Annotated in this window: 101 protein-coding genes; 43 read left to right on the top strand and 58 right to left on the bottom strand. The window is 59.5% G+C overall.

Annotation, left to right across the window (positions count from 1 at the left end):
• The first annotated feature begins 87 nt into the window (after nt 1-87).
• The 6 genes from OHL14_RS12655 to OHL14_RS12630 all read left to right on the top strand — a co-directional run bounded on the left by OHL14_RS12655 (nt 88) and on the right by OHL14_RS12630 (nt 4,599).
• Nucleotides 88-324, top strand: a complete 237-nt coding sequence (locus tag OHL14_RS12655) for a cupin domain-containing protein (RefSeq protein ID WP_263379720.1) — start codon at nt 88-90, stop codon at nt 322-324.
• A 30-nt stretch (nt 325-354) separates the two neighbouring features.
• Entirely contained in the window at nt 355-1,230 is an 876-nt protein-coding gene (locus OHL14_RS12650; RefSeq protein ID WP_263379719.1) for a 2,3,4,5-tetrahydropyridine-2,6-dicarboxylate N-succinyltransferase, read from the top strand.
• A 407-nt stretch (nt 1,231-1,637) separates the two neighbouring features.
• Entirely contained in the window at nt 1,638-1,958 is a 321-nt protein-coding gene (locus OHL14_RS12645) for a BrnA antitoxin family protein (protein ID WP_263379718.1), read from the top strand.
• Between the two features lie 25 nt (nt 1,959-1,983).
• Entirely contained in the window at nt 1,984-2,172 is a 189-nt protein-coding gene (locus tag OHL14_RS12640) for a hypothetical protein (protein WP_263379717.1), read from the top strand.
• A gap of 31 nt (nt 2,173-2,203) precedes the next feature.
• Nucleotides 2,204-2,914, top strand: coding sequence for a TMEM175 family protein (locus OHL14_RS12635; RefSeq protein ID WP_263379716.1), 711 nt, complete (start codon nt 2,204-2,206; stop codon nt 2,912-2,914).
• Nucleotides 2,915-2,937: 23 nt separating this feature from the next.
• Entirely contained in the window at nt 2,938-4,599 is a 1,662-nt protein-coding gene (locus OHL14_RS12630) for a ribonuclease J (protein WP_263379715.1), read from the top strand.
• Nucleotides 4,600-4,914: 315 nt separating this feature from the next.
• Here OHL14_RS12630 and OHL14_RS12625 read toward each other — a convergent pair whose 3' ends face one another.
• Nucleotides 4,915-5,787 carry a 3-keto-disaccharide hydrolase gene (locus tag OHL14_RS12625; RefSeq protein WP_263379714.1) on the bottom strand — a complete coding sequence of 291 codons (873 nt, stop codon included), beginning with the start codon at nt 5,785-5,787 and terminating at the stop codon, nt 4,915-4,917.
• A 128-nt stretch (nt 5,788-5,915) separates the two neighbouring features.
• Between OHL14_RS12625 and OHL14_RS12620 the strand changes: the two genes are divergently transcribed.
• The gene (locus OHL14_RS12620) at nt 5,916-6,959 is read left to right on the top strand and encodes a DUF4105 domain-containing protein (RefSeq protein WP_263379713.1); all 1,044 of its coding nucleotides are present in this window, start codon (nt 5,916-5,918) and stop codon (nt 6,957-6,959) included.
• A 165-nt stretch (nt 6,960-7,124) separates the two neighbouring features.
• Here OHL14_RS12620 and OHL14_RS12615 read toward each other — a convergent pair whose 3' ends face one another.
• On the bottom strand, nt 7,125-7,361 hold the full coding sequence (locus OHL14_RS12615) for a hypothetical protein (protein WP_263379712.1): 237 nt from the start codon (nt 7,359-7,361) through the stop codon (nt 7,125-7,127).
• 56 nt (nt 7,362-7,417) lie between these two features.
• Nucleotides 7,418-7,777, bottom strand: coding sequence for a Rap1a/Tai family immunity protein (locus tag OHL14_RS12610; RefSeq protein WP_263379711.1), 360 nt, complete (start codon nt 7,775-7,777; stop codon nt 7,418-7,420).
• 327 nt (nt 7,778-8,104) lie between these two features.
• On the opposite strand from OHL14_RS12610, the gene OHL14_RS12605 reads away from it, so the two are divergent.
• On the top strand, nt 8,105-9,271 hold the full coding sequence (locus OHL14_RS12605) for a beta family protein (RefSeq protein WP_263379710.1): 1,167 nt from the start codon (nt 8,105-8,107) through the stop codon (nt 9,269-9,271).
• Here OHL14_RS12605 and OHL14_RS20245 read toward each other — a convergent pair.
• The 3 genes from OHL14_RS20245 to OHL14_RS12595 form a co-directional block, all read right to left on the bottom strand.
• Nucleotides 9,159-9,824 (bottom strand): sce7726 family protein, encoded by a 666-nt coding sequence (locus OHL14_RS20245; RefSeq protein WP_396271356.1) that lies wholly within the window; start codon nt 9,822-9,824, stop codon nt 9,159-9,161. The genes OHL14_RS12605 and OHL14_RS20245 overlap by 113 nt on opposite strands.
• A 138-nt stretch (nt 9,825-9,962) precedes the next feature.
• Nucleotides 9,963-10,331, bottom strand: coding sequence for a hypothetical protein (locus OHL14_RS12600; RefSeq protein ID WP_263379709.1), 369 nt, complete (start codon nt 10,329-10,331; stop codon nt 9,963-9,965).
• Nucleotides 10,312-10,581, bottom strand: a complete 270-nt coding sequence (locus tag OHL14_RS12595) for a hypothetical protein (protein ID WP_263379708.1) — start codon at nt 10,579-10,581, stop codon at nt 10,312-10,314. Before OHL14_RS12595 ends, OHL14_RS12600 begins: the two co-directional genes overlap by 20 nt.
• A gap of 189 nt (nt 10,582-10,770) precedes the next feature.
• On the opposite strand from OHL14_RS12595, the gene OHL14_RS12590 reads away from it, so the two are divergent.
• Complete coding sequence (locus OHL14_RS12590; protein WP_263379706.1) at nt 10,771-10,956, top strand: hypothetical protein; 186 nt, start codon at nt 10,771-10,773, stop codon at nt 10,954-10,956.
• Between the two features lie 235 nt (nt 10,957-11,191).
• Here OHL14_RS12590 and OHL14_RS12585 read toward each other — a convergent pair whose 3' ends face one another.
• The 5 genes from OHL14_RS12585 to OHL14_RS12565 form a co-directional block, all read right to left on the bottom strand.
• On the bottom strand, nt 11,192-12,196 hold the full coding sequence (locus tag OHL14_RS12585; RefSeq protein ID WP_263379705.1) for an IS1595 family transposase: 1,005 nt from the start codon (nt 12,194-12,196) through the stop codon (nt 11,192-11,194).
• A gap of 275 nt (nt 12,197-12,471) precedes the next feature.
• Complete coding sequence (locus OHL14_RS12580) at nt 12,472-13,236, bottom strand: hypothetical protein (protein WP_263379704.1); 765 nt, start codon at nt 13,234-13,236, stop codon at nt 12,472-12,474.
• A gap of 20 nt (nt 13,237-13,256) precedes the next feature.
• The gene (locus OHL14_RS12575) at nt 13,257-13,520 is read right to left on the bottom strand and encodes a hypothetical protein (protein WP_263379703.1); all 264 of its coding nucleotides are present in this window, start codon (nt 13,518-13,520) and stop codon (nt 13,257-13,259) included.
• A 501-nt stretch (nt 13,521-14,021) separates the two neighbouring features.
• The gene (locus tag OHL14_RS12570) at nt 14,022-14,486 is read right to left on the bottom strand and encodes a pepsin/retropepsin-like aspartic protease family protein (RefSeq protein ID WP_263379702.1); all 465 of its coding nucleotides are present in this window, start codon (nt 14,484-14,486) and stop codon (nt 14,022-14,024) included.
• Nucleotides 14,440-14,724 (bottom strand): hypothetical protein, encoded by a 285-nt coding sequence (locus OHL14_RS12565; RefSeq protein WP_263379701.1) that lies wholly within the window; start codon nt 14,722-14,724, stop codon nt 14,440-14,442. The genes OHL14_RS12570 and OHL14_RS12565 overlap by 47 nt, the downstream gene beginning before the upstream one ends.
• A 99-nt stretch (nt 14,725-14,823) precedes the next feature.
• Between OHL14_RS12565 and OHL14_RS12560 the strand changes: the two genes are divergently transcribed.
• Nucleotides 14,824-14,997: a hypothetical protein gene (locus tag OHL14_RS12560; protein ID WP_263379700.1), complete on the top strand. Its 174-nt coding sequence runs from the start codon at nt 14,824-14,826 to the stop codon at nt 14,995-14,997.
• On the opposite strand, the gene OHL14_RS12555 is transcribed toward OHL14_RS12560, so the two are convergent.
• Entirely contained in the window at nt 14,994-15,989 is a 996-nt protein-coding gene (locus OHL14_RS12555; RefSeq protein ID WP_263379699.1) for an IS1595 family transposase, read from the bottom strand. The two genes, OHL14_RS12560 and OHL14_RS12555, sit on opposite strands and share 4 nt — an antisense overlap.
• Before the next feature lie 81 nt (nt 15,990-16,070).
• Here OHL14_RS12555 and OHL14_RS12550 point away from each other — a divergent pair, with 81 nt between their 5' ends.
• Nucleotides 16,071-17,126 (top strand): P63C domain-containing protein, encoded by a 1,056-nt coding sequence (locus OHL14_RS12550; RefSeq protein ID WP_263379698.1) that lies wholly within the window; start codon nt 16,071-16,073, stop codon nt 17,124-17,126.
• Between the two features lie 424 nt (nt 17,127-17,550).
• Here OHL14_RS12550 and OHL14_RS12545 read toward each other — a convergent pair whose 3' ends face one another.
• The 12 genes from OHL14_RS12545 to OHL14_RS12490 form a co-directional block, all read right to left on the bottom strand.
• Entirely contained in the window at nt 17,551-19,803 is a 2,253-nt protein-coding gene (locus OHL14_RS12545; protein WP_263379697.1) for an OPT family oligopeptide transporter, read from the bottom strand.
• 114 nt (nt 19,804-19,917) lie between these two features.
• Nucleotides 19,918-20,826 (bottom strand): tetratricopeptide repeat protein, encoded by a 909-nt coding sequence (locus tag OHL14_RS12540; protein ID WP_263379696.1) that lies wholly within the window; start codon nt 20,824-20,826, stop codon nt 19,918-19,920.
• A gap of 305 nt (nt 20,827-21,131) precedes the next feature.
• A complete protein-coding gene (gene hrpB / locus OHL14_RS12535; RefSeq protein WP_263379695.1) occupies nt 21,132-23,465 on the bottom strand; it encodes an ATP-dependent helicase HrpB in 2,334 nt (777 codons plus the stop codon).
• A gap of 135 nt (nt 23,466-23,600) precedes the next feature.
• On the bottom strand, nt 23,601-24,962 hold the full coding sequence (locus tag OHL14_RS12530) for an amidohydrolase/deacetylase family metallohydrolase (RefSeq protein WP_263379694.1): 1,362 nt from the start codon (nt 24,960-24,962) through the stop codon (nt 23,601-23,603).
• An 85-nt stretch (nt 24,963-25,047) separates the two neighbouring features.
• A complete protein-coding gene (locus tag OHL14_RS12525; RefSeq protein WP_263379693.1) occupies nt 25,048-26,661 on the bottom strand; it encodes a PLP-dependent transferase in 1,614 nt (537 codons plus the stop codon).
• Nucleotides 26,662-26,707: 46 nt separating this feature from the next.
• Nucleotides 26,708-27,205, bottom strand: a complete 498-nt coding sequence (locus OHL14_RS12520) for a RidA family protein (RefSeq protein WP_263379692.1) — start codon at nt 27,203-27,205, stop codon at nt 26,708-26,710.
• A 24-nt stretch (nt 27,206-27,229) separates the two neighbouring features.
• On the bottom strand, nt 27,230-28,513 hold the full coding sequence (locus OHL14_RS12515; RefSeq protein WP_263379691.1) for an aminotransferase class V-fold PLP-dependent enzyme: 1,284 nt from the start codon (nt 28,511-28,513) through the stop codon (nt 27,230-27,232).
• Between the two features lie 9 nt (nt 28,514-28,522).
• Entirely contained in the window at nt 28,523-29,233 is a 711-nt protein-coding gene (locus OHL14_RS12510; RefSeq protein ID WP_263379690.1) for an RraA family protein, read from the bottom strand.
• A 194-nt stretch (nt 29,234-29,427) separates the two neighbouring features.
• The gene (locus OHL14_RS12505; RefSeq protein ID WP_263379689.1) at nt 29,428-32,925 is read right to left on the bottom strand and encodes a TonB-dependent receptor; all 3,498 of its coding nucleotides are present in this window, start codon (nt 32,923-32,925) and stop codon (nt 29,428-29,430) included.
• Nucleotides 32,926-33,219: 294 nt separating this feature from the next.
• Nucleotides 33,220-33,843 (bottom strand): response regulator, encoded by a 624-nt coding sequence (locus OHL14_RS12500; protein WP_263379688.1) that lies wholly within the window; start codon nt 33,841-33,843, stop codon nt 33,220-33,222.
• Complete coding sequence (locus OHL14_RS12495) at nt 33,840-36,926, bottom strand: sensor histidine kinase (protein WP_263379687.1); 3,087 nt, start codon at nt 36,924-36,926, stop codon at nt 33,840-33,842. Before OHL14_RS12495 ends, OHL14_RS12500 begins: the two co-directional genes overlap by 4 nt.
• 68 nt (nt 36,927-36,994) lie before the next feature.
• Nucleotides 36,995-38,302 (bottom strand): MFS transporter, encoded by a 1,308-nt coding sequence (locus OHL14_RS12490; protein WP_263379686.1) that lies wholly within the window; start codon nt 38,300-38,302, stop codon nt 36,995-36,997.
• 155 nt (nt 38,303-38,457) lie between these two features.
• Here OHL14_RS12490 and OHL14_RS12485 point away from each other — a divergent pair, with 155 nt between their 5' ends.
• Nucleotides 38,458-38,856 carry a hypothetical protein gene (locus tag OHL14_RS12485; protein ID WP_263379685.1) on the top strand — a complete coding sequence of 133 codons (399 nt, stop codon included), beginning with the start codon at nt 38,458-38,460 and terminating at the stop codon, nt 38,854-38,856.
• A 94-nt stretch (nt 38,857-38,950) separates the two neighbouring features.
• Here OHL14_RS12485 and uxaC read toward each other — a convergent pair whose 3' ends face one another.
• Complete coding sequence (gene uxaC / locus OHL14_RS12480) at nt 38,951-40,348, bottom strand: glucuronate isomerase (protein WP_263379684.1); 1,398 nt, start codon at nt 40,346-40,348, stop codon at nt 38,951-38,953.
• Nucleotides 40,349-40,525: 177 nt separating this feature from the next.
• Here uxaC and OHL14_RS12475 point away from each other — a divergent pair, with 177 nt between their 5' ends.
• Entirely contained in the window at nt 40,526-41,254 is a 729-nt protein-coding gene (locus OHL14_RS12475) for an HAD family hydrolase (RefSeq protein ID WP_263379683.1), read from the top strand.
• Nucleotides 41,255-41,300: 46 nt separating this feature from the next.
• A complete protein-coding gene (locus OHL14_RS12470) occupies nt 41,301-41,762 on the top strand; it encodes a (deoxy)nucleoside triphosphate pyrophosphohydrolase (protein ID WP_263379682.1) in 462 nt (153 codons plus the stop codon).
• Between the two features lie 69 nt (nt 41,763-41,831).
• Here OHL14_RS12470 and OHL14_RS12465 read toward each other — a convergent pair whose 3' ends face one another.
• The 9 genes from OHL14_RS12465 to OHL14_RS12425 form a co-directional block, all read right to left on the bottom strand.
• Nucleotides 41,832-42,389: a YdeI/OmpD-associated family protein gene (locus tag OHL14_RS12465; RefSeq protein ID WP_263379681.1), complete on the bottom strand. Its 558-nt coding sequence runs from the start codon at nt 42,387-42,389 to the stop codon at nt 41,832-41,834.
• Nucleotides 42,390-42,435: 46 nt separating this feature from the next.
• Nucleotides 42,436-43,701, bottom strand: a complete 1,266-nt coding sequence (locus OHL14_RS12460; RefSeq protein ID WP_263379680.1) for an Nramp family divalent metal transporter — start codon at nt 43,699-43,701, stop codon at nt 42,436-42,438.
• A 201-nt stretch (nt 43,702-43,902) separates the two neighbouring features.
• Complete coding sequence (locus OHL14_RS12455; RefSeq protein ID WP_263379679.1) at nt 43,903-44,940, bottom strand: CgeB family protein; 1,038 nt, start codon at nt 44,938-44,940, stop codon at nt 43,903-43,905.
• A gap of 89 nt (nt 44,941-45,029) precedes the next feature.
• Nucleotides 45,030-46,253, bottom strand: a complete 1,224-nt coding sequence (locus OHL14_RS12450) for a magnesium transporter MgtE N-terminal domain-containing protein (RefSeq protein ID WP_263379678.1) — start codon at nt 46,251-46,253, stop codon at nt 45,030-45,032.
• 188 nt (nt 46,254-46,441) lie between these two features.
• On the bottom strand, nt 46,442-47,503 hold the full coding sequence (locus tag OHL14_RS12445; RefSeq protein ID WP_263379677.1) for a 1,9-bis(guanidino)-5-aza-nonane synthase: 1,062 nt from the start codon (nt 47,501-47,503) through the stop codon (nt 46,442-46,444).
• A gap of 91 nt (nt 47,504-47,594) precedes the next feature.
• Complete coding sequence (locus OHL14_RS12440) at nt 47,595-48,509, bottom strand: alpha/beta fold hydrolase (protein WP_263379676.1); 915 nt, start codon at nt 48,507-48,509, stop codon at nt 47,595-47,597.
• A gap of 87 nt (nt 48,510-48,596) precedes the next feature.
• Nucleotides 48,597-49,016, bottom strand: coding sequence for a hypothetical protein (locus OHL14_RS12435; protein ID WP_263379675.1), 420 nt, complete (start codon nt 49,014-49,016; stop codon nt 48,597-48,599).
• An 18-nt stretch (nt 49,017-49,034) separates the two neighbouring features.
• Entirely contained in the window at nt 49,035-49,229 is a 195-nt protein-coding gene (locus OHL14_RS12430; RefSeq protein WP_263379674.1) for a helix-turn-helix transcriptional regulator, read from the bottom strand.
• A complete protein-coding gene (locus OHL14_RS12425) occupies nt 49,222-49,647 on the bottom strand; it encodes a hypothetical protein (RefSeq protein WP_263379673.1) in 426 nt (141 codons plus the stop codon). The genes OHL14_RS12430 and OHL14_RS12425 overlap by 8 nt, the downstream gene beginning before the upstream one ends.
• A 226-nt stretch (nt 49,648-49,873) precedes the next feature.
• Here OHL14_RS12425 and OHL14_RS12420 point away from each other — a divergent pair, with 226 nt between their 5' ends.
• From OHL14_RS12420 to OHL14_RS12405, 4 genes are read left to right on the top strand one after another with little or no spacing between them, the layout of a single operon-like run.
• On the top strand, nt 49,874-50,182 hold the full coding sequence (locus OHL14_RS12420) for a hypothetical protein (protein WP_263379672.1): 309 nt from the start codon (nt 49,874-49,876) through the stop codon (nt 50,180-50,182).
• A 42-nt stretch (nt 50,183-50,224) separates the two neighbouring features.
• Complete coding sequence (gene pncB, locus OHL14_RS12415; protein WP_317890415.1) at nt 50,225-51,592, top strand: nicotinate phosphoribosyltransferase; 1,368 nt, start codon at nt 50,225-50,227, stop codon at nt 51,590-51,592.
• Nucleotides 51,593-51,629: 37 nt separating this feature from the next.
• The gene (locus OHL14_RS12410; RefSeq protein ID WP_263379671.1) at nt 51,630-51,899 is read left to right on the top strand and encodes a hypothetical protein; all 270 of its coding nucleotides are present in this window, start codon (nt 51,630-51,632) and stop codon (nt 51,897-51,899) included.
• On the top strand, nt 51,899-52,312 hold the full coding sequence (locus OHL14_RS12405; RefSeq protein ID WP_263379670.1) for a PIN domain-containing protein: 414 nt from the start codon (nt 51,899-51,901) through the stop codon (nt 52,310-52,312). Before OHL14_RS12410 ends, OHL14_RS12405 begins: the two co-directional genes overlap by 1 nt.
• A gap of 9 nt (nt 52,313-52,321) precedes the next feature.
• Here OHL14_RS12405 and OHL14_RS12400 read toward each other — a convergent pair whose 3' ends face one another.
• Nucleotides 52,322-53,143: an FkbM family methyltransferase gene (locus tag OHL14_RS12400; RefSeq protein WP_263379669.1), complete on the bottom strand. Its 822-nt coding sequence runs from the start codon at nt 53,141-53,143 to the stop codon at nt 52,322-52,324.
• Nucleotides 53,144-53,231: 88 nt separating this feature from the next.
• Between OHL14_RS12400 and OHL14_RS12395 the strand changes: the two genes are divergently transcribed.
• Nucleotides 53,232-54,164: a phospholipase C/P1 nuclease family protein gene (locus OHL14_RS12395; protein ID WP_263379668.1), complete on the top strand. Its 933-nt coding sequence runs from the start codon at nt 53,232-53,234 to the stop codon at nt 54,162-54,164.
• Nucleotides 54,165-54,335: 171 nt separating this feature from the next.
• On the opposite strand, the gene OHL14_RS12390 is transcribed toward OHL14_RS12395, so the two are convergent.
• Nucleotides 54,336-54,821 (bottom strand): DUF2062 domain-containing protein, encoded by a 486-nt coding sequence (locus tag OHL14_RS12390; RefSeq protein WP_263379667.1) that lies wholly within the window; start codon nt 54,819-54,821, stop codon nt 54,336-54,338.
• A gap of 94 nt (nt 54,822-54,915) precedes the next feature.
• On the opposite strand from OHL14_RS12390, the gene OHL14_RS12385 reads away from it, so the two are divergent.
• Both OHL14_RS12385 and OHL14_RS12380 read left to right on the top strand, forming a co-directional pair.
• Nucleotides 54,916-55,677, top strand: a complete 762-nt coding sequence (locus tag OHL14_RS12385) for a lysophospholipid acyltransferase family protein (protein WP_263379666.1) — start codon at nt 54,916-54,918, stop codon at nt 55,675-55,677.
• 314 nt (nt 55,678-55,991) lie between these two features.
• Nucleotides 55,992-56,336 (top strand): Hpt domain-containing protein, encoded by a 345-nt coding sequence (locus OHL14_RS12380; RefSeq protein ID WP_263379665.1) that lies wholly within the window; start codon nt 55,992-55,994, stop codon nt 56,334-56,336.
• Between the two features lie 96 nt (nt 56,337-56,432).
• Here the strand turns inward: OHL14_RS12380 and OHL14_RS12375 are convergent, their stop codons facing one another.
• Nucleotides 56,433-58,412 carry a glycoside hydrolase family 88 protein gene (locus tag OHL14_RS12375; RefSeq protein WP_263379664.1) on the bottom strand — a complete coding sequence of 660 codons (1,980 nt, stop codon included), beginning with the start codon at nt 58,410-58,412 and terminating at the stop codon, nt 56,433-56,435.
• Nucleotides 58,413-58,541: 129 nt separating this feature from the next.
• Here OHL14_RS12375 and OHL14_RS12370 point away from each other — a divergent pair, with 129 nt between their 5' ends.
• Nucleotides 58,542-59,576, top strand: coding sequence for a hypothetical protein (locus OHL14_RS12370; protein WP_263379663.1), 1,035 nt, complete (start codon nt 58,542-58,544; stop codon nt 59,574-59,576).
• Between the two features lie 32 nt (nt 59,577-59,608).
• Here OHL14_RS12370 and OHL14_RS20040 read toward each other — a convergent pair whose 3' ends face one another.
• Entirely contained in the window at nt 59,609-65,317 is a 5,709-nt protein-coding gene (locus tag OHL14_RS20040; RefSeq protein ID WP_317890414.1) for a DNRLRE domain-containing protein, read from the bottom strand.
• 212 nt (nt 65,318-65,529) lie between these two features.
• Here OHL14_RS20040 and OHL14_RS12355 point away from each other — a divergent pair, with 212 nt between their 5' ends.
• From OHL14_RS12355 to pgm, 6 genes are all read left to right on the top strand, one after another.
• Complete coding sequence (locus OHL14_RS12355) at nt 65,530-66,951, top strand: APC family permease (protein WP_263379662.1); 1,422 nt, start codon at nt 65,530-65,532, stop codon at nt 66,949-66,951.
• A 213-nt stretch (nt 66,952-67,164) separates the two neighbouring features.
• Entirely contained in the window at nt 67,165-67,596 is a 432-nt protein-coding gene (locus OHL14_RS12350; RefSeq protein WP_263379661.1) for a MarR family winged helix-turn-helix transcriptional regulator, read from the top strand.
• Nucleotides 67,597-67,622: 26 nt separating this feature from the next.
• A complete protein-coding gene (locus OHL14_RS12345) occupies nt 67,623-68,186 on the top strand; it encodes an isochorismatase family cysteine hydrolase (protein ID WP_263379660.1) in 564 nt (187 codons plus the stop codon).
• A 100-nt stretch (nt 68,187-68,286) separates the two neighbouring features.
• On the top strand, nt 68,287-68,622 hold the full coding sequence (locus OHL14_RS12340) for a hypothetical protein (RefSeq protein WP_263379659.1): 336 nt from the start codon (nt 68,287-68,289) through the stop codon (nt 68,620-68,622).
• The gene (locus OHL14_RS12335) at nt 68,619-69,848 is read left to right on the top strand and encodes an MFS transporter (protein ID WP_263379658.1); all 1,230 of its coding nucleotides are present in this window, start codon (nt 68,619-68,621) and stop codon (nt 69,846-69,848) included. Before OHL14_RS12340 ends, OHL14_RS12335 begins: the two co-directional genes overlap by 4 nt.
• Nucleotides 69,849-69,909: 61 nt before the next feature.
• Nucleotides 69,910-71,586, top strand: coding sequence for a phosphoglucomutase (alpha-D-glucose-1,6-bisphosphate-dependent) (pgm, locus tag OHL14_RS12330; protein WP_263379657.1), 1,677 nt, complete (start codon nt 69,910-69,912; stop codon nt 71,584-71,586).
• Between the two features lie 245 nt (nt 71,587-71,831).
• Here the strand turns inward: pgm and OHL14_RS12325 are convergent, their stop codons facing one another.
• The 3 genes from OHL14_RS12325 to OHL14_RS12315 all read right to left on the bottom strand — a co-directional run bounded on the left by OHL14_RS12325 (nt 71,832) and on the right by OHL14_RS12315 (nt 73,527).
• Nucleotides 71,832-72,494, bottom strand: coding sequence for a hypothetical protein (locus OHL14_RS12325; protein ID WP_263379656.1), 663 nt, complete (start codon nt 72,492-72,494; stop codon nt 71,832-71,834).
• A gap of 77 nt (nt 72,495-72,571) precedes the next feature.
• The gene (locus OHL14_RS12320; protein ID WP_263379655.1) at nt 72,572-72,964 is read right to left on the bottom strand and encodes a helix-turn-helix domain-containing protein; all 393 of its coding nucleotides are present in this window, start codon (nt 72,962-72,964) and stop codon (nt 72,572-72,574) included.
• A 41-nt stretch (nt 72,965-73,005) separates the two neighbouring features.
• On the bottom strand, nt 73,006-73,527 hold the full coding sequence (locus tag OHL14_RS12315; protein WP_263379654.1) for a hypothetical protein: 522 nt from the start codon (nt 73,525-73,527) through the stop codon (nt 73,006-73,008).
• A gap of 422 nt (nt 73,528-73,949) precedes the next feature.
• Between OHL14_RS12315 and OHL14_RS12310 the strand changes: the two genes are divergently transcribed.
• Nucleotides 73,950-75,305, top strand: a complete 1,356-nt coding sequence (locus tag OHL14_RS12310; RefSeq protein WP_263379653.1) for an FAD-binding protein — start codon at nt 73,950-73,952, stop codon at nt 75,303-75,305.
• 59 nt (nt 75,306-75,364) lie between these two features.
• A complete protein-coding gene (locus OHL14_RS12305; protein ID WP_263379652.1) occupies nt 75,365-76,582 on the top strand; it encodes an MSCRAMM family protein in 1,218 nt (405 codons plus the stop codon).
• Nucleotides 76,583-76,585: 3 nt separating this feature from the next.
• Here OHL14_RS12305 and OHL14_RS12300 read toward each other — a convergent pair whose 3' ends face one another.
• Complete coding sequence (locus tag OHL14_RS12300) at nt 76,586-78,070, bottom strand: GDSL-type esterase/lipase family protein (RefSeq protein ID WP_263379651.1); 1,485 nt, start codon at nt 78,068-78,070, stop codon at nt 76,586-76,588.
• 247 nt (nt 78,071-78,317) lie between these two features.
• Between OHL14_RS12300 and OHL14_RS12295 the strand changes: the two genes are divergently transcribed.
• Nucleotides 78,318-80,495: a S53 family peptidase gene (locus OHL14_RS12295; RefSeq protein ID WP_263379650.1), complete on the top strand. Its 2,178-nt coding sequence runs from the start codon at nt 78,318-78,320 to the stop codon at nt 80,493-80,495.
• 337 nt (nt 80,496-80,832) lie between these two features.
• A complete protein-coding gene (locus tag OHL14_RS12290) occupies nt 80,833-81,483 on the top strand; it encodes a protease pro-enzyme activation domain-containing protein (RefSeq protein ID WP_263379649.1) in 651 nt (216 codons plus the stop codon).
• 67 nt (nt 81,484-81,550) lie between these two features.
• Here the strand turns inward: OHL14_RS12290 and OHL14_RS12285 are convergent, their stop codons facing one another.
• Both OHL14_RS12285 and OHL14_RS12280 read right to left on the bottom strand, forming a co-directional pair.
• A complete protein-coding gene (locus OHL14_RS12285; RefSeq protein WP_263379648.1) occupies nt 81,551-83,263 on the bottom strand; it encodes an FAD-dependent oxidoreductase in 1,713 nt (570 codons plus the stop codon).
• 87 nt (nt 83,264-83,350) lie between these two features.
• The gene (locus OHL14_RS12280) at nt 83,351-85,030 is read right to left on the bottom strand and encodes an RNB domain-containing ribonuclease (protein WP_263379647.1); all 1,680 of its coding nucleotides are present in this window, start codon (nt 85,028-85,030) and stop codon (nt 83,351-83,353) included.
• A gap of 133 nt (nt 85,031-85,163) precedes the next feature.
• Between OHL14_RS12280 and OHL14_RS12275 the strand changes: the two genes are divergently transcribed.
• Nucleotides 85,164-85,862, top strand: coding sequence for a Crp/Fnr family transcriptional regulator (locus OHL14_RS12275; protein ID WP_263379646.1), 699 nt, complete (start codon nt 85,164-85,166; stop codon nt 85,860-85,862).
• Nucleotides 85,863-85,876: 14 nt separating this feature from the next.
• Here the strand turns inward: OHL14_RS12275 and OHL14_RS12270 are convergent, their stop codons facing one another.
• Nucleotides 85,877-87,547 carry a cytochrome c oxidase subunit I gene (locus OHL14_RS12270; RefSeq protein ID WP_263379645.1) on the bottom strand — a complete coding sequence of 557 codons (1,671 nt, stop codon included), beginning with the start codon at nt 87,545-87,547 and terminating at the stop codon, nt 85,877-85,879.
• A 664-nt stretch (nt 87,548-88,211) separates the two neighbouring features.
• On the opposite strand from OHL14_RS12270, the gene OHL14_RS12265 reads away from it, so the two are divergent.
• A complete protein-coding gene (locus OHL14_RS12265; protein ID WP_263379644.1) occupies nt 88,212-90,731 on the top strand; it encodes a 2-oxoglutarate dehydrogenase E1 component in 2,520 nt (839 codons plus the stop codon).
• A 75-nt stretch (nt 90,732-90,806) separates the two neighbouring features.
• Complete coding sequence (locus OHL14_RS12260) at nt 90,807-91,748, top strand: hypothetical protein (protein WP_263379643.1); 942 nt, start codon at nt 90,807-90,809, stop codon at nt 91,746-91,748.
• A gap of 154 nt (nt 91,749-91,902) precedes the next feature.
• On the opposite strand, the gene OHL14_RS12255 is transcribed toward OHL14_RS12260, so the two are convergent.
• The 10 genes from OHL14_RS12255 to gnd all read right to left on the bottom strand — a co-directional run bounded on the left by OHL14_RS12255 (nt 91,903) and on the right by gnd (nt 104,135).
• Nucleotides 91,903-92,103: a cold-shock protein gene (locus OHL14_RS12255; RefSeq protein ID WP_013581125.1), complete on the bottom strand. Its 201-nt coding sequence runs from the start codon at nt 92,101-92,103 to the stop codon at nt 91,903-91,905.
• Between the two features lie 271 nt (nt 92,104-92,374).
• Nucleotides 92,375-93,094, bottom strand: coding sequence for a (d)CMP kinase (gene cmk / locus OHL14_RS12250; protein WP_263379642.1), 720 nt, complete (start codon nt 93,092-93,094; stop codon nt 92,375-92,377).
• A gap of 73 nt (nt 93,095-93,167) precedes the next feature.
• A complete protein-coding gene (locus OHL14_RS12245; protein ID WP_263379641.1) occupies nt 93,168-95,378 on the bottom strand; it encodes a hypothetical protein in 2,211 nt (736 codons plus the stop codon).
• Nucleotides 95,379-95,481: 103 nt separating this feature from the next.
• Nucleotides 95,482-97,479 (bottom strand): DNA mismatch repair endonuclease MutL, encoded by a 1,998-nt coding sequence (mutL, locus tag OHL14_RS12240; protein WP_263379640.1) that lies wholly within the window; start codon nt 97,477-97,479, stop codon nt 95,482-95,484.
• A gap of 56 nt (nt 97,480-97,535) precedes the next feature.
• Nucleotides 97,536-98,435 (bottom strand): alpha/beta fold hydrolase, encoded by a 900-nt coding sequence (locus OHL14_RS12235; protein ID WP_263379639.1) that lies wholly within the window; start codon nt 98,433-98,435, stop codon nt 97,536-97,538.
• A gap of 77 nt (nt 98,436-98,512) precedes the next feature.
• Entirely contained in the window at nt 98,513-99,979 is a 1,467-nt protein-coding gene (gene pyk, locus OHL14_RS12230) for a pyruvate kinase (protein WP_263379638.1), read from the bottom strand.
• 225 nt (nt 99,980-100,204) lie between these two features.
• Entirely contained in the window at nt 100,205-101,239 is a 1,035-nt protein-coding gene (locus OHL14_RS12225; protein WP_263379637.1) for a YihY/virulence factor BrkB family protein, read from the bottom strand.
• A 119-nt stretch (nt 101,240-101,358) separates the two neighbouring features.
• Nucleotides 101,359-101,880 carry a thioredoxin family protein gene (locus OHL14_RS12220; protein ID WP_263379636.1) on the bottom strand — a complete coding sequence of 174 codons (522 nt, stop codon included), beginning with the start codon at nt 101,878-101,880 and terminating at the stop codon, nt 101,359-101,361.
• A gap of 503 nt (nt 101,881-102,383) precedes the next feature.
• The gene (locus OHL14_RS12215) at nt 102,384-102,923 is read right to left on the bottom strand and encodes a hypothetical protein (RefSeq protein ID WP_263379635.1); all 540 of its coding nucleotides are present in this window, start codon (nt 102,921-102,923) and stop codon (nt 102,384-102,386) included.
• A gap of 189 nt (nt 102,924-103,112) precedes the next feature.
• Nucleotides 103,113-104,135, bottom strand: a complete 1,023-nt coding sequence (gene gnd, locus OHL14_RS12210) for a phosphogluconate dehydrogenase (NAD(+)-dependent, decarboxylating) (RefSeq protein ID WP_263379634.1) — start codon at nt 104,133-104,135, stop codon at nt 103,113-103,115.
• A 144-nt stretch (nt 104,136-104,279) separates the two neighbouring features.
• Here gnd and OHL14_RS12205 point away from each other — a divergent pair, with 144 nt between their 5' ends.
• Nucleotides 104,280-105,236, top strand: coding sequence for an alpha/beta hydrolase (locus OHL14_RS12205; RefSeq protein WP_263379633.1), 957 nt, complete (start codon nt 104,280-104,282; stop codon nt 105,234-105,236).
• 44 nt (nt 105,237-105,280) lie between these two features.
• Nucleotides 105,281-105,508, top strand: coding sequence for a hypothetical protein (locus tag OHL14_RS12200; RefSeq protein ID WP_263379632.1), 228 nt, complete (start codon nt 105,281-105,283; stop codon nt 105,506-105,508).
• 5 nt (nt 105,509-105,513) lie between these two features.
• On the opposite strand, the gene OHL14_RS12195 is transcribed toward OHL14_RS12200, so the two are convergent.
• Nucleotides 105,514-106,797 carry a VWA domain-containing protein gene (locus OHL14_RS12195; protein ID WP_263379631.1) on the bottom strand — a complete coding sequence of 428 codons (1,284 nt, stop codon included), beginning with the start codon at nt 106,795-106,797 and terminating at the stop codon, nt 105,514-105,516.
• Nucleotides 106,798-106,876: 79 nt separating this feature from the next.
• Here OHL14_RS12195 and OHL14_RS12190 point away from each other — a divergent pair, with 79 nt between their 5' ends.
• Together OHL14_RS12190 and OHL14_RS12185 are read left to right on the top strand one after the other, a co-directional pair.
• Entirely contained in the window at nt 106,877-107,263 is a 387-nt protein-coding gene (locus tag OHL14_RS12190; protein WP_263379630.1) for a type II toxin-antitoxin system RelE/ParE family toxin, read from the top strand.
• Nucleotides 107,241-107,621, top strand: coding sequence for a helix-turn-helix domain-containing protein (locus OHL14_RS12185; RefSeq protein WP_263379629.1), 381 nt, complete (start codon nt 107,241-107,243; stop codon nt 107,619-107,621). Before OHL14_RS12190 ends, OHL14_RS12185 begins: the two co-directional genes overlap by 23 nt.
• 5 nt (nt 107,622-107,626) lie before the next feature.
• Here the strand turns inward: OHL14_RS12185 and acs are convergent, their stop codons facing one another.
• Complete coding sequence (gene acs / locus OHL14_RS12180) at nt 107,627-109,615, bottom strand: acetate--CoA ligase (protein ID WP_263379628.1); 1,989 nt, start codon at nt 109,613-109,615, stop codon at nt 107,627-107,629.
• 196 nt (nt 109,616-109,811) lie between these two features.
• Between acs and OHL14_RS12175 the strand changes: the two genes are divergently transcribed.
• A complete protein-coding gene (locus OHL14_RS12175; RefSeq protein ID WP_263379627.1) occupies nt 109,812-110,009 on the top strand; it encodes a hypothetical protein in 198 nt (65 codons plus the stop codon).
• 11 nt (nt 110,010-110,020) lie between these two features.
• Here the strand turns inward: OHL14_RS12175 and OHL14_RS12170 are convergent, their stop codons facing one another.
• A complete protein-coding gene (locus OHL14_RS12170) occupies nt 110,021-110,611 on the bottom strand; it encodes a DUF421 domain-containing protein (RefSeq protein WP_263379626.1) in 591 nt (196 codons plus the stop codon).
• Between the two features lie 364 nt (nt 110,612-110,975).
• On the opposite strand from OHL14_RS12170, the gene OHL14_RS12165 reads away from it, so the two are divergent.
• The 3 genes from OHL14_RS12165 to OHL14_RS12155 all read left to right on the top strand — a co-directional run bounded on the left by OHL14_RS12165 (nt 110,976) and on the right by OHL14_RS12155 (nt 114,965).
• Nucleotides 110,976-111,983 carry an energy transducer TonB gene (locus OHL14_RS12165; protein WP_263379625.1) on the top strand — a complete coding sequence of 336 codons (1,008 nt, stop codon included), beginning with the start codon at nt 110,976-110,978 and terminating at the stop codon, nt 111,981-111,983.
• Between the two features lie 212 nt (nt 111,984-112,195).
• Nucleotides 112,196-114,031: a hypothetical protein gene (locus tag OHL14_RS12160; RefSeq protein WP_263379624.1), complete on the top strand. Its 1,836-nt coding sequence runs from the start codon at nt 112,196-112,198 to the stop codon at nt 114,029-114,031.
• A gap of 265 nt (nt 114,032-114,296) precedes the next feature.
• Nucleotides 114,297-114,965 carry a porin family protein gene (locus OHL14_RS12155; RefSeq protein ID WP_263379623.1) on the top strand — a complete coding sequence of 223 codons (669 nt, stop codon included), beginning with the start codon at nt 114,297-114,299 and terminating at the stop codon, nt 114,963-114,965.
• The last annotated feature ends 378 nt before the right edge of the window (nt 114,966-115,343 follow it).

Genomic DNA, 115,343 nt, shown 5'->3' with positions numbered 1-115,343 from the left:
AAGGAAAACTTCGGCGACCACGGTCTCTCCATCACCGTCCACAACACCTCCGGCATCGCCGAAATCCACGCTGCCACGGCCGACGTCATGATCGTCCAATCCGGCGAAGCCACCCTCCTCTACGGCGGCGAAGTCATCGCACCAAAAACAACCGCTCCCAATGAGATCCGCGGTACCGGCATCCGCAACGGTACCAGCGTCCACGTCTCCACCGGAGACGTCATCCACTTCGCCGCAGGCGTCCCCCACCAGTGGCTCGTCGAACCCGGCAAACAGATCACCTACCTGGTCGTCCACATCGAGCAGCCCCCACCCGCCAGGTGATCCCACGTCCCCGGTACAATCAAAGTACCCATGACACACGTAGACGTACACTCTCTCGAACCCAAGATCGAACACTACTTCGCCCAGGGCGCAGCCGCCGTCGGCGACAATGACGCGCTCTACACCTTCGAGCTCCTTCGCGAGGCCCTCGAGCTCGGCACCCTGCGCTCCGCCGAACCCGACCCCACAGCCCCGACCGGCTGGCGCGTCAACGCCTGGGTCAAGCGCGGCATCCTCCTCGGCTTCCGCCTCGGCGCGCTCGAGCAGATGGACGGCCACCACCCGCTAGGCTCCTCCATGCTCTCCTTCGTAGACAAAGCCACCTACCCCATTCAGCGCTTCAGGCCCGAAGGCGGCGTCCGCATCGTCCCCGGCGGCAGCTCCGTGCGCGCCGGTGCTCACCTCGCCCGCGGCGTCGTCATGATGCCCCCGGCCTACGTCAACGTTGGCGCCTTCATCGACGAAGGCACCATGATCGACTCGCACGCCCTCGTCGGCTCCTGCGCCCAGATCGGCAAGCGCGTCCACCTCTCGGCCTCCGCCCAGATCGGCGGCGTCCTCGAACCCGTCAACGCCTCCCCCGTCATCATCGAAGACGACGCCCTCGTCGGCGGCAACACCGGCGTCTACGAAGGCACCATCGTCCGCGCCAAGGCAGTCCTCGCTGCCGGCGTCATCCTCACCCGTGGCACCCCGGTCTACGACCTCCCCAACAACACCGTCATCAAGGCCACCGCCGACACCCCCCTCATCATCCCCGCCGGAGCCGTCGTCGTCGCCGGCAGCCGCGCCATCCAGCACGGCCCCGGCAAAGAACTGGGGCTCTCGGTCTACACCCCCATCATCGTCAAGTACCGCGACGAAAAGACAGAGCTCTCCACCGCCCTCGAAGACCTGCTCCGCTAAGTCGCTTCAATCGATCCTTGACAGCGTAGCTACGAAGTAGCTACGCTGTCTTATCGTCTGCACGAGGAGTGCGCCACTAGAAAACCTGGCTGCGAGGAGTAGCCACAAAAGCCATCTCTAGGAGCGCACATGTTTGATTGGGACGAGTTCAATATCGCTCACATCGCAAAACGCCAGGCAGAACCGCACGAAGCCGAAGAGGTCATAGCGAACGACCCGATCGACCTGTCGGTTGGCTTGCGAAACGGCGAGGAGCGCATCGAACAGATTGGCGAGACAGCCGCAGGTCGCATCCTCCGCCTGGTCACAACTCTGCGCAGCGGCAAGATTCGTGTCATAACCGCAATTCCGCTCAGAACTCAGAACAAGGTGGCACGAGCGTTATTTCACCCTGAAGGAGCAAAGGAATGCCAGAAACCAGAACTTTTCTTAATTTCAAATCAGAAGCCGAAGAAGCCGCTTGGTGGGACACGCACGAGGACGAATCCATGGCAGCTTTCGAACAAGCCGCCACGGAAGGCCATCTCGGTCGAGGCACTACCGCCCGTAAAGCTAGCCTACCCACCACCACCATCCGCCTCGACCCCGCCGACATCGTGCTCGCCCGCGTCCAGGCCGAGAAGAAGGGCCTCAAGTACCAGACCTATCTCAAAATGGTCATTCATGAAGCTCTCTTGAAAGAAGCCGAAGCCTCGAAAGCTTCCATGGAACACGCTGCCGCAGGCTAACGTACTTACAAGAAGGAGTTCCACCATGAAGCTGCTTCTCTTCCTCATCCTTCTCGTCTTCTGCTGGCCGCTGGCCCTCGTCGCGCTGATCGCCTACCCGTTTGTCTGGCTCCTCACCCTGCCCTTCCGCCTCGTCGGCGTCGCCGTCGACGGCGTCTTCGAGCTCCTGCGCGCCATCCTTACTCTCCCCGCCCGTATCCTCCGCGCTATCTGACGTTTCCCGCAAACCTGATACGCTGTAGCCCATGCAGGCCCTCAACGACCACCTCGCCAAGGACGGCTTCCGCCTGCGCGGCACGGCCATGTCCCGTGTCGACGCCTTCTCTGACGTCATCTTCGGCTTTGCCCTTACCCTGCTCGTCGTCTCCCTCGAAGTCCCCCACACCTTCGAAGAGCTTCATCACTCCCTCCGCGGCTTCATCCCCTTCGCCATCTGCTTCACCCTCCTGATCCTCATCTGGTACTCGCACTTCAAGTTCTTCCGTCGCTACGGCCTCCACGACCTCGGCACAATCGCCATTAACTCCGCGCTCCTCTTCGTCGTTCTTTTCTACGTTTACCCTCTGAAGTTCCTCTTCACCGTTCTCACCGCAGGCTGGGTCTCCCAGGACAACGCCGCCTTCGGCACCGGTGGCCAGATGCGCGAGCTCATGCTGCTCTACAGCGTAGGATTTACTGCCGTCTACTCCTTTTTCATCGCGCTGTACTGGAACGCCCTGCGCCAGAAACGGCACCTCACCCTCAATCCGCGCGAAGAGTTCCTCACCCGCAGTTCCATGATCGAGTACGCCCTGATGACCAGCGTCGGCATCATTTCCATCCTCATCGCGCTCTTCGCTCCGTCCAACGTCTCCGGTCTCGCGGGCTTTGTCTACATAGCTCTCGCCATCATCGGTCCCATCCACGGACGCTGGGAGCACCGCCGTCTTCTGCGCCTCGGTCCGGCATCGCACTGAACGGGGTGTTACCCTGTAAGTCCATGGCATCAGAAAAATTGCAATTAATTCCCTTAGGCGGACTCGGCGAGTTCGGTATGAACTGTCTCGCTCTCCGTTACGACGATGACATCCTGGTCATCGACGCCGGCCTCATGTTCCCCGAAGAAGAGCTCCTCGGCGTCGACATCGTCGTCCCCGACATCAGCTACCTCATCGAGAACCGCGACAAGGTCCGCGGCATCGTCCTCACCCACGGGCACGAAGACCACATCGGCGGGCTTCCCTGGATACTCTCCGAGCTCAACGTCCCCGTCTACGGCACCGAGTTCACCCTCGCCTACGTCGAAGGCAAGCTCGATGAACATCGCCTGCTCGACGACGCCGAGCTGATCGAAATCCTTCCCGGCCGCCGCTTCACCCTCGGCGCCTTCTCGATCATGCCGATCCGCGTCACGCACTCCCTCGTCGATTGCGTCGCCCTCGCCATCCACACCCCCGTCGGTATCGTCCTCCACACCGGCGACTTCAAGATCGATCTCTCCTCGCCCGATGGCCATCCCTTCGACCTCCAGGCCTTCGCCGACCTCGGCAAGCAGGGCGTCCTCTGCCTCCTGCAGGACTCCACCAACGTCGACCGCCCCGGCTTCACCCCCGGCGAAAAGGCCGTCATTCCGCGTCTCGACGACATCTTCGCCCAGACTAAGAAAAAGCTCTTCTTCTCCTGCTTCTCCTCCTCCATCCACCGCATGAAGATCGCCTTCGACCTCGCCCACAAGCACGGTCGCAAGGTCGCCATCATCGGCCGATCCATGGACAACTCCTCGGAGATCGCGCAGGACCTCGGCTACCTCGATCCGCCACAGGGACTTATCATTAACCCCGGCCAGATCAAGGACACCCCGGCCAACAAGCTCCTCATCATGATCTCCGGCACCCAGGGCGAGCCCATGTCCGCGCTCTCCCGCGCTGCCGTCGACAACCACAAGTTCGCCAAGATCGATCCAGGCGACACCGTTCTGCTCTCCTCGCGCGTCATCCCCGGCAACGAGAAAGCCATCTACAGAGTGATTGACCATCTGGAGAGGAGAGATGCCCGCGTCATCCACGACGACGGCACCAACGGCCTCATCCACGTCTCCGGTCACGGCTCGCAAGAAGAGCTTCGTATGATGATCAACCTCGTGCGCCCCAAGTTCTTCATCCCCGTCCACGGCGACTACCGCCACCTCAAGCGCCACGTCGAGCTCGCCATCGCCACCGGCATCCCTGAGAAGGTGATCCTCATGGAAGACGGCGACGTCCTCACCCTCGACCGCAACTCTGCCGAGAAGACCGGCAAGGTCACCACCGGCCGCGTCTGCATCGACAACAACTCCACCGCCGATGTCGTCCAGGACACCATCATCCGCGACCGTAAGCACCTCGGCGAGGACGGCATCTTCCTCCCCATCGTCGCCATCAACCGCGCCACCGGCCAGTTCGAAGGCATGCCCGAGATCACCACCCGCGGCTTCGCAGCCGACGAGCCCGATCTCCTCCGCAACGCCCGCGACATCGTCGTGCGCACCCTCGAACAGTCCAGCGTCGAAGAGCGCCGCGACTATGGCGTCATGAAGGACAAGATCCGCGGCGACCTCAAGCGTTTCATCCAGAAGAACGCCAACCGCCGCCCCCTCATCATGCCCATCATCCTCGAAATCTGACCTTCGAGCCGCCTACACAACAAAGACCTCTGCTCCCGCAGAGGTCTTCTTGTTTGTCATCCCGCAGCGCAGACTCTCTATCATCCTGCAGCGGAGACCTTTGTCATTCCGCAGCGCAGCGAAGAAATCTGCATTTGCTTTTCTTGTTTGTAATTCCCGCAAAGAATCTGCTTCCGCTTTTGCGCTTGTCGTCGCTGGTCTTCCACCGACCCACACAGCCTGTCATTCTGAGCGAAGCGCAGCGCAGCCGAAGAACCCCGACAGTTTCCACCTCACCCCAACCCTCTCCCCTTTTCAACCTCAACCCACCAAGCCCTACTTCAACCTCCGCAACCAAACCTCCCGCACCGACACCTTCGAAGGTTGTCCCTCCAGCTCGATCCCGATCAACCCCGTCCCATTGTTCGAGGACGTCGGATCGTCATCCAGATACACCGCCATCAGCTGCCCATTCAGAATGTGCAGAAACACCCCACCCCGCGCGATGATCTCGTACTGGTTCCAGTCGTTGATCTTCACATACCCGCCCAGCGCGCTGCGGTCGCCAATCGTCCCCACCAGCTGCTTCTCTTTCCCGGGCTCCTGCTCCACCACCTGCCCGCGATACGCCAGGATCCCCAGCGGCGTGTTCTCCGAATAAAACTGTCCTGTATACGAGTTGTGCTGCGGATTCACCGGATACCAGAAGTCCGCCTGCGGTCCCGTCATCATCCAGTTGAGATTCGGGGTCACCACGCCTGGCGCGAACCCGCGAATCCACGGCTTGCCCGTCACGCTCCTATACTGAATCCCGCTGCCGCCGCCGTTCTCCACCTTGATCTCCAGCTTCAGATCGAAGTCCTTCGCCTCGCCATCCGTCCCTCCAGCACCGTGATACGCGATGTAGCTGTTCGGTCGTGGCTTGTCCTTGAACGACTCCCCCACAATCGCTCCATTCTCCACACGCCAGGCCGTCGGATCGCCCTCCCACCCCTTCAGCGTCTTCCCATCGAAGATCTGCGTGAACCCGGCATGATCGTTGAAGTCCAGCGGCTCCGGCTCTTTGAACGGCACCGCCATCCGCGCAGGCGCAGAGCTCGCACCTCCACGCTGCTGCGCGTCCGCTAACCGACACGCATAGACAGCAAAGCCGCAAACCACCGCCCCACCCACACAACACCTCGCCACCATCTGCATCGAAATCTTCATAGAGCTCCCCTGTGCACTCGACTCGGCTGACCTGCTTGCGCCCTGGCTTTTCACGATCCGCCCTGCGGCACCATGCTACCCGAGTCTCTTGCACAGGGTCTCTGATCTCACTGCTTCGGGACCTGAACATGAACCGCCTGACCGCGCGACCGCTGCGCGCCCTCGGAACCCTGATACTCCTGATCGGCATCGCGGCCCCTGCCTGCGCCAGCATCGGTCTCGTGGTCGGCGAACCCTTCGGCTCCTTCGGCACCATGATGCCCGTCGGTCACGCCAGCATCTACCTCGACCACCTCTGCGCCGACGGCTCCACCCGCATCCGCGCTTGCCTCGCCAACGAGCGCCCCGGCGTCGTCATCGCCCGTTACCACGACCTCACCCGCAGTCACATGGACTGGCTCGCCACCCCCGCCTACGTCTTCTTCTACGGCGTCGACAACCCCGCAGACACTCCTACCTGGATCACCCCAGCCCTCCGCGACCAGCTGCGTCTCGCCTACCTCGACGCCCACCTTCGCCCCGTCGTCCCCGGTAAGGTCACCACCCACGTCGAACGCGACGGTGCACTCCACTTCAAAGAAGGTGAGGACTGGCAGGAATCCATCGGCGCTGCCTTCGATCGCCGCCTCTTCCTCTACACCCTCGCCACCACCCCCGAGCAGGACGAGGCCGTCATGGCCTTCGTCAACGACCTCCCCAACCGTCGCCGTTACTCCCTCTTCTCCGCCAACTGCGCCAACTTCGCCGCCGACGTCCTCCGCGTCGTCCTGCCGCAGCAGAATCCGCCCATCCTGCACCCCGGCAAGCTCGCCGACTTCGCCTACACCACCCCGAAGTCCCTCGCCCGCCAGATCGACGCCTTCGGTCGCCAGCACCCCGAACTCTCCTTCGCCGTCTACCAAGTCCCCCAGGTCCCCGGCACCACCCGCCGCAGCCGCCCCCTCCGCAGCTCCGCCGAACTCCTGCTCACCACCAAGCGTTACCTCGTAACACTGTCCATCCTCCAGCCCGAAATCGTCCTCGCCGACACTGTCGCCTTCGAAACCAGGGGCCGCTGGACCCCCGGCAAGGACGCCATCCCCCTGTCCCCCTCCGACTGGCCATCGCCACAAACGCTGTCAAGCCCCGCCGGTGCCGCCGACAGCGATAACTCCATCAAAGCAAACGACTAATCGCGCAAAAAACAATTGCATGTTTGCTCTGTTCCACTTTCTATAATGGAAGTAGAGGCAAAAGCCTGCATATCGCCTCCCGCGTCCCTCCCGGACTTCCAGAATTCCTCCGAAAGGGTAATAACTTACTTCACTCATCATCAGAACTAGCATGATTTGAGAGGTTTAACCTTTCTCAAACTTCCGAACCTCTTCAAGCGACTTTGTGTACCGCCATCGAACAGGTGCGCCGAGACCTTCGGAGGCTTGGTTTAGTAGCGAGAATGTTCCTGTAGGTCGCGAGTACAGCCCCTCAATGACATCGCCGCTCTCGAACTCAAATGCGACTGGGGTGAGTATCCCCTCGGGATGGGTTCGCAGATCGTCAGGGTCATACATGCGCCATTCGTCCTGAATCTTCATGCCAGCCAGTCTAGCTGGTGGCGCTCCTCTTGACGGCAATAACTTTCTAACCCCGGCTATTTAGCCGGACAGGGGTATGCGTCTAGCAATGCGAGGTAAGCGCCAAGCTTTTGCTCTTCATCAAAGAGTTTGGGGTGCGTCCCCATGTACAAAACATATACGCGGGCCAAGGTCGCGCTCGTATGCGCGGGAAGACAGACGCGAGAAGTAGCCTTGTCCATAAACGATACCAGTCCATCGAGATAGCCCATGCAGTAGTTCGCATTCGAAAGTTCGACCGTTTCAACCGGCTCGGTTGTGTCCATCACATGAATGAAGGATTTACAGTCTCGAACAAGGGCGGAACCCCGGCCAAAATCTTGAGTTGCCTGACTGGAAGGGAGGTACATAGACAAGGCGAGTAGAGGGGCGAGCATGGCGGAATGGTACACCAATGTCCAGCGCACCTTCTTTATTGAGCCCGTTCGACCCTTCGAACCCGGCGTTCAGTGTCTTCTATCAAATCCGCCATCGCTAATAGGGCATTGCTGATGTTCCAGAGGGCAAGAGTCTCCGGCCTTTGTATTCCTTCTAAGAGGCGAAGGTTCTCTTGTAGACACATCCGTGCGTTATCTAAGTCAGGCATGTCCGCCATCCTCTCAGCCAAATTTGCGCTTGGCAAGAGAATTATTTATCGCATGAAACTTAGGCGTATCGTTCGAATGCAGCGAATTTTGATTTCGCGTCGCTGGTGATTGTTCTCGATGTCGGGCCCTATTTCTGCTGTAGAGAGGATTTACATGGGTTTCGACCATACGCACTACGTTCCAATCCTTAAGGGTAAACAGGGCGAACTGAACGCCCTCCTAAATACTGACCCGAAGTTGTTCCCTTTCTTTACGCCGTTGATTGAGGTTCCGCCGATACCCTCTGAGTATCCGGAGGGCCAAGATACTCCTACACCTGCCAAGTCCATAGACGATCATATTAAACTTGTTGCGAAAGGCTTCACAAAAGCGCTCAAGGGTCTGCCATCGGTCTTCGTTGACGGCTACTACATAGAACTTGAGGAAGAATTAGCCGATGGCAAGTCGCCAATTGACGCTCTGTTTGAAGCGCTCAGGACCGCGAAGATCCCTTTCATTCCTACGATCGGCCTGGATAGAGTTGAAGACTATGCCGACTCCGTTGGAGTCGCTGTAGCGATAGATAAGCGAGGTGTTTGCCTCCGGCTCGTCGAATCAGATATTGAGAGTTTTACCGAGCTTGGAGCACAAGTTGCCAGTTTGCTGAAAGTGCTGAAGGTCTCACCGAAGCAGGTTGACCTCTTAATAGATTTCGGGCCAAAGGTTCCGCAGAAGTCAGCACTACCGTTCATGCTGGATGCTCTCCCAGATATTGAGAATTGGCGAACGTTGACAGTCGCATCGTCGTCTTTCCCTTCAAGCATGATGGCCCTAAAAAAGAACAGCATTGAGGAGTTGGACAGGGATGAGTGGCTTGCGTGGCTATCTGTTCGATCCAAGAAGAAAGCGACGAAGCGAATTCCAACGTTTGGCGACTACTCAATAAATCACCCGATTCTCAGCGAGATCAATCCGAGAATCATGCAAATGAGTCCCAATATCAGGTACACCGATGACCTCATCTACGTTGTCGCAAAAGGACAGGCGCAACCTAGAAAGAAGAAGAAGCCAACCCCTGAAGATGAATTGGCTCGGGCCCAATTGGCACCTTCGGTGCAGTACCCCAAGCTAGCCGCGGCGATCAAGAAACATCCCGGCTGGAAGAAGGCAAAGTTCAGTTGGGGGGACATGTTTATCGACAAATGTTCCCGTAAGGAGTGCGTCGGAAATTCAACGGACTGGAGATCTGTTGGGACGTGTCATCACATCGCCGCAGTCGTGCAGCAGATCGCCAATCTCCTCTAGCACGCAACGCCTCCCTGGCGTAGGTCGACAGTCGGTCAACGGGCACCTCAAGCGCAAGACGAGCGGTGAGGTGCTCCATTGACTTCGACCGTACTCCATTGTCTAGGCCAAGCCGCGTAAGCAGTTCAAGCGCTTCTGAGCGCCACAGGAGTGCGGCGATTGATTCGGGGTGCGGTTTCGGATTTGGTTTTGACTCACGAATCCTCTCAAGTATGAGTGGACCATCCGGAGAGGATACGACCTCAACAATTCCCCACCATCTTGGGATTATCTTTCGTGCAGCTTTGAGATGGCGGTCACCGCTTACAAGGGTTGCCTTCTCAAAAATGGCACCATATGCGCTGACCTGTTGCGGTAGTCGCTCCAACGTATCGCGGTCACTCTTGATTTCGTACCCATGGGAAATGCCATTGAGCGCGGCAACGTCAGCGCGATTAGCTCCGCCATAGATTGAGAACTCCTCGATAACGAGCGTGTCGGAGGAATCATTGTGTTCCTGATGAATAAAAGGAAGCAACAGTCCACGTATCTGAGCATCGTTTGTCGCTTGCATTGGCACGCAACTCCGCATATGATTTGAGTGCCGACCCAAACCCAGTAGTGAACCCGCGATCCCCATCGCGGGTTTCATCGTTTAGGCTAGTATATCCGAACAGTCGAATGCTCGCGAATATCGTGGGTGCCCCTTTGTTTACCAGTTGTAGTGGTGCTTTAGCCACATACCAAAAACAACAAGAGCAAATCCTGACGCCCCCGCAACTATCGCCCAAATACCTTTTGCAACAGAGGTCGCTATCGGTTTGATAGTGTCTAGGGTGGCGTTGAGGGAGGCAATATCCGTGGCGACTCGATCCAGTTTTGCTTCAACACTGGCGAGCCTTTTCTCGACGTTCTCTAGCCCCATTTCGAGTTTGGCAACTTGTCCATGGATATTGAATACAGCTTGCGTGTGAAAACTATGGTCTTGTGTGCCGAGTTGATGGAGAGGCGCGCCCTTAGGGGGTTCCGGTGCAGAGGATATAGTCGGTTCGGCTGCTGGCTTAGGTGATCGTGGCGTCAAATGGCACCTCGGTCTTCGCTAAAATCCATTCCCAAACCGACTTCGGACCATGCCCCCAATAGTTTTCAACGCGTACGAGAATTCCACTCCCCACTTCTGTCGTGCCAATGCCCAACTTGTCCGACAGTTCCTTTGTGGTCACCGAACTAGGCGTGATGATCAGCCATTCACCGGGACCTACCTTGAGTGAGAGTCCGGGGGATAGACTCTCGAGCTTCTGCGCAACGGCGTCAACCTTCTCTACGGCCAAGAGTGCGAAAAGTGTGTTTGTAGTAGCCATTCGAAACAATACTACCTCCATTGAGCGTCAAAAGTGCAACGAAGTGCCGCGTCAAAAGACGATTGACGAGTGTGGAACACGTCACTAATTGTTCATCTCTTGGCGGTTTAGTGTGGACTTAGCCCGAAACAATTGTCAGTCTCGCTGTAGACTTTCCCCATGGAATCGAAGCCGGCAAAATCCGAAGAGTTCGACAAGTTCACCAGCCTTGTGGACAGCGTTCTGTCAGTCCCGAAGGCTGATGTCGAGCGGATCAAGAGCGAGCCGTGGACGGAAAAACAGAAAGACCGCCTGCTGGGCTATTTCAAGCAGGACATCGAAGCTGATGAGCGCCGCAAGTCATAGATCGTCCCCGATAAGACCGCGTAGAGCGCAACGCATGTACTCACGTACGTTTCGAACGTTGTTCGGAATCTTGTCTGGATGCTGGTCTTGGATGTAGTCGGCGAACGAGTCGACATCGCGGGTTCGCTGGCGCTGCCAGAGGACGCGAAGCCAATGTCGCTTTGAGTCACGCAATAAGCCACACGTCACAATCTCCGCAGGCGGAACGCGCTGCCCGCGCCCCTGTCTGCGACCGCTAAAACTTTCCTGCTGCCTGAGCGTCCTTGCCAGTAAGGGCGGCGTAGGTGAGGCGACGGCCTACGACCTGTTGAGTCATTCGGGAGAGCCGCTGTGCGTCCGTAACCTTCACACGATTGTTGAAGCGGAACATTTGTTCGTCCAAATAGCGGTCTAGATGGAACGGCTCGACACAGACGTATGTGCCGCGAAGATTGCGCTTGAGCAGCGACCAGAAACTTTCTAGAGAGTTCGTTGTGACGTTGCCTTTGACGTAGCTGACGGCGTGATTGACAGTCTCGTGGACGAACTTGTCTTTGAGGCTCTTGTACGCCACTGCCTCATCGGTGTGCAGTGTCGAGCCCCACTCGATCTTTTCCAGTATCTCTTTCTGGAGCGTGTCGCGGCGGACGTTCGGGACGACCTTTGCGCGTATCTGGCGCGTGTCCACGTCGTAGAGACCTTGCACTGCGATCTTGTGACCATAGGTGTTGTTGTAGACCTGGACGCGCTTGGAACGGGATTCTTTGAGGTTCTTCTCTCGGCGCGACTCATGCCAGTTCTTCGGGTCGCCGCCGATCACCGTCTCATCGGTCTGCACAATCTTGCCGACGCCGCCCAACTTCGGAGCATCGCCTGTGATCTTCATGGCTTCGCGGACGCGATGGAGCATGAACCATGCCGACTTCTGCGTAACGGCGATCGAGCGCGAGATTTCGTAGCTGGAAACCCCGTTGCGGCAGTTCGCAATCATCCACATCGTCATGAGCCACTTATCGAGACCGATAGGCGAGTCTTCCATGATGGTTCCCACCTTCACGGAGAACTGGCATTTAGCGTGCCGGGTCTTGCATTGCCACACGCGGCGCTTGGCCAAATACTTCACATTGTCAGAGCCGCACGTCGGACACTTGACGATGCCATCGGGCCAGCGACGCTCCACCATGTAGGCGATGCAGTTGTCCATGTTCGAGAAGTGAATGATGGCTTCTTGCAGTGTCTTTGGTTCTTGCGTGATGGTCATGGCAGGCCTCTTGACTGTCTCTAAAATACAGCGACCGCTCGCTGTTTGTCAAGAGGATTAATGCATGATCTGATCGACTTTAGGCCGCAGCTCCCTGATGCGGGAGCTGCGGCCTACGGCGCTCGAATATTCTGCATAGCTCTTCTCCTAACTGTTTGAAGGATAGAGCTTTAGCGTGAGTGAGCGTCTATAGGTGGGTCGATAGGAGGATGGGTGGGAAAATCGTGGGTGGAATGGGTGGAGCGTAGGTGGAAGAGGGGGTGGAAATGCTCCACCTATTTCCACCCTTTAGGACGTGGACGCGCTTTGTATTCACTCGGAGACTTTCCGCTTTCGAGCAGAGCGCGAAATGCTTGGTCTGGGGTCGATCCGTCTTTCAGCGTGTCCGCGCCGCGCAGCCAACGTTTCCATTCGCTGTAATGCTGCCCAGCGGCCCAACAAACATCCAGCTTTATAACGCCGGGATGGGCGGCTAGATAAGCATTCGCCAGCTCGGTACGGCTTAGCAGCGGAGTTGATTTGGCAGGTTGTCTCACAACGCCGGGAGGGGATGCCGTTACCGCTCTTTGGGGCTGTCCCGGCGCTGTTCCACGCTCGTACTGGTCACACAGTTCGGCCAGCGTCGTCCGCAACTCGTCTTCGACCTGCTGTGTGGTCAGTCCGTGATAGCCCAGGATCAGGGCACCATGAAGCCCCATTAGGCTCTCAAGGGGATTTGTTCCGCTGCTCTCCAATTTTTCGAGGTTCTTCATCACACGCGCTGTCGTGCGTTCAGCGAGACTCGAAAGCCAATCGGCGTAACGCGCGTCGTTTCGAAAATGCTCATACTGGTCTGCCTCGGTCTTAAACAACGTGCTGGCATACCAGTGAATTTCCTGCCGTAGGTGCTCAGGAGATTGCGGCGGAACTGGAGTATCGGCTGGGTAATAACTTTTGACGCGCATGGCCGTGATCTGGGGCCAATGCCGCTCGTCCACTTTGTGGAGGAGCATGTCTATCTGCTCGCGCGTTATTGGGTGCAACGGTGGGCGGTCGCTCATTGAGGGAGCAACCAGTGTACCTATTCGGCGTTCTTACGCGGTCTTCCGCCTGCATTGGTCTTGCGGCGGGCCGCGAGCTCACGGAAGTAGTCGGAGCCCCTCTTAGCCGTCACAGCGCCGCCCTTGCTGCCCAGCATCACGGCAGCGGGCGTCTTCTCTTGGGTTAGGAGAACCCCAAGCGCATCCATCGCCAGCAAGAGATCGCTCTGCGCCTGCGCGGTGTCTCCGGCGGCGAGGGCTTTGTCCACCTTGGCGAGGTGCTTTTGGATGGTTTTCAGGCTCATGGAGAGACCCTAAACCCCAACACAAAGAAAAGCAAGCGCTCGCTGTATTGTTTCGGGAATGACTGAAGATCTGGCTAGCTTTCACAGGTTGCTACGCGTTTACCTGTGGTCATGCCGACTCTAATGTCCTCGAACGGGCCCAACGGAAGAACGCGACGCTGTGACGCAAATTGCTACAACTCCCGCAACCTCAGCAGTGTGAAGTGTCGCTGTATCTGTGGGCGGAAAAACCACGGAGTCGGCCTCAGCCAAGCCAGGCTAAACTCTCGACTTCTCCACGGTGACATCCACTGGCGCGAGGACCACCGAGGCATCATCTTCAACGAGTTACAGATGGACCTGTTATTGGGCGATTCGGCGACCGGAAATCATACCCCTTAATAGGAACGCGTAGTGCCCTTAACGAACTTTCTTTGCAGTCCACGCTGAGACTCGGCGGCTCCGAAAGGGTTTGATGAGCCAAGTGAGTTATTACCTCCGAAAGGGCAATAAATACGTTGGCTAACCCAAGTCAGAGGAATCTTCCTCCTCTTCTGAATCATTTGCGGCAATATCCTGATCTGGTGTGCGAGACTCATCCACGAGAAAGACAAGATTTTGAGTAACAAATAGAGCTTTCTGAAAAGTCCTAAGAAAAGCCATACCGATCAGGATGTCATTAGCTGTAGGCTCAAGAATCACCACGCCAACCTTTTTCTCTTCCCCTACTGTTGCCATTCCCTTCGCCGTCAACTTCATGGATGTGCTGCCGTCGGCAAGTTCTACCGACGTGGTGCCATAAAGCATGAGGCCTAGGGGGAGAGCGCGGAGTAAGGGCATACAGATAAAGCCGGTGAACCCGGTGTCCAATATGGCATCGAATTCAACGGCTTTAGCGAATGGTCCGCTGATCTGTATTTTGAGGGCTGGTGAGCCAGATTTATCGAAAAATCCAGTCCACGTTAGAGCTTTGGGTGTAGCTGACACGGAACGCTCCTGCATGTCCAACTTGAATCAGATGGAAGACTCCAGAAGGGGCAGTAGCGTAAGCCGTATCCAATGCACTCTCGGGCGTGTCCGCGATGTACGGATCACCCGTCAGAACATTGATGGCAACAAACTTGCCAGCGTGTTCTATCTCAAAAGCACTCTTGTACTGCTCACGGTAGATTTTCTCTCCGAGTTCAGCGGCAGCCTTTGGATTCGAGATTGGACTTTGGGTCACGATATTCCTCGTAGGGGTTTTCCCCACCACTCTAGTATAGATGCTCTCCGACGGCAACACCGACCGAGTTTTTATTTTGAAAAGAGTAGACTTGCCAATATGGAAGACTCTAAGCGAGTATCGGCAACCCCGCATGAGAAGTTTACGGAGGCTTTGGCTTCCGTCCTCTCCGCCTCTCCAGAACAAATCCGGGATATGAAGATTCAAGCCAAGGCTGAAAAGCCTTCGCCTCATACGCGGTACACTTACGACCCCGCAGAGGCTGAATCCTAGACCCCTTTGGGCTGCATCTTGCCCGTCAGTTCCATCCACGTTAGACGCTTACCGCCAACCTGTGAGAGAGCCTTCTGGAAGCGCGTACCGTCGTTATAGCCGATGCGGTTATTGAACCGGAATACCTGCTCATCAAGGTAGCGATCAAGGTGGAACGGCTCGACTGCTACATACGTTCCCTTGAGGTTGCGCTTGGTGAGGCTCCAGAAGTTCTCAAGGCTATTCGTGTGGACGGAACCATTCACATACTGGATAGAGTGGTTCACCGTCTGGTGGACGTACTTGTCGCGAAGCGTGGTGTACGCAACTGCCTGATCGGTATAGATGTCCGAACCGTATTCAATGGTTCCCAGGATTTCCTTCTGTAGAGTCTCCTTGCGGACGTTCGGTACGACCTTCGCACGAATCTCGCGGCTCTCACGATCTAGCATCCCGAGGATGGCTGTTTGGTGTGTGAAGGCGTTCTGATAGGTGCGGACACGCGCCGGGCGAACCGATGCGTGATGCTTCTCACGCTTGCTATGGTGCCAGTTCTTCGGCTGGCTACCAACGAATGTCTCATCAATCTCTACGCCTTCTTTGCCGGCCAACTTGCCAGCGTCCGCAACCTTGAGAACCAAGCGGAGACGCGAGAGAACGAACCATGCGGACTTCTGAGCGATGCCAGTAGCACGGGCAATCTCATAGCTGCTTACACCGTTGCGGCAGTTGACGAGCATCCAGAGAGCAATCAGCCACACTTCCAGAGACAGTGGGGAATCTTCAAAGGGAGTGTTTACCTTGACGCTGAATTGCTTGCGGCATGAGTAGCACTTCCAACGCTTCTGAGCAGCCAACCAGTAGTGCTTGCGCTCGCCTTCGGTCGTCTCGCACTTCGGGCAAACAGGCTTGCCGCCAACCCACTTCATAGCTGCCACCGCGTCAATGCAGGTCTGTTCGTCGGAGTAGTAGCGGATGGCTTCGGTGAGGGTTGTCGGTGTCGATGAAAGCATTAGCGTTCTCCTGCAAGCATTTTTAGAATAATGCTTGCGTAATCTAATTGCAAGCATTATTATCAAATTCGAGGTGCAAGCATGAGCGAAGAAGCGAAAGGTTCTGCGGGCGGTTTGGCTCGCGCCGAGGTACTCAGTCCTGCGAAGCGTACGGAGATTGCGAAGAGGGCTGCATCCGCTCGATGGGGAAACGCAGACCTTCCGCAAGCAGTAAACGAAGGCACATTGAAGATCGGCGATTTGGAGATTCCGTGTGCCGTGCTTGATGGTGAGCGCCGCGTCGTCAACGAATCGAACTTTATGTCCGCTCTCGGGATGTACCGTTCGGGTGCCTTGTCAGTCCGTCGCAAGGAGGCGGAAAATGGCGGTGCACATATTCCTCTTTTTCTTGCCCATAAGAACCTTAAGCCATACATAGAGAGACACTTAGGCTCTGTGCACTACAAGCCAGAACGCTACAAGACTTTGACAGGCGGAACGGCCATTGCCATCACGGGTGAACTGATTCCAAAGATTTGCGAAATCTGGATGGATGCAGCGCGGGACGGCGTATTAGGCAAGCGGCAGCTAATCACGGCAGCGAAGGCGGAGATAATGCTTCGTTCGCTCGCCCACATCGGCATCGTCGCTCTGATTGACGAAGCCACCGGATATCAAGCTGTACGCCCACAGAACGCTCTTCAAGCCTATCTTGAGAAAATCGTTGCGAAGGAATTGGCGGCATGGGCTAAGAAGTTCCCGGATGAGTTTTACGAGAACATCTACAAGCTGAAAAACTGGCCTTGGCCTGGCATGAAAAAGAACCGATACAGCGTGGTGGCCTATTACACGCGCGATCTCGTCTACCAGCGCATAGCACCGAGCCTCCTAGAAGAATTAGAGAAGAAGTCTCCCAAAGATGACAAGGGCAACCGCAAGAACAAACTTCACCAATGGCTAACGGAAGATATCGGCGACCCGCTGCTAGCGCAGCATATGCACTCGCTCATCATGTTTCAGCGGTTGGCAATTGCAAGCGGCTTCGGGTGGAATCGTTTCGTCAAAATGGTTGACCAAGTTATGCCGAAGCGCGGTAATACCCTTGAGCTTCCGTTTCCAGATGGAAATAGCTTTGTACCCGCGTTGCCGGAAAATTAGGATCCCAATACTAAGGCCACCTGCGCTAACAGGTGGCCGGAAAGGACAGCGAACAAATGATCCCAAAGCCTAGCCGCCCCGGTTCACGTCGCGTAACCGTCACAGTACAGCCAGACGGTACGGTCGTGATCGTTATCCCTAAATAGAGTCTAAACCTTAGTGTCAACCTAAAGCCGCTCAGACCATCGGGCGGCTTTCTTGCGGTAGCATGGCTGGCATGGCACTAATACTTTGGTATCAGCTTCGCCCTGTGGTTTTCCTAGCAGCCATTCTGATACTGATTTATTGGCGAGTACGATATGTCAAGAATCGCAAAAAGTAGCTGGGTTAGTCAGCGTATTTATTGCCTCCGAAAGTCCTCACCTAAACTATTTATTTTGAGTACTTTGAGCCTTAATTAGGGGGGGGGGGTAGGGCTATACCGTCAGCCCTTGAACTCCTCTTCCACCGCCTCCAGAACAGCCTCTGAAGGCATCGGCTTCCGCGCAAAGTAATACAAGCTCGTCCCCAGCATCGCAAAACAAAGCACGCTCACCCAATCCTTGTAGAAAGGATTGGTCTCCTTGAACGCAGGAAACGTCAGGTTCAGCGCCTGCGTCGCAACGCCAATCAGTCCCATGATTCCGCCCGAAGCAATCAGCCCCGAAGCGAACAGACTTCCTGAAGACACCTCGCTCTCGGCCTCCGTCTTCGGCCCATCGCCCGCGCGCTGCGCAGCCTGCTCCACAAACCACCGAATCAGACCACCGCAGAAGATCGCCAGCGTCGTACCGATCGACAGATACGCTCCAACCGCAAACGTCAGCGACCGAACGCCCAGCAACTCAATCCCGATCACCAACGCAACACCCAGCAGCACAAGTCCCCACGGAAGCTTGCGGCTCAGGATTCCATTGATCACCGTAGCCATCAAGCGTCCCTGCGGAGCCGCAGCCTTCTCGCTCCCAATGCCTTGCGTCCACTGAATATCGATCGTTCCCGTCGCCGGATTGTAGAGATACTTTCCGTCCTCCAGCACCGGCGATCCGATCGCGTTCAGCAGCACATACTTCTTCGCGTCCGTCACTTCGCCCACAACGGAAAGCTCGGCCGCTCCATTCACCTTCGACTTCAGCTTGAACTCATCGCGCTTGAACTGCCCCTGGTTCTGCACCCCTTCAGGCAGCGCTGCCAGCGAGATCGCTCGCGGCGTTGGCAGCTTCTGGAAGTTCTCAAGCCCCTTGTTCATCGCGTTCAGCGTCGTTCCAATCGCAACCGTCGAGATCACCACGCCGAACATCACCGCGACCTGCTGCTTCCACGGCGTCGCGCCCACCAAATAACCCGTCTTCAAATCCTGAGCCGTATCGCCCGCGTTCGAAGCCGCAATACAAACAATGCCGCCAATCGTGATTGCCAGCGCGCCAAACGCAGGCGCTGTCCAGCCCTTCACGAGGAAGATCGCCGCGGTCGCCATCAGCGTGGCAATCGTCATCCCGCTCACCGGGCTCGCGCTCGATCCAACGATGCCCACAATGCGCGCACTCACCGTCACAAACAGGAACCCGAACACCAGCACCAGGATCGAAGCCGCGATGTTCGCCAGCCAGCCAACCTGCGCTCCCGGAACCGGCTTGAACTCCAGAAACAAGAACATCAGCACGATCAGCAGCACGCTTCCACCAGCAACAACGCTCATCGGCAGGTCATGCTCGATACGCGACAGCTTCTCGTCCACGCTCGCCTTCGCCTTACCCATCTTGGCAAAGCCGGAGGTCAGCGCCCCGATGATCGTCGGTGCCGTTCGCAGCAACGTAATCAGTCCGCTTGCGGCCACCGCCCCCGCGCCCATCGGTCGCACATACGTCCGCCACAGGTCACTCGGGCTCATCTGGCTGATTGGCACCGTTCCTGGATACAGCGGTCCCGTCAGATGCTTGCCGAAGAACACGATCGCAGGCATCAGTACCAGCCAGCTGAACACGCCGCCAGCCAGCATCACCGCAGCCACACGAATCCCGATAATGTAACCAACGCCCATGTACTCAGGCGTGACATCCGCGCGGATCGCCGCACCCTTCAGAATCTGCTGCCCGTTGGGATCGAAGTTCGGCTGATAGTTCGGCGTCGCCGGAAACAGCTTCGTAAGGTTCTCGTTCTGAAACAGCGTGTAAAGTCCGCCGATGCCAAGCCCAAGGAACACGCGGCTCGCAAACGATCCACCCTGTTCTCCCGCCTTCAGCACCTCGGCGCAGGCAGTTCCCTCGGGATAGATCAGCGTCTCATGCTCTTCCACAATCAGCTGCCGTCGCAGCGGAATCATGAACAGCACGCCAAGCCAGCCGCCAAACAGCGCCAGCGCAAAGATGCGGAAACCCTCGAGATCGAAGCCCAGAAACACCAGCGCAGGCAGAGTGAAGATCACACCCGAAGCAATCGACTGCCCTGCATTACCCGCAGTCTGCACGATGTTATTTTCGAGGATCGTGGACCGCCCGAAGACCCGCAGGATCGAGATCGACAGCACCGAAATTGGGATGCTCGCCGCGACCGTTAGTCCAGCGCGAAGGCCTACGTAAACCGTCACCGCCCCAAACAGCACGCCGAAGACTGCACCTAAAGCCAGCGCTCGGAACGACAGCTCCTTTGGGCTCTGGTCAGCAGGAACAAAGGGGCGAAAGGTCGTCTGTGATGCCATCAGGAGTCTCTCCGATACGCGAGGTCGCAAGGTGCGTTTCGTCGGAGTGTATCAGTCTGAGGGTCTGGTTTGCTGCGTTTGGCCCGCTGCGCTCATCAGTACTCTTGAGCCAGATCAGGCTATGCGCATCGTGCGACCATGACGCGTCACAATCGCCAGCCTTTCGCTGGCAAGGATGCGCTTGGCCTGTCCGCGAGCATGGTTCGACCACGGTCCCGTCGGATCGAGCTGCGTGTAGCTCGTCCAATGGCGCAACGCCTTGCGCGGCTCCTTCAGCCGCTCATACGCCAGCGCCAGGTTGTAGTGCGCATCGGCATACTGCGGAACCAGCTTAAGCGCGCGCTCGTAGGCGACGATCGCCTCGTCCAGTCGCTGCTGCTCATCCAGCACGTTGCCCAGGTCGAAGAACGCCAGCGCATACTCGGGATCGGACTCCGTTGCGCGGCGATACATCGCCTCCGCACCGGCAAAGTCCCGCTCGTTATAGCGGATAGTGCCAAGGTTGATCGCCGCAGCCGCGTGACCGGGATGCAGTTCGAGCAGGGTTTCGTAGATCTCTTTGGCTTCCGCCAGACGATTGGGAACTTCTTCCAGCCTCACCGCGCGAAGGAACATCTCCTGCGACTCGCCGGACACCTGCTGGTTCGAGTCCTGACCGCGGCGACGCACCACAGCCAGTCCGGTCGACGCCGTAAGCTCAAAGTCGAAGGCCATCTGCCGCGTAACCGGATCGACCAGCGCGCCGTACTGACGCCACGCAACGCGCGAACCGTGACGCACCGCGACCGATTCCAGCAGCGGGTTCGTCATGCCGGAGACCTTTTGCATGGCATCGACCGAACGAACGATGCTTTTGACCGAAATCCGGGTCGCCACCAGATCACGCAGCTTTCTCAGCTGAACGAGTTCGTCGAAGGAGTACTCCTCCGATATGGCTATGAGTCCTGCCTTCTCCCAGGCAACGAGCTGGCGAACTGGCAGATGTAGGATGCGCAACACATCTTCACGGCAGTAACGGCTCATGGCACTTCATCTCTCGGGCTGGTCTCGTCGGGCTGGACCTGGCGGTTCAGAGCTAGCAGTTGCGTCAGCAGCTGATCTCTAGCTGCGAGTATGCGTGGCAAACGCACACCGTTCAAGGCCATAAACTGTGAATATCAAGTTTTCAGTGGATATCCTGAACCAAAATCGGTTCAAGTTACACAATTGGTCTGTACTCCATGCGATTCATAGTGTTGCGGGTGTGGATAAAGCTTGCAGAAGGCTTCTCTACCCTTCGGTCTTCCACAGGCTGATACCTATCAACGCCGCCCAACAGGAGCTGCATTCTACGGCTTTTCCGGCCACGAGTGACGCGGATACCGCCGCATCAGTTCGCGGCGCACCTGCGGGTACAACCGCTCCCAGAAGCCAGCCAGATCGGTCGTCATCTGCACCGCGCGATAGTTCGGGGCCAGCAAATGCACGACGAGCGGTGTACGTTCCGGACCGATGCGCGGCGCATCCTGCATCCCGAAGAAGTCCTGCAGACGCGACGCAATCCACGGAGGTCGACCTTGCTCGTAATGAACCTTCGTCGACTTCCCGTTCGGCAGCTTCACGCTGGCAGGCGCGAGCTCCGCGAGACGGCGCGCGTCGGTCTGCTGCTCCAGCAGAGGAAGAAACATCTTCGCCGCCTCGCGAAAGTCGTTGAAACTGTGGCAACCGACACAGAGCTCGCGTACCGTCCGTTCCACGCTGGCATCACCAAGTCCGGCAAAAGCCAGTCGCGTGCGAAGCTGCTCAAACTCCTCCGCATCGACGAAACGATCGACGCCGACCTCCAGCACCTTGCGCGCCAGCAGTTCAGCCGCCTCGGACGCGGGGGCATTGCCGCGAGACTCCTCCAGCACCAGCTTGTCATATCGAAGCGAGCGCACCTGTTCGACACGCTCGGTCGCCAGGTTCCACTCCAGCGTCGAACTCTCCTCGATCCGATTAGGAAACAGCTCCAACAACCACTCCGGCTCTACGCGCGCGGTAAGGCGAATGAGTGGCAGAGGGCTCTCCTTGCGATCTTCCGCATCGATCGCCAGCAAAAACTCGTAGGCAGGTGGTTGTCCCATCAGTTCCGCAGAGACGCCAGAGGACAACAGGATTAGATTGCCTGCACGACGGCGCGCTACGCGGTCAGGAAAGCCTGCAAGCAGCGAGAGAAGTAATTCATCGTCATTCGGAGCAGTCTGTTTTGGAGCGCGCGCCATACGGACGAGCTGACTGGTGTGCTCGCGCAGCTGAGAATCGGGCAACAGATCGAGCGTAGCCAGCAGATCGTTCTTCTCGCTGCGCTGGCCGAGACTGAGCATCGCGGCGACCCTGCATCCATCGTGGCCGACGCCGCGATCGACAGCCTCAACGACGACGCGAGCAAGCCGCGGATGCAAAGGCAACTGCACCAGTCGCTGCACCATCGCGCCGGTCGCTCCGATGCGGTCGAGCAGCGACTCAGCAACTTGGACAGCCTCCTGCGACGGAGCATCCAGCCAGTCGAGGTCATCGAGGTGCGCGATTTTCATCGCTCGCAGGCTAAGCAAAAGCTGCGAGAGATCGGCGCGCTGAATCTCGGGGAGATCGTGCGAGGCTCGCAGGGAAAAGTCCTCCTCCGAGTACAGCCGAAGCACCTGTCCTGGCGCTGTCCGCGCAGCACGCCCAGCACGTTGCGTCGCAGAAGCCTTGCTGACGCGACCTATCACCAGCGTCGGCAGACCTGTCCAGGGTGAAAACGTCGACTGCCGCGCGAGACCACTATCGATCACCGTCGTTACGCCATCCACCGTCACCGAGCTCTCCGCGACGTTGGTTGCAAGAATCAGCTTGCGCTGCGCCGAGGGCAGCACAGCAAGATCCTGCTCCGCTGGCGACAGGTCTCCATGTAGTGGAAGCACCACGAAGCCAGTTTGTCGCGCAATCGCTTCGCACTCGCGTGCGGCACGGCGAATTTCCGCAATACCGGGCAGAAATGTGAGGATGTTGCCGGACAGCTGCTCCCCCTGCAGCAACCGTATAGCGTTGCTGACCTGCGCATGCAGCGGCGCGGACGAATACGGCAGATGCCGCACAGTGAGAGGAAAGATGCGCCCCTCCGAACGCAGAATCGGACAGTCGCCTAGATAGCGAGCGATAGGCGCAGCATCGAGCGTAGCCGACATCACGATGATCCGCAGCTCAGGTCGCGATCGCTGCAGACGCTTCAGCAAAGCCAGCGCCAGATCGCCTTCTATATGCCGCTCATGGAACTCGTCGAGGATGACCGCCTCGATGCCCTTAAGCATCGGATCACTCAACAATCTGCGCGTAAGAATGCCTTCCGTGACAAAGCGCAGCCGTGTGCGTGGCCCGGTCTTATCTTCAAAGCGAACCTGATAGCCGACAATGCCACCAACCTCTTCGCCTATCTCCGCAGCGACTCTGCGTGCCGACATCCTCGCAGCAATGCGACGCGGCTCTAGCACTACAACCTCGCCATGTACGAGACGAAGCACCGCAGGCGGAACCCGCGTGGTCTTGCCCGCACCAGGTGGCGCTTCAATCACGAGGTTCGGTGTCCGCCCGAGAGCTGCGAGTACCTCAGGCAGAATTGCATCGACCGGTAGCGCAGAAAGAGATGTGGACTTCGTGCTCACGGAGAAGATTCAACACCATCGCTTCCAGAAATTAGAGCAGGACGATGCGATTCCCTCCCCTGTTGCTGATTCTAGAGCAAACGAATTCAGCTCAGTCCGAAGACTGAGCTGAATGACAGTTGCTATCAGATCCGATTAGTGAACAAGCGTGTCGTCCTCGTGGGTTCCATGGCTGTCAGGCGGTACAGGAGCAAACGATGTCCAGCGGGAAGCATACTTCGCGTTCGGATCAATCGGAGCCTTCGCCGTCCAAGGCAGCGCTTCGATGCCGTTGAGATCATAGACGATCTTGCCATCCTTGACCGTCAACTCATCCACCAGCTTTTCAGAACCGTTTACACGCAGATTCTGCATGTCGGTAAACCCGAAGTGCCCCTTCTCGACACGCAACACCGCAATATCCGCGACCGATCCTTCCGAGAGATTGCCGAGATCGTCGCGCTTGACCTCATGCGCGGGATGCGATGTGATCTCCGCGATGGCATCCTTCAACGGAACGCCAATCGCCATCATCTTGCTTGTCACGTTCAGCAGGTCCTTCGTAGCGCTGTTCATGCTGGTCACGTGAAGATCAGTCGAGATCGAATCAGGAAGGAAACCATCCTTCACCATCGGCACCGCCAGCGACCACTTGAAGCTGCCGCCACCTGTGCCTACATCGAAGAAGATCCCGCGCTTGCGACCTTCGATGAAAGCCTTACTCGGTCCCAGCGTCACAGGGTCCTGCTCCTGTCGCAGGCCGGAGTACATATGCGTGTAGATGTCGCCTGGGCGAAGCTTCTTCGTCAGCAGATCGTACAACGGACGTGTCGGGCGATCGACACCAAAGTCCACCATCACCGGAATGTTCGCCTGGGTGCCTGCAATGACTGCCTGCTCAACAGGCGTCCACTCAGGCCCGGCAAAGTGTGCCGTCTTGATGCCCACAACGAGACCCGGATACTTCAATGCCATCTTCGCCGTTGCTGCACCATCCATATCGGCAGTGTTCTGTTCATACTTATCGCCGCGCATACCGGAGCCTACGATGTTCAACATCGCGAGTACGCGCGTCTTCGAGCGATCGATGATCCGCTGCTTGAAGTCTTCGAAGTTCTTCCAGCCCGAGCAGCCAGCATCCACCACAGTCGTGACGCCGTTGCGGAAGGTAAAGCCATCGGGCGGAACACTGAGGTCCCCCGCATATGAGCCGCGCTCACCCGTTCCGTTGTAGACGTGTACGTGAAGATCGATGAGCCCGGGAGTGACATACAGTCCGGTCACGTCGATCGTCTTCAATGCATCCTTTGGGTCGATATGGGATGCGACCTTGGCAATCTTTCCGTCTTTTGTGGCGACGTCCATCACTCCATCGACATGGTTCTTGTCATCCAGCACATGACCGCCGTGGAGCAGCAGGTCATACACAGGCAGACCGGACTGAGCAAGAGCCAGCGATGCGGGGCTCAGAAAGCAGATTGCGCATAGGAGGAGTTTGGCCGGAGAAGACTGCTTCATTTGAAATCCTTTACTGATTGGGTAGAGCAAGAGGTGAGAAGAAAAGTAAGCTTTGGCAGCTCCAATAGACCTACCGAAGCAGGGGCTAACTACGCGTGGCACTCCAGGTCGCACCGCCGTACTCACCCATCGTCACGGTCCCTGAAACGACGTTGCCATCGACCTTACCCTTGAACGTCCACGGGATTGAGTTGCCGGGCACTTCCATATTGCTGTGCAGTTCAACGGTGTCAGCATGCACCACACCACTCAGCTTGGCATGATAGATTTCGCCAGTCTGCGTGCCCGTAACGCTGTTCCCGCTCTGCTCCAGAAGGAAGGTCTGCTCACCAATGCCGCGTGGATACTGGATCTTCACAGACCATGCTCCGTTCACCGCGACAGCAGTTCCAGTAGGCACGACGGGATTTTCATAGTGACCGGGCTTCGTGAGTCCCTCATAGATTGCATCCGCAATGATGCGGTCTTCGCCCGCGTCCATCATGTACGGCATGATGATCACAGAGCTCGCCATCGCATCCGGACGATGGCCAACGCCAGCGTCGATCAAAATGCGCGGTGAGCCTGCGTCGAGACGAGCGACCAGTTCCGTGCCGGTAATCTTCAGAACATTCGCGTCCCACTTGATCCGGAGCCGCGGAGCCTTATTCGAAAGGTCCTCTGGCTCAAGATACTCGAAGCTGGTGGAAGGCAGAGGCTTGATGCGAGCTTCGATGTTCTGCAGCCACAAACGCCATTCGCGTTGTTCCGCTGCGTGATCACGCTTGTACCACTGCTCCACGGCAGCCAGCAAACCCATGGCTTCTTCCTTGCTGCACTTGAAGGCACGACCATAACAGTGGTGCGGCGCGGCCTGATAGTACGCTGCCTTGCAGAGGTCCTTCTGACCAATCAGCATGCCAGAAGACTGCGGTCCACGCATACACTTGCCGCCCGAGTATCCAACAAGCGTCGCGCCGGCCGCTAGGTGGATGTTCGGGTTGAGCGGCTCTTCCGCAGCCGCATCCACAAACACGGGAATACCCTTCTCCTTCGCGATGGCACACAGGTTACGAATACTCATCGGTCCCTTTTCCGTCGCCGGGCTGGACATGATGTAGACCATCGCCGTGCGCGCAGAGATCTTCGCTCGAAACTCTTCCGCTGAATCTACCTCAACAATCTCTGCGCCGACCATGCGAGCGCCGACATCGTAGGGATTACGTGAATGCTTTGGAATAATGACCTGATCGCGCCCCTTGATATACGGCAGCGCCTGGCAGCGCTCGATATCGGTACCCGCAATACATGCGATCGTAGCGAGACAGATCGCAGCCTCACAGCCTGTCGTCGCAATGCCCCACTCTGCTCCCGTCAGTTTGCCGAGCTGCGCGCCAATGCCGTCCATCATCTCGTCGAGCTGCACGAAGTAGTTGGAAGCCTCGAACATTGCCTGCTTCACCTGCGGCAGTGAGCGCGAGCCGCTGATGATCGTATATGTGCCACGTCCATTGATAAGCGGACGTACACCGATGCGTGTGAAGAGATTGTCCTTCTCCGTGCCTTCCCTTACCGGCATCTTCTGCTCTGCATCTGAGGGTGCGCCAGAAGCATTTGCTGCAAACGGAGAGACGGCAGAGACGGCGCTTGCGGCGGAGAGGATCCCAGACTTCTTGAGAACCTCTCGCCGGGACCACGGGGTGCTAGTAAACAGAGACATGAAGATCGCCTTCCTGACGGATGTTGCGTGGATGAAGTCTCGAAGATTAGAGGTGAGCGATAAGGTCGATCTCGACCAGCGAATCCCCAGGGATGCCGCCAGCAGGAGCAACCGTGGTGCGCACAGGCGGGATGTCGCCCCACTTGCCTGTCGCGTACACGCTGTTCATCGCGGCATAGTCCTTGAGGTCGTTGAGGTAGACGTTGACCTTCAAGACCTTGTCCATGGAGGAGCCAGCGTTAATGAGATTCTTCTCCAGTTCATCGAGAACATGCTTCGTATGCTCTTCGATCGTGCCTTTGAAATGCGCTCCAACGCCCGCGAGAAAGAGCAGGTTGCCGAATGAAACCGCGCTCGAGAACAGCGGCGCCTTCGTCGGCGTCGTCGGAATCTTGTCAGCCTGCGTCTTCGGCGGATAGTTCTTCTTCTGCGGAGCCACGGTTGTCTGTGCCGCTGCGCCTTGCGAGAGGACAGCACCGCCCGTGACGGCGACAGCGGCCTTTGCCGCGCTCTTCAGTAGACCTCTTCTCGATTGCTTTTCCATGGGACGACTCCTTCGTGGGGTTAGTTAGAGCTTGGGATGCAGCAGAGCCGCGCGCACCTGGCGAGCGACAATCTCCGCCTCGCCGGGCTGCAGCATCCAGGTGCCGATAACGATTGTGTTTTCTGTGGAGAGCGATCCAAAGCGACCGGAAGTTCCTGTCGCAGGATTCAACTCGATCGACGGTCGTTGTTGCTTGAGACGTTCCATCACCTGCTTTGGACTCACACCAACAACCACTGGATCGTAAGTCAACATCAGATGGGGAACGCGGTTGGCAATCTCCGGAACATGCACCGTCGCCTTCATCGTAGGAACATCCTTCACCTGGGCCTTGATGATATCCACGCGACGCATGTACTCCGCTTCATTCGCTTCGTCGCTCTGCTCCAGCAGCCAGTCGATCGCTGCAACCATGCCTACGATCTGTTCCTTGGCGACCTTCATGCCGCGCCCCACGGCATCGCTGTTGGGGTTGTTGTTTGCGACAGCCAGATCCGTAAGCTGCTTTTTGCCCAGCAGCAGACCCGCATTCTGCGGCCCGCGAATTCCCTTACCTCCAGAGAAGCAGACCAGGTCATAGCCCATGCCCGTGTACTTCCACAAATTCTCGATTGGCGGCATGTCGGCCGCTGCGTCGATGTGGCACGGCACACCGTGCTGATGCGCAATGTCCAGCCAGGTCTGGCGATCAATCTCTCCACCTTCAGCGGAGTTGAAGAAGTTCGTCATCACCGTCTTCGGACCGAAGGCACGCTTATAGTCTTCGAGAGTCACAACCTCCACGATCCGCACACCGCAGATCAGCATCGCATGGTCGTACTCATAGCGGTGAGCCTTCTGCACGATCACCTCATGCTTCAGGCCGGCAACGTCCTCGGGGATCTGGTTCGGCTCCAGGCCATTTGCCGCTTGGATGCACGCCGCCGTTGCCAACGTAAGTGCAGCGGAGGCTCCCGATGTAACCACGGCACCCTCACAACGAAGCTTCTTCGCGATGTACTCACCCGAAGCCCTTTGCAGATCTTTCAGGCGCACCGGATGCAGAGCCGCCTGAGCGACTGCGCGCTGAACTTGCGGCGGCATCAACGCCGCAGTCAGATAGGTATACGTACCAGCTGCATTGATGATCTTCTCGACGCCCAGCTTGGCATAATAGTCATCGCCCGCGGCAATAGAAGGCACTGTCGCAGCAGCAGTCTCGATACCGATTGCAGGTAGCACGCCCAGCAGCCCCAGAGCGGACTGTGACCAGCGAAGGAAGTTTCTGCGAGTGACTCTGCTTTGATTCAAGATCCTGCTCCTTCGCATATTGCGCGTTTAGATGCGACCGAACTGCTTCACTGCTTCCGCAATCGAATGAAACTTCTCAATAAACGGATACATCGAGTGCTCGCTGTTATCCAACTTCTGCGCGAGCACCAAAACCTCTGGCGCATTTTCGCGCGGCACCACCACCACGCCGTCCTGATCGGCAACGATGATGTCGTTCGCAGCAACCTTCACTCCATCACAGTCGATGGTCTGATTCGTCCCGCCAAAGCGATAATGCCCGACAGAAGTAGAAGGCACACTACCGGTGGAGTAGACCGGAAAGCCTATCCGCTTCAGTTGCGGCAGATCGCGTACACCTCCATCAATCACGGCTCCGGCAAATCCCCGCGAGAACATGGCGGTGCCCATTAGTCCACCCATACCAGCAATGTCTGCGCCGTCTTCCACGCTCATCACGTAGACGGAACCAGCGCTGCCGGAGTCGATCGCTTTGAGCATTCCTGTAAGCGCATCTGCGTCGTGATTTTCTTGTTTAACGAGTTTGACGGTAAGGGCCGGACCCGCAAACTTGGTCGGAAAGATGGACTGCATGTGATGAGACATATAGCTCTTCTTATGCAGCAGCTGCTCAATCGCATCCGACACGGAGGCAGCCTCCACATGGCGGTAGGCATCGAGCATTGCAACAGGATCGGTCTTATATTCTGCTGCAGTCTTTGGTGTATCCGCGTGAACGATGTGGGCTGCCGATGCCATCAATCCACAGATAGCAACAGCCAGCAAGACAAGGCCATATCGGATAGAGCGCAAGGTGTGCTGAAACATTGGGAGTCTCATAGCAACTGATACTGCTCCTTGAATGCGGAGGGAATCAAGGCGGAAAGGTTGAAGGAACGATGGAGCCGCTGAGGTTGACCGCAGCGGCCCCGGAGAACAACACAAGGGTTGAGCTAGAAGATGATCTTCCCAGCGAGTTGAAGAACGCGCGATCCCGTCAGTTCACCGGGGATCGCCTGGACCGAAGTGACAGTACCCGCGCTACCGGCGCTCACAGCCGTCGAGTTCAGCGCAGCCGCATTGAGTGTGGCATTCGGATTCGCCGCGCTCGGGTGGTTGAAGACATTCGCCGCCTCTGCACGGAACTGAAACTTGGCTCGGTCCGTGATGGAGAAGTTCTTGAACAAGGACATATTCACGTAGTTGAAACCTGGCCCGTGGAGAACGTTCCGTGCCGTGTTACCAAACGCGTAGTTGTAGTTCGTGCCACCTGTGCCGTTCGGCGTCTGCTGTGCGACCGGCAACTGGTAGGCAGTCAGGTCGAAGCAAGGCGTCGTGTTGCCGCTGATATAGGTCTGGATGCTGCAGTTCGACTTGGGAGCATGTACCCAGCTCGGACGTTCGGAACCCTGATCCAGACCAGCACTGTTGTAACCAAGAGTCACGTTGTAGGGCATACCGGACTGAAGGTTGACGACCGCGTTGACCTGCCAACCACCGGCAGCCTCGCGAACAAGAAGGTTCGACCCGCTGAACTTCGGGAGCTCGTAAGTGACCGCACCGACGAAGCGGTTACGGATATCCCAGTTGGAATTGCCGTAGTCCGCCGCGAGATTGAATGGCTGCGAAGGCGTGCCGCCACCGTTCGAATCGGAAGAGACATCCAGGTCATGCGACCAGGTGTAACTCGCCTGACCCGAGATTCCGTGGAAGGAGCGCTGACGTAGAACCAGTGTTAGCCCTTGATAGTTCGACCACGCAATGTTCCGGAGATCGCGGATGGAACCGAATAGCTGGTTAGGACGAACAAGGCACGTCGCTTGTCCGCAGCTACCCTGTGCGGAACCAAGATTCACTTTCGTGGGCTGAGTGAAGACGACGCCAGTGCCTCCAAAGTTCGGAAGGTTGTCGTAGTCGCTGGTGTCAAGATCAAGTGAACGAGATCCGACATACTGCGCTTCCGCGGCCGCGCCCTTCCAGAGCTCCTCGCCCACAGAGAGATTCCACTGATAGCTGCGCTGCGTCTTGTTTGCCGGGTCATATGTGACCGCGCTGCCGTAAGTGCAGCTCGGTGAGCAGGTGCCGGTCACAGGCGAAGCACTGGCTTGACCAGGCGTGGGGTTGGTGAATGAAAGCGGGTTCGCAGCCGTACCTTGCGCAGCTGCATAGCTGAAGTAAGCGCCGAAAGGATAGTTGTTGCTGGTAAGCAGAGTAAAGCTGTTCAGTTGGTTGGCGTTGTAATAGAAACCAGCGCCGCCACGCACCACGGTATGTGGAAGAGCCCGATAAGCGAAGCCGAGACGAGGTCCCCAGTTATCGTGCGTGGGGCTGGCGAGCTTGTAGCCCGGAACCGGCGTGAAGCTGGCAGCCGTGGTCGCCGAGGAAACAGGCAACAGCACGGTTTGCGCAGCGTTCATTGTTCGGACGTACCCGTTAAGGCTGTACGGAACGGTCGGCAGATCGTAACGCAGACCATAGTTGAGCGTCAGCTTGGAGGTCGCCTGCCAGTTGTCGAGGACGAAGAAGCCATCGCGATACTCAGCGACCGAACCCTTCGGGCTGGCTACCGGCGTCTGCACATTGTTGGGCAGGCCGAGTACGAAGTCCGCACCGCCGTATCCGGTTACTGAACCTGTGAAGTTGAACAGACCAAGAACCTCGTTGGCTGCAATACGTCCCGTCTCGAGCTTACGGATTTCGACGCCGGCGATGATGTTGTGCTTTCCGTGGGTATAGCTGATCTGGTCATAGCCGTCGAGCGTGCGATCGTCCTGGAACCAGTTCGTGCCATTGTTGCCGATGTTCATGCCCGTGTTGCTTGTGACCTGCACGTTCGGGATGCCCGGCATGTTCTGTGTCGTGTCGTAATTGAAACCCGGAATACCCAGATCGGTGCCCGCTGTCTTCAAGCCATTCTGGTACCAGTAGTTCACCGCAGCGGTGTAGAACTGGTTCAGTCCGAGGTGAAGATCATTGACGATGTTCGGCGTGATGATATGCGTATAACCGATCGCGTAGTTACGGCTGTTAGCTGGACCATAACCACCGGACACGGGAACCTGGTTACCGTTCGCGTACGTTAGATCCTGCCAGTGAAAGCGCAAGAAGAGCTTCACCTTCTCGCCGATGTTTTCGTCCACACGCTCGAGGGTCTGCGCTACGAAGAGGCGGCTGGGGAAGTTGACGCTCGCAAGGTTATTCTGCGTACCGTTTGCCGTGGAGGTTGTGGTGTTCGGAAGCGGAACATAGGCTTCGTACTTCTTTGCGATCGCAGCGGCGGCAGTGGCAAGCTCATTCGCAGGGATCACGTTGCCCGGATAGTAACCACCATTGACAGTCGGGTTCTGGGGGTCTTTGATGCAGGTGGGAGTGTAAGAACCTGCCACCTGACCTGCCGGGAGCACGCACGCCGTGCCGTTCCAGGAGCCCAGTGCGGAAAAGTCTCCGTTCCGCATCGCCTGTGTCAGCACGCTGGCGGTACCCGTGGACTGCGCCTTTTGATTGAGCTTTTCATAAGAACCGAAGAAAAACGTTCGGTTGCGGCCGTTGTAGAGCTTCGGCACGAAAATTGGGCCGCCGAGTGTGAAGCCCCACTGGTTGTAGTTCAACGGCGCCTTCAGCGTTGCCGGCGTCGTTGACGTTGCTTTTTTATCCGTGAAGTTGCGCGCATCCAGATCCGTGTTCTTGATGTAGTCGTAGAGCACACCATGAAGATCGTTCGTGCCGTACTTGCTGATCAGGTTGATGTGAACGCCGAGGTAGGCGCCGTACTGAGCCGAGTAGTTACCGCTCTGCATCTGCACTTCTGAAACCATGTCGGTGCTCGGGCGAGCAGGCGTCACATTACCCAGGTTGTTCATAATGGAGATGCCATCCAGCGTGAGTTCGTTCTGCGTCTCGCGCTGGCCAGCGCCGATGAAGTCGACACCCGGAGGATTACCCGAATAGCTCGTCTTCGATCCAACGATGACGTTCGACGCCAGAGCCGCGACTTCAAGGGCGTTATGTCCCTGGATCGGAAGATCCTCGACCTGCTTGGTCTCGAACGTCTCTCCAAGACTTGCATCATCCGTTGCGAGTGGCGGAGTTGACGCGGTAATCGTGACGGTATCCGCAGTCGATCCAACCTTCAGAGAAACATCCGTACGTACAGCGATATCCACGGGAACAGGTACGCCGACAGTCGTCGTTTTGCTGAAACCCTTTTCCTCTGTGGTCAGGTCATATGTACCGGGCTGGATGAAAGTGATCGCGTAGTAGCCGGCGCTGTTGGTCACTGCCGAGTACGTCACCTTGGTGGCCTCTTCCACCGCAGTCACCTTCGCGCCAGAGACGACGCTTCCGCTCGAATCGAGCACTGTGCCTACGAGCGAGGTGTTGTTTGCAACCTGGGAGCTGAGCAGGGTGGGGCTCAGCAGAAGTCCGAGGCAATAAATCAGTTTCTTCGTCACGGTAGTCTCCTGAAAAATTCTTGTAGTGCCAAGCAATGCAGAATTTGGAGCAACTCGCACACGTCCGGCTACGGGGTAAGCGTGCCCTTCGAATTCACAACGAGTCGTGTGCTGTTCTTGAATGTGACGATTTGATTACAAGTCGGAAAGACTGTCATGAGGCAGTTGCCGGTGCGCGAACTAGGACAAATGACGTAGCAACCTCGCAAGCGCGAAGGGTCGCAGGCAGCCGGGAATATACGCAGCTGCCTTGCCACGGGTACGAATTTTTCTAAGTGAGCGGCAGGAAAGGTGCTACTCGAGGTGCACGATGCCCCGTTGCAGGGCATAAATGGTCGCCTGCGTTCGATCGCGCGCGCCCATCTTGTCGAGCACAGAGCTGACGTGGATGCGCACCGTCTTCTCTGCAATGTGGAGGTCTTCTGCAATCTCGCGGTTGCTGCGTCCGCGCGTGATGCAGGCGAGCACTTCACTCTCGCGAGGTGTCAGTTCCACTGACGGCATGCGCTCTGCCAGGCGATCCAGCGCCACATGCGGAAGGTATCGCAAGCCGCGATTCACGCTCTGGATCGCATTCAATAGTTCTTCGCCACTCGCATCCTTCGTAAGATACGCCATGGCGCCGCTGCGTACGGCGCGGTAGATATCTTCACTCCCCTGGTAGTTGGAAAGCACCACAATGCGCGCGGTAGGAAACTCCTTGCGCAACTGGATGATGACATCGAAGCCACTCATCTGCGGGAGTCGAAGATCGAGCACCACCACATCCGGTCGTAGACTTCGATACAGCTCGATACCCAGCAGGCCGTCACCAGCCTCACCCACAATCTGGATCTGCGGATGTCCTGACAACACCGAGTGCAACGCCATGCGCGCAAGAAAATGGTCCTCAATCAAAAGTACGTGGATCGCCTTCATATCCCGATCCACCGTATGATGTGCTGTTCTTGACGCAAAGGTTGCTGCATAGCTTTGAAGGATACCCTGACCACCACCTCTGTGCCAGCTCCAAGCGAACTCTGCATTCGCAGTGTGCCTCCCAGCTTGCGGGCGCGCTCCTCCATTACCGGTATTCCGAAATGGCCCCGGCGCGACTCCGACCGATCAGAGAGGTGAAAGCCGCGGCCATCATCTCGAATGGAGAGATAAACCGCATCGGCCTCGTACTTCAGATGGATCGCGATCGCTGAAGGCTGCGCATGTCGGATCGCGTTCGACACAGCCTCCTGTCCGATACAGACCAGGTGATGCACAGAGCTCGGCGTCAGCGCGATCTCCTCTCCTTCCACATCGAGCGTCGTGCGCACAACATCCTGCATGTGATTCGTTGCTAGCGTCCGTGATAACGCCAGAGAAAGAATATTGGTGACCTCTTCTGTATCGCGCAGATCCCAGATGATGCGGCGCGCCTCTGCCTGGCAGTGCGAGACCATGCTGCGCGCGAGTTCACAAGACTTCGCCGCCGGTGTCGCTGCAGAATCGCTGTCATGAAATAGCTTGGATGTCGCCTCCAGTTGCCAGGAGATCGCAGCGAAGCCGGCCATCAGCGTGTCATGGCACTCCCTCGAGATGCGGTTACGCTCCTCCAGCACGATGCCGATACGCCCCTTCATCATTTGCACACGCCGACGGAACAGATGCACCGCCAGGCCAGCCGTCACCAGCACCAGCGCCACGTAGAAGTACCACGTCTGGTAGAGGTGGGGCATCTGCCGCACCGGCAGCGACGCGATGGGCGACACCCACGCTTCGCCGCTGTTGCGCGCCTGTACCTCAAACCGAAAGCTGCCCGGCGAAAGATGACGGTACCGAGCGGAGTGCGCGTACGTGTTCGTCCAATCCGAATCATAGCCCGCAAGCCGGTAGCGGTACTCCACGTGCGCAGGATTGGAGAGAACACTTGAGTTGAAGAAAAAAATAACGTCGGTCTGACCTGCCTCGAGCTCAACGTTCGAGCCGGTCAATGTATCCGCCGTGCTCGGATCATTCGACAATGTCCAGCCCGTCACCGTAGCGTCGGGGCTGAAAGCTCCAACCTTTTCCGCGACATCGGTCGTATGTACGAATCCCTTTGCAGTCGCGAACCACAGTGTCCCATCCGCCGTGCGTGTCGCAGCTGGCTTGGAGACGCCATCGCACTCGCTCGACCGCATGCCATCGCCCTTACCCAGAACGACAGTCGAAAGTTTCGCCTGCTTACCCGCAGCAACCTCATGCAATTCGGCGATGGAGATACGAACGATTCCACGCGAGGTCGCCAGCCAGAAATGATTGTCGTTGTCTTCGATCGCCGTGCTGACCAGCAGGGGAGCGATCCCGCTGCTCTTCGGCAGCGACGTCGTCTCTTCCCCTCGAATCAACGACAGCCCACCGGCCTTTGTGCCGACCCATGCCGAGCCTAGACTGTCGAGCGTCACGCAAAGAATGTAGGAGTGGGGCAATCCGCTCACGGCGATCGCCACGCCATTGCGCACGCGATAGAGGCCAGTGCTTGTGCCTACAAGGATTGAGCCATCGACATCTTCCGTAATGCACGTGATTAGCTTCGACTCCAACAACGGTGGCGGATGAGTCGCCGTTGGCTCGCCGCCGGGAAAATAGAAGAGCCCCGTGTAGGTTCCCACCCACAGCCCACCGTCGCGGCTGGCAAGGATCGAACTCACCGCATTGCCAGGAGATTCAATACCCAGCAAGTAGTGGTGAAACGCGCGACCGTCGTAGCGATAGATCCCATCGAACCACGTCCCCACCCAGATCTGTCCACGCCTGTCTTCTGCCAGCGCACGGATCGGCGTGGAGACTGGCATCCCCGGCGGGCTCATCGGTTGCAGCTGCCCATTGTGCCGTCGGAAGAGTCCCTTGCCCCAGGTCCCCAGCCATAGATCTCCGTGGCTATCGGCAAATGTATTTGCAGCGAGGTCTGCTCGGAAACCCTCAGGCGTCCCATACGGAGCGAATGCTCCCTTGCGCCATCGGCTGAGACCGCCGGTACGCATCCCAATCCACAGGTTCTGCTCCTTATCGACAAGCAGCGAGCGGATCGTATCGTCGGCGAGCCCATTGCTCGACGACCAATGTGACACGCCATCCTCTCCAAGCCTCCAAAGTCCGCCTCCGCGCGTGCCGATCCACAAGTTGCCCATCGCATCCCCAAGCAAAACCGTCACCGGCGCGGAGACCGTGGCCCTTGGCACCTGATCGAATCGATCTGAAAATTCGCGGGCATTGCCCTTGCGAAGAACTAACTGCAACACGCCCTTGGCCGTTCCCACCCACAGCCGCTGCTGCTCATCGCGATAGACAGCCACAGGTGTGCCAGCGGAGCGAAGTGGAAAGGGATGCACCACGCCATCACTCCAATGAAAAAGTCCCGACGCCGTCACAAAGAACATGCCACCAAATCCGTCTTCAGCAAACGGGGTCGTGATGTCCCCGGAGATCATCCCCGCTGATGAAAGCACCTCCATCTTTTCGCCGCTGAAGCGCTCCACGCCGTTCTGCGTTGCGATCCAGAGCACCCCTTGCGCGTCTTCATGCATCGCTCGAACACGTTCATTGAAGCGCCCCATTCGCTCGCTGATGTTTACTGTTCCCGAGCCGCTGCGATACAGCACCCCGCGGCCATCGGTGCCAATCCAGAGGTCGTGGTTTTTGCCGTACAGCACTGAGTTCACGGCTTCGTTGTCGATCAGCCCGTTCACTTCAAGCGGGACGTTCTTGAAGCGGAGACCATCGAAGGTCGCCAGACCGGACGACGTCGCCAGCAGCAGATCTCCATCCGGCCGCTGTGCGATTGTCCGCACATAGTTTTCAGGCAGGCCATCCTCCACCTGCCAGTCCTGTTTCTGATACTCCGATAAGTGAAGCACCGTAGTACGCGTCGCTGCCGATGCTGCCACGCAGCTGAACAGCGCGATCACCAGCACCAGCGCCAGCCTTCGTCTTGGTAAACGCGTCAGCAGCCCTACGGGTTGAGTATTCGCACAAAATAGTTTGGACATCACAGGCCTTTGTCTATGAGGAAATCATAGCCTCTCCCCGGCACTGCGCCGAAGCCGCCTGCCCGATGTCACGACTCGAGCGGCCGCTCCGGATGCACTGTCAACCAGCAGATTGCTCCCACCACCGCCAGCGCAGCGGCGATCGCGAACGACGTGGTCCAGCCGAATCGTTGTGCGATCCATGGCGTTAGTGACGCCGTCACCGCCCCTCCGATCTGCCCCCCCATGTTCACCATGCTGGAAAACACTCCCGAACTGCGGCCGGCAATATCCACCGAGACCGACCAGAATGAACTCTGCGACAGGTAGAGCGCTCCCGCTCCGCCCGCGAGAATGATCGCCGCCATCTGCGGACTATGGATCTGCGATCCGACCACGAGAAAGGCCGCCGTCATAAATAGCGCCGCAGCAGCAAGTCCGCAGCGTCCAGCGCGAAGTCCATAGACGCGCGTAAGCCAGTCGCTCAGCGCTCCTCCTGCGAGACAGCAGACCGTCATCGAAAGGAACGGATACATCGTGTAGCGCGCGCTCGATTTGAGATCGAAGCCTCGCACCTGCGCCATGTATAGAAAGAACCAGCTGAAGAAGATCCATGCGACATAGCCGAAGCTGAAATAACCGAGCATCAACGCAGGCAAATCGCGACGCTGCAGGATCGCTCGCCACGAGATCGTCGCCGCAGCAACCGGCTCTCGCGTGTCGGAAACTGCCGTCGCCGCAGTAGCTGTCGTATACAGTCCATCGTGAATCGTCTCTAACTCCTTCGCCGAAACATACGCATGTTCCTCCGGCGTATCCCTCGCGGCCAGCCACCACACCGCACCCGCAGCAAGCCCGATCAACGCGCTGTACCAGAAAGCCACACGCCACCCTTGGTGCGTGATGACCCAGGTCAAAATCGGAGGCGTCAATCCGCTGCCTGCGCCAACGCCAGCGAAGATCAGCCCGTTAGTAAAGCCGCGCTCCTGCACGGGCACCCAGCGTGCGACAAATTGATTCGCCGCCGGATAGATCACGGCCTCGCCCGCACCAAGCGCAAAACGAATCGCAATGAGCAGCGCCACGGTGTGCGCGATCCCCGTTGGCATCAACGCCGTCAGAGCCGTCGCCACACCCCACCACAACACACCTAGCGAAAGCACACGCCTCGGGCCGAAGCGCGCAGCCAGCCAGCCAGCCGGTACCTGAAAGCCCGCATATCCGATCAAAAATGCGCTGAAGATCCAGCCCAGCCGTTGATTGCCGAGACCGTACTCCTGACTTATCTGCAGGCCAGCAATCGAGATATTTGTTCGATCCAGAAAAGCGACGCCGCTAAGAACAAACAGCCAGAAAGCCAGGAAGAACCTGACGTGGGTACGACGCACTACGGACATTTGACCTACTCCCTGCGGATGAATTACGCGTTTGAGAAAAACATGGAGCAGTCTACACTGCGCGCATCGAATCCCCCTCGCAAACACCGTTGCAAGCCCTTGAAGGGCGCAAATTCCCTATCGCGCAGGAAATTACAACAAGATCATCGCGGGCAATGGCCGATATTTCAAACGCTGCACAATGCCATACTGCGCGAGTACGTCTGATTTTTTTGAGGTTTTTTGTTATGCTGCCCGGTTTACCGTTTCAACCCAATCCCATAATCAACGGCCTGGAGGTCCACGTCCTGATCTCCTGGCATCCCGGCGACGTCTTCCAGGCCTCCGTCATGGCTTCCGAATGGAAGAGGAGCTGGAGCAAGTTCTTCACCTCCAAGCAGGAATGTCTCGCTGAACTTTATCTTCTCGGCCTGCTAAAGACCGTCGATGCCGAGGAAGTATTTGGCAGTGATATCGACGCGAAGGATGAGTTCTTTCTGCTTGTCAGTCGCGCCGTACCCGAGACACTCGTGGCCGCTGAATTTGTCGAGGTCACACATGGCAAGAGCAATTAGCTGAGTTCGATGCCCTAACGAGACGAAGCTGTGAACACCGATCATCGGCACTCACAGCTTCGATCAATCAGGTCGAACGCCCCTGCTGCGAACGCTAAAGCTTGTACGCCTTGCGCACCAGGTTCACCGTCAGGTCCTGCGCCAGTTCAAACGCCTCGTCCTCATCCAGGCGATGTTCCGCCACCATCTTGCCGAGGAAGGCGCAATCGACGCGGCGTGCCACATCATGCCGCGACGGTATCGACAGGAACGCGCGTGTGTCGTCGTTGAAACCAACAGTGTTGTAGAAACCCGCTGTCTCCGTTGCCGTCTCGCGGAAGCGCATCATGCCCTCCGGTGAGTCGTGGAACCACCACGGTGGCCCCAGCCGCAGGCACGGATAGTGCCCTGCCAGCGGCGCCAGCTCGCGGCTGAACGTCGACTCATCCAGCGTGAACAGGATGAACGTAAAGTTCGGCTCGTTTCCATACTTTGACAGCAGCGGCCGCAGCCCGCGCACATACTCCGTAGGCGAAGGAATGTCCGCGCCCTTGTCGCGACCGAACTTCGCATACACCTTCGCATTGTGATTGCGGATCGAGCCGGGATGCAGCTGCATCGTCAGACCATCTTCCACGCTCATGCCCGCAAGCTCCGTCAACATCTGCGCCTGGAACAACTCGATGTCGCCCGGGTTCGTCTTGCCGGTGTAGATGCGCTCGTACAGAGCGGTCGCCTCGCCCAGCGGAAGGTCGGCGGTCATCGCTGTCAAATGCCCATGGTCGGTCGCCGTCGCGCCATTTTCCTTGAAGAAGGCTCGGCGCTGGCGCAACGCATCCAGATACCCCTTCCAGGTCGAAACATCCTTGCCGCTCACCTCTCCCAGCAGCTTCAGGTTGTCATGGAAGCCGATGTACTCCGCATCCACCACGGAGTCCGGGCGAAAGGTCGGCAGCACGCGGCCCTTCCATCCTGAGGCCCTGATCTTCTGGTGCTGCTCCAGCGTGTCGGTCGCGGCGTCGGTCGTCGCCAGCACCTCGATATTGAACTGCTCGAACAGCGCGCGCGGCAGGAACTCCGGCGTCTGCAGCAACTTGTCGATGTGCTCGTAATACTCGTCAGCATTGTCCGCGCTCAGGCGGTCCTTCAGCCCGAACTGCTCCTGAAACGTGTAGTCCAGCCACAGCCGCGTCGGCGTTCCGCGAAACAAATAATAATGCCGCGCAAAGATTCTCCACGCCTCGCGCGGATCCGCCTGCTGTTTGCCGTCCACCTGTGGCACACCCAGCGACTCCAGGCTCACCCCCTGCGAGTACAGCATCCGAAAGATGTAATGGTCCGGCTGCAGCAGCAGCGCCGCAGGGCTCGGGAATGGTTTATTCTCCGCAAACCACTGCGGATCCGTATGCCCATGCGGACTGATGATGGGGAGGTTGTGGATCGACTCGTACAGCTTAACGGCCACGGAACGCGCCGCACTCTCAGCAGGGAATAAACGATTTCCGTTCAACATCAAACAATCTCCGGTGGAGCAAATGTCTACCGCAGAAGCGTAACAGAGTTTCCTGATTGCTGTCAGACAGGATTTCGGACCGCCCGTCTACGCTATACAGCTGACTCAGCGTTGTCCGATCTCCACGAAGCTGCTCTACTTAGGATTACGGCCTTTTTGCCACGGGAGTCGAACGTCTTGTCCGAAAGCCTTACCGCTGCCCACATCCTGTCCACCGCTGACTTCCACGCCCGCGTTCACGCGCTCAGCCCGAAGATCGCCGTCTTCGACTGCGACGGTACCCTCTGGTCCGGCGACGCCGGCTCCACCTTCATGTGGTGGACGATGGAAAACGGCGTCCTCGGCTCCGAGCAGACCGCTTGGATGAATCAGCGTTATGACGAATACAAGCGAGGCCAGGTCTCTGAGCTCGCCATCTGCGGCGAGATGGTGCAGGTCTATCGCGACCTGCCCGAATCGACCCTGCGCTCCGCCGCGGCCGAGTTCTTCGCCACGCGCATTGAGCAGAACATCTTCCCCGAGATGCTCGAGCTCATCCACGCACTCCAGGCCAACGACTGCGACATCTGGGCCGTCAGCTCGACCAACGACTGGGTTATTGAAGAAGGTGTTCAGCGCTTCAACATCCCCGCAAACCGCGTTCTCTGCGCTCGCGTTGCAGCCGAGAACGGCATCGTCACCGATCGCCTGCTCGACGTTCCCACGGACGAAGGCAAGGTCACCTCCCTGCATAACGCCGGGATCACCGCGCCGGACGCGGTCTTTGGCAATTCCGTCCATGATGCTGCGATGATCTCCATCGCGCGCGGACCCTTCCCGGTAAATCCCACCCCTGCGCTCATACAACGCAGCATCGACGAGGGTTGGCCCGTCTATTACCCCGCTTCGGTCACTCCCAATCGGTAGCGTTGGCCCCTTATCCCTGTCCGACACGTCTACACTGTAGAAGATCGTGAAGCAGCCTATCCGCAAACTTAACGGACGACGCCCGACAGCCGCTCCCAGGCCGTTGCGCCGCGTCGTGGCTGCTCTCATCTTGCGTGGCGAAGCTCCACATCTGGAAATATTCATCTGTCAGCGCCGCCCCGACCAGCCCATGGGCCTCAAGTGGGAGTTCCCCGGAGGCAAGATCGAAGAGGGAGAAACACCCGAAGAAGCTCTCGCCCGCGAGCTCTCCGAAGAGCTCGGCATCGACGCCACCATCGGCCGCAAAATCACTACCATCCGCCACAACTACCGCAACGGCGGCGTCATCGAAATCGGCTTCTACACCGTCACGGAGTATCGTGGCGAGATGGTGAACCACATCTTCCAGCAGATGCTCTGGAGTCCTATCGGCGACCTGCCGACCTACGACTTCCTCGCCGCCGACCTCACCCTCATCCGCGACCTCGCCGACGGCAAACTCCTCTAACCCTAGCAAGAATCTGGGTGCCCCATGTCCCGCTTCTGGAACGTGGGTTCGATGGATGCAAGCGATGGTCTAGTCGTTGATCCCAAGCCCCTCAAGTATCCGCGGCGCACACTTCTCAATCCTGGCGGCCCGCGTCGCCGACTGCTTCGCTCCAGCAAAGTGAAACAGATACGCCTTCTGCCGCCCCGGCGTCAGCGCGTAAAAAGCCTTCTTCAACTCAGGCATCGTCTTGAAAGCTTTTTCGAGCTCGTCAGGCGCGACGTACTCTGACCGCTCCTTCAGCTTCACCGTTAGCCCGGCCTTTTCGATCTTGATCGCCTCAGCAACGTAGCTCTTGATGGCGGCCCGATTGGCCGCAATCTCCTCAGAGTCTTTGAAACGCAACTGCCTCACGGACTGGTGCGACCCCGGCTGGAAAAGCAGTTTCTTTGTATCCTTCAGCAGCGCACCCTTGAAGAACATCAGCGCAATGTACTCGTTGAAACCCTGAATCAAAACCACGTTCTTCGCGTTGAACGAAAAACACGGCTTCGCCCACTTGTACTCTTCCTCGAAAGGAAATTCCTCAAGGTAGCTGCGCAGCAACTCCGTCTCTTCCGGCCACCTGCGTTTGGATAGCATCGCCATGCCAGCACTTTACCGCATTCGGCGCTGCGCTATCCAGCCGAGACCTTTAACCCTTGGCAAACACCTGATGTAACTGTTGCCACAGCATCACCACCGTCAGCCCGATCACGATCACCGCCGTCGCCCAAGCCACAATATTGAACCAGGTCGAGTTTGTATGCTCGCCCATCAGCTCCTTGTTGTTGATCAGTTTGAGCATGAAGTACAGCACGAACGGCAGCAGCACGCCGTTCAGCACCTGGCTCAAAATCGTCATCGTCACCAGCGGGAAGTTCGGGATCAGCACCACCGCCGCGCCCGCCACAATCAGCAATGTGTACAGCCAGTAAAAAAACGGTGCCTGCCGAAAGCTCTTGTCCACGCCGCTCTCGAACCCAAGGCCCTCGCACACGCTGTACGCCGTCGAAATCGGCAGCACACTCGCTGCAAAGAACGACGCATTGAACAGCCCCGCTGAAAACAGCAGTCCTGCAAAGTTCCCTGCCAGCGGCTTCATTGCCTGTGCAGCATCCGCAGGCACATTGATGTTACGCATCCCGTGCGTATACAGTGTCGCCGCGCACGCCACAATGATGAACCACGCCACCACATCCGAGAAGATCGAGCCGACGATCACATCCATGCGGCTCGCCGCATACTGCTTGATGTTGATGCCCTTCTCCACCACGCTCGACTGCAGGTAGAACTGCATCCACGGCGTAATCGTCGTTCCGATCACACCCACGGTCATATAAACATAATTGCGATCGCTCCACACCGCGCGGCCGGGAACCGTCACGGTCTCGACCAGCGCCTCATGCCACACCGGCTGCGCCAGAAATCCCGCGATGATGTAGCAGACGTAGAATCCGCTCGCCGCCAGAAAGATCTTCTCGACGCTCTTGTAGTCGCCCTTTACCACCAGCAGCCACACCGCCAGCGCTGAGATCGGTACGCTGATGTACTTGCTGATGTGGAACAGCTCGATCGCGCCGGCCACGCCCGAAAACTCCGCAATCACGTTGCCGAAGTTGACCACTACCAGCAGCAGCATGATGAAAAACGTCATGCGCAGGCCGAACTCCTCGCGAATCAGATCGCTCAGGCCTTTGCCTGTCACCACGCCCATGCGAGCGCACATCTCCTGCACCACAATCAGCGCCAGGGTGATTGGAAGCATTGTCCAGACCAGGTGGTAGCCATACTGCGCGCCCGCCTGCGAATACGTAAGGATGCCGCCCGCGTCGTTATCGACAGCAGCAGTAATAAAACCCGGCCCCAGGACCGCGAAAAAGAGGAAGAAGCTGGTCCGCCAGCGCTTCAAGAAACTCACACCGCCACCGCCACGCAGGAGATTACAGCGCGGAGAGGTGTCTCGAAATGAAGAATCATCTGCATGGTCTCTCCCCGGCTCTCTCCTAGACTAACCCGAGCCACCCTGTTCAAGTGCTACATCGCGATGAACGAACCGCTACGGACTTTGAAGGGGACGGGCTTCGGCCCGACCATGAGACATAGATAGAAATGTGGGGCTTTAGCCCCGGAGGATAGCAATTCTCTCCACAATCTTCGCCATCTGCGCATCATTCCCATACCCGTCACGCACCGCCCGCGCTCCCCCCGCCGCCGCAATCCGCCCCCGAGCCTCAGCATCCGGCAGATATCGCCGAATCTTCTCCACGCACTCCTCAAAGCCCGTGAAGAAAACCGCCTCTTCATCCTCTTTGAATCGCGCCAGATGGCCCGCAGACCGCTCCGCCAGCAGAAATCCTCCGCACGCCGCGATCTCGAAGCTCTTATGCACAAACTCGTCCTGGTTCGAGTGCGTAAGAAAGCTCAGATTGATCTTCGAATTCCACACCGCCTCGCGGTACGCAGCCCCATACAGCTCCATCCCCGTATAGAGGGCCGCAGCTGCCTCCGACTCCAGCCGCTCGCGCCACACCCCACTGCCGGAGATCATCACCGGCAGCCCACACTCGCGCCACAGCCGCGTCAGGAACACAGCCCGGTCATCATACGGCGAGCCAATAAATGACACCCCGCGTGTCCGCGCCGCATCGCGCTCCACATAATCAGCCTCATCCGCAAAATGCACCGTCGGCTCATACGCTGTCTGCACCTTGATCACATCCCGCGCCCCACGGCTCTTGTAATCCGCAAAGTTACTGTCGCGCTGCACCACATGCAGATCAAAGTGCGGAATGTCCCGCATATAGAGCCGCCATCCCGGATCGCGCCGCGGCCCGAAGGCGTTGTCGATCATGTAGCTCACACTTGCAACGCCCATCTTGCGAAGTTGCTTCAGCGTTGACGGCTGCAACCCCAGCAGCTTATCCGCCCAGAAGACCTCCGGCCGCTCTCGCTCCGCCATCGCCAGCACCTCGCGATTCAGCCGCCCAACCCACGGACCCACCTGCACGCGATGCTGCACCTTGCGAAGGAACTCGCTCCCCGGTTCAAAGGCATAGCTGTTGATCGGCACCACCGTGTGCCCTAGCCTCTGCAGCGCCCAGAGCCGGTACAGCGCAGAGTCGTTCTCGGATAACTGCGCCGCATACAAAATCTTCACGCAGGCTTTGCCTTTGCCTTGGGATAGGTCCGGGCTTCTGCCCGGACAATACTGCATAGAAATGATGGCGGCGTCAGCCCCGGATGATGCTACTCCGCCAACAGCTGCCCGATCACATGCTCAGCATGGATCACTCCCGCCAGCGCGCCATGAGCATTCACTACCGGCAACGATCGCAGATTGTATTTATCAAACAGTGCGGCGACCTCTTTGTCCTTCGCATGCAGCCCGCAGCTGGCGATATGCCCCACCGTCAGCGCCTGCAGCTTCTCATCGCTCGGCGCCAGCAGGATCTTCGGCAGCGTTACGACCCCCATCAGCTTTTCGTTCTCGCCAAGCAGATAGATCTCGGTTACATTGTCCGGATCGCCTTCGAAGTCTCGCAGCGCCTGCACGGCCTCGAACACCGACGCCTCCATCGGCACACCGAGATAGTCCGTGGTCATCAAACCAGCAGCCGTATCGTCTTTGAACTCCAGCAGTTCCTCGATGTCCTGCCGTTCCTCCGGCTCCATTTCATCAAGGATTGCGTCTGACTCTTCTTCCGTCAGTTCGGCGAGCACGTCCGCCGCCGCGCCCGGATCCATCTCTTCCAAAATCTCCGCGGCTCGCTCATGATCCATGCCCTGCAGCAGGGCCTTCTGCATCTCTGGATCAACCTCTTCCAGCGTCTCCGCCGCCGTCTCCTCATCCAGGCTGGAGAACACCGCGTCGCGCTCAGCCGGAGCTAGCTCTTCCAGAATGTCTGCAATGTCGGAAGGATGCAGCTTCGCCAGCCGCTCTTGCCCAATCTTCAACCGCACCCGTCGCGCCGGATCGCGTTCGATCAGATCCACGCAACCCCACGGTATAACCCGCGAGTGAAACTTGTCCGAAATCCCCTGCACAAACGTGATCGGCAACCCCTTGAAAAGCCTGCGCGATGCACCTCGTGTGCCAACCTCGACGCCAAGAATCGACAGCCCTGCCGTCTCGCCGTCGCGCGCTCCCGGCTCCCACGCCAGGTTCACGTCGTTCACGCGGACGACCTTTCGCCCGTCCACATCGATAATCTGCTGGTCGAGCAGATCGTAATCCAGCAGCAAATACGCATGTCCCGGCTCAAACGCCGTCAGAGGCCCGCTGGCACGCAGCTCGGTATCGTCCTCATTTGGCAGCGCAATCTGCTCCACCGGCAGCAAACGTCGCTCGTTCTTGCCACCCGAGCGTGTCTTTAACACCAGCGCAGCCACGTGGGTCTGGTCCTTCGCCACCTCAACAGCAAACTCCGCCACACGCCCCAGGGACTTGCCCTCGGCATCCACCACGTTCATCCCCAACAGGGTAGAAACGCTCGTCGAAATGGTCACAAGCTCTAACATCGCTTCCCCTACCCTACCCCATTTCGATGCACCAAATCTTCAACAAGCCGTCACGCCTTTGAAGCACTTGCAAAAAGAGAACGGCGAAGCCGAAGCCCCGCCGTTCACTACTGTCTTCTCACTACTGTCTACTGTCTGCTCTACGCCGTTACGGGCTCCAGCACCTGGGCAAGCTTCTTGCCCTTGCGGGCCTCTGCTGCGTTCTTCTGCAGCGCGTAACCAGCGATCAGCGGGAACGCCACGGTCGCCTCGGCGTACACCATCTGCTCATAGGTCAGTTCAACCTTGCCCCACGAGCTGGCCTCCTTCAGCGTCGAACCCGACAGAGCACCATCGCGCACATCGGCAACCGTTACCTGAATCGCATACTTGTGCATCGAAGCGTCCACACCCAGAACGTCGGCAGCCACAACGATGTCCTGCGCAAAGTTCTTCGGCACGCCGCCGCCGATCATCAACAGACCCGTGGTCGGGTTTGCAATCTTCAGCTGCGTCAACTCGTAGAAGTCCTTCACCGAGTCGATCGAAACCACCGGCTTGCCCTGACGGTCATGCTGGTGAGCGACCAGACCGAAGCCAGCCGAGCAGTCCGAGAACGCCGGGCAGAAGATCGGAACCTGCTTCTCGTAGCAAGCCCACACGATCGAATCAGGCTGACCCTGCTTCGGCGTACGACCATGCTTGTCCAGATACTCCGCCATCGCCGCGATGAACTCACGCGATGAGTAGGCGCGCGGCTCCAGCGAGTTGGTGATCTGGTGAATCGTCTCGTCGCAGATACGCAGCTCATCTTCGTCGATAAACGTGTCATAGATGCGGTCGATCTGCATCTCGCGCAGTTCGCCGTCATGCGCGCCGTACTTGTACTCATCGGGAGCGATGTAGTGGCGGTAGCCGAGGGCCTCGAAGAAGTCCTGATCGACGATGTTCGCGCCGGTCGAAACAATCGCGTCGACCATATTGTTGCGGACCAGGTCGACGATCAGCTTCTGCAGACCGGCAGAGATCAGCGAACCGGCGAGGCAGAGAATTACGCCGCACTCGGTATCTCGCACCATCATCTCGAAAAGGCCGGCAGCGCGGGCAAGGTCACGCGAGCTATACGCCATGGGGGCCATGGCATCGACCAGCGAGACAACATTGTGCTGCATGATGTCGATCGGCTGGATTGTGTTGGAGAGGAGTTCTTTTTTGGTCTTCATATCGTCTCCTAGTTTATCGCGCTTCGCCCAATAACGACGCGGTATTTTTATGAATTTCCAGAGACTTTCCCACCCTCATGGAACAGGGCTTTTACTTGATGAAAGCTTGCACAGCCGCATCGAACCTCTCCGGCTGGTCATACATGATGAAATGCCGCGAATCATCCACACGCATCATCGTCACATGCGGCATCCCCGCGTACGAGGTCTTGTACACCGCGTCGTATTTCGCCTCATCCTTCTGAAACGTTGCGTCATACGGATACAGCAGCAATGTAGGCGTCTGAATCTTCGCCATATCGCCGCGCAGGTCCGTCTGCAGGTCCTCGGCCATCGCCTCCACAAAGATCCTACGGTCGCTGGCAACCGAACTCGCCGCCACAAGCTTCTGCGCGTCGACATTCCTCACCATCGCGCCCACCATCATCGGTTGCATCGCAACGAACTGGTCGTCCGGCATCGCCAGCATCTGCTGCGCAATCGCATCTGCCTGCGGCTTCACGTTCTCCACCGTCGCCGCCGGATTGAATACCAGCCCGTAAAACGGCAGCGCATCCACAATGATCAGCTTGCGCGCATCACCCGGATACTTGTCCGCCAACATCAGCGTCAGCAACCCGCCCAGTGAATGCCCCACCACCACCGGCTTCATCCCGACGGTCGCAATGTACTGGTGCAACTCCTCCACAATCGCCGGGAGCATTGGGTTTGCACTCGACGCGCCAGCGTTGCCACCCGCTGGCGCCCCTGCAAACCCATCCACCTGCACCACATGCAGCCGATAATTCGGCCCCAGCAACTCTGCCTCGTGATCCCAAACCGCCTTCGAGCTCGAAAGCCCCGGAATCAGCAGCACATCCGGCTTACCCGCTGTCCCCGAATCCGTCACCGTAAACCGCGTCGGCACAAACGCCGCCTTCGCTGCCGTCTGCGACAACACAGGCCTCACGAGCACGATTCCCGCCAACACTAGCACCGCCGTCGCCAACCACTGCAAAGCCTTCATCTCCGCCTCCTTGACCTTCCACTCCATCCTCGCGCGGCATAACCGCAGACATCAGTGTCGCGAGTCAGCAATCGCACATGACACTTGTCACGCGTTGGCTCGTCGAAAGACGATCAGTTTCGCCGCAACCGTCAGAAGTGCCAGACCCACCGGGATCAGTCCCAGCGGCAGTTCCAGTGATCTGTGCATCTGAAACTCTACAAAGCCGCAGACGCTCAGAGCCACCGTCATCATGGCCGTTCCCAGTGCCAACGACCGCTGCAGGAGCAGCCGTCGATATTCATCCCCGCTACGTAGAGCAATCATCCACGCCAGTATCAGCACAGCGGCGAAGCTTGAACCCTCCACCACAGAGGCGGCTAAACCAAGTCGCCCTGGGAAGTGCTTCCACGTAAAAGGCATCACTCCGACTAGCCACACGACCAGTAGCCATTGGCGATATTTCGCTACCGCAGCTTTGTCCTCTGCCGAGTACCCGCACGCAAAAATAAGCTGAAGCTTTCTCATCGCAAGTGCCTTCCTATCTCATTCAGATTCTTGGAAAATCTCTTCAATCCGCTTCCCGAACAGCTTCGCGATCTTGAACGCCAGCGGCAGAGATGGGTCGTACTTCCCCGTCTCGATCGCATTCACGCTCTGCCGCGAAACCTCGAGCTTCTCAGCCAGATACGCCTGCGACCAGTTCAGCTCAGCCCGCAACACCTTCAAACGGTTATTCATCGTCCTTCACCCGGTTCATCAGCTTCTGAACACATTGCGTGAGCCCGAACACCACCATGAACACCAGGAACAGCGTGAACGGCGGATACGCTCCAACATGCGCCAACGTCTGCAGAAAATCGCTCACCACGATCACCACCAGTAGCGCCGCTGTCCCGCCAAGCAGAGACCTCACCATCTGCACGCGAAGGTACTCGTCCGTCTCTTCCTGTAGATAACGCCCCATCGCCCCGAGAGTCACCAGCACCGGGATTGCTGGCAGCAGAGCGAGGGCATACAAACCCCAACCGGTCAGGTGAGTGTGCTTTGACAGCTCAACGCAACGCCACAGCGTCAGCAGGTAAAACAACATCGAAATCGCTGCGCGCCTCTGGTACCGTCTAGCCGCCGCGCTCTCACAACGTATCAACCAACCCATGTCAACCTCCCCTTACTTAGTGACAAGTTAACTTTACGTAAAGCTTCCTTGTCATGTCAAGCCTCCTTGTCACAATCTGGCATTATTTTTGCCGCACCTTCCTTGCACATCGGACCTTCATCCTGAAACTTTCGCCTGCACGTCCAGTCATACGAGGCTCACCGTGAAGGTTCTCTGAACCATGGCAGAGAGTCTTTCGGACATCCCGATCCGGAGCTCTTTCACCATGCGAAGCCTTGCCCTTTTACTCGTACTTTCACTCCCGTGCGCTGCCCGCGCCACAGTGCCATCCGCCCACAACTCCCACGTGGCCACTGCTATCCGCCCCATACGCATCAGCCTCGTCAACCTCACCGGCCAGCACCGCCAAATTCGCTTGAAGTCAGAGCTCATCGATCTTCCTTTGGGTCGCCGCGTTGACATCGATGCTTGCGTCGGAGCAAAACTGCTCGTCGTCAGCAGCACAAACCTTTCCCTTCACGAAGAGATTCAGATCGCTACCGGCGACGACAACCGCATCATTTCCATCCTCTAAACCGAGCGGGCCGAATGCAGGGAGTCGGGCGAACTGCCGGTAATGCCAGCAGCCGCCCGATTGTCTTTCACCTGTGCCCGCGAGACAATCATCAGCAACATGAACATCAACTTCGCCGAGCGCGCCCACAACCACAACTGGAAGCTCGACCCCATCGTCCGTTCGCTGCTCGACACCGACTTCTACAAGCTGCTCATGCTTCAGTTCATCTGGAAGAACTTCCCCGCCACCCGCGTCACCAGCGAGGTCCACAACCGCACTGTCAGCGTGCGACTCGCCGACCGCATCTCGGCCAGCGCTCTGCGCGATCAGCTCGAGCATGTACGCGGTCTGCGTCTGCGCCGGTCAGAGCTCGTCTGGCTCACCGGCAACACCTTCTACGGCACCAAGCAGATCTTCGAACCCGCCTTCCTCCACTGGCTCGAGCACGACTTCAAGCTCTCCGACTACGAAGTGACTGAGCACGAAGGCCAGCTCGTTATCCGCTTCTCCGGCCTCTGGTCCGAAGTCACCATGTGGGAGGTCTACGCCCTCGCCATCGTCAGCGAGATGAAGACCCGTGCCGCGCTCGCCACCCTCAACGAGCTCGAACTGGACGTCCTCTACGCCCGCGCCAAGACCCGCCTCTGGGACAAGATCGAACTCCTCCGCGGCGTTCCCGGCCTCCGCCTCTCGGACTTCGGCACCCGCCGCCGCCACAGCTTCCTCTGGCAGGAGTACTGCGTTCAGGCGCTCAGCCGCGCCCTCGGCCCCAACCTCACCGGCACCTCCAACACGGCGCTCGCCTACAAGCTCGATCTCGAAGCCATCGGCACCAACGCGCACGAGCTCCCCATGGCCATGGCCGCCCTCGCGTCCCAGGGCAGCGACGAAGACCTTCGCGCCTCGCAGTACAAGGTCCTCGAGCTCTGGGCGCGCAGCTACGACAATGAGCTGCTCATCACACTGCCCGACACCTTCGGCACCACGCAGTTCCTCGCCGGCGCACCCGACTGGGTCGCCCAGTGGACCGGACAGCGCATCGACAGCAAAGATCCGTTCATCGCCGGCGACGAGTACATCGCCTGGCTCGTCTCCCGCGGCCAGGACCCCAAGCGCAAACGCCTCATCGCCTCCGACGGCCTTGACGCCAGCACCATCGTCGATCTCCACGCCTACTTCAACGGCCGCATCCGCTTCTCCGCAGGCTGGGGCACGCTGCTCACGAACGACTTCCGCGACTGCCACCCCCGCGGCGAGGACACGTTCCAGCCCATCTCGCTGGTCTGCAAGCTCACCAGCGCCGACGGCATCCCCACCGTAAAACTCTCAGACAACCCAAGCAAAGCCACCGGCCCCGCCAACCTCATCGACCGCTACCGCAGAGTCTTCGGCAGCCCCGTGCTGGAAGAACTGCCGGTGCTGGTTTAACATTTCGCTACCACCTCTCCAGCAGTACAATCCTGCTATGGCGACGATCCACATCTCGCAGCAGGAAGCCGAACGAGACATCTCCACGCTGCTCGCGCAGCTGGATACGAATACGACGTTTGTTATTGAAAACGGTTTAGGACCCGTCGCCGTGCTTCGCTCCGCTCGAAAGCTCTCCATGCGAGAACGTATCGATCAATTGAGTAACGACACCGAAGCGGCCATGGATGACGCCTTCGCCCTCGATGTAGAAGCCGGTATCGCCGCCCATCGAGACGTTCTCGACGTCGAGATATTCAAGGCCTGATGGGCGTTCTCTTTGATTCCACCTTCTTCATCTCCGCAGAAAGACGCGGCTTGACCGCAAAACAGACACTCGCTCCGCTGCTGGTTGAGTATCCCGACCAGCCACTCGCGATATCAGCCATTACGCTCATGGAGCTCTCGCACGGCGTAGAACGAGCCGATACACCTCGCCGTGCCGAACTTCGCAAACAATTCCTCGATCAGGTCATCTCCGTTCTCGACGTTCAACCTGTAACCGAAGAGATTGCGCTCAGATCCGGACATCTGAGTGGAGAACTCATGCGCTCAGGCGTTCAAATCGCCACGGCGGATCTCCTCATCGGAGTGACCGCTCTACATCTCCAGTACAGCCTTGTGACTCGCAACCTAAGGCATTTTGATCGTGTTCCCGGCCTGACCTTGATCTCGCATTGACGTATCGTCTCAGCTCCGCCGATACAGCCGATAGTCCCCAAACCCCTCATACTCACCCACCAACTCCAGCCCCGCCCCTGTCACCGTCTGCTGAAGAGCCGCCGGATCGACACCGCGCTCCTCCAGAATCGAAGCGTGATAATCCAGCAGCAGCGTCCGAATCTGCCCCATGCGGATCATCGGCAGCAGGCTCTGCATCACCTGGTCTTCGAACCCTTCTACGTCCACCTTCACCAGCGCGAACTCCTGCCGCCCGTGCAACAACTCCGCCGGGTCGACAAACGTCACCGTCTCTGACCGGCGCGAAAACCGCGGCCGCTTCAGCACACTCGAATACCCCGTATTCAGAGACGGCGATAGAAACAGCTTCGTGCTCTCGCCCTTCGCCCCACCCAGCGCGCCATGAAATACCTTCGCCTCGGCGCCATCCACGCCGACAACGCAGCCATTCAGCGCAAGGTTGATCTGGATCACCTCAGCCAGCCGTGACTGCGGCTCCACCGCCGCCACATATCCCGTCGGCCCCACGATCGAAGCAGCCACCGAGCTGAAGTACCCCTCATTCGCCCCAACATCGAGAAACGCGTCGCCCTCCCGCAAATGCTCGCGCAGAATCTCTTCCGTCTCCAACTCATAATGTCCATCGCGCAACAGGCATCGCCCCAGCTGGCTCAGCGGGTCGATGAAGTACTGCAGTCCGTTCTCAGCCGTCACAATCGTGCGACGCTGCGGAGCAAGCACATCCGCCACAAACGCACCCACCACCATCGGTCGCAGCTTGTCCGTCCACCCAAGCCGCCGCTCCAACTCCTTCGCGTGCTCCAAACTCATTCCAAGTCCTCATTCCATCCACCGTGATGATACTGCCCAGACTCCGGCACCTGGGACCTCGCATCTCACACCTCGCTATACTTTCCTCATGCGTCTCCCCGTCCTTGCCCGCGTTGCCGTCGCCTCCTCGCTCATCAGCCTCTTCGCCACGCAGCCCGCCTGGGCCTGGGGCATCGACGGCCACAGCATCATTAACCGCGCCGCTGCCGCCTCGCTACCTTCCGACGTACCACTCTTCCTCCGCGACGCCAGCGCTCTCGACACCATCGAGTACCTCGGCCCCGAACCCGACCGCTGGCGCAATCGCGCCGAGTCCGAACTCTCCGCCGAACAGGCGCCCGATCACTTCATCGATCTCGAGTACGCCGATCTCGTCGGCCCGCTCCCCAAAAAGCGCTACGACTTCATCCGTGCTCTAAATGCTATGAAGACTCCTCCCGCTGGCGTGACCCTCACCCCCGAGAAAGTCGGCATGCAGCCCTGGGAGGTCGAAGAGATCTGGCAGAAGCTCAAGGTCGATCTTCGCGACTACCGTGAACTCGCCGCCGCCCACAAGCCCACCCATGCCATAGAGCTCGCCATCGTCTATGACGCAGGCTGGCTTGGCCACTATGTCGGCGACGGCTCCATGCCCCTGCACACCACCATCCAGTACAACGGCTGGACCGGCCCCAACCCGAACGGCTACACGGTCGAGCACAAGATCCACTCGCAGTTTGAAAGCACCTACGTCCACAACGCCATCAAGTACGCCGACGTCTCCAAACTTGTAGCCGACACCAAACCCACTCCCATCGACGACGAGTGGGCCCAGTACCTCGCCTATCTCCACAAGACCAACACCTTCGTCGAGAAGACCTACCAGCTCGAAAAAGCCGGGGCCTTCACCGACGCAGGTACCCCTGAAGGCAAAGCCTTCGCGGCCGAGCGCCTCGCCGCCGGTGCCATCGAACTCCGCGACCTCATCTACTCCGCCTGGATCCACTCCGCCGACCCCGTCGAGGAGTACCACGGCAACTAACGGAAGCATAGGAACAGTAGAAAGCCGCGCCCCATCAGTGGCGCGGCTTTCTCCATTTCCAACTCAAAATTTCCAACCTGCAAAAATGTGTCATCTCGACCGAAGGCGGGTTCATCGCCGTAGCGGAGAGACCTGCTTCTTTCGCAGGATGTATCCCATCGCAACCACCCCTTAAGACGGCGAAGGCACCTCAACCTCCGCCTGGGCCAGCATCCTCCGCAACACCGGCCGCAGCGAATACGCAATCAGCGGCATCATTACCGCGGCCAGCACAGCCCACACCACCAGCGCGTGCCACTCCCACATCCACAGCATCCGCGTCGTATCCCACGGATGATGCCGCACAGCCTCCAGCAGCTTCTTGCCACCCATCGGCACTTTCTGCGATCCAAACACCCTCGACCCCAGCTTCAGAAACACCGGAAACAGCAGTAGCTCCAGTGGATACACCACATGGTTGCCCACCTGGCTGGCCACCACGTTCAGGCGAAAGACCCCAGCCAGCGCCAGCGCAGCCAGCGTCGTCGACCCAATCAGCGGATTGATCCCCACCACCACACCCAGTGCCAGCGACCACGCCAGCTGCTCCGGCGTCGCGCCCACCCGCAACAGCCGCATCAACGGCTCCACCACTACGCGCTGCAACAGACTCCCCATCCCTCAAGAATACCCGTTACACTTGAGCCTTACCGTCGGCCATCGCCCATCCCGGTGGCAGCGCAGATCATTCTCCAAGCAGGAACGTCTTATCTTGTCCTCTATCCGCCGTGCTTATCGCGTCCTTCTCGTCGCCGCTGTCTTCGCTTATTCCATCGCTGAAGTCTTTATCCTGCGCCCCAAGACGCGCGCCCAGCGTGCCGCCTGGCTCACCAAGATCGGCCGCCGCCTCCTCTGGTCGGTAGACATCACCTACTCCACCATCGGCAAGGTCCCCTCGCACGGAGCCGTCATCTCCAACCACCTCACCTACGTGGACATCGTGCTGCACGCCGCGCTCCGTCCCTGCGTTTTCGTCTCCAAGATCGAACTCCGCTCCACACCCGTCCTCGGCTGGATCAGCTATATGGCGGGCACCGTCTACGTCGCCCGCGGGGCCGGCGGTTCCGCCGCCAAGGCCGGCCAGGGCATGGCCGCAGGCTTTGCCGACGGCCTCCCCGTCACCTACTTCCCCGAAGGCACCACCGGCGTCGGTGACGTCCCGGTACTCCCTTTCCGCAGCGGCCTCATCGCCCAGACCATTGCCGCTGAAGAGCCCATGTACTACGGCTTCATCCGCTACCAACTCACCCCCCGCGACGCCGCCGGCAAGACCCTTCGCAACGATGTCCACTGGGGTCCCCAGGGCCTCTGGGAACACATCTGGAACTTCGTCGACCTCCACGGCCTACACGCCACCGTCGAGTTCGCCCCGGAACCCATTGCCTTCAGCCCTGAAGCCGTCGCCAACCGTAAGGTCGCCGCCGTCGAAGCAGAAGCCGCCGTCACCCGCCTCGCACTCAACCCCATTCCCTGAGTCTTCGCCAGCTGACATCCCCGCGCCTCTTCCACGGCGCGGGGTTCTCTTTTGCCCTGCTCCGGAGGGGTCGTACCGTCGTAAACAAGTTCTCTCTTGGGTCAAAGTGTCCTGAAATGGCTCACCCAGCTCCGTCTAGGGAATTAAATTTCCTGACTGGAGGGGCGGAGCCGTCGTAGACTCGCTCCTCAAGGAGAGGAATTCCGCTGTCCCATCCCGCCTTGCCCGCGCGAATCCTCATCCCCCTGAAACACTCTCAATTCATGAATGCCGGCTGTCCTCAAGACAGCCCACTCTCTTCCTTGGAGTTACCCATGTCCGCCATCAACGCAGTGCTTGCCGCAAATACCATGAGCCTCGGTTTCAAGCAGCAGTTGGATTCAGTCTGGCAGAACAATCTGCCTCTCATCCGAGACCGCCTCACCCTTCTCGATGCCTTCGCCGCCGTCCTCGCCACCCGTGGCACAGCCAGCCCTCAGCAGCGCAACGAGGCCATCGCCATCGCCCGGAAATTTACCGGCTCCCTTGGCATGTTCGGCTACCCCACCGGCAGTCAGCTCGCCCGGGGACTCGAACAGCTTCTGCTCTCCTCGCCTTACCCAGACCCTGAGAGCGTCAGCGACATCGTCCGCGCGATGCATACCTCCCTCAACTTATAAAAGACGAGGAGTAGGGGACACATCGAAGGACAACAGAGCTGACCTCTGTTGTCCCCCCTTCTTTCTGCTCTCTGTTATCTGAACGGACAAAGCCTTCTAATCTTTGCTGCCCGTTGCCTGCGCCACCAGCCACCGTGTCAGCTCCAGCCCTCCGGCGAAGTTGTCCTCGCCTAACGGCTGCTTTCGTCCATCCGTGTACTCGTTATAGATCCAAGGATCAACGTTCGCATACACCAGCCCCTTGCCCGCGTGCGCGGTCGCCATCATCGTGTCGCCACCGCCCTTTGAGTTATCGCTCTCCAGGATCGACTTCGCTCCACCCGACACCGTAATCGTGCAGGTCTCCTTCATCAACGCCTTGTGCGCATGTTTGAAGATCCCGCCCGTCCCCGCTGCAATCGGCACCATCGTATCCGCATAATCGTTGTTCAACTCGCGGTTCCGCGTTACCGGATTGAAATGGATTCCGAACCTGTCACTGAGCAGATCGAAGTGCGTCTGGTCCGCATGCTCCGAATCGTTCTCCATCATCACCAGCACACCGCCCGCCTTCACCCATGCCTCCACCGCCGCCGCGCTCGCCTCATCCATGAAATGCGGATTCGGATTCAACGCCGGTATGTCCGGCGATGCGATCACGTAAATCGCAACTCCTTTCAAGTCCTCCGCTCGTGGAGCATGGTCCAGCATCTCAGCCTGCATCCCATACTCCTCAAACATGTGCGCCCACTCCGAGTAGCCGCTGTTCGCCGTGTCCTTCCACTTGTAGTGAAATAGCAGCGAGTTCCCCTCAGGCGTCTTCCGCATCTGTGAGTTGAACCACCCGTCAATCAACACCGTCTTGCCGCGGGCCTTGCGCATCAGATCTCCCGCACGCTGACGCTGCGTGATCTCGCTCAACGCCAGCAGATACGCACCCACACCCTTCGCATCGTTATCGCCGACAGCCTCGCCCACGTAGTAGTCATAGGTTCCGCTGCGATACGGCTTACCACCCAGCCCCGCCACCTTCACCGTTCCAGACAGCGTACCGTCCGGCTTCACGAACCGCTGCTGAATCCCCGCCCACCCCTTCGTCACATTTTGCTCCAGCGACATCGGCGCAACGCCCATCCGCACCCCCTTCGCCATCGCATACACAAACATGCAGCTCGCCGAGGCCTCCAGGTAGTTCCCCTTCTGCGAGCCCTTGTCCATCACCTGCCACCACAGCCCGCTGCCTGAGTCCTGATACCGCGCCACGGCCATCAGCGTCCGTCGCGTCACCTCTTCCAACGCCAGGCGCTGCGGGTCCGTCGTCGGCATCCGCTCCAGCACATCCACCAAAGCCATCGCATACCAGCCCATCGCCCGCGACCATATTTCCGGACTCAACCCCGTCTGCTTGTCCGCCCACTCCATCTGCTTTGATTGGTCCCAGCCATGGTGCAGCAACCCCGTCCGCCGGTCGCGCATGTGCTCGTCCATCAGCAGCAGCTGCGTCACCGCCTCGTCCGTATCCTTCGTCTTCTCAAACGACTTCCCGTACCCCTCCATAAAGGGCTCGGACATATACGCCCCATCAAGCCACATCTGGTTCGGATAAATCTGTTTGTGCCAGTACCCCCCAGCCGCGTTCTTCGGCTGTACCAGCATCTGGTCGTGCAGAAACTTCGCCGCCTTGTAGTAACGCTCATCAAGAGTCACCCGGTACATCGTCAACACCGTGCGTCCCATCTCCACGTTATCCATCGAGTGCCCATCCACTGGGTACGGGGTGTCTTCATACACATGGATCACCCCGTCTTTATCCACCGAACGGTCCACCGCCGCCTTCGCATACGCAAATAGACGCCCATCGCCTGTCACGCGCCACTCCGCGATCACGCCATCCAGTAGCGTCCCCAGCTCATAGTTCCACTCGCCCGGCTTCTTCACCGTATCGATGCGCCCGTCCGGCCACGCCGTCATCACGCGCTGCAGCACCGGGTCCATCCCGCTATCGCCCGCAGATCCCTCAGGCTTCTCCTGCCCCACCGCCGTCGCACATCCCAGCCCGATCGCCAGCCAAACGCCCGCTGCCACTACTCCACGCATGAACACACCTCGACGAAAACAGCATACCGGAGCGCCACGACCTCACGCCTTGCCCTTTTCCTGCTCCAGGAATATCGGAGCCACCATCGAAACTGCATCCAGCCACCATCGAAACTGCATCCAACCACCATGCGACTGATCTGGGCCCCTCTCTTCATCCTCTGCGCCATCAGCCTTCACCCCGCCATCGCCCAGACCGTCGATACCGATCACGACGGCCTTAACGACGAAGCCGAGCAGTATCTCCTCGACCAGTTCGCTCCCACCTTCATGGTCGCTCGCCACGATTGCTCCAACGTCCCCGCCGAGTTCGCGCCCGACCTCGCCATTCCCCATGTGCTCGATGAGAACGGCACCATCTACGGCCAGGCTTTCCCGTCGAAGCTCTCCACTCCCGATCACCCCGCCGCCGAGCTGCACTTCTATCACCTCTGGAAGACCGACTGCGGCCCCCACGGACATCACCTCGACACCGAACACGTCGCCGTCCTCGTCCGCGCCTCCGATGCCAGCGACGACGCCAAATGGCACGCTGAATACTGGTACGCCGCAGCGCACGAGAACACCGTCTGCGACGTCAGCCAGATCACCCGCGCCTCCACCCTGCACGCCGAAGACCACGGCGCCAAGGTCTGGATCTCCCCCGGCAAGCACGCCTCCTACCTCAACGAGACCCTCTGCAACCGCGGCTGCGGCGCCGACCGATGCCTCGACATGGTCGCCCTCAAAACAAACCGCATCATCAACCTCGGCGAGTCCGCTCACCCCATGAACGGCTCCGCCTTCATCACCTCCACGCAGTGGCCGCTTCTCGCTAAGATGGAGAACACTAACTTCCCACCTGCCCCGCTCGCTCGCCTCGAAACCCTGCCCGACAGCGACATCGCCTGGTTCAACCCCGGTCGCCACCCCACCCAGCAAATTATCGCCGTCAGCAGCACCACCGAACAGTCACTCGCCACCAGCACCCACAACACAACTTCGGCACTCTCCACCGCCAGCGACAACACCGACGTCGCGATCTCGGTTGCAGGCACCTCCACCGGCAACGCTCTTGGCAAGAGCTACAACAACACGAAACACGCACTAGGCACCTCCGCCAGACACGTAGGCAAAGCTCTCCACCTCACCCCAAAACCCGACACGACCCACCCACCGCAATAAAGAACTATGACCTGCATCTCACCCTTCAGTCGCTACTGGCACTGCAACGCAGTCCACACCCCCGCCGCCGTCCCCGAAGGTCCCGTAATCGTGTAGTCCACAAACTGCCCCGGAGCCACCACCACCGACCCCGTCGCCGTGCAACTCCCGTTCGTCGCCGCGGCACAGCTTAGCGCCGAGCTCTGCATCGACCCCGGAACCCCGGTCCGCAGCGTCACCGTAACCGTGTTCGACTGCTGCGAATACACATTCAGTTGGGTCGCCGTACACCCCAAAGGCACCCAGGCCAGCACAGCTCCCGTCGCCGTCGTTCCCGTCTCCACTGTGTTCGCATTCGTCGAATTCACTGCATAGTACGTTGCGTTGTAACTCACGGAGTGAACAATCGCCGCAAAGCTCCCACTTCCGACACTCGTCCCTCCACCACTTCCCGCCGCTCCTGTAGCCCCCTGCGGAATCCCAAAGTTCAGCACCGCAGCATTCGCCGTGCCCGCATTCATGACCGTAGCCGCTGCCCCCGCCGCCAGCGTCATCACCGTCCCCACCTGCACCGTCGCCGCTGCCCCATTTGCGCCAGTTGGGCCAAGCCCACCCGCCTGCGCCACCACCGTCCAAGCAGACAAGCTCACATCCGGCTCCGCATTCTGATTCGCCGCCAACGCCAGGTAAGTCCCTCCGTCATACGTCACCGCATCGTTCACCGCATAGTTCGTCCCTGGCGACCACGCGCTGCGAAAGTTTATCCCCACCGCCCCGGTCGCGCCCGTCGCGCCTACACCCCCGGTCGCGCCCGTCGCCCCATTCGCACCTGCTGTTCCCTGAATCCCCTGCGCTCCCGTCGCACCCACCGCGCCCGCCACCCCTTGCGCACCTGCCTGCCCCGCGACACCCTGCGCCCCCGTGGCCCCAACCGCTCCCACCGCACCCTGCAGCCCCTGCAAGCCCTGAGCACCCACCGGCCCCTGCGGCCCCGTAGCTCCCTGCACACCCGCCACACCCTGCACGCCCTGAGGCCCCACTCCACCCGTCACTCCCGTAACGCCCGCAGCCCCCGTCAATCCCTGCACGCCCTGAGCCCCCTGCGCTGCCACCAGCGACCAATACGTCGGCGACACATCCGGCGCCTGCCCACCATTCCCAGCCGCCAGCGACACCCAGCTCGCTCCCTGCCACGTCACAACATCTCCTACCGCATAATTCGCCGCCGAGCTATAGGCCCCCTGATACACCAGCCCCGCCGACCCGGTAACTCCCGTCACTCCAGCAACGCCACTCGCACCAGTCGCACCAGCAACCCCTGTCGCCCCAACCAGTCCCTGCAACCCTGTCGCTCCCGTCACGCCCGGAATCCCCTGCGCCCCAGCCTGCCCCGCCACGCCCTGCGATCCCGTCGCACCCACATCCCCCTGCATTCCCGTCGCCCCCACCAGTCCCTGAGCCCCCACCGGCCCCTGAGGTCCCGTCGCCCCCTGAACTCCTTGCAATCCCTGTACGCCCTGCGGCCCCACACCACCCGTAGCTCCCGTAACGCCCGCAGCCCCCGTCAATCCCTGCACGCCCTGAGCCCCCTGCGCCGCCACCAGCGCCCAATACGTCGGCGACACATCCGGTGCCTGCCCAGCATTCCCCGCCACCACCGACACCCAGCTCGCCCCCTGCCACGTCACAACATCTCCCAACGCATAGTTCGTGCCTGAGCTATACGCCCCCTGATACACCATCCCCGCCGATCCAGTAGCTCCCGTCACTCCAGCAACGCCACTCGCTCCAGTAGCCCCAGCAACCCCAGTCGCCCCCACCAATCCCTGCAAACCCGTTGCTCCCGTCACTCCCGGAATCCCTTGTGCCCCCGCCTGCCCCGCGATACCCTGAGCTCCCGCCGCACCAACATCTCCCTGCGCTCCCGTCGCCCCAACCAATCCCTGAGCGCCCACCAGTCCCTGAGGCCCCGTCGCTCCCTGCACACCTTGCACGCCCTGCACACCTTGCGGCCCCACCCCACCCGTCGCGCCCGTCATACCGATCAGTCCCTGCACCCCTTGCAACCCCTGTGATCCCTCCGCCGCCAGCAGCGACCAGTACGTCGGCGACGCATCCGGTGCCTGCCCCACATTGAACCCCGCCACCGACACCCAACTCGCCCCCTGCCACGTCACCACATCGCCCATCGCATAGTTCGTTCCCGAGCCATAGGCCCCGCGATACACCAACCCCGGCAACCCATCCGCTCCAGTCGCTCCCGTTGCCCCCGCGACACCCGTCGCGCCCGCAACCCCTTGCAGTCCCGCCCCGGTTGCTCCCGTCGCTCCTACCAGCCCATTCACTCCCGTAGCTCCCATCGCGCCCGTAGCTCCCACCGGCCCCGCCACGCCTTGGAATCCTTGCGCTCCCGTAGCCCCATTCGCTCCACCCGGCCCCACGACTCCCTGAGGCCCCGTCGCCCCGGTCAAACCCATCGCTCCCATCTGACCATTCGCCCCGGTTGCACCCGTCGCTCCCACCGCGCCGTTCACACCGGCCACACCACTCGCCGCAAACATCGCCCACTGCCCCGGACTCAGGCTTGGCGTATTCCCATGGTTTCCCGCCACCAGCGAAACCCAACCCGCACCCTGCCATAGCACCCCGTCGCCCAATCCATAGTTCACCGTCGAGTCATACGCCCCCACAAAGTTCATGCCCACAGCCCCGACAGCTCCCGTCGCCCCGACCACTCCCTGAGCCCCCGTCGCTCCTGTCACCCCCTGAATCCCTTGCGCTCCCGCCTGCCCCGCCACACCCTGCAAGCCCTGCGCGCCCACATCCCCTTTAGCCCCCTGCGCCCCGGTCACTCCCTGAGCCCCCACCGGCCCCTGAGGCCCTGCCACCCCTTGCACACCCGCCACTCCCTGCACACCCTGCGGCCCCAACCCGCCGGTCGCGCCCGTCACACCCGCGGTACCCTGCACACCCTGCACACCTTGAGCCCCCTGCGTCGTCAGCACGCCCCAATACGCGGGCGACACATCCGGCGTCTGCCCCACATTGAACCCCACGAGCGACACCCAGCTCTCCCCAGCCCACGTCACCACATCCCCCAAGACATAGTTCGTACCCGATGCATACGCCCCACGGAACACCATGCCCGGCAACCCATTCGCCCCCGTATCTCCAGTCGCCCCGGTCATCCCCACAGCCCCACTCAACCCGGCAACGCCCGTCGCTCCCGTCGCCCCTGCAACCCCCGTCGCCCCCACAGCTCCCGCCGCGCCATCCTGCGCAAACATCGCCCAGTAAGCCGGACTCACCCCCGGCGTCTGCCCATGATTCCCCGAGACCAGCGACACCCACGCCGCTCCCTGCCAGGTCACTCCATCGCCCAGCCCATAGTTCACGGTCGAGCTATACGCGCCCGTAAAGTTCAACCCCACGGCACCCTGCAAGCCCGTAGCTCCGACCACACCCTGCGGCCCCGTCGCTCCTGTCACTCCCGGAATCCCTTGCGCTCCCGCCTGTCCCGCAACGCCTTGTACTCCCGCAGCGCCCACATCTCCCTTCGCTCCCGTCGCCCCCAACAGCCCTTGTGCTCCCACCGGCCCCTGCGGCCCCGTCGGCCCCTGCACTCCAGAGACTCCCTGGATACCCTGCGGCCCCACTCCGCCAGTAGACCCCGTCGCGCCCACGCTACCTTGAACCCCCTGCAAGCCTTGGGCACCCTGCGTCGTCAGCACTCCCCAATACGTCGGAGAAGCATCCGGCGTCTGCCCTGCATTGAATCCCGCCAGCGACACCCAGCTCTCCCCGGCCCACGTCACCACATCCCCCACGGTATAGTTCGCCCCGGACACATACGCCCCACGAAACACCATGCCCGGCAATCCGTTCGCCCCTGTTCCTCCAGTCGCACCCGTCGCACCCGCAGTTCCACTCAGCCCCATCACTCCGGTCGCTCCCGTCGCCCCGGCAGCACCCGTCGCCCCGGCAGCACCCACCGCTCCATCCTGCGCAAACATCGCCCAATCCGCCGGACTCAAACTCGGAGTCTGCCCATGATTCCCCGCCACCAACGACACCCACGCCGCCCCCTGCCACGTCACCCCATCGCCCAGCCCATAGTTCCGCGTCGAGTCATACACGCCCACAAAGTTCAGTCCCACCGCTCCCTGAGCACCCGTAACACCCACCACCCCTTGCGGCCCCGTAGCTCCCATCACCCCCTGAATCCCCTGAGCTCCCGCCTGCCCAGCCACCCCTTGCGACCCCTGCGATCCCTGCTGTCCCGCAGGCCCGACAGGCCCCACGGCCCCGGTAGCTCCTGTTGGTCCACCCAAACCAATTGCTCCCTGAACTCCCTGCACTCCCTGCGCCGAGAGCAGTCCCCAATACCCAGCTACCAGCCCCGGCGTATGCCCCACATTGAAGCTCACCAGCGAAGCCCAGCTCGACCCCGCCCACACCACCACATCCCCCACCCCATAGTTCACCGTCGACTCATAGCTCCCGCGATACACCAGGCCCGCCGCTCCCGTCGCCCCCGTAACTCCTGCAACTCCCGTCGCTCCCGCGACCCCATTCACCCCATTCGCTCCGGTCGCCCCCACAAGCCCCTGCGGTCCCGTCGCTCCCGTTCCCCCCGCCACTCCACCCGCCGCAAAGATCGTCCACTGCCCCGGACTCAGACTCGGCGTATTCCCATGATTTCCATCCACCAGCGACACCCACCCCGAGCCCTGCCACAATACCCCATCCCCCAGGCCATAGTTCACCATCGAGTCGTACGCCCCAACAAAATTCAGCCCCGCCCCACCAGCCGCCCCAGCCGCTCCCGTAGCCCCCACGAGCCCCTGCGCCCCGGTCGCTCCCGTCACACCCGGGAGTCCCTGACTACCCGTCGCTCCCGTAACCCCCATCAACCCCGTTCCCGTCGCTCCCGTAGTGCCAGCCGCACCAGTAGCTCCCGCAGCCCCTTTAACACCCGCCACGCCTTGAACTCCAGCCGCACCCGTAGCTCCTGTCACTCCTATAAGGCCAGCCGCGCCGGTAACCCCAGCAGCACCCGCCACTCCAGGCAGCCCCTGCGCTCCCGTCACACCTGTAACTCCCGCGACCCCCATCGCCCCCGTCGGTCCCACCGCACCGGTAGCCCCGGTCGCTCCTGCAGCCCCAATCACGCTGCTCCCCACCAGATCCACATTCAACTCCGCAGCGTGGCTCGTCTCGTCATTCTCCTTGCTGTCGAATTGCACCGACACGCCCGACCCCGCCGTCAACGCCAGCCCATTGTTAACAACCGCCCCGCTCACCCACCCCTGCACCATCTGTGTCACATCGAAGACCACAAACGTCCCCGCCGTCCCTACCGTCTGCGACCCCATGCTCGCGCCCAACCCTGGCAACGTTGCATACGTCACCCCCATCTCCGACCACGCTCCATTCACCGGCTGCACGCTCACCGCGCCGCCCGCATCCGCACGATTGCAGTACACCCGCAGCGTCGCCTTCGCAATCTGCGCTGAGGTCGTCCCCGTCGATAGACTGCTCAGATCGAACTGCACCAGCGCCGTATACCCGCTCCCGACGTCAAGATTGCTCAGCGCTCCCGCATTTACCGTCGGCTGCGCACTCGACACATGCGCGTCGCCCACCAGCGTCGCCTGCTGCGCCCACCCACGACCCCACACGCACATCACCAGCAGCAGCCACAAACCCGCCGCCCGCAACACGCAGACCCACTTACCCCATAGCCGGAGCTTGCCGTTCAAGTTCGCCGCCTTCAACAACGTTGACTGCTCTGTATAGCCCGTTGCCGCCTGGCCTCTTCTTCAGAGACTCAGGCGGGCTGCGAAACACATCATCAAATCTGGGACCCGGAGGATGTCACCGTTCTATCCCGTCCCCTCCTAAAAATCAACCACCAATCCGTCTTTCTACTCCCCACTCCCTACTCCTTACTCCCTGCCTTATCATTCCCTCAATGCCTGACGCCCCGCACGCCAGCCCATCTTCTTCTTCCGAGCACCATCTCTCACGCCAGCTCTCCCTGCGTGACCTCGTTCTCTCGCAGGTACTCACCGTCGTCGGCTCCTCCTGGGTCGGTCTAGCCGCAGGTCTCGGCCACGCGCAGACCCTCGTCTGGCTCTTCGCCTTCGCCGTCTTCTACGCGCCCATGGCCGTCGCCGTCTTCTACCTCAATCGCGAGATGCCCCTCGAAGGCGGCCTCTACGTCTGGGCCCGCCGCTCCTTCGGCGACACCCTTGGCTTCCTCACCGCCTGGAACATCTGGGCCTACGGACTCTTCGTCATCGCCTTCCTTCTCTTCCAGCTCCCCAGCGAGTTCGCCTTCATGGTCGGCCCGTCCGCCGCCTGGATTCCCGACAGCCACCCCGTCGTCCTCACCTCCCTAGCCATCCTGCTCACGCTGCTCACCCTCTCCGCACTGCGCGGCCTCGCTCTCGGCAAATGGATTCACAACGTCTCCGGCGCGGCCATGATGACCGCATTCGCTCTGCTCATCCTCTCTCCGTTTTGGGCGATGGCCCACCATCTCCCTATCCACTTCACACCCTTCGAACTCCACCTCCCCAAAACCGATCCCACCTCGCTCGCCCTCATCGGCCAGATCATCTTCGCCGCCTCCGGCCTCGAGTACATCGCCATCATGGCCGGAGAAGCCAAATCCCCCTCGCGCAACATCGGTCTCTCCGTCATCATCGCCAGCCCCATCATCATCCTCATGTTCACGCTCGGTACCGCGTCCGTCCTCGCCTTCCACGAGCTCACGAACTCCACCCTCAACTACATCGCGCCCATCCCGCAGACGCTCCGCCTCGCCTTCGGCGACTCTTCCCTCGGCACCCTTCTCGCACGCTTCGTCATCCTTCTGCTGCAGATCCGCATCCTCGGCGCAGCCAGCTACATCTTTGCCGGAGTCGCTCGCCTGCCCATGGCCGCAGGCTGGGACCACCTCATCCCAGCCTGGTTCTCCCGCCTCCACCCGCGCTACCGCACCCCGCACAACTCCATCCTCTTCGCCACCGCCATCATCGCCGCGCTCATCGTCCTCGGCAGCGCAGGCGAGCGCGCCGCCCAGACCTTCAACGTCCTCAACAACGCCTCCAACGAGTTCTACGTCCTCGCCTACCTCGCCATGTTCGCCATCCCCATCCTCGGCGCTGGCCTCCTGAAGAGACCTCTCTTCACCAACCAAGTCCCCCTCTGGGTCATCGTCCTCTGCTCCGTCGGCTTCCTTTCCACCCTCCTCACCTTCGGCCTCAACGCATACCCCTTCGACGACACCACCAAACCCATCCCCTTCGCCTTAAAAATCCTCGGCGCCACCCTGCTCGTCAACCTCCTCGGCTACACCTTCTACCGCCTCCGCAACAAACCCGCATAAAAATTCTTCCGCCGGGAGCCCCGGCGAGCGTTCTTTGCTCGCGGGGGGAACGTCGGCATCGCACGTTAACACGCGCGACCTCTTCACTCTTCACTTCTCACTTCTCACTTCCCACTTCCCACTTCCCACTTCCCACTTCCCACTTCCCACTTCCCACTCAAAAATACAAAGCTAAACTTTGCAGTTTTCCTTCCTACCTGCTAGCCTCTCTTCATGGGTAAGCAACAACTCTCCGCCCTCGCCACCGACCTTCGCATCGCCCTTGGCGATCTCCAGCGCAAGCTCCGCGAGCAGTCCCAGCACGCCGACTTCACCCACTCGCAGCGCAACGTCATCCTCCGCCTCGATCGCGACGGCCCTTCCACCGTCACGGCTCTCGCCAACGCCGAAGGCGTCCGTCAGCAGTCCATGGGAGCCACCGTCGCCACCCTGCAGACCGCAGGCATGATCGACGGCGCACCCAACCCAGCCGATGGCCGCCAGACGATCCTCAGCCTCTCGCCCAAGTGCCGCGAGATGCTGCGCACCCTGCGCAGCGCCAAGGAAGACTGGCTCGTCCGCTCTATCGAAAAAAACTTCAAACCCACCGACCTCGAAGACCTTCTCACCGCCGTCGAAGTCCTCCGACGCCTCGTCAATTCCTAATCCTTCTCATCAATACAGGAGCCACCATGCCCATCACTCAGCTCGATCCAAAGACCGCCCTCATCGTCATCGACCTTCAACAAGGCATCGTCGCCATGCCCACAGCGCACCCCGTCGCCGAGGTAATCCATAACTCCGTACAGCTCCTCGACGCCTTCCGTCGCCACCATCTTCCCATCGTGCTCGTCAACGTCGACGCCCCCGCACCCGGCCGCACCGAAGCTCCACCCCGCGTCCGCGAATTCCCCGCAGGCTGGTCCGACCTCATCCCCGAGCTCAACCAGCAGCCCAGTGATCACCTCGTCACCAAGAAGTCCTGGGGAGCCTTCACCAACACCGACCTCTACACCTACCTCAAGTCGCAGAACGTCACGCAGGTCGTCGTCTGCGGAGTCGCCACGACTGCAGGCGTCGAGTCCACCGCGCGCGACGCCCACGGCCTCGGCTTCCACGTCACCATGGCCATCGACGCCATGACCGACATGAGCCTCGAAGCCCACGACAACAGCATCGCCCGCATCTTCCCGCGCATGTCCGAGACCGGCACCACCGAACAGATCATCGACCTGCTCGACTCCACCCGCGCCTGAATCGTTTTGAAGGGGACGGGCTTCAGCCCGTCCATCAAACTCCATCCTAGATATCGGGGCTTTAGCCCCGGAGGGAACCCCGCCCCACTTAGAGGACACTATGCCCAACCATCCCATCGCCTACTTCTTCGCCGGAGCCTTCCTCACCAATGCGATCCCGCACTTCGTTCGCGGTGTCATGGGCCAGCCCTTTCAGAGTCCCTTCGCCAAACCTCCCGGCAAGGGCCTCTCATCCTCCACGGTGAACGTCATCTGGGGCTTCGCAAACCTCATCGCCTTCTACTTCCTGCTCTTCCGCGTCGGCACCTTCGACGTCCGCAACACCTTCCAGATCGCAGCCTTCGGTCTCGGCATCCTGCTCTTCGGCATCTTCACCGCCCACAACTTCGGCAAGCTCCACGGCGGCAACAACCCCACAGAATCGCAGCGCCCATGACCGGCACCTTCCGCTCGCTCGCCATCCGCAACTACCGCCTCTGGGCAGCTGGCGCGCTCATCTCCAACATCGGCACCTGGATGCAGCGAGTCGGCCAGGACTGGCTCGTTCTCACCGAGCTCACTCACCACAACGCCACCTCCGTCGGCATCGTCATGGGCCTCCAGTTCGGTCCACAGGTCCTGCTGCTCCCTCTCACCGGCTTTGCCGCGGACCACATGGACCGCCGCAAGCTGCTCTTCGCCACGCAGGCGACGATGGGCATCCTCGCCATCGGCCTCGGTCTGCTAACCGTCACCCACCTCGTCACGCTCTGGGAGGTCTACATCTTCGCCGGCCTCCTCGGCTGCGCTGCTGCCTTTGATGCCCCTGCACGCCAGACCTTCGTCTCCGAGCTCGTCGACGAAGCACATCTCTCCAATGCCATCTCGCTCAATTCCACATCCTTCAACAGTGGCCGCATGATTGGCCCCGCCATCGCCGGTCTGCTTATCGCCGCCATCGGCACCGGCTGGGTCTTCCTCCTCAACGGAGTCTCCTTCATCGCCGTACTCATCTCGCTCAGCCTGCTGCGCCTCGACGAGCTCTACGTCAACGAGCGCGCCTCCAAGGCCCGCGGTTCGCTCATCGACGGCTTCCGTTACGTCTGGGCGCGCCCCGACCTCAAGGTCGTCCTCTTCATGATCTTTCTGGTCGGCACCTTCGGCCTGAACTTCCCCATCTTCATCTCGACCATGTCCGTCACCGTCTTCCACGCCGGTGCGGGCGAGTACGGCATCCTCTCCTCCACCATGGCCGTCGGCTCCGTCTGCGGAGCTCTGCTTGCCGCCCGCCGCGAGAAGCCTCGCCTCTCGCTTCTCCTCATCGGCGCAGCCATCTTCGGCGTCGGCTGCTCGCTCGCCGCCATCATGCCCAACTACTGGCTCTTCGGCTGCGTCCTCGTCCTCATCGGAGTCGCCGCCCAGACCTTCACCACCTCCACCAATAGCCTCGTCCAACTCTCCACCGAACCCGCCATGCGCGGCCGCGTCATGGCCATCATGCTTGCCATCGCCATGGGCACCACTCCCCTTGGAGCCCCCATCGTCGGCTGGACCGCCGATCACTTCGGCCCCCGCTGGTCGCTCGCCATCGGAGCCGCCTCAGGCTTCGCCGCCCTCCTGGTCGGCCTCCTCTATCAATCCCGCGTGAAGAAAGCTGCAGCGGCAGAAATGGTGTCCGTCTAGAGTTACGCGCTTCACCATCCCGACTTCGCCAATCCGCATCCAAAGCGGTATGCTTTCCACCATGCCCGCACCGAACGACACCGCTCTCAACACGCCCGGCCACCTCGCATCCCCTGACAAGCTCGTGAACCTTCCGCGCCTCGTCACCGCCTTCTACGCGAACCATCCCGACCCCAACGAGCCCTCGCAAAAGGTCTCCTTCGGCACCTCCGGCCATCGCGGCTCCTCGCTCCACACCAGCTTCAACTACGCGCACATCCTCGCCATCACGCAGGCCATCGTCGAGTTCCGCGCCACCCAGGGCACCAACGGCCCACTCTTCCTCGCACAGGACACCCACGCCCTCTCCGAGCCCGCCTTCTGCACCGCGCTCGAAGTCCTCGCCGCCAACGACGTCAACGTCTACATCGACGCAGGCTGCCCCGAAACCAACGGCGCCCCCGGCTACACCCCCACCCCCGCGCTCTCGCACGCCATTCTGCAATACAACAATGGCCGCACGCTCGGGCTCGCCGACGGCATCGTCATCACCCCGTCGCACAATCCCCCCGAGGACGGCGGCTTCAAGTACAACCCGCCCAACGGCGGCCCCGCCGACACGACTGCCACCAAGTGGATTCAGGATCGCGCCAACGAACTCATCGCGGCCAAGCTCCAGGGCGTCAAGCGCCTCAACTACGGTAAGGCCATCAAATCCGACACCACCCACCGCCACGACTACATCTCCGCCTACGTCGGCGACCTCGGCAACATCATCGACTTCTCCGTCCTCGCCGGCACCGGCCTCAAGCTCGCCGTCGACCCCCTCGGTGGAGCCGGCGTCCACTACTGGCCTCGCATCGCCGAGCTCTACAAGCTTCCCCTCACCATCCTCAATCCCTACGTCGACCCCACCTTCCGCTTCATGACCCTCGACTGGGACAAGAAGATCCGCATGGACTGCTCCTCGCCCAACGCGATGGCCAGCATGATCGCCAACAAAGATTCCTTCGACGTCGCCTGGGGCTGCGACACCGACCACGATCGCCACGGCATCGTCTGCAAATCCGTCGGCCTGCTCAACCCCAACCACTACCTCGCCGTCTGCATTCAGTACCTCTTCACCAATCGCCCGCAGTGGTCTGAAAAGGTCGGCATCGGCAAGACCCTCGTCTCCTCCAGCATCATCGACCGCGTCGCCAAGGGCCTCAACCGCCCCATGCTCGAAGTCCCCGTCGGCTTCAAGTGGTTCGTCGACGGCTTGATCGACGGCACCCTGGGCTTCGTCGGCGAAGAGTCCGCCGGCGCCACCTTCCTCCGCACCAACGGCAAGGTCTGGACCACCGACAAGGACGGCCTCATCCTCGGCCTCCTCGCCGCCGAGATGACCGCCCGCACCGCCAAAGACCCCGGCCAGCTCTACACCGAGCTCACCCACAAATACGGCGACCCCGTTTACCAACGCATCGACGCCGCAGCCACCAAGGAAGAGAAGGCCAAGCTAAGCAAGCTCTCGCCCTCACAGGTCACCGCCAAAGAACTCGCCGGAGAGCCCATCACCGCCATCCTCACCGAAGCCCCCGGCAACCACGCCAGCATCGGAGGCCTGAAGGTCACCACCGAAAACGGCTGGTTCGCCGCCCGCCCCTCCGGCACCGAAGACGTCTACAAAATCTACGCCGAAAGCTTCCTCGGCCCCGACCACCTCACCCAAATCCAAACCGAAGCCAAAGCCTTGGTAGCCAAAGCCATCGCCTAACCTTCCACAACTTTGTCATCTCGACCGGAGCATCACGCCCTTGTCTTTGTGACGCGCAGTGGAGAGACCCGCAGTGGCTCTTGCACTTGCTTTTCTTACTGTCATTCCCGAAGGGAATCTGCTGTTCCATCAGTACTGCCAGCGCCTTCAGCGCCAAAGGCGCGCTTCATACCAGCCTGGGGCAACGCCCCAGGTAAACAGCCAACCAAGACCCAGAGGGCTGAATGCCCGACATCATATGCGGGCTAAGATACCAGCTGCCAGGATGCCTTGAGCTCCGCTATGTCAGCTGCGCGTCTCGCAGGAGGAAAATTGAAGTCTGCATATGGATGTGTTGTGTATAGCACTTTGCCAGCTTTTGATTTGGTCGCAAGAGCATCGAAAGCGTCTTTAGCGTGCGGCCCCATGACGACGGTCAAGCGAGGCTTTACTGTCGTCAATTGAAAGTCAAGAAACTCCTCGCAAAATTTGGGAACGCCCGCCATAGTCTGCCAACTGCGCGGGGATAGTGCTTTACCGTCTATACGGAGGCCCATGATCGCGTTAGTAAAGAATGTCAGTTCGGACGGAATGCCGGCAGATGCTGCGCGCAATTTGATGTGACGCCATGTTGGCACATTTTCAAAACCCTTCTTTTCCAGCTTTTTGTAGCTATCAAGAACGCCAAAATCATTTCCTAGAAAAAGCACACCACCTTGCTGGATTTTGCCCGCTTTTTGAGAAGCAAGCTCACCGTCATCTCTCCACATTCCATCACCGCCCGGAAAGAACCCCTGTCCCGCTAACCGAAATGGAAACCGACACATACCCCTCGGATAGTGCTTACCGTCGAAACGAAGATCATTTTCCATGGCTTCAAGGCGTTCCCATAATTGTGCGACTTCTACCGTCCGAGTGTTGTTGTCCATTTCGTGCCCTCCTCATATAGCCTGAGGCACGAATTTTCTCAATACAAGCCCATTGCGGAGTTTTATTTTTGGTGCACCTACCGCTTCCGCCCCGCCACCTTCCCCGTCCCCACCAACACATCCGCCGAGATCCCCAACCCATCTCTTACCCGCCGGATCATCGGCAGCGTCAACCGCCGCTTCCCAGCCAAAACCTCCGACACCCGTGCGCGGCTTCCGATCATCGGTTCCAGGTCTTTCCGCGTCAGCCCCTGCTGCTCCATCTGGAACTGGATCGCCGCTATCGGCTCGGGCGGGTCCATGGGGAAGTGCTTCTCTTCATATGCGCACACCAGCGTGGCCAGCATATCCAGTTCGTCTTCCTCTGGGCTGCCCGGGGCTGCGCTCATGAGCGTCTCAATCCGCTTCACCGCAGCGTCATAATCTTCTTCTGTCTTAATCGGCCGAATCCCGATAACGGTACTTGTCATATTCACCTCCACTCCTACTCCCCGTTTCCTAGCCCCTGCCCTCAAAACCTCACCACCACGCCGCTCGACACCGTCTTGATTCCCGAAGCCACCCCAATGATGTGCCCATCGTCGAACTCGAGCACCCGCCAGTCGAGATGCGGAAAGATCGTCGCATCGACGCCAATATTCCACGCCGTCTCCATCCCGCCGCCGTCATAGTGGGCCGTTCCCTGCCCGGTCGTCGTATGAGCGCCACCGATCAGCGCCTCGCCAAACACCCGCAGTGGCACCAGCGGAATATGCACCACAGCACGCGGCCCTACCAGCACACTCTTCGTCGAAGTACTGCTGTTCGACGGCAGCGCCGTGAATCGCCCATCTAACCCCAACGAAATCCCCGGATAGTGCTTCGCGTCGTAGTACACACCGAACATCCCCCCATAGATCCGAGGCGTATTCGCCGCCGTCAACTGTGCCGTAGAAAACGCCCCGTACACCCCAACCTGGGCCTTCGAGACACCTGCACCCAGCAAACCCAGCCCCACAACCAACAAGCACCGCAAGCCCGACAAACGCATCATCCATCCACTCCTGCGCGAGAAACCGCGTCCCTTAACCCTAGCCGCGCTCCAACCCTCGTCACAAGTCTCCCAACGGATACCCGCACAGCTACCGACTTTTCACCACAAATCCTGTCAACCCCCTTATCGACCTTCATCACTCCAAAACCCCTATAAACACTGGCGATTCACCCCTAAAACTTTTTGCATGTTCACTACCTCCAACCTGCTATCCTTAATTCAGAAATCAAGAAAGGCCACCCGCAAACCGCAGGTGGCCTTTGCTTTTACCCTCACCGCAGACCTGCAACACGTAAGTCCAGAGCTATCCACTTTCATCGCAAGACTTTGCCTCAAAAGTATGGGGGGGAGGGGGATACCTGCCAGGCCCGCCTCGCAACGCATAGAATGTCTCGACTTCATCACCGGAGAAATCGGACACTATGAACAAGCGAGAGTTCCTCAAGACATCCGCAACCATCGCCACCGGAGCTCTGCTCTCTCGTTTCGCCTCCGCTGAAGACCTTATGCAGACATCATCGACACCTCGCACCAACTGGGCCGGAAATCTCACCTATCACGCAGATCATCTCTATAAGCCAACCTCGATAGAAGAGCTGCAGCAGATCGTGGTGAAGTGCCCGAAGCTACGCGCCCTCGGCTCGCGCCACTCCTTCAATGCCATCGCCGACAGCCTCACCAATCAGGTCTCGCTCGAGCACTTCGACTCCATCGCAGTCGACGCCGCCGCGCGAACTGTCACTGTCGGCGCAGGCGTTCGTTACGGCACGCTCGCTCCGGTCATCGACAAGCAGGGCTTCGCGCTCCACAACCTCGCCTCACTTCCGCACATCACCGTCGCTGGAGCGATAGCCACCGCAACGCACGGTTCCGGAGTCCACAACAAGAACCTCTCCAGCGCCGTCTCCTCACTCGAACTCGTCAACGCCGACGGCAAACTCGTCCATCTCTCGCGCGCCAAAGACGGCGACAACTTCCTCGGCACCGTCGTCGCGCTGGGAGCTCTCGGCATTGTCACCAAGGTCACGCTCGACCTGCAACCGCGCTACGACATGGCGCAGCTCGTCTACCGAAACATGTCGATGGATCAGCTCGAGCACAACCTCGAAGACATCATGTCCCACGACTACAGCGTCAGCCTCTTCACTAACTGGCAGAACGACAACGTCAACCAGGTCTGGCTCAAGTACCGTGTCGCTCCCGGCGAACACCGCGCCATCGCACCCGAGTTCTACGGAGCCAAAGCCGCAACGCGCGACATGCATCCGATCGACGATCATTCCGCCGAAAGCTGCACACCGCAACTCGGCGTCGTCGGTCCCTGGTACGAACGGCTCCCGCACTTCAAGATGAACTTCACGCCTTCCAGTGGCGCCGAGATTCAAACTGAATACTTCGTCCCCCGCAACCGCGGCTACGAAGCCATCCGAGCCGTCGAAAGCCTGCGCGACAAAATCACGCCGCATCTGTTCATCACCGAAATTCGCTCCATCGCCGCCGACGAGCTCTGGACCAGCATGGCGTACCAGCGCGACTCACTCGCAATTCACTTCACCTTCAAACCGGAAACAGATGCCATCAACGCGCTCGTTCCCTACATCGAAGAAAAGCTCGCTCCCTTCGATGCGCGACCGCACTGGGCTAAGGTCTTCCGCGTTCCGCCTGCTCAGCTTGCCGCGCGTTATCCGAAGATGGACTCCTACAAAGCCCTGACGAGGCAGCACGACCCGCAGGGTAGGTTCCGCAACCAATTTCTCGACACCAACATCTTCGGCTAACGCTGCATCAACGCACGCGTCACATCGGAGAACTCCACTCCATCGGAGATAATCTCCTCATGCGCCTTTGGCCTCTGCTGCTCCTCATCACCACCGCTGCCTCCGCGCAGACGGCCACGGCCAACGCGCGCACCGAACCAACAGGAACCGTCACAGGTCACGTCTACTGCTCCGACACCAATGAGCCAGCGCGCTTTGCCAAGGTCTTTCTCGAACCCGTTCCACAGGAAGCGAAGCTGGGTTCCACCGATGCGGCCTCCATCAACGGCGCTCCCGCGAAGACAAACACAGCCCAGCGCAGCGACACCGTCACCACAACGCTTGACGGCAGCTTCACCCTCACCAAAGTCCACGCTGGCGCGTATTACGTGATCGTCGACGAGCCTGGCTACATCAATCCCCGCAACCTTTTCACGGAAGAACAGCTCACCAAGCCCACGCCTGAGATTCGCGATCAGCTTGCCCGCAAACTCACCCGCGTCGTCGTCGAGCAGAACCAGACCGAGGTCGCACAGGTCCAACTCGAACGCGGCGCTGCCATCAGCGGACTCATCCTCTACGACGATGGCAGTCCAGCCGCTGGCGTGCGCGTCAAGGTGCAGCACAAAAATCACGACGGCCAGTGGATCGATCTGCCACGCGGCGCGTCTTTCACACCCGACACAGAGACTGATGACCGCGGTTATTACCGCGTCGCCTCGCTGCTTCCAGACGAGTACATGGTTGAAGCCACGCTACAGCTCGTCGGAGCAAAGAACGTCACCGCCAACATGGGCGGCAATCAGATGCAGTTTGTAATGCAGACCTTCGGCTTCGCGCTCACTTTCTTCGGCGGTGGAACGCCGCGCATCGACCAGGCCGCGAGCCTCAAGCTCGGCGCAGGACAGTCACGAACGGGGCAAGATATGACGCTGCCGATCGCGAAGCTCCACAAACTTACCGGTCGCGTCCTCGCAGGTGCGGACAGCCATCCCGTGAACGCGGCCACCGTTGCGCTCGTCGACCGCGATACGAACAAGGAAGTTGCAACGACCGACATCGAGCGCGAAGATGGCCTCTTCCATTTCGAGTTCGTTCCCGATGGCGATTACATCCTGCGCGTCAGCAATGCGCGTGACGTTATCTGGGAAGCGTCCGCACCGCAGAACGGCAGTCCCTTTCCGCCGCAGGACAAGGAACGTATCACTGCCAAATACGGAGGCGTCGACCAGCCGCTGCTGCTCACAGGCGACCTTTACGGCGTAAACGCTACGGTGCCTGTCCAGCCCCAGCAGTAGCCGCTACGGCTTGGCAGGGGCGCCGATCACATCCGGCCCGAGCTCCACTTGAGTGCGGATAAGATCGTCCGCGACCATGCGCCCAAAAACCGCTTTGCCCTTGTCGTTCAGATGAGTGCGATCGAGCTTCGCAGCTGCGCCGTTCTCCGCCTTGGCGTCGGCATGGCCTGTCATATCGAACTCGTCCGCCTGCTCCTGCGTCATTGTGTTCAATAGCTTCGTTGACATCGCATTGAGATCGACACACGTCACGCCCTCTTCTGCTGCCACATGCTTCGCTGCAGCCGCATATTCATTCAGGTCTTCCTTCACCTTGCCATCGATGAACGTTCTGCGACTCAGCGGTGTGATGATAATCGGAACTCCGCCGATCGCCTGCACGTCATGAATGAACCTGCGCAGGTTGTCGTCGAAGGTCGAGCCTGGATCGGTGTGGCGATCGGGGTTCGGCTTCTGGTCGTTGTGCCCGAACTGGATCGTGTAGTAATCGCCCTTCTTTGCCAGCGCCTTTGCCCACGCGCCTTCGTCGATGAAGCTCTTTGTGCTCCGTCCGTTCAGCGCATCGTCGATGCACGTCACGTTCTTCGTCATCAGCGCGCAGAAACCCGGCCCCCAGCCACCTTCCGGCGCTGTCGTCGAATCCCCCACCAGCACGATCTTTACCGGTCCGCCGTTGAGCACCTTCATCGCCTTCACGCCTTCTGGCGGTAAGGTCGCAGCTTCACTCTTCACATCGAACCGCAGCTTCGGCACGGCATCCCGCAAGCCCACCGCAACCATGCGCCCGAAGACATACGACCCGGCCCAGTTCAAGTGCGTCTTATCGAAGATCGTTTTGCCGTCGCTGTCCTTCTTTGTAATCGCGAGCTTGTTGCCTTCAGCTTCACCCACCTTATCGAGATAGGCGATGCTCTCTGCTTGCAGATCGATCAGCGGCACCTTCATCTCCATAGCCACACCCGTCATCGCCTGGCTGTACTGCGTCAGGTCAGAATGAATCTTGCCGTCCGCCTCAAAGTACCGGCGCGTCAACGGCGTCACCAGCACAGGCGTAATCCCCGCAGAGCGCGCCTCCATAACAAATCGCTTCAGGTTTGCGATGTAATCCGGCAGCTCGACCTGTCGATCAAGATGCTCCTTTGTCACCAGGTCGTTATGTCCGAACTGGATCACCATGTAATCCGGCTTCGTCTGCAGGGCTCGATCCCACAGACCCTGCTCACGATAGGTTCGCGTACTAGCGCCGCCCTTCGCCATGTCGAGGCAGTCCACATCCGCCTTCATATTGGCGCAGAAGCCGCGTCCATAGCCAGCATTCAAGGTCTGCGTGGAGTCGCCGATAAGGTCCACACGCACCTTCGTTCCGGGTTTGCGTACGGCGGCCGTCGCGGCATCGAAGGCGCGCGCAGGGTCTCCCTGCGCGTGTGCCACCACGCTCGTTGTGTATCCCATCAACAACAACGCTGCCATTCCGTAGGTTCGAATCATCTATGCTTTGCTCTTTTCCCGGTAAATTGCGCAGCCTCATTTCGCCACAACGCGAGGAACGGAGGTCTACATGCTTCCGTTAGGTTGTAACATTTCTCGTCTACCTCCTACCATCGCGCAACGAGTCAGAACCAGAGAACTCATGCTTCAAGCTTCAAAGCCGTAGAGTCATGCACCCTTGTCTCCATGAGCGGCAATCAGCGCCCTTGTATTCCCCTGCCGAGTATTTCGATTCAGGAGCGTCCTTATGAAGCAGTCACCGGTTTCCTACCTTACAGAGCTGTCTCTCGTAGCAGCTCTCGCCCTCACGCCACTCGTGCAAGCACAGTCTGCCGCTCGCATCCATTCGCCCATCAACGATGCGCAACGGACATCGCTGTTCGGCAACGTTCGCTCCGCCGCTCTCGACCCGCTTAACGATCGCGGCGCCGTCTCCTCATCGCTGCCGCTCGATCACATGCTGCTGCAGTTACAGCGCTCGCCCGAAAGCGAGGCGGCCCTCACCAGCTACATCGCCACCTTGAATGACCCATCCGGTCCGAACTATCACAAGTGGCTCACTGCGGCACAGCTCGGCACGACCTATGGCCCGGCTCCCGAAGACATTGCGTCCGTCGAAAGCTGGCTGAAGTCAAACGGCCTCACCGTCAACTCAGTAGACGCTACAGGCATGGTCATCGACTTCTCCGGTAATGCCTCGCAAGTCGAAGAGGCCTTCCATCCAGCGTTGCATAACCTCTCCGTCAACGGCGTTGCGCACATCGCCAATACGCAGAATCCTTCGATCCCCACTGCCCTCGTGGGTGTTGTTGGTGGCGTCGTCAGTCTCAACGACTTCCGGCCGCACGCCATGCACAAGAATGTGAAGACCGCGCACATCGATGTCCACAGCGGCACGCAGACCAGCAAGGGACCGAACGCCGATTACACCTACACCTCCGGCAGCAGCACCTACCAGGCGGTCGTACCCGGTGACCTGGCGACTATCTACAACCTGACACCGTTGTTCACAGCAGGCTTCTCCGGGCAGGGACAGACGATCGTTGTCATTGAAGACACCAACGTCTACTCCACTACGGACTGGACGACCTTCCGCTCTACCTTCGGTCTGTCCACCTACACAGCAGGCAGCTTCACGCAGGAGCATCCGGGAAGCAACTGCACCAACCCGGGCACGAACGCCGATGATGGGGAAGCCATCCTCGATGCCGAGTGGGCCTCCGCAGCCGCGCCTTCTGCGGCGATCGTGCTGGCCTCCTGCAAGGACACCAGCACCACCTTCGGCGGCCTGATCGCGCTTGAGAACATCGTCAGCGGCACCGCGCCTCCGAAGATCGTTAGCATTAGCTATGGCGAAAGCGAGAGTGAAAACGGCGCCACCGCCAACGCTGCCTACAACTCAACCTACAAGTCGGCAGCCGCCGAGGGTATTTCGGTCTTCGTCTCCTCTGGCGATGAAGGCGCAGCCAGCAGCGATGCCGATCTCACGAAAGCCACGCATGGCATCACGGTCTCCGGCTTCGCTTCGACGCCTTACAACGTGGCCGTTGGTGGCACCGACTTCGGTGACACGGCAACGGCCACCAACAGCAGCTACTGGAACACTACCAACACCAGCACCTACGCCTCGGCGAAGTCGTACATCCCCGAGATTCCTTGGAACGACTCCTGCGCCAGCACCCTGCTCGCCAAGGCTCAGGGCTATAGCGCCACGTATGGTACCAGTGGCTTCTGCAACTCCACCACCGGCAAGGCAGACTACCTCACCACAGCGTCAGGCAGTGGCGGCCCTTCGGGCTGCGCGACCGGCACGGCCTCAACCTCAGGGGAAGTCACAGGCACCTGCAAAGGCTATGCAAAACCAACCTGGCAGGCGCTCGTCGGCGTTCCCGCAGATGGCGTCCGTGACATCCCCGACGTTTCGCTGTTTGCTGCGAACGGTGTCTGGGGACATTACTACGTCTACTGCTGGTCCGATACCCGCGAGGGCGGCGTTGCCTGTAAAGGCGCTCCCAGCGCGTGGTCCGGAGCAGGTGGCACCAGCTTCGCGTCTCCGATCATGGCGGCGATCCAGGCACTGGTGAATCAGAAGACGGCGTCCTCCTGGGGACTGCCGACACCCACCTACTACAACCTCGCCAAGGCTGAATACGGCTCAGCGGGCAGCACCACTTGCAACTCCTCGAACGGCAACGCTATCGGTAGCAGCTGTACGTTCTATGACGTCACCTCCGGCGACATGGACGTAAACTGCACGGGCAAAGTCAACTGCTATATCCCCTCCGGCACCAACGGCGTGCTCTCTACCTCCACCACCAGCTATCTGCCCGCCTACAAAACCACTACTGGCTGGGACTTTGCTACTGGCATCGGCACCATCAACGCCTACAACCTCGTCAACAACTGGGGTACGGTCAGTCATTGACGAAATCCTGTTCCAAGACTTTCTTTTGCACTAATTCCAAAAGGGGAGCCGCCAAGGCTCCTCTTCTTTTTGCGCTAATGCATTGATTCTTGAGTACCGAAGAACGCTCTGAAGACCTTGGCTGCGACGGATCTCAGGTAATCTTCCGGTCTACATGCTTTCGTAGCCTTGTTATCAACAGGAGCGCGACATACTATCGCGCCAACGCATCTGATTTCGAAAGTACATACCTCTTAAGGGTTACCCCTGTAACACTGTTGTCTCTTTGCAGCTCTGTCGTCGCCTACACGGCCAACGCGGCCCGTTCAATCGAGTTCAACCGACAAAGGAGCACACCATGAAGTTCACTCTCGCACTTGCTATCGTCACCGGGCTCACTCTCTCCGCAGTAGCCAACGCCCAGGGAACCTCCTTTCTTCGCACGCGCATCAACGACACGCAGCGCTCCGCTCTACCTGGCAACGTCCACACCGTTGCTCTTGATCCTTCCAGCGACCGCGGCCCTGTGGCTCGCTCGACACCCATAGAACACATGCTGCTGCAGCTGCAGCGTTCTCCGGCACACGAGGCCGCTATGGCGGCTTACATTACCACCGTGGATGACAGCGACTCGCCCAACTATCACCAGTGGCTCTCGGCGCAGCAGATCGGTCAGCTCTACGGCCCCTCGCACGCGGACATCACCGAGGTCGCCATCTGGCTCGGCACACATGGGCTCACACTCAATTCAGTCTCGCCCACGGGCATGGTCATCGACTTCTCCGGCACGGCCGCGCAGATCGAAACCGCCTTCCACGTCGGCCTGCACACGTACGACATCAACGGCCAGGCTCGCATCGTCATTATGGAGAAACCTTCGATCCCTACCGCACTCGTCGGCATCGTCAGCGGTCTTGTCAATCAGACGCCCATGTTGCAGCCCTCGCAGAATGCTGCGACCGCTTCGCGCTCGCCTTACACCACGCTCGCAACCGTATCCGGCAAATGAGCCGCCCTGCGCTTAAAGACGAACCCCTCATGCGCTGTGCATGAGGGGTTCGTCTTTAAGCTAAAACTTAGTGCGAAGCCTGCATTGCCGCCAGCGTTGAGTTGGCATCCGCTCCTACTTCGATTTGGCGTGCAAGGTAACGATGGATATCCGATACGACCACAGAACCCTCGCCAACCGCCGACGCAACACGCTTCACAGAATCCGAGCGAGCATCGCCCACTGCATAGATGCCGGGAACACTGGTTGCATAGCGCGTGTTCTCGAACGCCTTCTCTGTGCCAGTAATTACAAAGCCCTTCTTATCAAGCGCCAGTGTGCCGTAGAGCCAGCCGGTATTCGGCTCCGCACCGATCATCACAAACAGGCTTCCGATGTCTCGCGTCTCTCGCTGGCCTGTTCCCTGGTTGATCCAGGTCGCGCTGCTCAAACTCTTCTCGCCATCCAGCCTTTCGATCTCCGTGCATACATGCAGAGTGATGCGAGAAGAGTTCTCGATGCGCGAGATCAGATATTGCGACATCGTCGCCGCAAGAGCGCGTCCCCGGATGATCAGGTGTACATGCTTTGCAATGCCAGAGAGGAAGATCGCAGCCTGGCCCGCAGAGTTGCCGCCGCCGACAACAGCGACCTCCTGATGTCGACACAACACAGCCTCCATCGCGGTGGCTGCATACTGGATGCCCTGACCTTCGAACCTTTCGTAGTTTGGTACCGATAGCTTGCGGTAAGCCGCGCCGGTGGCAATCACGATCGACCGCGAATGCAGTGTCGTCCCATCCGAAAGACGCACATGGTGCATTCCCTCCACTTGATCGATGCCCACCACATCGCGCGAGATCGCCAGGCGCGCTCCAAACTTCTGCGCCTGCACCAGAGCTCGGTTCGCCAGCTCCTGACCTGAAACACCAGTCGGAAAACCGAGATAATTTTCGATCTTCGAGCTCGTGCCGGCCTGTCCACCGGGCGCGGTACCTTCGACCACCAGCGTGCAGAGCCCTTCTGAAGCACCATACACCGCCGCCGCCAGCCCCGCGGGACCGGCACCTACGACGGTGATGTCGTACGTGGTCTCCGGGTCGAGCTGCTCGGTCAAACCGAGTTGGTCGGCGAGCTCCGCAATCGTCGGTCGATGCAGAATCGTGCCGTCCGTAAACAGGATCGCTGGCAAAAACTTTTCGCCGCCCGCTAGATCACGCGCCTCAGAACAGGCGCTCTGCTCTGCCGTTGGCTCCAGCAGTCGGTGCGGATAGGAGTTGCGCGTGAGAAAGCGTTGCAGCTGGATCGTCTCCGCCGCCGTACTGCTGCCCAGCAGCACAATGCCCGCCGTCGCGTTCTCCAGAATCCCGAGCCGACGCCAGATAATGGCCTGCATGATGAGGTTCGCTATGTCGCCTTCGGACCGCATCAACCGCTGCAACTCAGGGCGTGGGATGCGCAGTATCCTGCACGCGGTCGCCGTGCGTCCGTTCACCAGCGTCGGGCGCGAACTCAGCATGTCGAGCTCACCTGAAAACTGCTTCTCGTGGATCGTCACATAGACCTGTGTATCGTCCTGCTCATCGCGTACGAAGACTTCAATCGAGCCTTCGAGCAGAACAAACATGTCCACCTCTCGCTGCCCGCGCGACCACAACGAAACATTCGCTTCAAAGGTATCCGGACGACCATAGCTCTGCAGCCGGACGAGCATCTCGTCCGTCAGTGAAGGAAACGCCATCTCCGCGCGGTACGTCGCCATCGGCGCAGGAATGACTGGATTATTCTGTTCTTCGCTCATCGAGGCCCCTAGCAGGCGCGGCAGAACTCACGCGCACTTTCATCCTACGATGCGTGTCAAGAGCGCAAGGGTCGCGAGCAATTTGTCTTAGCGGCTGCTCACCTTCGCAAAGTCGATGAACGCCCGCAGTGGATCGGTATGGATCAGCTTCACGTTCACCTTGTCGCCAACATCCAGACCTTCTCCGTTCTGCACCACGCGGCCCTCAAATGGAGGATTGAGAACACGCACATACACGCCCTTCTCGCTGGAGCCAGTCACGACGCCCGCAAACACCTGGCCGATGCGGCTGGACATGGCGACCGCAGCCATGCGCTTCTGCATATCGCGCTCGATCTTCCGCAGCGCCTTATCGGCATCGTTGCAGTGCATCGCGATCTCGGTCAGCTCAGCATCGCTGTAGGGCGCAGCCTCCTTGTGCGACATCGCATGAAGCACTCGCTGCGTCACAAGATCAGGGAACCTGCGGTTCGGCGCCGTAGAGTGCGTATAGTCACGCGCTGCCAGTCCGAAGTGTCCCGTCGGATCATCGTCGGGCTTCATCAGCAGGTATTGTCCGGGCCCCATCAGCTTGATGACCGCGACAGCCAGATCAGGATAGTGGTCCTCATCCTTGAGACGCTGCACCTCTAAGAAGTTGTTCAAGGCCACCGAATCAGGGTTTACGGGCAGCTCCGTGCCATGCGCCTGTGCCAGCGCCACGATGCGGTCCCAGCGAGCAGGCACCACCACCACGCGCTGCAATCCGCTGCGACCGCCCTTGCGCAACGCGCGGGCCATCACGCCGTTCGCTGCAACCATCAAATCCTCAATCAGGTTCATCGCGCGGTTTTGCACCGCTTCGCGGACATCGACGACGCGACCGTCCATCACCACGGGGTCGGCTTCGGACTTGTGAAACTCCAGCGCGCCCTTCTTCACGCGCGCCGCGTGAAGCAGTTGCGCAGCCTCATCCTGAAGTCTTAATTGATCGATCAGCCAGTTCTCGGGCAGCGTGCCGGAGTCCAGTTGCGCCTCTTCGTGCTCTCGTGCGCTGTCCGACCGCAGCGATAACCCATCGTTGTCGATCACGCCCGCCGCCGTCTTTTCCAGCCACGGCCCCACGCGCGAATATGCCAGCTGCGCCCGGTTGCGCACCATCGCCAGCGATACACCCTCCTCAACAATCTCGCCGTCCGGGCCAACAACAAACGTCATCATGACCCCGAGTCGGTCTGCATTCTCGTTGAGGCTGGTCAGCCCGGCAGAAAGCTCCAGCGGCAGCATCGGGAAGTTCTTCACCGCCGTATAGATCGTCTGCGTCTGGTCTTTCGCATGTTTGTCGATAGGTGAATCCTTTGCGACCGCCGCCGCGACGTCGCCGATCGCGACGCGCAGACGAATCCCCCCCGCAACGCGATCTGCGACCTCGATCTGATCGAGGTCCCTGGACGTGTCATTGTCGATCGAAGACCACCCCAACGCCCGCAGGTCCTCTACTCCAGTAGGTGGCTTTAACTCTGCAAAGCGCCCTTCGATCTCTGCCAGCTGTTCGGCGACCCCGTCGCCAAACTCTGGCTTGAACCCGACGGCGTGCATCTCGTCCAGCGCGATCTGCGCAAGGTCAAACGGGCGCCCGTGCGCGCCCTCATGGGCTCCGCCACGCTGCTGCGCCTGTGGGCTTTGTGCCCCCGAATGCGGCTGTTGGGTTATATGAGCTTGCGCCTGATGTTGCCAGTCCCGCTGTTGCCTATGCTGCTTCAGAGATTGCTGCTTCGATCCAAACATGCCCCGCAGACTACCACGGTCCACTCAACCTCGTCTTAATGGGACTACCGGTCACCCAGGGGCCACCAAAAGATCGCACTTTAGCATCCCTTTCGGCGTACCATGAGGGCAGCGCCAAGAAGGAGTCGATTCTATGCCGGCAACTCACAGCTGCGTTACCTGTGCCGTGCGAGGGCCGCAGTGCTTCTGCACGCTGCCCGCACTCGACCTGCTCGATCTCCAGGCCATCGGATCTTCGCATCACTTCGAAGCACACAGCACCATTCTTCGCGAAGGCTTTACCGCAAATCACGTCTACATCGTCTGCAAAGGCCGGATCAAAGTCTCCGCCGCCTCTGAAGATGGACGCCTCCTGCTCGTCCGCATTGCAGGCCCCGGCGACGTTCTCGGCCTCGCCTCAGTGCTTCGCGCCTCGAACTATAAGGTGACCGCCGAAGCTCTCGAAGCCTGCGAACTGAAGTCTATACCGCGCGACAACTTTCTGAAATTTATGCGCAGTTCGCCCGACGTGGGCGAAAATACTGCCGTTGCCGTAGCTCGCGAATACGAAGCTGCCCTTCTGAGCGCGCGCCGCCTTGCTCTGTCCACCTCCGCTGCCGGTAAGTTAGCCAGCACTCTTCTCGACTGGGCCCGCATCGATCACACACATAACAACGAGGCCCTGGAGTTTGGCATGCCGCTCACGCATGAAGAGCTAGGATGCATGGCAGGCCTCTCGCGCGAAACCGTAACCCGCCTGCTCACTCGCTTCCGCGCAGAAGGCCTGGTTCGGCAGCAGGGCGACCGCATGACACTCCTCAAACCGGAGCAGCTGCAATCGCTCTACTGCTGATACCCGCTGCGTTTTCAATACGACGCGGATCTTGATGCCTCCGGCTGCGCATCCATCCACTCATAGTCATAGGCCTCGTGCGTTACCAGCGGGACCCGGGCAAAGTTTTCCGTCGGCGGTGGGCTGCTGACGGTCCACTCCAATCCGTAGGCCCTCCAGGGATTGGTTGTCGCTTTGACTCCGTAACGCAGGCTCCAGGCCAGATAGAGCATCGTGAGGAGATAACCAAAGCCCATGATCGTCGCTCCGGCGGTAGACATCACGTTCAGCATCTGCCACTCCGGCGGATACATTGCATACCGTCTCGGCATTCCAAGGTAGCCCAGAATGAACTGCGGTCCAAAGGTAAAGAAGAAGCCGATGAACGTCGTGATGGCAGCGACCTTCGCAGGTGCTTCTGGATACATGCGACCCGTAATCTTCGGCCACCAAAAGTGCAGTCCCGCCATGAAACCCATGATGACCGAGCCCACCATCACAAAGTGAAAGTGTGCCACGACAAAATAGGTCTCCGTGAGATGCACGTCCATCCCCAGAGAACCGAGAAAAACGCCTGTGCAGCCGCCAATTACGAACAGCCCGAGGAAGCAGAAGGCATAGACCATCGGCGCTTCAAAGGTGATTGAGCCCTTGTAAAGTGTCGAAGTCCAGTTGAACACTTTGATCGCCGAAGGCACCGCCACCAGCATCGTCAGCAAGCTGAACACCAGTGCCGAATACTGACTGACGCCCATGATGAACATGTGGTGTTCCCACACAAAGAAACCGAACACTGCGATCGCCACAGAACTGAACGCGACCGCCGTATAGCCGAAGATACGCTTGCGGCAGAAGCACGCGATGACCTCGCTGATCACTCCCATCGACGGCAGAAGCATCACGTACACCGCTGGATGCGAGTAGAACCAGAACAGGTGCTGGAACAAGAGCGGATCGCCCCCCAGCCTCGGGTCGAACACACCGATGCCTATCAAGCGCTCCAACGCAACCAGCACAATCGTAATCGAGACCACCGGCGTGCCAAGAATCATGATGACCGATGTCGCATAGTGCGCCCACACAAAGAGCGGCATTCTGAACCAGGTCATACCAGGTGCACGCATACGATGCGTCGTCACGATAAAGTTCAGGCCGGTGAAGATCGAACTGAACCCCGCGAAGAACGCGGCCAGGCCGCCAGAGATCACATTGGTATTCACAAAACGTGTGCTTAGAGGTGTCGTGAACGTCCAGCCCGTATCGATCCCGCCAGCGATCACGGTATAAAGCAGCAGGGCCGCGCCGATCATGTAGCAATACCAGCTGAGCAGGTTGATCTTCGGAAACGCGAGGTCTCTTGCACCGAGCATCAGCGGCAGCAGGAAGTTGCCAAGCACAGCGGGGATTGCTGGAATCAAGACGAAGAAGATCATCACCACGCCATGCATGGTAAAGACCTTGTTGTACGTATCCATCGCCATCATGTCGCTGCCCGGTGTCAGCAGCTCCATGCGCAGAGCCATCGCTAGTAACCCACCTACCATGAAGAAGAAGGTGACGCCCACCAGGTAAAGGATCGCGATGCGCTTATGGTCCTGCGTAAGCAGCCAGCTCTTGATGCTGCCTTCAACGTTCAGGTAGTTGTAGACCTTACGCTGCTGCTTCTCTTCAACACGCGGTTGTATCGGTGCAATGGCTGCGCTCATCGTGCACCCGCCTTCAACGCAGCGGAGGCTGCGGCCACACAATGCATCACGGCTGTTTGCGTCACAGCCACAACAGCCAGAACAATCAGCGGGGGACAATCGCTCCGCGTTGCATACCCCGTGCACTTCCCCTCGCATCTGCACCTGCCATCGGCACCGCTGTTGGCACACTCACTCCCGGACCTGGAGACCATAGACATGAAAAACCACCTCCACGACCATCCTCGGTTGCATTTAGGAATCCGTCTGTGACAGTCATCACAACGGCTGACAACGGGGTACTTTCGGAGGCTCAAAAGAAAATCCCGCCGCTTAACGTGCAAGCGACGGGCGCATTCTTTCGAGAAAATCCGGGCCGAACATCCGTCAACAACGTGCGTGACAGAAATCCCTGACTCCCGATACAGATCATCTCCAACTCGCCTCTGAACTCATGTGACGGCCGTCACATTCCCACAGTCTTTTTTCCCAATCTCCTGGAGAAGCGAATGAAGCAACAAAATGCGCCTGGGGGTTCACAATGGAAACGATTTGGCCGATATTTCACCGATAGAGTCGCGCATTACCTTTGAGTCCCATACAAGGTTCCCATCATCGAACTCTATGGGCGAATACCGAACTTTCGCTGCCAACCATCCCCCGAACGGACTAGCATAGTTAAGCCATGGCGTCCTCCACCGCGATAAAGCCCAAACCGAAATCTACCCCGCAAACCACCCCCGCTCCTGCGCACGAAGCCGGTAGCTCCTCAAGAGAAGCCACCTTCGACATCTTCCGCCGCTGGGGCTATCTCCAGGCCTCGCTCGACCCACTCGGGCAGTTCTTGCCCCCTGAGCCCTTCCCCACACCGGCCCCTGACGGTCCCGACGCCGAAGAGGCCCGCCGCTACTACTGCGGCTCCATCGGAGCCGAGTACATGCACATCCCTTCACCCGAGATTCGCAGCTGGATTCAGCAGCGCCTCGAAGCTCCGGTGCCCAACGATCTGCTGACGAAGGAGCGCATTCTCTCCGGCCTCATCCGGGCAGATATCTTCGAGTCCGTCATCCAGCAGCGCTACCTAGGGACGAAGCGCTTTTCCCTCGAAGGCCTCACCGTCCTGATCCCCTTCATGGATCAGCTCTTCTCGACCTCAGCCGAGCACGGCGTAACCTACGGTCTCTTTGGCATGGCCCATCGCGGCCGCTTGAACGTGATGGTCAACACCGTCGGCCGCAGCTCCTATGAGATCTTCGCGAAGTTTGAAGATGTCGATCCTCGCAGCACCATGGGTGGTGGCGATGTGAAGTACCACATGGGCGCGACCGGCACACTCGTCACCCCCACCGGCAAATCCGTCGAGCTGCACCTCGCCTCGAACCCTTCACACCTTGAGGCCGTGAATCCCGTCGTTATGGGCCGCACGCGCGCCTACCAGACACGCATAGGAGCAGAAGGTCCCAAGCAGGTCCTCCCGATCGTCATCCACGGCGACGCTGCCTTCGCAGGCCAGGGTGTCACCGCCGAAACACTGAACCTCGCCACGCTCGAGGGCTACAACCTTGGCGGCACTATCCAGGTCATCACCAACAACCTGCTCGGCTTCACCGCGCTGCCATCTGAGAGCAATAGCTCGCGCTTCGCCACCGATCTCGCCAAGCGCCTGCCGATCCCCATCTTCCACGTCAACGCTGAAGACCCCATCGCCGTGATACGCATCGCCGCACTGGCAGCGGAGTTCCGCGCTACCTTCCACGCCGACGTCGTCGTTGATATCATCGGCTACCGTCGCCACGGTCACTCCGAGGTCGATGACCCGACCGTCACGCAGCCGCGTCGCTACGCGCGCATCAAGGACCATCCGCCGCTCTACAAGCTCTTCGCCGAGCAGATCGGTGTGGACCCCACAGCCGAGATCGCCGAGATCCAGAACAAGTTCTTCGAAGACCAGAAGACCGCGACCACCGCAGATCACAAGCCGAAGATGCACTCGCTACCCAAGTATTGGGACCCCTACTACGGCGCGCATCTTCGCCCCGACGACAACCCGCACACGGGTATTGACGCTGCTGAGGTCACCGCGCTCGCTACGAAGCTGACCACCGCACCCGAAGGCTTCCACATCCATCCCAAGGTCGCGAAGCTGCTCGAACAGCGCGTGGACATGGGCAACGGAAAGAAGCCCTTCGACTACGGCATGGCGGAACTCATGGCCTACGCTTCGCTGTTGAAGGCTGGCGTGCCCGTTCGCCTGAGCGGTCAGGACTCGCAGCGCGGCACCTTCAATCAGCGCCACTCGGTTTTCATCGATATCGAAACCGAGTTCCGCTACTCCCCGCTCGCCAATATCGCTCCCGAACAAGGCAAATGGGAGGTCTACAACTCGATGCTCTCCGAGGCTGCCTGCCTTGGCTACGAGTACGGTTTCTCGCGCGACTTCCCTGAGGCTCTGACGCTCTGGGAGGCCCAGTTCGGCGACTTCGCCAACGGCGCACAGATCATCATCGACCAGTTCATCTCCGCCAGCGAAGCCAAGTGGGGCCTGCTCTCCGGCGTCGTCATGCTGCTGCCACATGGCTATGAAGGCCAGGGGCCGGAGCACTCCAGCGCACGCATGGAGCGCTACCTACAGCTCGCCGCACAGGACAACATCCAGATCGCTCAACCCTCAAACGCATCGCAGTACTTCCATCTGCTGCGTCGCCAGGCGCTGCGCAAGTGGCGCAAGCCGCTCATCGTCTTCACCCCGAAGTCGATGCTGCGTCATCCCGATGCGCTCTCACCGGTTTCAGACTTTGCTCGCCCGTTCTTCCAGAACGTTCTTCCGGACGAAGACGTCGTCAATCCGCGCCGCCTGCTTGTCTGCAGCGGCAAGATCGGCCACAATCTCCGCGTAGAGCGTGCCAAGCGTAAGGACATGTCGGTCGGCATCATCTTCGTCGAACAGCTCTATCCCTGGCCTGAGGCTGAACTCTCCGCCGCACTCGCCATGCACCCCTCCGCGAAAGAGATCGTCTGGGTGCAGGAAGAGCCGGCCAACATGGGTGCCTACTCTTACGTGAAGCCGCTGCTCGACCGCCTCGCCAGCGACCGCACGGTACTAAGCGTCAAGCGCACCGCTTCGGCCAGCCCCGCGACCGGCTCTGCCAAGGCACATGAGATGGAAGAAAAGACCCTCATCGATCTCGCGCTCGGCCACAACTAGTCAAACAATCCATCAGGGCAAAACGCCGTTGCGACTCAAATCGCAACGGCGTTTTGTTGCACGTAAAATCGCAGCATGGGCCGAGCTCTTCTCCTCCTCTTCGCAGCTGCAACTATCACGCAAGCCCAGGAAGCCGCGCCGCCACAGGCCGCACCAACCCCGCCTGCTATCGCGATGGACGCACCACTTCCCGACATCCGCCAGCTTCTGCTTGATGTCGAACGTAACCAGCGCGCCGCCGAAGACGCCCGCCGCGACTACACCTATCGCGTCCACCTCGTCGAAGAAGACTTCGATAATAATGGCGGTCTCAAGAAGTCAAAGGTCACTGACTCAGAGAGCCTCACCATCAGCGGTGTCCGGGTGGATCGCACCGTTGCTCGAGACGGCCAGCCCCTCTCGCCCGAAGAACAGAAAAAGGAAAGCGAGCGCATCGATAAAGAGGTCGCCAAGGCGAAAGACCGGCGCGCCAAGCTCGACAGCAAAGGCAGACCGTCCGATACCCGCGGCGATGAGGTCGTCACCGCCTCTCGCATCCTGGAGCTAGGCACCTTCAGCAACCCGCGAAGGGTTCTGCTCGAAGGCCGACCCACCATCGAGGCGGACTACGCCGGAGACCCCAGCGCCAAGACACACAGCCCCGCCGAAACCGCCATCCGCGACCTCGTTGGCACCGTCTGGGTTGACGAACAGGATCACACGCTCGTTCGCGGTGAAGGCCATATGCTGAACGACTTCAAGGTGGGCGGAGGTCTCGTTCTCGACGTCCACAAAGGCTTCAGCTTCACCTTCCAGACCAACAAAATCAATAACGAAGTATGGCTGCCCGCCGTCGTCGATGCCCGCGGCAGTGCACGTATTCTTCTTTTCGGCGGGGTCAACGGTCATATCCACCTCACCACGTCGGACTACCGCAAGTTCCGCGCCAAGAGCACGATCGTAGGCAGCAGCGACGCTCTCGGCCCCGACGACCAGCCGATTCCACCGGCCCCACCGCAGACCGAGCCCCACCCCTGATTCTCAGACTTGTCATCCTGAGCGCAGTGAAGGACCTGCTTCATGGGATCGCCACCGCTTCAACGCACAGAAGGGAACGACCGAAGCCGTTCCCTTCTGTTGTTGGAGATGAACTTGCTGACCCACCCGGCCGTACAACCCACAAAGCGAGAGCTTAGAGAGGCTGAACGTCGGAGGCCTGCCAGCCCTTGGGTCCCTTCACCACGTTGAACTGAACGGCCTGACCCTCTTGAAGGCTCTTGAAGCCGTTCGAGTTGATTGCCGAGTAGTGAACGAACACATCCTCACCGTTCTGTCTGCTGATGAAGCCAAAACCCTTGGCGTCGTTAAACCACTTCACTGTTCCCTGTTCCATGTCTCGCAAATCCTTGTGTGATTGACTTTTTTGACGCTGATTCAAATACGGGTTTCGGCTACCAGCAGTTGCAGAAAACCAATCTGTTTCAAACGATGTCGAGATGTTAGCACGAAGGCCCATTTTTCCACTCTTTTTTTTTACATGGATTCGTAACCCCTATCTCGTCCATTTCAAGGGCCAGAAGAACACCTGAGACTTTCGGAAATACGCAAAGAAAACCGGCGATCCCCAAGGATCGCCGGTTTCATTTGAACTTGTTGTTACAGGACTACACCTGCGAACCAAGGTGCGCGTGGACGATATCCTCTGCCTTCGTCAGCACCTGCTCCAGCGTCAACCCCGTTGAATCGAGGATCACTGCATCCTCTGCCGGCTTCAAAGGAGAATCTTCGCGATTCCGGTCGCGGGTATCGCGCTCCTTCAACTCAGCGACAATCGCCGCCTCAGTCGCGACATGCTCCGGCTCACTGCCCGGCATCACCTGCCGATAGCGCCGATTCCCTCGCACCTCAGGTGCCGCATCGAGAAAGATCTTTACCTCAGCATCGGGAAACACCACCGTGCCAATGTCGCGGCCTTCCATCACCACACCGCCAGCCTCACCCATCTTGCGCTGCTGCTCCACCATCCATACCCGCAGCTTCGGATGCACAGACACCTGCGAAGCCGCCGAAGTCACATCCTTTTCGCGCACGCGCCGCGATACATCGAAACCGTCCAGCAGCACGATGTTGCCCTCACGCTGTGGTTGCAACGTGATCTTCGTCTGATCCGCAAGGTCCAGCAGAGCCGCTTCGTCCTCAAAGCCAAGGTCGTGCTCGATCGCTTTCAACGCAAGCGCTCGATACATGGCTCCCGTCTCCAGATTCAAAAACCCGAACCGCCTCGCAAGATGAGCCGCCATGGTGCTTTTACCTGCACCTGCGGGTCCATCGATCGCGATCACCGGCTTCTCTCGCCGCTTAATCTCTGTTGCTGCACTGCTCATGCTTGAAAACGACTCCTGCTAACGTGTGAGGGTGCCGACGTCGAACGCCGGCACCACTCTACTCCTTATTTAGCTACTCAGGCCGCTTGCGCGAAGAGAATCCGCCGGGCTTCTTTCCACCGAACGGCTTCTTGAAGCCGCCACCGCTGCGTGCCTTGAACGGACGCTTGCCTTCGCCGCTATCCGTCGGAGGAACCCAAGGGTCCTTCGTGAACTTGCGCTTGTCCGCATCCGCGGCTCTCGGCTTATGCGGCCGCTTTGCCAGAGTTCGTTCGACCGGCGCGCCCTCAGGCAGCAGGTTCGCATCAGGAGTGCGCTTCACAAACGGACGCTTCGCGAATCCTGGCTTGGAGAACGAACGGCCACCGCTTTCTCGCGGCGTAAACGGACGCTTTTCCCCAAAGCCACCACCCTCCGTCTTTCGAGGGCTGTAGGGGCGCTTCTCGCCCGAATCCGTCTTGCTCGCAAACGGCTTCCGCTCGAACGGCTTCTTCTCGTACGGCTTCTTCTCAAATCCACGGCTCGGTCCGTCAAATGTGCGTGGCTTGAACGCCGGACGCTCACCATCCTCGCTGGTACGCGGCGTATAAGGACGCTTCGCGCCGAACGCGGGCTTGCTGCCCGGGAAGCTCGTCGCTCCAGCATTCGCCTTGCGCTCATACGGCTTGCGCTCATACGGCTTTTTCTCAAACGTTTTGCCAGCACCCTCATATGAACGAGGCTTGAACGCCGGACGCTCACCATCCTCGGTGGTGCGCGGCGCATAAGGCTTCTTCGCGCCAAAGCTCGGCTTGGATCCGAAAGCAGGCTTTGAACCATACGCCGGCTTCGAGCCAAAGGCGGGCTTGGAACCATACGCAGGCTTCGCACCGAACGGCTTCCGAGCAACCGGCTTGCCATCGAACGTCCGCTTCTGGAACGACTCCGTGGCCTTGCGCGGCGGCGTACGACGCTCCTCAGGCAGACCCTTCTGTTCGCGCGTACCCAGCGGCTCTCGGTCTTCCTTCTCGGGGCGGCGGAACTTCGTGAACGAATCAGCAGGAGCCTTCGCGGCGCGCGGCTTGCGATCTTCGTCCCACGGCTTCGTAAATCCAGCTTTCGCCGAGTTCGGATTTGCAGAGCGCGACTTCAACGAGCCCTCGCCGTCCTTCTTGAAGGGACGACGCTCGCGATCCGGTCGCGGAGTTGGACGATCTCCAAACGTTCCCGCAGGCTTGCGCCCACGAGCTCCTGCCGTCGCAGGGCGCTCGCCAAAGCTCTTCGCCTTCACCGCCTTGCCGCGGAACTCATTCGGCGAAATCTTATCGCTGGCAAAGCTGCTGATGCGGCCCGTACCAATCTTCTTCGGCTTCGGCAGGGCATCACCCTCAACCTCGACACCCTCTTCGCCTTCAGCAACCACCGTCGCCGCAAACTCCGGCAGTGAGCCAGGAATGACGATCAGCGTCTTGCCCTCCACCGTCACCGTCTCCAGCTGCCGGCCCGAGGTCAGCGCACGCAGCACCTCGCGCACGCGCGAGCGAGCCGTCAGCGGCGAAAGATACGTTGCGATCTCTTCTTCAGTCGCCGTGATCGCCTGCTGCAGATATAGCGAGATCAACGCCGACAGCGCCGAAGGCACACCGGCATTCGCTCCCGCCTTGATCGCCTTCGTAAACCGGCGCGTCGTCAGCTCCCACAGCGTCGTGCCGGAACCCTGATCCAGCAGCGGCAGTACGCGCAGCTGGCCCCAAAGCTCGATCAGTCCACGCTGGATAGCCGTCTCCGTCACTTCGCGGCCCAGCTCGTTAGCCAGCTCTGCAGCCGACATCGCGCCCTTGCCCTTTTCAGCCGCTGCCAGCACCTCATAGATATGAAGGCTCAGCGGTGACACCGAAATCGCTCCCGTCAGCGAAGGTGGCTGCTTCCAGTTCTTATCGCCGCGCAGCGTGAACACGTAGCTGAACACCTGTGCCGACACCACGAAGTCCGCAATGTCGCCGGGTCCACCCAGCAGGTTCAACGGAATCGCCACGCCATCCGCCACCATACGGGCCAGCAGGTTCCGCGCAGCCGCTGTCTGGGCCGCCGTCGGAGCATCGTTCGCCGCTCCCAACGTGGCTTCCACCAGCGAAGGCGCGGGCGTCGGCAGCTGCGCTGAACGTGGAGCGAACAGCACGATACCGCGCTCCGCAATCCATGTGCGCGCTGTCTCGAGGGTCAGAATCGCATCCCCACTCTGGTGCCATGCTGTGGCCCGTGCAGCCGCTAACTGCGTCGTATCAAACTCTTGTATTGAACTCAAAATTTTCCTCTTCACTTGCCTGCGCTTCAAAACGCGACACTAGCCCTCGCCGTAGCGAAGGCACTTGGAGATCCTCGAATGTGCGGGTAGAGCGATGCGCAACCTATATGCGCTGAAACGCCCGCTGGATGTCTCTTAAAGAATACCGCAATGCAATGGGTCTGCCATGCGGACAGCTCGTAGGATGTGCAGTTTTCCCAAGTTCGCGCAGCAGCCAGTCCATCTTCGCCGGCTCCAGAGGCATATTCACCTTAATCGCAGCATGGCAGGCGATCGAAGCCGCAATCCGCGTCCGCCGCAGCTCCTCGTTCTCCACCTGCGCCGACTTCTCCGTCGCGCCCAGCAGTTCATCGAGCACCCGCTCCAGTTCCCTGCCCTCCAGCCCCACCGGAGCCGCCTTCACCGCCAGCGTGCGCGGCCCGAACGGCTCCGCCTCAAATCCGTTCCGCTCCAGCTCTTCAGCAATGTCCGCAAAGATCACCATCTGCTCCGGCAGCAACTCAATCAGCACCGGCATCAACAGCCTCTGCCGTTGCACCGCCTCCACCTTGCGTTCCCGCAAAATCTTCTCAAACAGCACGCGCTCATGCGCGACATGTTGATCGACGATCCATAAGCCCTCTTCATTCGTCGCCAGGATGAACGAATCTCGCAGCTGTCCCAGCGGCTTCAACGAAGCCAGCGCATTCAGCGTCGGCTGCTCTTCGGCACCGTCACCACTCTGGGTGCCCCATGTCCCGTCTTTGGGACGTGGGTTTGCAGAATCTTCGTCCCCAACTGGGTCATACCCCACCGCCATCCCCGCTCCCTCAAACCCCAGCCGCCCCGGCGACATCGGCATCATCCGCTCACGCAATTCGAACGCCGCCACATCGCCCGGCTCGATGGCTCCCTCGCTCTGCGCTACCATCTGCTCCTGCAGAAACGCACTGGGCTCATACGTCGCCTGATCCACGCCCGGCAGTGGCGACACATCCACCATCAGCGACGAGCTCGCCGTAGGCGCCGAATGTAACGCCTGTAGAAACTCCGCCGCAGGCCGCGCCTTCATCAACGCCGTCCTCACACTGTCGCGCACAAAATCATGCACAAAGCTACCTTGCCGAAACCGCACCTCGGTCTTCGCCGGATGCACATTTACGTCAATCTCCTGCGGCGGCATCTCCAGAAACAGCAGCACCACCGGATACGACGTCGGCGGGATGATGTTCCGATACGCCTCGGTAAACGCGTGCAGCACCAAGCGGTCGCGAATCAGCCGTCCGTTCACAAACACGTAGATCGAATTCCGATTCAGCTTCTGCAGCTCCGGTTTGCTCACAAACCCACTCAGCCGCACAAATCCCGGCGTCGGCGGCTCATAGTCCTCAGGCCGCTTCCAAGGCGGAGGCTCAGGAATTCCGGCCCGCGCAAAGTCCATCTCCGCAGCCACCGGAATCAGACGCTCGAAGGTCTCGCGCCCAAAGATCTGAAAGAGCCGCTCCCCTGCATTCGCCACCGCAGGCGCCACGAGCAAAGCCTGCGTCGCCGAGTGCAGCTCAAAGTGCTTGTCCGGATGCGCCAGCGCATAGTGCGTCACCAGCGCCGCCACATGCCCCAGCTCCGTCTGCTCCGCGCGCAGAAACTTCCGCCGTGCCGGTGTATTGAAGAACAAATCCCGCACAGCAAACGTGGTCCCCACGGGCAAACCTGCGTCCTCGACGCGCAGCATGTTCCCACCGGCAATCTCGATCACCGTACCCGCGTCATCCTCAGCGGCGCGCGTCTCCAGCGTCACCCGCGCCACGGACGCGATCGAAGGCAGCGCCTCGCCGCGAAACCCCAGCGTAGCAATCGACAGCAGATCATCCGAGCTGCGCAGCTTCGAAGTAGCATGACGTTCGAACGCCAGCAGCGCATCATCGCGCCCCATGCCATGCCCGTTGTCGACGATGCGAATCAGCTTCCTCCCGCCACCCTCGATCTCCACCCTGATCCGCGTAGCCCCGGCATCGAGCGAGTTCTCCAACAGCTCCTTCACCACCGACGCAGGTCTCTCGACCACCTCACCGGCAGCAATCTGGTTCGCAACTTGATCGGAGAGGACGCGGATCTTGCCCATGCCCTGATTCTAGCCACCCTCACCTGTGGCAAACCGGGTCCTAACCGCCTCTTGTCTCACGCTGTCAGCTTTAGTATGTCCTCGATCATCTTCACCACAGTCTCCGGCTGCTCCTGCGGCGGACAATGGCCGCCCCCCGCCAACTTCCGCAGCTCATAGTGCCCCGTGAACATCTTGTGCATGCCCTTCGAAGACGACGGCGGGTTTATCCGATCCTCTTCCCCCTGAAATCCGATGGTCGGCACCTTGATCTTTGGCTGCTCCGCGAGCTTCTTCTCCAGTGCCTCCAGCTTCGGATCACCCGCGGCATTTCCGTAGCGATGCCGGTATGAATGAATCACCGTCGCCACGAAATCCCCATTCACAAACGACCGCGCCGTCTGTTTGAACAGAGCTTTATCGAACTCCCACGTCGGCGACCACATCCGCCACAGCTTCTCTGCAATCTCCTTGCGACAAGCCTCCAGCCCACACCGGCCCCGCTCCATATTGAAGTACCACTGATACCACTGCTGGTGCTCCAGCTCCGGATCAGCGGGCGTGTCCATCGACTTCGCAATATCCTGAATGGAATACCCGCCTTGGCTCACCAGTCCTCGGACTCGTTCCGGCCAGAGCGCCGCCACCACGCACGCAGCGCGCCCACCCCAGTCGTAGCCAACCAGCGTTGCTTTCTCGATCTCAAGTCCATCCAGCAGTTCGCGAACGTCGTTCCCCAGCGCCGCCTGCTGGCCCGTCCGAAATGTCTTCTCAGAGATGTAGCGCGTAGCCCCAAAACCGCGCAGGTATGGCACTAGAATCCGCCGCTTGCCGTCCGCAATTCCGTTCCTCACACCATCGAACGAGCGCGGGTCATACGGAAAACCATGCAACAACAGGACCGGCTCCCCATCAGCCGGTCCTGTCTGTTCTACTGCGATCTCAAGCGAACTCGAACGCACCTTTAGCATCTTCATAGAGCATCTCCCAACTGTCAGCAGTGTCTTCGCTGACTCGTCCAGTTGCTGAGATGCCCTGCAAAGCAGCCCTGCTTCTATCGATCCCCAATCACGTGTAGCCGCATGAAATTCGTAGCTCCGGTTTTCGTAGCCGTACCGGCCACGATGCCCACAACCTGCTTCGACTTCACGTAGCCACGCGCTTCGAGCATGTCCTCCGCCGTCTCCACCAGCTTGTCCGTGCCGCTGAAACGCGGGCACAGAATCGGCCACGTACCCCACAACATCATCGTGCGCTGCACCACGCTCTCATCCGGGCTGAACGCATAGATCGGCGCGTCCGGTCGGTACTTGCTCAGCAGCCGGGCCGTATTGCCCGTCTCCGTAAAGATCGCGACAGCCGCCAGATCCAGATCCTGCGCCGAGTGCGCCATACATTCGCAGATCGTCTCCGGGATCGTCATCAGCACGCGCGTCCCATGCGGCTTCAGCGCCAGCTTCAAAGCAGGCTGGGCCCGCATCGCTGCTTCGCTCTCCACCACGATCTTCGCCATCATCGCGACCGACTCCACGGGATACTTGCCCGCCGCAGACTCAGCCGACAACATCACCGCATCCGTGCCGTCATAGATCGCATTCGCAACATCGCTCGCCTCGGCGCGCGTCGGTCGCGGATTCTCGATCATCGACTCCAGCATCTGCGTCGCCGTAATGACTGGCTTGCGATACTCCACCGCGCGGCGAATGATGTGCTTCTGGATCGCCGGCACCTTCTCCGGCGGAACCTCCACACCCAGATCGCCACGAGCCACCATGATGCCGTCTGAAGCCTCAAGAATCGAGTCCAGGTGGTCGATCGCCTGCGGCTTCTCCAGCTTCGAGATCACCCACGCATCCGAACCAAGCTGCGCAATGCGGCTCTTCACGTAGCGAACATCGTCCGCAGTCTGAACAAAGCTCACAGCGATCGTCTCGCAGCCCTGCTTGATCGCAAACTCCAGGTCTTCCTCATCCTTCTCCGTCAGCGAAGGCACCTTGATTGCCACACCCGGCAGGTTGATGCCCTTCTTCTCGCCCAGCAGGCCGCCGTTGATGATCTCCGTCACCACGTCCTGGCCCTGCACCTCAACCACACGCAGCTCGATCAGACCGTCCGACAACAGAATCTGCGTCCCCGGCACGACGTTCTCTGCCAGCGTCGTAAACACCGTGCTCACGCGTTCGACCGTGCCTTCAATCTGCTCAGGAGTAATCGTCAGGCGCTTGCCTGCCTCTAGCATCACCGGCTTGTGGTCCACCAGTATGCCTGTACGGATCTTCGGCCCCTGCAGGTCCGCAAGAATGCAGATCGGCTTGCCTTCCTCGGCCGAAACCTTGCGAACCATCGCGATCAGCTCGGCCTTCTGCTCGTGCGATCCATGCGAGAAGTTCAGCCTCGCCACGTCCAGCCCGGCACGCACCAGTTGCCGAAACATTGCCTCCGTGCTCGTAGCAGGCCCCAGTGTGGCCACAATCTTTGCGCGACGCAGAACTTCGATCTTTCCCTTTTCAACGGCTTCCATGTACTCGCTTCTTCCTTCCCACACGGTAAACACACACCCAAAGGGCTGGCAGCATACTGCCCCAACCCACATACGTCTGTCATCTTACTCAAACGATTTTCACACTCGACCGCTACTGGAAACGTCAGGGTTCCCAACGATCGCAGAGTAAGCAGGGAGTGCAACAGCGGCTCATACCGCGTTTCTAATCCCTGATCCCTACTCCCTAATCTCTGTCTCTCTAGTCTACCTGTCCCACCGCCAAAGCCGACCAGGCAGCTTCCACAGCAGCTCGCTCAACGCCGGATCGCGCTGCTCCACCGCCCGCTGCGCATTAAACTCCGCCCCGATCAAAATGCTCAGCGCGATCAAATACAGCCACGACATCAAAGCGATGGCAGCTCCCAGCGACCCATATACCCGCGAGTAGTTCGCAAACCGCGTCACATAGATCCCGAACACCAGCGTCGACACGAACCACAGCACCGTCGCCACCATCGCCCCCGGCAGGCTCGCACTCCAGCTCCAGTCCCTGCGCAGCAGCTGCAGCGGCCCGTTCGTCAGCACATCGCTCACCAGCGGCTCAAAGTACTCGCGCATCCCCCGTGTCATATCCGTCCCGAGGTGATAGATCACGGCGATCAGCCCCACACTTCCCGCCAGCGCGACCGTCCATCGCACCAGAAACGCCACCACAAATACCGTCGGCTGCAGCTCCGGTGCCACCAGCCCGGCCAGCCATCGAGTCATAATGTGCCCGAACACCACCAGAGCACTCGCCGCCGTCATCGGCAGCAGGCTCAGCGGCACCAGCATCAACGCCCGCCACCGCATCGGCCAGAAGCTCTTCCGCAGCAGCGGTAGCTTGTACGCCCGCCGAAACCCTTCCATCAGCGTCGCCATCACACTCGTTGCGCCCGTCAGGCTCACCACGATCGAACCCAGTAGCGCCGTCCCCGCATGCTGTGTGTGCCCCGACTGCACAAAATACACCTCCAGCAGCGGACTCACATTCGAAGGCAGCACCCTGCCAAAGAAAAACGACATCTGCGAACGGAACGGCGCCGAATCCGGCAGCAGACTCACCAGAGCCGCCGCCACAATCAGCGCCGGAAACAACGCAAACATCGCCGAGTACGCCGTGGCCTGCGCCACATTCAAAGCATCGTGCTCCACCGCCGCAGCCGCCGCCCGCCTTAGCGTCTGCGTTACATGCACAGTCGTCCGCAGGCAAGCCCCGCCCGCCTGCGTCACCCCTTTGCTCGCTTCAGCTACTCGCACCTAACCAGCATAGTTCGTCTTCTTCCCCGTGCCACCAAACAAAATGGCCCGAAGCATTAGCCCGGGCCATCTCGCTACCATGTCATCCTGAGCCGAAGGCGAAGGACCTGCTTCTCGGCCTACTTCTTCCACTTGTTCAAAAACGCCGTCAGCGAGCTCGACTGCATGTACCGCATATCCGAAAACTCATTGTCCTGCGCCACGATCACCTTGCCGTAGCCGTTGATCACCGCCAGCGCCGGAACGCCATGGACCGGAACGCCGTACTTGTGCGCGATGTCCAAGTTCGCATCCTCGCGACCGATATTCACCTTCACCTCGATGAAGTGTTTATCGACAATCTCTTTATTCGGGCTCTGGTGAAAGTAGATGTCCAGCACCTGGCAGTCACCGCACCAGTCCGCACCGAAGTCGAGGATGACTCGCTTATGTTCCTTCCTGGCCTGCTTCAGCGCCGCCGCCACATCGCCCGGTGCAGCCGCGATCTCCGGATAAATGTGCTTGCCCGCCACATACGGAATCACCGGCGTCTTGGAAGCCTTCGCCGCCGCATCCACACCCGGCTGTGTCATCTGTGCCCCGGCCACCGCCGTCCCCGCCACTGCCACCACTACCCATACAAACTTCGTTACCTGATTCATCGTGATCTCCCTGGAATGTTGCGCGTGTCTTGTTGTTTCCGCCTGACTGCTTGCATGCGTCAACTCAGACCCGACAACATCGCACTACATTCATCGTGTCCATCGGAAGATCCGCCTCTCTCGGCAACTGACAACATCCAGTTTATCCTGAGCTACTTAGGACGCGCGAATCGGCTGCAACGATGCAAAATTAGGCTCATTCCGCGCCACAAGACGTAACGATTCGGTCAAATCCCGTGCTTCCAAAACGGTGCTTCACCCTATCAAGCGGCTTGTCGAAGACAAGCTGACCTATGAATCTCTATCCCTGAGCAAACGCCTTCAGGCATAGAACCGACACCCCACACCCACACAAACACTTTCTGAGTTGTCATTCCGCAGCGAAGCGGAGGAATCTGCATTTTTCGTTCGCAAGGATTTCTGCAAGACAGCGATACGACTCCTGACGATAAGCCGACATATCGGTACTGATCTTAGTAAGCTTGCTGGCGTGGCTTAGCTCTCTACGGTTTCAACGGGTGTCCGTTGTCATCCACCAAGATGGCAGGTCGCTTAGAGATCAGATTAAACGAATTCCCATCCCAGACATACCAACGGTCAGCCGAGTCTTCTTCGTTTAAACTCCCGATGATGTGGATGGCTTCGCTGTTTCGTTTATATGTCAGACGTTCGCCAACCTCTCGGTTCTGCGACACCGTTGCTGGAAAGAACGTCACCCTGCCCGTGAACGCGTCGATCACGGCAAACGATAGGCATCCGGAACCACACCCCCACACCGCCACTTCGTAGTGACCTGCGAAGACAACACCCTTCGCGACGCCTTCGCGGATCCTCGTTCGGAACTCATGTGCGTCGTGGGAGGATAGGATCGGTGGTGACGGTCTACCTGTGAAGGTGCTTCTTACTTGATACTTAGGAAACAAATCAAGAGGGCCTGATGTTTCGCTTTGTGCGAATGTGTGCTCGGCGTTGGGCAGCAGCGCGAACACGCAGAGCAACAAGATCGGGTTCTCTGAGACCCTCATCATAATCGAACGAACCATGACGCCAGTTTAGTAGTATCGAGCAGTACGGCGAGAGTCTGATATTCGGAATTTGATGGTTAAATCCTCATAAACGCCCTTCAACGTTAGCTCGTTCTCGAAAGTCGGACTTTGGCAACTTCGACACCGACAACGAAACGCCTGACAGCAAGGCCTGTAGGCGTTTCGTTGTCTCCCCTCTTGTAATCCCTACTTCCCCGCAGGCTTCTCCAGATGTCCGCCAAACTCATACCGCATCGCCGATAGCAGCTTGTTCGCGAACTCCGCCTCATTCCGCGAGCTGAATCGTTCATACAGAGCCGCCGTCAGGACCGGCGTTGGCACGCCTTCATCGATACCCGCCTTGATCGTCCAGCGGCCTTCGCCGGAGTCCGAAACCCGGCCGCCAAACTTCGATAGCTGCGGATCTTCAATCAGCGCAGCCGCCGTCAGATCGAGCAGCCACGAAGCGATCACGCTGCCCCGGCGCCACACCTCAGCCACCTCCGGCAGATCGAAGTCATACTGATACAGCTCCGGACTCCGCAGCGGCGTCGTCTCCGCATCGATCTCGTCCACATGCTTACCGATGTTCGCTCCCTTCAGCACATTCAGCCCCTCTGCATACGCCGCCATCATGCCGTACTCGATGCCGTTATGCACCATCTTCACGAAGTGCCCCGCACCGTTCGTCCCGCAGTGCAGATAGCCTTCTTCGGAGGTCCCCTGACCTTCCTTACGGTTCGGTGTACGGTCAATATCGCCAATCCCCGGAGCGATCGTCTTGAAGATCGGATCGAGATGCTGCACCGTCTCCTTCGACCCACCGATCATCATGCAGTAGCCGCGATCCAGCCCCCACACACCGCCGCTCGTCCCGACGTCTACATATTCGATCTTCTTCTCAGCCAGCTTCTTCGCGCGGCTGATGTCGTCGATGTAATACGAGTTACCGCCATCGATCAGGATGTCCCCAGCCTCAAGATGCGGCTCTATCTCCGCGATCGTCTTCTCCACCACCCCGGCAGGCACCATCATCCAGATCGCCCGTGGCTTGGACAGCTTCCCAATCATGTCTTCCATCGAATCGGAACCGGTCACGCCCTTCTCGGCAGCCAGCGCCTCAACAGCCTTCGGCGACACATCGAACACCACGCACTCATGCCCATGGGCAGCAAGTCGTTTCACCATGTTGGCGCCCATGCGGCCGAGTCCTACCATCGCTAGTTGCATGATCTCTCCTGTTGTTTTCGTCTGACAGGTAGGATGTCCGCAACAACATCATGGGTGCCCACTACAGCGGCGATCGCAGATGAATATCGACTACTTCATCGCTGACCGCGACGAAACTACCTTAACCGGCATATGCTGTCTGACATGTCGCGCGCCCATCTCCTCCTCGCTCTGACTCTCCTCGTCCCCGCCGCCTTCGCCCAGAAAGCCTCCGAAGCCCCCAAGGTCGATCCCCCGCCCCAGGGCTATGAGGTCATCACGAACCTTTGGCCGGAAGGCTCGGTTCCCGGCGCCGTCGGCACCTTTGAAGCCGACGCACCTCGCCTTTACGCCTTCCCTGCCGCAGGCAAAGGCCCGCATCCCGCCGTCATCGTCCTTCCCGGCGGAGGCTATACCCATCTGGTGATGGAAGGCGAAGGTGGGCAGGAGGCCCGCTGGCTCCGCGACCACGGCATCTCCGCCCTCGTCCTCCAGTACCGTCTCTGGCCACGCTACAAGTATCCCTACCCGCTGCTCGATGGCCTCCGCGCCGTCCGCATGGTGCGCGCCCACGCCAAGGAATGGAACATCGATCCCAACGCCGTTGGCGTCTGGGGCTTCTCCGCCGGAGGCCACATGGCCGGATACCTCGCTACCGCCGCCAACCCAGCACCTGAAGATGCTTCAGGCACCCACGACGCGATCGACAAGCTATCCGCCCACCCCGACTTCGCCATCATCAACTACGGTCGCCTCGACCTCGATCCCAAGGTACCCGGCACCTTTGGCATGGCCACCCTCGTTGGCCCCGATGCCCCGCAGTCCCTGGTCGACACCGTGAATCCGATCCTGCACGTCACCGCCAGCACCTCGCCCACCTTCATCTACGCCACCGAGCACGATGAGAAAGTCAACTCCCTCAACGCCACCCACTTCTTCAACGCCTTGCAGCAGGCCAACGTCCCCACCGAACTCCACATCTTCGAACTCGGCCCCCACGGCACCCACATGGGGCTCACCCCCGACGGCAAACCCATGCCCAAATCTCCCGAACTCGCCGTCTACCCGCTACTGCTTCAGCACTGGCTCGAACTCCACGGCTGGATGCCAGCACAGGAATAAAACTCCCCCTCGCGTCACGATAAGATTCGGCATCCAACCGAAGTATGAAACTTGATGACGTAGAACAGACACTCCCCAATAAACCCAACTTCGGTCTCGTCTTCGGCCTCGCTGGCGCAGCGATCCTCGTCTTCTTTGTGCTCGCCTTGATCTTCCTTCACTTCGACGGCAGCCACCTGACCTTCCGCCACCACTACAGCCATCCAACCTCAAGCCTGACGCCTCTTGCCCCCGTCGGTCTTCGTCAAGTCCCGCCTACTCGCCTGGCCTGATCGCCTTACTGATCGTCCGACGCGTAATACCCATCGCGCGTCTGGATGCGGTTCTTCTTGTTCGCATCCGCGTTCTTCAGCTCCAGATCAATCTGGTGATACCCGTACTTTGCCCCATCGGCGTCCGGCGTAAACCCGATCCGGTACTGCTGCCGTAACTCTTCGCCAATCTGCGCCAAGATGTCATCGACAGTCAGCTTCTTGCTTACCTCGAAGACCGTTCCGCCGGTCTCGCCACAAAGCCGCTCCAGCACCTGTTTGCCATCGACACGCGGCTTGCGGCTGGGCTCTGTACGCCCATTGGGAGTATTCCCGCCGCCGTTTCCTCCTCCATTGCCGCCGCCCCCCGGATACCCACCTCCCCCGGGATAGCCGCCACCGCCTGGATACCCGCCACCGCCTGGATAGCCACCTCCGCCGCCGCCCGGAAATCCAATCCCGCGATGTCCTCGGTTGCCATTGTCCTGCTGCGGCTGTTCCTTGCCCTTGTAGTACACCGCATACACCACCGTGTCCGACTTCTGAGCCGCCTCTACCGCATCCGTCAGCGACTCCTTGCTGCCTTGGTCTACCCCATCAGTCAGCAACACCAGAGCCCGCCGTCCCTTCTCCTTCGCCTGCACCTCGGTCACCGCCAGATACACAGCGTCATACAGCGATGTCCCTCCGCGACGCTCGCGCCGCCCCTCGCTGTCGATGGTGTCCGTATCCGTGTTGTGAAACGTCGGGCTCTCCGTGCCCAGTTCGTCGAGAGCCTTCTCCAGCCGCGCCCGCTTCTCCGTCACATCCTGCAACAACTCGATCGGCTTGGCGAACTGAATCACAAACGCCTTGTCCGCCGGTCGATACCCCTTGTCCTTCTCCGACTCCCCAACCGCCGGCATCAGCGTCTTCTCCAAAAACGCCTGGCTGCCACGCTTCTCGTCTTCGAGGGCATCGCGCTGCGATCGGCTCACATCCACCAGCAGCCCCAGCGTCAGCGGAACATCCGTGTCGTGATCGAAGTACTTGATTGTCTGCACATGCGCGCTCTCGGGCTTGTCCTTGATCGACCGCCCACCGGCCTTCAGCACAAAATCGTCCTTCGTCAGGTCGTTGACAAGCTTGCCCTTGTTGTCATGCACGACAACCGAAAGCACCACCAGCTTCGCGCTGACCGAGATCTTTCCCTCCGCCTGCGCCGGCGGAGGATCAGGACGCTTCTCCAGAACAGGCTTGTCCTGCGCAAACGCAACACCGGCAACCAGCAACAAGGACAGCAATGACGAACGCACACTCACCTCACGCATACGAGTGTAGACGGGAACCCCTAAGCCGAGGTTGCGCCACCTTCTTGCCTGTATAGCAAAATTGCTATACATTCAGGCTGTGGCTACCGCAGAGCTTCCAAAGCCCGCATCCATCTCCTGGGAAGGTGATTCCTGGAAGGTGCTCAAATCCTGGCCAAAGACCATCCAATGGGACTTCGGCAACTCCCTGCGCGAGATGCAGTTTGGTCGTCCCGCGCGTCTCAACGTCCGCCCTATGCAGTCCATTGATCAAGGAGTCTTCGAGCTCAAGGACTCTGACGAAAAGACCTGGTATCGCATGGTCTATCTTGCGCGGATTCACAACACGATCTACATCCTTGACTGCTTCGAGAAGGACACCGCGAAGACAGAACGCAAGGACCTTAATACTGCTCGCACCCGCCTCTCCGTTGTACGCCAGCGCCTCCAGGAGCAACGCCGCCATGAAAAACTCAGCAGCAAATAACAAGCCAAGCCACGTCACCTCTGGCGATATCTTTGACGATCTCGGCTTCTCGCCTGCGGATACCCTCGAAGCCAAAATCAAAGCAGACATCTGGCAGGCAATCGTTCGTTGTATAGAACAGCGAAGCTTGACCCAAATCGAAGCGGCGGTGTTGCTCAAAGCCCATCAGCCGGACATAAGCAACCTATTGCAGGGGAGATTTTCTAAGTTCAGCATCACGCGGCTATTGCAGTTCGCAGGACGGCTAGACCTCGACGCCAGGATCGAAATCTCTTCACCCAGAATTGCAAAGCCAGGGCTAACGATGAAGGCCTCCGCAGCCGCGCGAAGGCCTTCGAAAAAACTGCAACCAGCATAACGCTGCTACTCGTCCGTCTCCTTCAGCTTCGCCACAATGCTGAAGTCCTCCAGCGTCGTCGTATCGCCCGTCACCGTCCCAGTCGACGCCAGCTCCCGCAGCAGCCGCCGCATGATCTTGCCCGACCGCGTCTTCGGCAGCATCTGCGTAAAGCGCAGGTCGTCCGGTCGAGCCAGCGAGCCGATCTCCTTCGCCACCCACTGCCGCAGCTCCTGCTTCAACTCGTCTGTCGGCTCATGGCCTTCTTCGAGCGTCACGAACGCAGCGATCGCTTGGCCCTTCAGATCGTCCGGTCGCCCCACCACGGCAGCCTCGGCCACTTTGCCATGCGCCACCAGTGCCGACTCGATCTCAGCGGTCCCCAAACGATGCCCGCTGACGTTGATCACATCGTCCACGCGGCCCATCAGCCAGAAATAGCCGTCCGCATCACGCCTCGCTCCATCGCCCGTAAAGTACTTGCCCGGAATCTCTGAGAAATACGCCTGCTCATACCGCTCCGCATCGCCCCAGATCGTACGTGCAATCGAAGGCCACGGCTTGTCGATGATTAGCAGACCGCCCTGCCCTAGCGGCACCTCATCGCCTTCCTTCGTCACCACCTTCGGCACAATCCCGAAGAACGGCTTCGTCGCTGATCCAGGCTTCGTCGCCACCGCTCCCGGTATAGGCGAGATCAGGATCGCGCCCGTCTCCGTCTGCCACCACGTGTCCACGATCGGGCAACGTTCCTTGCCAATCTCCCGGTGATACCACATCCACGCCTCTGGATTGATCGGTTCACCCACCGTGCCGAGCAGCCGCAGCGAGCTCAAATCATGCTTCGTCACCCAGTCGTTGCCCCACTTGATGAACGCGCGGATCGCCGTCGGCGCCGTGTAAAACACACTCACCTTGTGGTCATCCACAATCTGCCAGAACCGGTCGTTCTCCGGGAAGTTCGGAGCTCCCTCATACATCAGCACGGTCGCACCGTTCTGCAGCGGCCCGTACACCACATAGCTGTGCCCGGTGATCCAGCCGATGTCCGCGGTGCACCAGTACACATCTTCGTCATGCAGATCGAAAATGTACTTCGACGTCAGGTACGTCCCCACCGAATACCCACCGGTCGTATGCACCAGGCCTTTCGGCTTCCCTGTCGTCCCGCTCGTATACAGGATGAACAGAGGATCTTCCGCATCCATCGGCTCCGCAGCACACTCAGCCAAAACCTTCGCCATCAGCTCATGCCACCAGAGATCGCGGCCATCCTTCATCGCCACAGTGGTCTTAGGCTGGCGTTGGTACACCACCACATTCCGCACACCCGGACAGCGCTCCATCGCCTCGTCCACAATCGCCTTCAGCTTTATCTCGCCACCCCGGCGGTAGCTGATGTCCTGCGTCACCACGATCTGGCAGTCCGAATCCGCCACGCGGTCCGCAATCGCATGCGCCGCAAACCCGCCAAAGATCACCGAATGCACCGCACCGATCCGCGCACACGCCAGCACCGCAATCGCCAGCTCCGGGCTCATGCCCATATAGACGGCCACGCGGTCGCCCTTCTTTACACCCAGCCCCTTCAGCACATTGGCAAACTTCTGCACCTCCACATGCAACTGGGCAAACGTCAGCTTGCGGACCTCCGTCTTCCCGTCCACATGCGGCTCGCCCTCCCAGATCAGCGCCACCTTATCCTTGCGCGAGCCCAGCGCATGACGGTCCACACAGTTATGCGAAAGGTTCAGCTTGCCACCCGTAAACCACTTCGCATGAGCACCGCTGCCGTCCATCACCTTGTCCCAGGGAGCGAACCACTCCAGCTCGCTCGCAGCCTCGGCCCAGAACGTCTCTGGTTCCTCGACACTGCGCTTGTACATCGCATCGTACTCAGCCTCGCTCTTGATCCAGGCCTTCTCGCTGAACGCCGATGGCGGTGGAAACAGGCGGTCTTCCCGCATCAGCGATTGAAAGTTGGCGTTTTCGGGCGTGGCAGTTCCATGCGACATGAGGCTTCAAGGCTCCTTCTGAATAGCGGACGTGGCTATCGGTTGGGTTCTCACTGGGGTTTCGTGTCCCATTTCGGTACACAACCCGGACTGTCCGATAACAGCCCGCACAAGCACGGTACGTTATTCGGAAGAGGACAGGCAATATGGTCCTTAGAGCACTGTTCCCAAATGCGACACGTGACATGATGAGAACGTGACCCTCGGCGCAACCCTGATCGGCTTCTTCCTTGGCTTCGCCTTCGGCGTCGGCTGCGCTCTCGCTGTCATGTACTCCATCTACGCGGGGGGTTATCGCGCCGCCGTCCGCGACTCGCTCCTTCCGGATCCACCCGAGCAACTCACCAAAGCCCTCGCAAAAGCCCGCGGACGCTTCCCAGTCACCAAAAATTAACGCTGCTCGAGTTAACGCTGCTCGATCTCCCGCCGCAACGCCGCCACTTCGTTGCTCAGCCGGTTCAGGACGTCCATCATCTCGTGCCGCTCGACGCTATCCATCGATGGCAGCTTGCCCTGCACATAAAACGTTCCATTCGGCTCCAGCACGCACGATTCCACCTGGGACGGATCGTTGAAGCCATTCTTGTTCAGCACCGAGATCAGATCCTCATGGGACAGAATCTGCCGCTCCATCTCTTTCTTGTTCACCACGCCGTCTTTGATCAGCGTCGTCGAGCTTCCCTCAAGCACCCTCGTCAGCTTCGGTGACTTGAACAACACCTTTGCCAGCAACCAGTTGACCGCCAGCAGCGTGAACGCTCCCACAAGCCCTCCACTCACCGAGTTATCGTCTCCGATGATCGCGTTCTGCACCGTATTCGACAACGACAGCAGCACCACAAGGTCGAACGGATTCAGCTGGGCCAGCTCCCTCTTCCCAAAGATTCGCAGAAATCCGACCAGGCACAGGTACACAATGATCGGCCGGAGAATCTTCTCCAAAAGAGGGATCGGCAGGTGAACCATATCCTGCCAGACGTGCGACATAGTATGCATGAAATGTGTCTCCAGTACCATCGTTCTATAGGGGTAAATTCGGGTCACTTTAGTCATATGGTTCAGACTTAGATACTTAGTGTAGAAACGAACCATTGAGTTTCCACAATTTCGTGCCATGCTTATCGTTGAGACGCTCCTCCAGCATTACAGAGGTCGAGCGGCGATCAGGGTTCGAAGCGGACGCCTAATACAAATAAGTTGAAATAGAAATCCGGCCAGGCATGTTGGAAATCCACAGCGTTGCCGATGACGTTAACAGCGTTAGACACAGTTGTGGCGATCTGCAACATTTTTTGTCCAAACCGGGTAGCACCTTAGTTTGGGGCTTTTTACTGACACACGAGAAGGATATTTGACCTGAATGCCTAAGCCACTACGCAGCGCGGACCCTAACCCGAGAGACACACAGTTCACCAACTTTGGCGTGTTGGATGACGGCCAGCGCAGCAAGAGCGCCGCGTTCATCTCCATCGGTATCAACGTCTCCATTTTGTTGACCGTCGTCATCCTGGGCCTGCTCGTCAAGAACAACCCGGTCGCAGCCAAAAAGCTCGCCGAGATCTACCTGCCGCCCCCGGCCCCCAAGCCACCACCGCCGCCGCCGCCGCGCAAGCCGCCGGTCATGCCGCCGACTCCCAAGGTCCTCCCCACTCCGCCCAAGATCGTCACCCCCCCGCCGCCGGAAAAACTGCCCGAGATCGTAAAGTTGCAGCCCATCCCGAAGCCGGTAGCTCCGACGCCGGAGATCAAGGTTCTCGCTCCGCCCGCTCCCAAGATCGTCAACTTGGGTAACCCGTCGGCTGCCCGCGTCCCGAATAACGATCCCCACCCCAGCGCCGTCAGCATGGGCAATACCACCAGCCCCGTCAATCCGACCGGCCCTGCCGTCTCCAACATCAGTCTTGGCCGCGGCGTTCCCGGTATGAGCGGGTCGGGCAGCGGTCCGCACGCTACGGCTGTCAGCATGGGTAACGGCCTCCCCGGCGGAACCAACCTCAACGGCCGCACCTCCTCCGTCACCGCCGTCAAGCCCGTCACCATCGGTGGCACGGTCGCTCCGCCGTCGGCTCCCAAGGTCGCCTCAGTCGCCGGTGCCGTCGCCTCGCCCCCCAAGGTGCTCTACAAGCCCACGCCGACCTACACGGCTGAAGCCAAGTCCATGCACCTCGAAGGCAACGTCTCTCTCAAGATTCGCGTAACGGCCAACGGTTCTGTTGAAGTCATCAGCGTCGTTCACGGTCTCGGTCACGGCCTCGACGAGTCTGCACGACAGGCCACCATGGCAACGCGCTTCAAACCCGCGGTCGACGGCGAAGGCAGACCGGTCGATTGGGAAGGTACCGTGGTCGTCAACTTCCAGTTGAGCTAAAACCCTCGAAAGTAAAGGCTCAGTCCAACGACTGGGCCTTTACTTTAGGAGGTCAAAAAAACACATTATTTCAAGGGATGTGCTGCAGTTCACGGTATCCTTATGGCAATCCATTGGCTGGCGTATCGTTTCTTGCGAGCGGATAGCCAACTTCCTGAAAGGTTTCCCGCCGGGGCAGTCGTACCACCTAAGCTTAGGAGTCTAAAACACTTATGAATCTCAGGACGAAATTCACTGTATCTATTGCCGTTGCTCTTGCGTTTGCACCGTGCCTTTCCGCTGCCGCCTTCCCCTTGGGGAAGAAGAAACCGAATGAGCAGGAAGTACGCAAGCTGACGCCTGCCCAAAGCGCCCTCATCGACAAGGCAGTCGCGCGCGAAGCCATCGTCGTCAAAACGATCAAGGACCGCACCCCCATCGTCGAGACCTACATCCAGAACATGCGCCCTGATCCCGTCATGGGTCAGTCGCCCGACGCCGACCTCCACTTCCTCGGTCGTGTCGACTTTGGACGGGTCATCAATGACACCGCCTACGCTCGCGGCGATCGCCAGGAGGGTGGCAAGAAGAACCTCTTCAAGCACTCCCTCGGCTACCTCACCGGCCTCTCCAGCGCGCTGCACCTGACCTACCATGAGTCCGGCTTCGTGCAGATGCTGCTGGTCGATAGCAAGGACTTCAACCGCCAGACCTACACCTTCTCCTACCTGCGCAACGACTTCCTCGGCACCGTGCCGACCATGGTCTTCGACGTAGCGCCGACTAAGCACAATGCCTTCGGTCGCTTCTCCGGCCGTATCTGGATCGAGCGCAACGGTGGCAACATCGTCCGCTTCAACGGCGACTTCGACGGCGGCACCGCCAACCGTCAGTTCTTCCACTTTGACTCCTGGCGTACCAACGTCCAGGAAGGTCTGTGGATGCCGACCTCGGTCTACTGCGAAGAGACCGATCCCAAGAGCCCGACACATTCGCTCGAGTTCAAGGCCGTCAACTACATCTGGGGCTACAGCCTGAAGGTCCCCTCGAAGGATGCCGACGAGGCTTCCCTGCAGGTGGAAGGTGCTGTCGACGAGTCCGCTCAGGCCTCCGACGTCAGCCCGCTGCAGGCCTCGCGTGAGTGGGTCCAGCAGGCTGAGGACAACGTCATCGACCGCCTCTTCATCGCCGGCCTGATCGACGCTCCCAGCGACTTCGACAAAACCCTCGCTGCCCTCGCCAACAACATCCTGGCCTACAACAACATCCCCTCCACCCGTCCGCTCAAGGTTCGCACGCTGCTCACCGAGCCGCTTGAGTCCGTCGCGATCGGCAACACCATCCTGCTCTCCAAGAGCCTGATCGATACCACCGCCGTCCAGACCACCGATGGCGCGCAGCAGATGGGCAACCTGAACGCAATCCTCGCCTTCCAGGTCGCGCACATCATCCTCGGCCACCACATCGACACGAAGTACGCCTTCTCGGATCGCCTCATGTTCCCAAGCGAGTCGTCTTTCCAGAAGTTGCCGATGCACCACACCGATCAGGACAACGAAGAGGCAGCCAAGAAGGCCATGGAACTCCTCAGCGTCAAAGATCTCTCCGACGGCCAGCAGTACTTCAGCCTCTACCTGCAGCAGCTGCAGGCACGCCTGAAGGGCCTCAAGGCGCTCACCGATCCTCAGCTCGGCGACAGCCTCCTCAAGCAGGACGGTACCTTCTGGATGCAGGCTATGGTCGGCAAGGGCGGCAAGCTCAACAACACCGACCTGAAGCAGCAGGGTGCGATGCCTCTGGCAGCCTTCCTCCGCTTCGATCCGTGGACCGATCAGGTGATCCAGATGCACAGCGCATACGAGCCTCTCCTGAGCGCCCGCGATAAGCTACCGTTCGAGATTACCCCGGTTTATCTGAAGCTGAGCTACTGGCAGCCGCCTGCGGATCCTGCCGCAGCCCCGGCACCGGCAGCCGCTCCAGCAGCAGCGCCGACCTCCTCCAACGAAGCTCCCGCGGCTCCGGCAGACACCACCGCCACTACGGGAACCGCAGCTCCTCCGCAGCTCTAAGTCTGGCTGCCCTAACTACAACCTGCTTGACTTGAAGCCTCGCCAACCGCGAGGCTTCAGGTTAAGCAGATAAATCGGGTCTTCGGACCACACTGACCGACTTTGCCGGAACTGCCGATACATGTAGTGATGGCTCCTCCGGGTTACACCCCTTTGGCGTTATATTCAAACCCCGAAGGTTGGGTCATGATGATACGAGGGGTGGCGCAGACCGCTTCCGCTACACTGAGAACTAACTTCCAAGACTGAACATTGGAGCGTCCCGTTGAAACGTCTCATTTTTACTTTCCTTGCTTTAATTGTTGGCTCTCATCTCGCATCTGGTCAGGCCAAGCTCACGGCTACCCGTACCGGCGACCTCCAGGTCGGCGGCGGCTTCGTGTATGACTTCCCTGACTACTCAGAGCACAAATTCTACGGCTACGCCATCTACGCCGATCTCGACGTCGGCGAGCACTTCGGCATCGAGGGCGAGTTCCGTAAGGCGCACGATACGACTCCGATCATCGGCGGCGGTGCCAATACGCCCCAGTCACAGCGCAACATCGAAGGTGGCCTGCGCTACCACCGCACCTACGGTTCCCGTGAGGCTATCAAGCCCTACGCCAAGATGATGTACGGCTACGGCACGATGCAGTATCCTCCTTATGCTCCTCCTGCCAACCAGAACATCTCCAACGGTTCGGCGGGCTACCAGTTCATCGCGCCCGGCGGCGGTTTGGACTACGTCATCACCCCCCACATCGTGCTGCGTGGCGACCTCGAATACCAGATGTGGTTTGCCCGCACCGACCCCGGTCTGGGCTATGACACCTACAACGGCAAGGGTGGTCTGCCCAACGGCCTCACTCCGATCGTCTACACCTTCGGTGCCGCCTGGCGCTTCGGCTCCGGTCAGTACATCCCCCATGGCAACCGCAACGGCATGTACTAAACCGCAGCTACCCCTCAGCAAGAGAAGGCCGGTCCCCTCGGGGCCGGCCTTCTTACTTTGCTGTCAAGCCCCTGTCACCCTACTCAGACCCTCAAACCTAACAAAATAAGCAGCTTGGCTGCGCGAAGAAAACTGCATGTTCTCTGGCCCCGGTTGCTATCATTAAGGTAGGTGGAGAGAAGGCTGCAGACATAGCCGTTACAGCCCTTTCGCAGTGGCTCCCGAGGTGGGTACCAGAGACTTCTGTGGACTACCAAGACTCGAAGTCAAGACCTAAACCTCATCCGATCAAGACTTTAGATCTAAAAGTATAGGGGGGAGAGGGAGGTATCATCCCTTCCAAAAGCGAAACGCCCGGCCTGAGGCCGGGCGTTTCGC

This window comes from Granulicella paludicola (assembly GCF_025685545.1).
Classification (GTDB): Bacteria; Acidobacteriota; Terriglobia; order Terriglobales; family Acidobacteriaceae; genus Granulicella; species Granulicella paludicola.
This window is presented reverse-complemented; position numbering and strand designations above follow the sequence as displayed.

Excerpts from the sequence above, each read along its gene's own strand:
- OHL14_RS12510 (WP_263379690.1), bottom strand. The coding sequence starts at position 29,233 with ATGGCATCGGCAGCCCACATCGTTCACGCGGATACACCAAAGACTGCA.
- acs (WP_263379628.1), bottom strand. The coding sequence starts at position 109,615 with ATGTCGCATGGAACTGCCACGCCCGAAAACGCCAACTTTCAATCGCTG.
- cmk (WP_263379642.1), bottom strand. The coding sequence starts at position 93,094 with ATGAGCAGTGCAGCAACAGAGATTAAGCGGCGAGAGAAGCCGGTGATC.
- OHL14_RS12215 (WP_263379635.1), bottom strand. The coding sequence starts at position 102,923 with ATGGTTCGTTCGATTATGATGAGGGTCTCAGAGAACCCGATCTTGTTG.
- OHL14_RS12650 (WP_263379719.1), top strand. The coding sequence starts at position 355 with ATGACACACGTAGACGTACACTCTCTCGAACCCAAGATCGAACACTAC.
- OHL14_RS12350 (WP_263379661.1), top strand. The coding sequence starts at position 67,165 with ATGGGTAAGCAACAACTCTCCGCCCTCGCCACCGACCTTCGCATCGCC.
- OHL14_RS12615 (WP_263379712.1), bottom strand. The coding sequence starts at position 7,361 with ATGAAGATTCAGGACGAATGGCGCATGTATGACCCTGACGATCTGCGA.
- OHL14_RS12515 (WP_263379691.1), bottom strand. The coding sequence starts at position 28,513 with ATGCGAAGGAGCAGGATCTTGAATCAAAGCAGAGTCACTCGCAGAAAC.
- OHL14_RS12620 (WP_263379713.1), top strand. The coding sequence starts at position 5,916 with ATGAACCGCCTGACCGCGCGACCGCTGCGCGCCCTCGGAACCCTGATA.
- OHL14_RS12450 (WP_263379678.1), bottom strand. The coding sequence starts at position 46,253 with ATGAACGTGGTGGATGCCGAGGGCAAGTCCCTGGGGCGTGTGGCGGAG.
- OHL14_RS12355 (WP_263379662.1), top strand. The coding sequence starts at position 65,530 with ATGCCTGACGCCCCGCACGCCAGCCCATCTTCTTCTTCCGAGCACCAT.
- OHL14_RS12400 (WP_263379669.1), bottom strand. The coding sequence starts at position 53,143 with ATGAGTTTGGAGCACGCGAAGGAGTTGGAGCGGCGGCTTGGGTGGACG.
- OHL14_RS12545 (WP_263379697.1), bottom strand. The coding sequence starts at position 19,803 with ATGGCATCACAGACGACCTTTCGCCCCTTTGTTCCTGCTGACCAGAGC.
- gnd (WP_263379634.1), bottom strand. The coding sequence starts at position 104,135 with ATGCAACTAGCGATGGTAGGACTCGGCCGCATGGGCGCCAACATGGTG.
- OHL14_RS12435 (WP_263379675.1), bottom strand. The coding sequence starts at position 49,016 with ATGAGAAAGCTTCAGCTTATTTTTGCGTGCGGGTACTCGGCAGAGGAC.
- OHL14_RS12560 (WP_263379700.1), top strand. The coding sequence starts at position 14,824 with ATGGAAGACTCTAAGCGAGTATCGGCAACCCCGCATGAGAAGTTTACG.
- OHL14_RS12625 (WP_263379714.1), bottom strand. The coding sequence starts at position 5,787 with ATGAAGATTTCGATGCAGATGGTGGCGAGGTGTTGTGTGGGTGGGGCG.
- OHL14_RS12165 (WP_263379625.1), top strand. The coding sequence starts at position 110,976 with ATGCCTAAGCCACTACGCAGCGCGGACCCTAACCCGAGAGACACACAG.
- OHL14_RS12270 (WP_263379645.1), bottom strand. The coding sequence starts at position 87,547 with ATGAGCGCAGCCATTGCACCGATACAACCGCGTGTTGAAGAGAAGCAG.
- OHL14_RS12235 (WP_263379639.1), bottom strand. The coding sequence starts at position 98,435 with ATGAAGATGCTAAAGGTGCGTTCGAGTTCGCTTGAGATCGCAGTAGAA.
- OHL14_RS12575 (WP_263379703.1), bottom strand. The coding sequence starts at position 13,520 with ATGAGCCTGAAAACCATCCAAAAGCACCTCGCCAAGGTGGACAAAGCC.
- OHL14_RS12395 (WP_263379668.1), top strand. The coding sequence starts at position 53,232 with ATGCGTCTCCCCGTCCTTGCCCGCGTTGCCGTCGCCTCCTCGCTCATC.
- OHL14_RS12410 (WP_263379671.1), top strand. The coding sequence starts at position 51,630 with ATGGCGACGATCCACATCTCGCAGCAGGAAGCCGAACGAGACATCTCC.
- OHL14_RS12310 (WP_263379653.1), top strand. The coding sequence starts at position 73,950 with ATGAACAAGCGAGAGTTCCTCAAGACATCCGCAACCATCGCCACCGGA.
- OHL14_RS20245 (WP_396271356.1), bottom strand. The coding sequence starts at position 9,824 with ATGCAAGCGACAAACGATGCTCAGATACGTGGACTGTTGCTTCCTTTT.
- OHL14_RS12170 (WP_263379626.1), bottom strand. The coding sequence starts at position 110,611 with ATGCATACTATGTCGCACGTCTGGCAGGATATGGTTCACCTGCCGATC.
- OHL14_RS12610 (WP_263379711.1), bottom strand. The coding sequence starts at position 7,777 with ATGCTCGCCCCTCTACTCGCCTTGTCTATGTACCTCCCTTCCAGTCAG.
- OHL14_RS12280 (WP_263379647.1), bottom strand. The coding sequence starts at position 85,030 with ATGTTTGGATCGAAGCAGCAATCTCTGAAGCAGCATAGGCAACAGCGG.
- pncB (WP_317890415.1), top strand. The coding sequence starts at position 50,225 with ATGCCAGCAGCCGCCCGATTGTCTTTCACCTGTGCCCGCGAGACAATC.
- OHL14_RS12420 (WP_263379672.1), top strand. The coding sequence starts at position 49,874 with ATGCGAAGCCTTGCCCTTTTACTCGTACTTTCACTCCCGTGCGCTGCC.
- uxaC (WP_263379684.1), bottom strand. The coding sequence starts at position 40,348 with ATGTTGAACGGAAATCGTTTATTCCCTGCTGAGAGTGCGGCGCGTTCC.
- OHL14_RS12335 (WP_263379658.1), top strand. The coding sequence starts at position 68,619 with ATGACCGGCACCTTCCGCTCGCTCGCCATCCGCAACTACCGCCTCTGG.
- OHL14_RS12530 (WP_263379694.1), bottom strand. The coding sequence starts at position 24,962 with ATGAAGCAGTCTTCTCCGGCCAAACTCCTCCTATGCGCAATCTGCTTT.
- OHL14_RS12375 (WP_263379664.1), bottom strand. The coding sequence starts at position 58,412 with ATGCGTGGAGTAGTGGCAGCGGGCGTTTGGCTGGCGATCGGGCTGGGA.
- OHL14_RS12325 (WP_263379656.1), bottom strand. The coding sequence starts at position 72,494 with ATGGACAACAACACTCGGACGGTAGAAGTCGCACAATTATGGGAACGC.
- OHL14_RS12255 (WP_013581125.1), bottom strand. The coding sequence starts at position 92,103 with ATGGAACAGGGAACAGTGAAGTGGTTTAACGACGCCAAGGGTTTTGGC.
- OHL14_RS12550 (WP_263379698.1), top strand. The coding sequence starts at position 16,071 with ATGAGCGAAGAAGCGAAAGGTTCTGCGGGCGGTTTGGCTCGCGCCGAG.
- OHL14_RS12160 (WP_263379624.1), top strand. The coding sequence starts at position 112,196 with ATGAATCTCAGGACGAAATTCACTGTATCTATTGCCGTTGCTCTTGCG.
- OHL14_RS12445 (WP_263379677.1), bottom strand. The coding sequence starts at position 47,503 with ATGAAGACCAAAAAAGAACTCCTCTCCAACACAATCCAGCCGATCGAC.
- OHL14_RS12525 (WP_263379693.1), bottom strand. The coding sequence starts at position 26,661 with ATGTCTCTGTTTACTAGCACCCCGTGGTCCCGGCGAGAGGTTCTCAAG.
- OHL14_RS12405 (WP_263379670.1), top strand. The coding sequence starts at position 51,899 with ATGGGCGTTCTCTTTGATTCCACCTTCTTCATCTCCGCAGAAAGACGC.
- OHL14_RS12260 (WP_263379643.1), top strand. The coding sequence starts at position 90,807 with ATGGGCCGAGCTCTTCTCCTCCTCTTCGCAGCTGCAACTATCACGCAA.
- OHL14_RS12345 (WP_263379660.1), top strand. The coding sequence starts at position 67,623 with ATGCCCATCACTCAGCTCGATCCAAAGACCGCCCTCATCGTCATCGAC.
- mutL (WP_263379640.1), bottom strand. The coding sequence starts at position 97,479 with ATGGGCAAGATCCGCGTCCTCTCCGATCAAGTTGCGAACCAGATTGCT.
- OHL14_RS12605 (WP_263379710.1), top strand. The coding sequence starts at position 8,105 with ATGTCGGGCCCTATTTCTGCTGTAGAGAGGATTTACATGGGTTTCGAC.
- OHL14_RS12585 (WP_263379705.1), bottom strand. The coding sequence starts at position 12,196 with ATGACCATCACGCAAGAACCAAAGACACTGCAAGAAGCCATCATTCAC.
- OHL14_RS12380 (WP_263379665.1), top strand. The coding sequence starts at position 55,992 with ATGTCCGCCATCAACGCAGTGCTTGCCGCAAATACCATGAGCCTCGGT.
- OHL14_RS12495 (WP_263379687.1), bottom strand. The coding sequence starts at position 36,926 with ATGTCCAAACTATTTTGTGCGAATACTCAACCCGTAGGGCTGCTGACG.
- OHL14_RS12630 (WP_263379715.1), top strand. The coding sequence starts at position 2,938 with ATGGCATCAGAAAAATTGCAATTAATTCCCTTAGGCGGACTCGGCGAG.
- OHL14_RS12205 (WP_263379633.1), top strand. The coding sequence starts at position 104,280 with ATGTCGCGCGCCCATCTCCTCCTCGCTCTGACTCTCCTCGTCCCCGCC.
- OHL14_RS12200 (WP_263379632.1), top strand. The coding sequence starts at position 105,281 with ATGAAACTTGATGACGTAGAACAGACACTCCCCAATAAACCCAACTTC.
- OHL14_RS12555 (WP_263379699.1), bottom strand. The coding sequence starts at position 15,989 with ATGCTTTCATCGACACCGACAACCCTCACCGAAGCCATCCGCTACTAC.
- OHL14_RS12645 (WP_263379718.1), top strand. The coding sequence starts at position 1,638 with ATGCCAGAAACCAGAACTTTTCTTAATTTCAAATCAGAAGCCGAAGAA.
- OHL14_RS12485 (WP_263379685.1), top strand. The coding sequence starts at position 38,458 with ATGGCCGATATTTCAAACGCTGCACAATGCCATACTGCGCGAGTACGT.
- OHL14_RS12265 (WP_263379644.1), top strand. The coding sequence starts at position 88,212 with ATGGCGTCCTCCACCGCGATAAAGCCCAAACCGAAATCTACCCCGCAA.
- OHL14_RS12220 (WP_263379636.1), bottom strand. The coding sequence starts at position 101,880 with ATGAATCAGGTAACGAAGTTTGTATGGGTAGTGGTGGCAGTGGCGGGG.
- OHL14_RS12440 (WP_263379676.1), bottom strand. The coding sequence starts at position 48,509 with ATGAAGGCTTTGCAGTGGTTGGCGACGGCGGTGCTAGTGTTGGCGGGA.
- OHL14_RS12315 (WP_263379654.1), bottom strand. The coding sequence starts at position 73,527 with ATGATGCGTTTGTCGGGCTTGCGGTGCTTGTTGGTTGTGGGGCTGGGT.
- pyk (WP_263379638.1), bottom strand. The coding sequence starts at position 99,979 with ATGGAAGCCGTTGAAAAGGGAAAGATCGAAGTTCTGCGTCGCGCAAAG.
- OHL14_RS12300 (WP_263379651.1), bottom strand. The coding sequence starts at position 78,070 with ATGATTCGAACCTACGGAATGGCAGCGTTGTTGTTGATGGGATACACA.
- OHL14_RS12655 (WP_263379720.1), top strand. The coding sequence starts at position 88 with ATGATCGTCCAATCCGGCGAAGCCACCCTCCTCTACGGCGGCGAAGTC.
- OHL14_RS12465 (WP_263379681.1), bottom strand. The coding sequence starts at position 42,389 with ATGGCGATGCTATCCAAACGCAGGTGGCCGGAAGAGACGGAGTTGCTG.
- OHL14_RS12430 (WP_263379674.1), bottom strand. The coding sequence starts at position 49,229 with ATGAATAACCGTTTGAAGGTGTTGCGGGCTGAGCTGAACTGGTCGCAG.
- OHL14_RS12340 (WP_263379659.1), top strand. The coding sequence starts at position 68,287 with ATGCCCAACCATCCCATCGCCTACTTCTTCGCCGGAGCCTTCCTCACC.
- OHL14_RS12540 (WP_263379696.1), bottom strand. The coding sequence starts at position 20,826 with ATGAGCCGTTACTGCCGTGAAGATGTGTTGCGCATCCTACATCTGCCA.
- OHL14_RS12580 (WP_263379704.1), bottom strand. The coding sequence starts at position 13,236 with ATGAGCGACCGCCCACCGTTGCACCCAATAACGCGCGAGCAGATAGAC.
- OHL14_RS12285 (WP_263379648.1), bottom strand. The coding sequence starts at position 83,263 with ATGAGCGAAGAACAGAATAATCCAGTCATTCCTGCGCCGATGGCGACG.
- OHL14_RS12520 (WP_263379692.1), bottom strand. The coding sequence starts at position 27,205 with ATGGAAAAGCAATCGAGAAGAGGTCTACTGAAGAGCGCGGCAAAGGCC.
- OHL14_RS12590 (WP_263379706.1), top strand. The coding sequence starts at position 10,771 with ATGGAATCGAAGCCGGCAAAATCCGAAGAGTTCGACAAGTTCACCAGC.
- pgm (WP_263379657.1), top strand. The coding sequence starts at position 69,910 with ATGCCCGCACCGAACGACACCGCTCTCAACACGCCCGGCCACCTCGCA.
- OHL14_RS12195 (WP_263379631.1), bottom strand. The coding sequence starts at position 106,797 with ATGCGTGAGGTGAGTGTGCGTTCGTCATTGCTGTCCTTGTTGCTGGTT.
- OHL14_RS12490 (WP_263379686.1), bottom strand. The coding sequence starts at position 38,302 with ATGTCCGTAGTGCGTCGTACCCACGTCAGGTTCTTCCTGGCTTTCTGG.
- OHL14_RS12390 (WP_263379667.1), bottom strand. The coding sequence starts at position 54,821 with ATGGGGAGTCTGTTGCAGCGCGTAGTGGTGGAGCCGTTGATGCGGCTG.
- OHL14_RS12370 (WP_263379663.1), top strand. The coding sequence starts at position 58,542 with ATGCGACTGATCTGGGCCCCTCTCTTCATCCTCTGCGCCATCAGCCTT.
- OHL14_RS12320 (WP_263379655.1), bottom strand. The coding sequence starts at position 72,964 with ATGACAAGTACCGTTATCGGGATTCGGCCGATTAAGACAGAAGAAGAT.
- OHL14_RS12425 (WP_263379673.1), bottom strand. The coding sequence starts at position 49,647 with ATGGGTTGGTTGATACGTTGTGAGAGCGCGGCGGCTAGACGGTACCAG.
- OHL14_RS12290 (WP_263379649.1), top strand. The coding sequence starts at position 80,833 with ATGAAGTTCACTCTCGCACTTGCTATCGTCACCGGGCTCACTCTCTCC.
- OHL14_RS12500 (WP_263379688.1), bottom strand. The coding sequence starts at position 33,843 with ATGAAGGCGATCCACGTACTTTTGATTGAGGACCATTTTCTTGCGCGC.
- OHL14_RS12185 (WP_263379629.1), top strand. The coding sequence starts at position 107,241 with ATGAAAAACTCAGCAGCAAATAACAAGCCAAGCCACGTCACCTCTGGC.
- OHL14_RS12295 (WP_263379650.1), top strand. The coding sequence starts at position 78,318 with ATGAAGCAGTCACCGGTTTCCTACCTTACAGAGCTGTCTCTCGTAGCA.
- OHL14_RS12640 (WP_263379717.1), top strand. The coding sequence starts at position 1,984 with ATGAAGCTGCTTCTCTTCCTCATCCTTCTCGTCTTCTGCTGGCCGCTG.
- OHL14_RS12635 (WP_263379716.1), top strand. The coding sequence starts at position 2,204 with ATGCAGGCCCTCAACGACCACCTCGCCAAGGACGGCTTCCGCCTGCGC.
- OHL14_RS12275 (WP_263379646.1), top strand. The coding sequence starts at position 85,164 with ATGCCGGCAACTCACAGCTGCGTTACCTGTGCCGTGCGAGGGCCGCAG.
- OHL14_RS12305 (WP_263379652.1), top strand. The coding sequence starts at position 75,365 with ATGCGCCTTTGGCCTCTGCTGCTCCTCATCACCACCGCTGCCTCCGCG.